The following is a 115,343-nucleotide window of genomic DNA, read 5'->3' on the forward strand; positions in this document are numbered from 1 at the left end:
GCCATCATCTTGTAGGCGATCACCATCGGTTTCTTGAACAGCGCCACTTCCAGCGACGCCGTGCCGGACGCCACCAGCACCGCGTCGGCGGCGCAGATGGCGGTATGCGACTGGCCGTCGACCAGCTGGATCTCGACGTCCTGCAAGCCAGCCGTCTCGACCAGCTGCAAAAAGTACTGGCGCTGCTTTTCGCCGGCCATCGGCGCAATGAAGCGCAACGAGGGATCGCGCTCGCGCAACAGCCTGGCGGCGCCGACAAAGGCGGCGGTATTGTATTTCAGCTCGCTCATGCGGCTGCCCGGCATCAGCGTCACCACATTCGCGTCTTCCGGCAAGCCGAGCGCGCGCCGCGCCGCCGCCTCGTCGGGCTGCAGCGGGATCACGCCGGCCAGCGGATGCCCGACATACGTGACCGGCACGCCGGCCTTGCGGTAAATCTCTTCCTCGAACGGGAAGATCACCAGCATGTGCGACACCGCCTTGATGATTTTCTTGATGCGGCCGCCGCGCCAGGCCCAGATCTGCGGCCCGATGTAATGCACGGTCGGGATGCCGGCCGCCTTCAGCTGCATTTCCAGGCCGAGGTTAAAACCCGGATAATCGGCGCCGATGAACACCGCCGGCCGCTCGGCCAGCAACTGGTCGCGCAGCGTATTCTGGATGCCCTTGATGTCGCGGTAGCGCGGGATGATCTCGAACAGGCCGCGCACCGTCAGGCGCTCCAGCGGCCAATCCGACACAAAGCCCTGCTGCGCCATGTTGGGGCCGCCGATGCCGTGGAAATACGCATCCGGCAAATGCGGCCGCAAACCCGACAGCAAGCGGCTGGCCAGCAAGTCTCCCGACACTTCGCCGGCCACCATTGCGACCCTCAGGCCGCCGACGTCAGCGGACGATGCCACGTGCCGCCTCACTGAGAAATTCGCGCATCGCGCGGATGTGCGGGGCCGCTTCGGCATTAGCCTGTTCGTCTTCGAACAAGGCCGCCTTGGCTTCTTCCAGCGTCAGGTTGGAGCGGTAGATCGAGCGATAGGCGGAACGGATCGCATCGATCTGCGCGCGGCTGAATCCGCGCCGCTTCAAGCCCTCGGTATTGACGCCGTGGGCAGCCGCCGGATTACCCGACAACAGCACGAATGGCGGCACATCCTGGGTTAAAGTGGTGCCCATGCCGACGAAAGCGTGCGCGCCGATCTTGCAGAACTGATGCACGCTGACGAAGCCGGACAGGATCACCCAATCGCCGATATGCACATGTCCCGCCAGTTGCGCATTGTTAGAGAAAATCGTGTTGCTGCCGACCTGGCAATCATGCGCCAGGTGGACGTAAGCCGAGATCCAGTTGTCGTTGCCGAGCCGGGTCACGCCGGCGTCCTGCACGGTGCCGGTGTTGAAGGTGCAGAATTCGCGGATGGTGTTGCGGTCGCCGACTTCGAGGCGGGTCGGTTCGCCGGCCCATTTCTTGTCTTGCGGCGCGGCGCCGATCGACGAAAACTGGAAAAAGTCGTTGTCGCTGCCGATCGTGGTGTGCCCCTCGATCACCACATGCGGACCAACCTTGGTATTGGCGCCGATGCGCACATTCGGACCGATGATGGAATACGGACCGACCCGCACCGAACTATCCAGTTCGGCTTTCGGGTCGATCACGGCGGTGGAATGGATCAGTGCCGTCGTCATGTTACTGTCCCATCGGCAAAGTGGCCGCATCGGTGCTGCGTACGGTGCACATCAATTCGGCTTCCAGCGCGACCACGCCGTCAACCGTTCCTGACGCCTTGTATTTCCAGATGCCGCGCGACACGCGCAGGATCTCGACGTCCATCTTCAACTGGTCGCCCGGCTCGACCGGACGTTTGAAGCGCGCGCTGTCGATGCCGACGAAGTACACCACCGAATTTTCATCCGGCTCGATGCCCATGGTCAGGAACGACAGCAGCGCGGCGGTCTGCGCCAGCGCTTCGATCATCAGCACGCCTGGCATCACCGGCTTGTGCGGGAAATGCCCGTTGAAAAATTCTTCGTTGGCGGTAATGTTCTTGATGGCAGTGATGCGCTTGCCCAGCTCGTAATCGAGCACCCGGTCCACCAGCAGCATCGGATAGCGGTGCGGCAGCAATCGCTTGATTTGCTGAATGTCCAGGGATTTTTTTTCTGTTGTCGTCATGTTTGTTCGTCTTGAATCGTCAGTGTTTTAATCGTTTTTTCCAGCGCGCGAATTTTATCGCGCATCGTCGACAAATTGCGTACTATCGCGGCGGATTTTTCCCAGTCGGCGTTTTTCGCCAGCGGATAAAAGCCGGTGTACTGGCCCGGTTCGGCGATCGAGCGCGACACCATGCTGCCCGAGCCGACGTGGACCCGGTCGGCGATGGTCAGGTGGCCCAGCACCATCGCGGCGCCGCCGAAGGTGCAGTATTTGCCGATGATGGCGCTGCCGGCCACGCCGACGCAGCCGGCCATCGCCGTGTGCGCGCCGATGCGACAGTTATGGCCGATCTGGATCTGGTTATCCAGCTTGACGCCATCCTCGATCACGGTATCGGCCAGCGCGCCGCGGTCGATGGTGGTGTTGGCGCCGATATCGACGTCATCGCCTATCATCACGCGGCCGGTTTGCGGGATCTTGATGTAGACCCCGCCCTCGTTGGCGAACCCGAAACCGTCGGTGCCGATCACGGCGCCGGAATGAATGATGCCACGCTTGCCGATTTCGCAGCGCGCATGGAAGGTCACGTTGGCGAACAGCTGCGTGCCGTCGCCGATCACCGCGTCGCGGCCGATCACGCAGCCGGGGCCGATCAGGCAGCCGGCGCCGATCACGGCGCCCGCCTCGATCACGGCGCGCGGGCCGACCGAGGCGCTCGGGTGCACCGTCGCGCCGGCGTCGACCCACGCGCTGGCGTGGATGCCAACCGGCGCGCGCACTTCGTCCAGCGCGGCGAAATATTGCGCGGCGCGGGCAAAATACACGTAGGGGTTCGGCACCACGATACGGCTGCCCGGATACTGCGCACCGATGACGACGTCGTCGGCGGCGGACAGGATCAGCGCGGCGGCGCGGCTGGCCACGGCCTGGCCGCGGAATTTACTATTGCTGAGAAAGCTGATGTGCGAAGCGCCGGCGTCGGTCAGCGGTGCGATCCCGGATACTTCCAGGTCAGGATCGCCCGTCAACTCACCGCCGAAGCGTTCGACCAATTCTCCTAGTCGAGTGCCCATCTGGTGGTTCCAATCTGTTAAAACTTATTTATCGAGCGCTTTCAGCACTTTGTCGGTGATGTCGATGCGCGGGTTGGCCCACACCGCATCGTACAGCACGATGTCGAAGCCATCGACGGCCGCCATTTCCTTGATGATCTTGATGGCCTTGTTCGACACCACTTCGCGTTCTTCATTGGTGCGCTGCGCCAGGTCTTCGCGGAATTCTCGGTCGCGCCGCTTGAATTCCTTGTCCAGCTCGAAGTATTCGCGCTGGCGCTTGACGCGGTCGGCCTCGCTCAGCGTGGGCATGTCCTTTTCCAGGCTTTCGCTGGCCGCTTTCAGGCGCGCATTCAAATCCTGCATGCTCTTTTCGCGCACCTTGAATTCCTCGGCCAGTTTTTCGCTGGCCAGCTTGGCTTGCTTCGACTCGTTGTAAATGCGGTCGATGCTGAGCCAGGCGATCCGGGATTCTTGCGCCTGGGCTTGCGCGGTCAGCACTGATCCGCAGATCAGGGCCAGCGCCGCAAGGTACTTTGGCAGGGTAGCGGATACGGTTTTCAACTTGATTCTCCGTGGTCTAAATATAAAATGCGCGGCGCCGCCAATCAGAAACCGGTACCCATCTGGAACTGGAAGCGCTCCAGGCGGTCACCCGGCTTGGCGTTCAGCGGCTTGGCGTAGCTCAGTTTCAGCGGGCCGACCGGGGAAATCCAGCTGATCCCCAGGCCAGTAGAATAGCGCAATTCCGACGCGCGCATCTTTTGCCCTTCCTGGTACACCTGGCCGCTGTCGAGGAAACCGAACCAGCGCAGGCTGCGGTCGTTGCCCGAACCCGGGAACGGCATCTGCAGTTCGGCGTTGCCGATCAGGCGCGAAGCGCCGCCCAGCGCATCGTTGGTCGATGGATCGACCACGCCCAGCGACGAGCTCAGGTAGCCGCGCACCGAACCGATGCCGCCGCCGTAGAAGTTCTTGAACACCGGATAGACGTGGTTGCCGATGCCGTGGCCATAATCGAACTCGCCCTTCAGGGCCAGCGTGATATTGCGGGTAATCGGACGGAACCACTGGTGCTCATACACGGCGCGGTAGTATTTCTGGTCGCCGATCACGTCCAGCTCCACGTTGGCGCGCTGGTAGCGGCCGACCGACGGCGTCAGCGCGCTGTCGCGGCTGTCGCGCTGCCAGGCCGCGGTCAGCGGAATCGCATGGGTCTTGGCCGAACCGACGCCGTCGGACGGGCCGCCGTTGTCCATCACATACTGCTTGAAGCGGATCGGGCTGGTGATATCGGTTTCCAGCGTGGTGATCTCGGCGCCGATGCCGAAGAAGATCGTATCGACTTCCGAGAACGGCACGCCATAGCTGACCCGGCCGCCGTTCTGCTTGATCTTGTAGCTGCCGATGTTCAGCGCCGGCGGCTCGGTGGTGCGCATGTAGATCGAGAATTCGCGCGACACGCCATCGTCCGTGTAATACGGATTGAGTTGCGAAAACGCGATGGTGCGGCTGAAATGGCTGGTGTTGACTTCGATGCCGACGGTATTGCCGCTACCGGCGAAGTTGGCTTGCGAAATCGACGCCGACAGCGTGAATTTTTCCGATTGCGAGAACGCGCCGCCGATCAGGAAGTTACCGGTCGGTTTTTCCACCACCGCCAGGTTGACGTCGACCTGGTCGCTGGTGCCCTGCGCTTCCGGCGTGTCGATGGTGACATCCTTGAAATAACCGAGGCGGTCGACCCGGTCGCGGGTCAGCTTGATCTTGTTGCTGTCGTACCAGGACGATTCGAACTGGCGGAATTCGCGCCGGATGACTTCATCGCGGGTGGTGGTGTTGCCCGAGATATTCATGCGCCGCACGTACACGCGCTTGCCCGGATCGATGAAGAAGGTGAACGACACTTCGCGTTTTTCGCGGTTGATGTCCGGGTTCGCATTGACGTTGGCGAACGCATAGCCGAAGGTGCCGAGGCGGTCCGAAATGCGCTTGTTGGTGGCGGTCAGCATTTCGCCCGAATACACGTCGCCGGTCTTCAACAGGCTCAGCGATTTCAATTCCTCTTCGCGGCCGAACATCTCGCCTTCGAACTTGATGCCGGCGATGTTGTACTTTTCGCCTTCATTGATGTTGATGGTCAGGTAGATGTCTTTTTTATCAGGCGTGATCGACACCTGGGTCGATTCGACCTGCATCTCGATGTAGCCGCGGTTCAGGTAAAACGATTTCAGCGACTCGATGTCGCCGGTCAGCTTGGTCTTCGAATACTGGTCGGCCTTGGTGTACCAGCTGAACCAGCCGCCGGTATTGAGCGCCAGTTGCTGGCGCAATTCCTTGTCCGAGAAATGCTTGTTGCCGACGATATTGATTTGCTTGATGCGCGCCACTTCGCCTTCGTCGACGGCAAACACCACGTTGACGCGGTTGCGCTCGATCGGCGTGACGGTGGTGGTGATCTTGACGCCATACAGGCCGTGCGACAGGTACTGGCGCTTCAACTCCTGCTCGGCGCGCTCGACCGACGCCTTGTCGAAGATCTTCGCTTCGCCGACGCCGATTTCCTTCAATGCCTTGACCAGCATGTCCTTCTCAAATTCCTTGGTGCCGGTGAAATCGACCGCGGCGATCGCAGGACGTTCTTCGACCAGTACCACCAGCACGTCGCCGTCCACTTCCAGCCGCACGTCCTTGAAGATGCCGGTGGCGTACAGCGCCTTGATGGCGGCGACGCTCTTCTCATCCGAAAACGTTTCGCCTACCCGCACCGGCAGGTAGCTGAACACGGTGCCAGCCTCGGTGCGCTGTATCCCTTCGACGCGGATATCCTTGACGGTAAAAGGCTCGACGGCCAATGCCTGGCCGGCACAGAAGGCCATGACGGCGGCGCCGATCAGGCTGAGGCGAAAGGATGGCAAGGTGCTACGATCAGAATGTAATTTCATTGGCTAAATCATTGGATGGATCATTGGACAACATACACATAAAGAATGCCTGCGCGCCCCTGAATACTGCTAACGCGGCGTTTACCGCCGCGTTTTACGCTTTACAATCGGCGCTCACGTCAGCAGCCGCACCACGTCATTAACGATGGCCAGCGCCATCAAGGCCATCACCAGCCACAGTCCGAGGCGCTGGCCAATTTCGCCGATACGCTCCGGCACCGGGCGTCCGGTCAAAACTTCCAGCGAATAATACAGCAAATGTCCGCCATCTAGAACCGGAATGGGTAGCAAATTCATCACGCCCAGACTGATACTGACAAAGGCGATGAAACTCAGGTAGCTTACCAGGCCGATGCGCGCGGTCTGCCCGGCATAATCGGCGATGGTGATCGGCCCCGTGACATTCTTCAGCGACACTTGCCCGGTCAGCATGCGGCCCATCATTTTCAGGCTGGTGATGCTGGTGTCCCATACCTTGGCGGCCGCCTTGCCCAGCGCGACCGGCGCACTGGAGGCCACGGTAATCATATCCGGCGCCAGCGCCACTTCCGCCTTGATCTTACCAACTGTTACAGCTGGTTTTCCCGGCTTGTCGACAGGCTCGGATTCGACCACCGGCGTCACCGGCAGCAGCAGGTCGCGGCCGTCGCGGCGCAGCGCCACTTGCAGCGTTGCACCGTTGGCGGCGCGGATCCGTTCGATGAAGGCGATGCCGTCGGCCACCGGCCGGCCGTCGATCGCCAGGATCAGGTCGCCGCTGCGCAAGCCGGCCAATGCGGCCGCCCCGCCCGGCATGACCTGCCCCAGCACCGGCAGCGGGCGCGCCAGCACGATGCCGGCCTGGCCCAGCAGGTCGCCTTCCAGGTCGAGACCGGCCAGCGCGCCGACCGGCAGCAGCAGGCTTTGGCGGCCGCGGCCGGGACGTTCGACGTCCAGCCGCACGTCGCGCTTGTCGAGCGTGGCAGCGATCATTTGCCAGCGCAAATCGCCCCAGCCGGCGACTGCCTTGCCATTCAGCGCGGTGACGGTGTCGCCGCCATGCAGGCCGGCCTGGAACGCCGCCGACGCCGGCGGCGGCGGGCCGACCTTGCTGGACGGCTCGGCGATGCCATGCATGTACAGGCCGGCAAACAGCACGATGGCCAGCAAAAAATTGGTCAGCGGTCCGGCCGCGACGATGGCAAACCGCTTCCACACGCTTTGGCGGGTGAATTCGCGCGCCAGATCATGACCGCTCAAGACCAGTTCGGGATCGCGGCTGTCCAGCATCTTGACGTAGCCGCCCAGCGGCAGCGCCGAAATCGCCCACTCGGTCTGGTCCGGGCCGAAACGGCGCGAATACACCACCTTGCCCAGGCCGACCGAAAAGCGCAGGATCTTGACGCCGCACAGCCGCGCCACACAATAATGGCCCAGTTCGTGAATGATGATCAACGAACCGAGCGCGATGGCGAACGCCAGTAATGTGCTGAGCAGCGTCATCAGGCCAGCCGGGTCGCGATATAACGTTCGGCGGCGGCGCGCGCCAGGCCGTCCTGGGCCATCACGGCGTCGATGCTGGCGGCCGGGCCGTGCGGCACGGTCTCGATCACATGGGCGATCACCCGGTCGATCTGGCGGAAGCCGATCTTCAGGTCGAGGAAGGCTTGCACCGCCACTTCATTGGCGGCGTTCAGCAAGGCCGGCGCGGTGCCGCCCGCGTTCAACGCGTCGAAAGCCAATGCCAGGCACGGGAAGCGCTTGAAATCGGGACGCTCGAAATGCAAGCCGCCCATCGCCGTCAAGTCCAGCGCCTCGACGCCGGAAGCGATGCGCTCCGGATACGCCAGCGCATGGGCGATCGGGGTGCGCATGTCGGGATTGCCCAATTGCGCCAGCACCGAGCCGTCGGCATACGAGACCATCGAATGGACCACGCTTTGCGGATGGATCAGCACGTCGATCTGCGCCGCCGGCGCGCCGAACAGCCAGTGCGCCTCGATCACTTCCAGCCCCTTGTTCATCATCGTCGCGGAATCAACCGAGATCTTGCGGCCCATGACCCACTTCGGATGCTTGCAGGCTTGCTCCGGCGTCACCGCGTCGAGCGTGGCCACGTCGCGCGTCAGGAACGGCCCGCCGGACGCGGTCAGCAAGATCTTGGTGATGCCGGCCGCGCCCGCCACGCGGGCATAACCCTGCGGCAAGCACTGGAATACCGCATTGTGTTCGCTATCGATCGGCAAGATCACCGCGCCATGGTCGTTGGCGGCGTCGATGAACAATTGCCCGGACATCACCAGCGCTTCCTTGTTCGCCAGCAATACTTTTTTGCCGGCACGGGCCGCAGCCAGCGTGGGCGCCAGGCCGGCCGCGCCGACGATGGCCGCCATCACGGCGCTCACCGGCGGCGCACTGGCCACCGCGCACAGCGCGGCTTCGCCATATTCCACTTCGGTCGTCACGCCCTGTTCACGCAGCAACACCTGCAAACGGGCGGCCGCGTCGGCGCTGCCGACCACCGCGCGTTGCGGGCGGAATTGCAGGCACTGGGCCGCCAATTGTTCGACCTGGCTATGCGCCGTCAACGCGTAAACGCCGTAGCGCTCGGGATGGCGCGCCAGCACGTCCAGCGTGGACACGCCGATCGAACCGGTGGCGCCTAGAATGGTGATGTATTGCATGAGATTTCTTTCAGAGCCAGGTGCTGATCAGCGCGGCCAGCGGCAATACCGGGATCAGCGCATCGATACGGTCCAGCACGCCGCCATGGCCAGGCAGCAAATTGCTGCTATCCTTGATCGCCGCGCGGCGCTTCAGCATCGATTCGAACAAGTCGCCGATGACGCTGGCGGCGACGATCAGCAGCAGGATGGCAAGTGCGCCAGCCCAGCCGAAATGGGCTTGCAGGCGCACCGCGAAGGTATCTTGCAGCCAGGGAGTGGCAGGCGCCAGCAGCACGCTCAGCGAGGCCAGCAGCAGCACGATGATACCGCCGCCGAACGCGCCTTCCCAGGATTTACCGGGTGAAATCGATGGCGCCAGCTTGCGCTTGCCGAAGGCCTTGCCGGAAAAATAAGCACCGATATCGGCCAGCCACACCAGCGCCATCACCGACAGCAGGTACAGCGGCGCATGCTGCTTGAACAAGGCGACGATGGCGACGAAACAGCCGACGATGGTGACTGCGTACACCATGCTCAGCATGATGTTGCCCAACCCTTCGGGCGGCGGCAAGCCGGTGCCCAGCGCCGGCACGAAGCGCACCAGCCAGATCGCGCAGCACAGCACGAACCAGAACTTGCCTTGCGCCAAGCCGTTGCCAAACATGAAGGTGTACGCGAATGCGGCGGTCCAGACGGCGGCAATCAGCAGCGCCTGGCGATTTTTGAAAATACGAAAACTTTCCCAGACGGCGGCGCCGAAAAACAGCGTCGCGATCACGGCGAAGGCAGGGAAATTATTGAGATACAGAACCGGCAGCAAGACCGCCAGCAACACCAGGGCGGTGATTATCCGTGTTTTCAGCATCAGGTATTCTTTTCCACTAATTGAGCGCTGGTGCGGCCGAAACGCCGCTCGCGCTGCTGGTAAGACGCGATCGCCGCGTCGAGGCTGTCGATATTGAAATCAGGCCAGTATTGATCGGTGAAATACAGTTCAGTGTACGCCAGTTGCCACATCAGGAAGTTCGAAATACGTTCTTCACCGCCGGTGCGGATGAACAAATCCGGTTCCGGCGCATACGCCATCGTCAGATACGGCGCCAATTGTTCTTCGGTGTAATCGCTGAGGCCAGGTTGCGCCGCCGTCATTTTGTTGACCGCCTGCATGATGTCCCAGCGTCCGCCATAATTGGCGCAAATAGTCACCGTCAAGCGCGTGTTGTCGGCGGTCTTGCGTTCGGCGTCGGCTATCAATTCTTGCAACTGTTCATTGAAACGCGACAAATCGCCGACCACCTTCAAGCGGATGTCGTTGGCGTGCATGCGTACCACTTCGCGCTCCAGCATCGTCACGAACAGGCGCATCAGCAGCGACACTTCCTCTTCCGGACGGCGCCAGTTCTCGGAACTGAAGGCGAACAGGGTCAGGTATTGCACGCCACGGTCGATACAGCCCTCGACCACGCCGCGCACCGCGTCGGCGCCCTTGGCATGGCCGGCCACGCGCGGCAGGAAGCGCTTGGTGGCCCAACGGCCGTTGCCATCCATGATGATGGCCACATGCCGCGGCACTGCGGCGACTTCGGGTACCGCTGAGGTCGAACTCGAATAGATCATGAAAACGGATGCCAAATAAAATTGTTACTATAGTAGCTAAAAAGCTGCCGAAGCAGCAATGTCGAAATGATAATTCGACATGCTGACGGCAGCCCGGCGCCAAAGACGAGCCAGGCGGCTCGTCCCCGTAGCAGTACTACATTCTAACTTACACAGTCAGCACTTCCTTTTCTTTATCCACCACCATGCGGTCGATATCGGCGATGAACTTGTCGGTCAGCTTTTGCACTTCTTCCGACGAGCGGCGCTCGTCGTCTTCCGAGCAGGCTTTTTCCTTGACCAGTTTTTTCAAGCCTTCATTGGCGTCGCGGCGGATATTGCGCACGGCAATTTTCGCGTCTTCCGCTTCGCTCTTGACCAGTTTTACCATTTCCTTGCGGCGCTCTTCGGTCAGCGGCGGAGTCGGCACGCGTATCATGTCGCCCTGCGATGACGGGTTCAAGCCCAGGTCGGCGTCGCGGATGGCTTTTTCGATGGTCGCGGCCATTTTCTTTTCATACGGCTGCACGCCGATGGTGCGGGCGTCGACCAGGGTCACGTTGGCGACCTGGGTCAGCGCCGTCGGGCTGCCGTAATACTCGACCATCACGTGGTCCAGGATACCGGTGTGGGCGCGGCCGGTGCGCACCTTGGCCAGATCGGCGCGCAAGGTCTCGATCGACTTGGTCATGCGTTCTTGCGTATTCTTTTTGACGTCAGCTAAGGACATGCTGCTCTCCTGTGTCTAAATGGTAATAATGTGAAAGGTAAACGCGGAACCGCTGTTACACGTGCACCAGCGTGCCTTCGTCTTCACCCATGATGACGCGCTTCAGCGCGCCCGGCTTGACGATGGAAAACACGTTGATCGGCAACTTCTGGTCGCGGCACAAGGCGAACGCGGTGGCGTCCATCACTTGCAGGTGCTTGGAAATGGCGTCATCGAAGCTGATCGTTTCGAAACGGGTGGCGTGCGGATCTTTTTTCGGGTCGGCCGTGTAAACGCCGTCCACCTTGGTGGCTTTGAGGACGATTTCAGCGCTGATTTCCGAACCGCGCAAGGCGGCCGCGGTATCGGTGGTGAAGAACGGGTTGCCGGTGCCGGCCGCGAAAATCACCACTTTACCTTCTTCCAGGTATTGCAGCGCTTTCGGGCGCACATACGGCTCAACCACTTGCTCAATAGCAATCGCGGACATCACGCGGGCAGTGATGCCGACATGGCGCATCGCATCGCCGAGGGCCAGGGCGTTCATGACGGTTGCCAGCATGCCCATATAGTCGGCGGTGGCGCGGTCCATGCCTTGCGCACCGGGCGCGACGCCGCGGAAAATATTACCGCCACCAATCACGATCGCCAGTTCCACACCCAATTTCGCCACCTCGGCCACGTCGGCCACCATGCGTTCGATGGTGGCGCGGTTGATGCCGTACGGGTCGTCGCCCATCAGGGCTTCGCCGGACAATTTGAGGAGTACGCGCTTATAGGCTGGTTTTGACATGAGCTGGGGCTCCATAGTGAGGTTTATTCGAGTATGACATGCGGCGCCGCAACGAAGCGCAGCGCTGGCATGTCGGCGCCGGACGCGGCGGTCCGGCGCGGGCCAAAAAAACGGGCCTCTCGGCCCGCTTTGGTATTACGCGCCTTGGGAGGCAGCGATTTGTGCCGCAACCTCTGCAGCGAAGTCATCTTGCTTCTTCTCAATCCCTTCGCCGACCACGTACATCGAGAACGATTTGACGCTGGTGTTAGCGGCTTTCAGCATTTGCTCAACCGACAGCTTGTCGTTTTTCACGAAAGCCTGGTTCAGCAGCGATACTTCTTTCAGGTATTTCTGTACCGAACCTTCCAGGCGTTTTGCCAGGATTTCCGGCGATTGCGCCGGTTTGCCTTCGGCAGCCGCCTTGGCGGCATCTTCTTCAGCTTTCAGTTTTGCGACCGAACGCTCTTTTTCGATCAGTTCCGCAGGAACTTGCTCGGACGACAGCGATACCGGTTTCATCGCGGCGATGTGCATTGCCACGTCTTTACCGACTTGCTCGTCGGCGCCGTCGAATTCGACCACCACGCCAATGCGCGAACCGTGCAGGTAGGAAGCCAGCTTGTTGCTGGTTTCGAAACGCACGAAACGGCGGATCGACATGTTTTCGCCGATTTTACCGATCAGTGCCGAACGCACTTCGTCCAGGGTCTTGCCATCGAGCGGCAAGGCCAGCAAGGCAGCCACGTCGGCCGGGTTGTGTTCCGCGACCAGGCGTGCGGCCGAATTGGCCAATGCCAGGAAGTCGTCGTTTTTCGCGACGAAGTCGGTTTCGGAGTTCACTTCCACCAGCGCGCCTACGCCGCCGGCGATGTAGGTGGCGACCACGCCTTCAGCGGTGATGCGCGCCGAAGCTTTCGATGCCTTGCCGCCCAGTTTGACGCGCAGGATCTCTTCCGCACGGGCCATGTCGCCATCGGCTTCGGTCAGTGCTTTTTTGCATTCCATCATCGGTGCGTCGGTTTTGCCGCGCAATTCGCCTACCATCGCTGCTGTAATCGCTGCCATGTGTTTCTCCTGTATTCGGTGGGGGTGGTATGGGGCGGCTCCGGGGATGCCGAGCACGATGCGCCCAAACCATTTTCATTAAAAAAAAGGGGGAGCTGCTGCCACCCCTTTTCCGGTACTGCTATCTGCTACAAGACCCGTCTTGCGACAGGCCGGCAATTACGCTTGTTCGCTCACTTCAACGAATTCGTCGCCAGCTGCCGACTTGATCATTTCAACGACTTCGTTACCGGCAGCGGCACGGCCTTCGATGATTGCATCGGCAACACCGCGGGCGTACAACATGATGGCTTTCGAGGAGTCATCGTTACCTGGGATAACGAAATTCACGCCTTCCGGGGAGTGGTTGGTATCGACAACGCCGATAACAGGGATGCCCAGTTTAGCCGCTTCAGTGATCGCACCTTTGTGGTAACCGACGTCGACTACGAAGATTGCGTCAGGAACGCCGCCCATGTCCTTGATGCCGCCGATCGATTTTTGCAGCTTGATCATTTCGCGTTGGAACATCAGCGCTTCTTTTTTCGACAGCTTCTCGACGGAACCGTCTTCGATTTGCGCTTCCATGTCTTTCAAACGCTTGATCGATGTCTTGATCGTTTTGAAGTTGGTCAGCATGCCGCCCAACCAGCGTTGATCGACGAATGGCACGCCGGCGCGTTGCGCTTCGGCGGCGATGATTTCGCGCGCTTGACGCTTGGTGCCGACCATCAGGATGGTGCCACGGTTCGATGCCAGTTGACGCACGTGCTTCATTGCGTCCTGGTACATCGCCATGGTTTTTTCCAGGTTGATGATATGAATCTTGTTGCGGTGACCGAAAATGAACGGTGCCATTTTTGGATTCCAAAAACGGGTTTGGTGACCAAAATGGACGCCGGCTTCCAGCATTTCACGCATTGTTACAGACATGTTTAACTCCAGGGTTGGGTCTGGAATCCGCTCAGTCACCATAGAGGCACCCTTGTCGAACGGATTCGCATTATTTAAATTACTTACACGCTAAGCTTGCTTGTACAACATCGCTTCAAAAAGCAAATTGAAGCAACCCGAGATTCTACTCTTAAAAGCAGGCTTGGGGCAAGCATTACATGTCGTCCGAGCAAGGATAATGCCATGCCGGCCAATTACCGCTGAAAAAGCGTGGTTTCCCGGTAATTCGCAGTGAAATCGGCGTGCCGCGATGCCGGCCGGATGCCACGCAAGCGCCTCGCGTCGTTTATAATTTCGTCATATCGACGCGCCTGGCCACCGCCGCCCGCGCCGTCCCACTGATTAGACCAAATAGCTCCAAGCTGATTGCGAACACCACCATGTCCACCATCCGTATCAACACTCCCGCCGACATCGAAGGCATGCGCGTCGCCGGCAAACTCGGCGCCGAAGTGCTCGACTACATCACCCCGTTCGTCAAGCCCGGCGTCACGACCGGCGAACTGGACCGCCTGTGCCATGAATACATGGTCAACGTCCAGGGCACCATCCCGGCCCCGCTGAACTATTGCCCGCCTGGCTATACGCCGTATCCGAAAGCCATCTGCACCTCGGTCAACGACGTGATTTGCCACGGCATTCCGGGCGACAAGGTCTTGAAGAACGGCGACGTGGTCAACCTCGACATCACCGTCATCAAGGATGGCTACCACGGCGACAACAGCCGCATGTTCTTCGTCGGCCAGCCGTCGATCCTGGCCAGGCGCCTGTCCGAAGTCACCTATGAATGCATGTGGCTGGGCATCGCCAGGATCAAGCCGGGCGCGCATCTGGGCGATATCGGCCATGCGATTCAGCAACATGCGGAAAAAGCCGGCTACAGCGTGGTGCGCGAATTCTGCGGCCACGGCATCGGCAAGGTTTTTCATGAAGAACCGCAAGTGCTGCACTACGGCAAGCCGGGCACGCTGGAACGCCTGGAAGCGGGCATGATTTTCACGGTCGAGCCGATGATCAACGCCGGGCGCCGCGACATCCGCGAAATGAACGATGGCTGGACCATCAAAACCAAGGACCGCAGCCTGTCGGCGCAGTGGGAACACACGGTGCTGGTCACCGAGACCGGTTATGAAGTGCTGACCGTGTCGCCATTGATGCCGGCGCCGCCTGCCATCATCGGCGCCTGATTTTCCGCCACCTTACCCCGCTACCACTACCACCACGGATGCCGCGCACCGCGATGAACCAGAACCTCCGCGAACAATTGAAGCGACAATTAAAGGCCGACCGGCAAGTCGCGATCGGCGCCTTCCAGCTCGACGGCAAGCCTGAAAAACTGCTGCGCTGCCTGCGCCACAGCGTCGATGCGGTGCTGTCGGGCGCGTGGCAGGAAGCTGGCTTGCCGGAAGGCACGTCGCTGGTCGGCGTCGGCGGTTACGGCCGCGGCGAACTGTTTCCGTATTCCGACATCGACTTGCTGATCTTGCTGCAACAGGCGCCGGATGACGCGACCCGGGACAAGCTGGAACAACTGGTGCAGCTGCTGTGGGACCTGGGGCTGGAAATCGGCCACAGCATCCGTACCGTCGATGAATGCCTGACGGAATCGAAGGCCGACATCACGGTGCAAACCAGCTTGCTGGAAGCGCGCCTGGTGTGCGGCAACCTGCCCTTGTTTGAGGAGTTGCAGCAACGCTACCAGGCGGCGCTCGATCCGCAAGCCTTTTTCCAGGCCAAGACGGCCGAAATGCGCCAGCGCCACGCCAAATATGAAGACACGGCGTTCAGCCTGGAACCGAATTGCAAGGAAAGTCCGGGCGGCTTGCGCGACCTGCAAGTGATCTTGTGGGTCGCCAAGGCGGCCGGCCTGGCCAATTCCTGGCGCACGCTGGCCACCCGCGGCCTGATTACCCAGACCGAGGCGCGCCAGTTGATGGAAAAGGAGCGCGCCTTCAAGGATATCCGGGTGCGCCTGCACTTGCACGCCGGCCGCCGCGAAGACCGCCTGGTGTTCGACGTGCAAACGGCGGTGGCCGAATCGCTCGGCTTGCAGGCGACCGGCAGCGGTCCGCACATGCGCCGCGCCAGCGAATACCTGATGCAGCGTTATTACTGGGCCGCCAAGACGGTGACCCAGCTCAATACCATCATGCTGCAAAATATCGAAGCGCAGCTGTTCCCGCAATCGGGCCAGCCGGTGGTCATCAATCCGCGCTTCAATGAAGTCAACGGCTTGATCGACATTGCCGCCGACGACACGTTTGAACAACATCCGTCGGCGATGCTGGAAATCTTCCTGCTGATGACCGAGCACCCGGCCTTGAAGGGCATGAGCACGCGCGCCACCCGCGCGTTGTGGCACGAACGCTTCAAGATCGATGCGGCGTTCCGCCAGGATCCGGCCAACCGCTCGCTGTTCCTGCGCATCATGCAGGCGCCGGTCGGCGTGATCCATGCGCTGCGGCGCATGAACGAAATGAGCATACTGGGGCGCTACCTGCCGAACTTCCGGCGCATCGTCGGCCAGATGCAGCACGACCTGTTCCATGTGTACACGGTGGACCAGCATATCCTGATGGTGGTGCGCAATATGCGGCGCTTCACGATGCCGGAACACGCCCACGAATATCCGTTTTGCAGCCAGCTGATGGCCAATTTCTCGCAGCCGTGGCTGCTGTACGTGGCGGCGCTGTTCCACGACATCGCCAAGGGCCGCGGCGGCGACCATTCCAAGCTGGGCACCGTCGATGCGGCGCAGTTTTGCCAGGAACACGCGATGAGCGCGGAAGATACCGAGCTGATCGTATTCCTGGTCGAAAACCATTTGAGCATGTCGCAAGTGGCGCAAAAGCAAGACCTGTCCGACCCGGACGTGATCGCCGCGTTCTCCAGGACCGTCAAGGACGAGCGCCACCTGACCGCGCTGTACCTGCTGACGGTGGCCGATATCCGCGGCACCAGTCCGAAGGTGTGGAATGCGTGGAAAGGCAAGCTGCTGGAAGACTTGTACAAGATCACCTTGCGGGTGCTGGGCGGCGAACCGCATTCGGCCGACCGCGAATTGAAAAACCGCCAGCAAGAGGCGCTGGCCACGCTGCGCCTGTACGGCTTGCCGCCAGATGCTCATGAGCAATTGTGGAAGCAGCTCGACGTCGCTTATTTCCTGCGCCACGACGCATCCGACATCGCCTGGCAAACCCGCTCGCTGTACGACCGGCTCGACAGCGACAAGCCGGTGGTGCGCTGCCGGCTGGCGCCGATCGGCGAAGGCTTGCAGGTGGCGGTGTATGTGGCCGACCAGTCCGACCTGTTCGCGCGCATCTGCGGCTATTTCGACCGCAAGAATTTCAGCATTCTCGACGCCAAGATTCACACTACCCGCAACGGTTATGCGCTCGACACGTTCCTCGTCACCGAGCAAAGTTTCGCCAACAGTTACCGCGACATCATCAGCCTGATCGAACACGAACTGGGCGAATTGCTGCAATCGCAGGCGCCGCTGCCGGCGCCCGGCAAGGGCCGCCTGTCGCGGCTGTCGCGCACCTTCCCGTTCCAGCCGACGGTCGATTTGCGGCCCGATGAACGCGGGCAATACTATCTGCTGTCGGTGGCCGCCAACGACCGCACCGGCTTGCTGTATTCGATCGCCAATGTATTGACCAAGTACAAGGTCAACTTGCATACGGCCAAGATCATGACCTTGGGCGAACGGGTCGAAGACGTATTCCTGGTCGACGGTCCGACCCTCAACAATGCCCGCAACCAGATTTTGCTGGAAACCGACTTACTCGATGCGCTGAAGGTCTGACCCCGGCCATCTTTATTAATAATTGAAACAGACTGATGACAGAAGAACTCTTACGCTTATCCAAACGCATGTCCGAACTGGGCTTGTGCTCCCGTCGCGAAGCCGATGAATGGATCGCGCGCGGCTGGGTGCGCGTCGATGGCAAAGTGGTGTCCGAACTGGGCAGCAAGGTATATCCTGGCCAGCACGTGACGGTCGAACGGCAAGCCGCGGCCGAACAATCGAAGCGCGTGACGGTGCTGATCAACAAGCCGATGGGCTATGTCAGCGGCCAGGCCGAAGACGGCTACACGCCGGCGATTGCGCTGATCAAGGCCGAAAACCGCTGGGCCGAAGACCGCAGCCCGGAACAATTCCACCCGACCCAGCTGCGCAGCCTGGTAGCGGCCGGCCGGCTCGACATCGATTCGGTCGGCTTGCTGATACTGACCCAGGATGGCCGGATCGCCAAGCAATTGATCGGCCACGATACCGATATCGACAAGGAATACCTGGTGCGGGTGCAATACACCAAGCCCGGCACGCTGCCGGACGCCGACTTGAAGCGCCTGAATCACGGCTTGTGGATGGATGGCAAGCCGCTGCTGCCGGCCAAGGTGCGCTGGCAAAATGAAGACCAGCTCAGCTTTACGCTACGCGAAGGCAAGAAACGCCAGATTCGCCGCATGTGCGAAGCGGTCGGCCTGCGCGTCGTCGGCCTCAAGCGGGTACGCATCGGCAAGGTCAAGCTGGGCGACTTGCCGGTCGGGCAATGGCGCTACCTGAGCGCCGACGAACATTTCTGATCCTGCCCAGCGTCTTCCCCCCTGTCGTCACGGTCTTGCAACCGGTACAATAAATATTTCCGGAAGAGCATGCTTTACAGACAAATATTGCAAATAAGCAAGCCAAACCTGCAATAATTCTATAGACTATCCAGATAGAAGTTTATCCTTGATAATTTGTCATCAATAAAGCCAAGCAAAGAGATACGCTGTCGTGAACGATCCCATTCCCAATCCTCTGCGCAAGGGCGCGCCTAGCCTTGCCGACCAGGTCGAACCGATCGAACCCGGCGCCAAGCCGCATCACATGAGCGATCCGTGGGATATCGGCGAAACGCTGAGCCGCCTGGCCGACAGCGGCGACGCGGTGACGATTTACCCGGAATACGGCGCGCAACCGGTGATGGCGCGCATCTTGTCGGTCGATGACGAATTGCCGCGTTTTGTGCTGGAATTGAATGAAGGCACCTTCTTGCCGCCCGGCCTGGCCACCTTCGTGTCGTGGGTGCACAGCGCCAAGCTGCAATTTTCGCTCGACTCCGGCTGGGAATCATTGCCGGACCGCCCCACCCTGCTGGGCGCGGACTTCCCGGTCCATTGCCTGGTATTGGAACGGCGCGAATCGGCGCGTCTGGAAACCCCGCTGGGCGTGTATTACATGGCCGCGTTCGTGCTGGAAGGCCGGCCATACGAATTGCAACTGTATGATTTTTCCGTCGGCGGCATCGGCATGCGCGCCCACCCGCGCGATACGGCCGGCTTGTACGTCGGCCGTAAACTGTCGCGCGTGCGGCTGGAACTGGGTCCGGAAAAAGTCATGATCGCCGACCTGGAAATCCGCCTGTCGCGCTCGTTCCGTTCCTTCCTGCTGGGCGAACAAGTGCAGATCGGCTGCCGTTTCCTGAACCTGTCGGAGGCCGCCCAGCAAGACTTGCAGCAATTGCTGGATCAGATGGGCAGCGGACGCAAGGTGCGTTAATTCAAGATGCGAATCCCGGCCGCATCCAGCATGACGGCCCGCCTTGCGCTATTGCAGCAGCAAGATGTACATGTTTTCGGCTAAGGTTTTTTGCCGGCGCCAGGCTGCTGGGCGCCGAAATAAAAGCCGGTTGCGGCGGAAACCAGCGCAACAATCGGACCGAAAACCAGCTCCAGTATGCTTTTGAGGTTATCGAAGGTTACCGCTGGCACCGCCAACAGCATGCCAAAACCGCCCAGCACCATGAGCGTCAGCAGCGACAGCAGCCAGTAGGCGATATACGACCGGGTAGTGTCCTGGTAGCGCAACGGATCGTAGCCTTTTTCGGATGGCGTTTCGAGCACGGGCGCATCTGTTGCCGCCGCCACGGTGGCGTCCAGTCTCTCTTCGATATCGGGGTTGTTTCCAGGCTGGCCGTCCGGCAGCGTCTGCCGGGACATCTCTTGGTCGTCAGTGGCAGTCATTGTTGCAACTCCGATCAGGCAAGGTCTAACGGTCAAAAACCAGTTCGGACAGCCTGCCGTTACCGTCATCTATGACGACTTTTGCTCCTTGCGCCCGCCGTTTGGCGAGCGCGGATTCGGTGCTGATGGCCCGGCTCAGGGCTTGCGCCAGCGAAATGTTTTGTGTCCTGGCCAAGTCCTTCAATGCAGACGCAACGTCGGGAGACAGGTCGGCGTTCAAACGTACTTTTGTAGGCGCAGCCATGATGGGAACCTCAAAAATAAATAAACTGTCTGTATATTACACGTATTTTTTTATGCCTGTGCCATTGATCGCCGCGTCAAGCTTGACCAGCCCGACGCAAATTGCCGCCAAGCATGGTCAAACCACAGGCTGACAAAACGCTGGTCAATCATCGTCATTCGGATCCATATCCGGGAACATCACGTCGATAAAACCGAATTGGGAAAAATCGACGATACGCATCGGGTACAGAATGCCATGCAAATGGTCGACTTCGTGCTGCACCACGCGGGCGTGGAAACCTTCGGCGTCGCGGCTGATCCGGTTGCCGAACTGGTCCAGTCCTTCATAATGCAGGCTGCTCCAGCGCGGCACGCTGCCGCGCAGGCCCGGCACCGACAGGCAGCCTTCGAAGCCCTCTTCCTTGCGGTCCGACAGCGGCGTCAATACCGGATTGATCAGCACCGTTTCCGGCACTTGCGGCGCATCCGGGTAACGGGTGTTTTGCTTGAAGCCGTAAATCACCAGTTGCAGATTGACGCCGATTTGCGGCGCCGCCAAGCCCGCGCCATTGGCCGCGTGCATGGTGTCGAACATGTCGGCGATCAATGCATTCAATTCCGGGGTATTGAATTCACGCACAGGTTCCGCCATCCGCAACAAACGCGGATCGCCCATTTTCAAAATTTCCCTGACTGTCATTGTGGTTCCGATCCAACTTGTAGCTGTTCAATAAACTTGCGGAAGTCGGCGCCCGTTTCTGGGTGTTTCAAACCCATCGCGGCGGTCGCCTCGAGATACCCCAGTTTCGATCCGCAATCATAACGCGTTCCGGTGTAGCGATAAGCCAGCACCGGTTCGGCTTGCATCAGCGCGGCGATGCCGTCGGTCAACTGGATTTCGCCGCCGGCGCCGGTGCCGAGGTTTTCCAGGTAATCGAAGATCTTGTTCGACAACACATAACGGCCGACCACCGCCAGCGTCGACGGCGCCACGTCCGGCGCCGGTTTTTCGACGATGCCGGAGACCCGCTCCAGGTCCGGCTGGTAAGCGCTGGCGCTGACGATGCCGTATTGCTTGGTTTCGGCGCGCGGCACGTCTTGCACCGCCAGCACGCTGCATTGCTCGCGCTCGAACACATCGGTCATTTGCGCCAGCACCGCGCGGCCGCCCTCGGCCACATCCATGAAGTCGTCGGCCAGCAACACCGCGAACGGTTCGTTGCCGACCACCGGACGCGCGCACAGCACGGCGTGGCCCAGGCCCAGCGGCGCCGACTGGCGGATGTAGATGCAGGTGATGTGTTTCGGGATGACGTTTTGCACCATCTCCAGCAACCTTTGCTTGCCGGCCGCTTCGAGTTCGGTTTCCAGTTCATAAGCCGTATCAAAATGGTCTTCGATGGCGCGCTTGTTGCGGCCGGTGATGAAGATCATTTCGGTGATGCCGGCCGCGACCGCTTCCTCGACCGCATACTGTATCAGCGGCTTGTCGACGATAGGCAGCATTTCCTTCGGCTGCGCCTTGGTTGCCGGCAAAAACCGGCTGCCCAGGCCCGCGACGGGAAACACCGCTTTTTTAATTTTATTCATCAGTATCAGTTTTCAGTAATACAGCATCGGCAACAGCGGCGCCCTCGGCCGCTTCGAACGACGCCAGCAATTGCAGCAGCGCCGCTTCGTCGAGCAGCGCGATATCCAGTTCCTGCGCCTTGGCCAGCTTGCTGCCGGCATCCGCGCCGGCCACCACGTAAGCGGTCTTTTTCGATACCGAGCCGACCACCTTGCCGCCAGCGGCTTCGATCAGCGCGGCAGCCTGGTCGCGGCCCAGGTTCGGCAAGGTGCCGGTCAAGACAAAAGTCTTGCCGTCGAGACCGCCAGCGACGACAGGCGCGGCTTCCGGCAGCATGGCCAGCAATTCCTTTTGCAGCGCGTCCAGCGCCAGCAATTGCTCGCGGTGGCCATCTTGTCCCATCCACTCGGCCAGCGCACCCGCGACCGCGGCAGGCAAGCCGAACACGTCGAAAATCTTCAAGTGCGCCAGGACTTCGAAAGTCACGCCCTGTTCGACCAGTTGCCGGCTGCGCGGTTCGGTCAATTTCGGGATACCCAGCGCGGCCAGCAGCTTGACCGCATCGAGCTTGTCGCGCAGCTTGGCGCTCGGCGCGTGTTCGTCGCGCGGCGCCACGCCGGCGACCAGCAAGTCGTCCAGCGCTTGCTGGTTCTTCGGTTCGGCAAAGAAATCCGCGATCGATAGCGCCACCGTGCTACCAATGTCGGGCAGCAGGCACAGCAAGGCGGCCGGCGCGCGGCGCACCAGCGCCAGGCTGCCCAGCCATTCGGCCAGCGTCTTGGCGGTCGATTCGCCGGCATGGCGGATGCCCAGCGCAAACAGCAAGCGCTCCAGCGGCGGCTGCTTGCTGGCGGCGATGCCGGCGATCAGGTTTTCCGCCCATTTGGTCGGGATCTTGCCCTGCTGGACGGTGTCAGGCGTGCTGCCGTCGCGTTCGTCGGCGCGTACCTTCATCTTCAGCAAATCGTCCAGCGTCAGCTTGTATAAATCGGCCACGCCATGCACGTAATTCAGTTCGACCAGCGTATCGATGTAGCGCTCGCCCAGCCCTTCGATATCCATCATGCGCCGCGCGGCGAAATGGCGGATCGCTTCCTTGCGCTGCGCCGAACAGAACAGGCCGCCGGAACAGCGCGCGATCGCCTCGCCTTCTTCGCGCACGATGTGCGAACCGCACACCGGACAGTTTTGCAGCATCTTGAACGGGGCCGGCGCCGGATCCGGGCGTTTTTCCAGCACCGCCGACAAGACTTCCGGAATCACGTCGCCGGCGCGGCGCACGATCACCGTATCGCCGACGCGGATATCCTTGCGCAGCACTTCATCTTCATTGTGCAGCGTGGCGTTGGTCACCGTCACGCCGCCGACCGATACCGGCGCCAGCCGCGCCACCGGTGTGATCGCGCCGGTGCGGCCGACCTGCACTTCGATATCGAGCACCACCGTCAGCGCCTCTTCGGCGGGGAATTTATGGGCCAGCGCAAAACGCGGCGCGCGCGACACGAAACCCAGCTGGCGCTGGTCGGCGCTGCTGTTGACCTTGTACACCACGCCGTCGATTTCATACGGCAAAGCGGGGCGGCTGGTCCCGATCTTCGCAAAATACGCCAGCAAGCCGGCCGCGTCGCGCACCACCGCGCGCTCCTTCGACACCGGCACGCCAAGTTGCTGGTACCAGTCCAGCAAGGCCGAGTGCGAGGCCGGCATGGCCGCGCCTTCCAGCGCGCCGATGCCGTAGGCGTAAAAACGCAAGGTGCGCTGCGCCGTGATGCGCGAATCGAGCTGGCGCAGGCTGCCGGCGGCGGCGTTCCTTGGGTTGGCGAACTCCTTCTGGCCCGCTTCGCGCTGGCGCGCATTCAATTTGGCGAAATCGGCCTTGAACATCATCACTTCGCCGCGCACGTCCAGTAGCGCCGGCGGGTTGGCGCCGTGCAGGCGCAGCGGAATGCCGCGGATGGTGCGGATATTGGCGGTCACGTCTTCGCCGGTGGCGCCGTCGCCGCGGGTGGCGGCCTGCACGAACACGCCGTGTTCATAACGCAGGTTGATCGCCAGGCCGTCGAACTTGACCTCGGCCGCGTAATCGACATGTTCCGCTTCCAGGCCTTCGCGCACGCGGCGGTCGAAATTGTCGATGTCTTCTTCGGAAAAGCCGTTATTGAGCGACAGCATAGGCACCGTGTGGCGCACCTGGTCGAATTGCGGCAAAGGCGCGGCGCCGACCCGCAAGGTGGGCGAATCGGGCGCGGCCAGGCTGGGATGGGCCGCTTCGAGCTGCTGCAATTCGAGGTACAGCCGGTCGTATTCGGCGTCGGGGATAATCGGTGCATCGAGTACGTGGTAGGCGTGCAGGTGCCGGTTCAGTTCCGCGTTCAGTTCGGCCACGCGCTGCGACGCGGCCTGGAAATCCATATCAGTCATTATCAGTGTCAAACAGTGTCAAACTCAGCAAAAATCTCGGCCAATGTCAGCTCATGTCAGCTAAACAGGCGCAATGCACGGGTCGAACCGGCCGGAATGTCGGCCGCGTCCATTTCCTGGTAAAAGTCCTTGACCTGGCCGGCGATCTCGGACAATGCCGCGTCCGACAAGGCCTGGTTGTAATCGTCGACGATGGTCGCGTCGAGGCGGCCCACCAGCGAACGGGCGCACGACACCATCGCGCCGAAACCGTCGCGCGCCGGCGCCACGCACGGCACGTCCAGCAGCAGCGTCAGGCGCGGCGTGGTTTCCTCGGCCAGGGTGACATTGGTCGACAGCGAGAACAGGAACGCGCCGTCGCCGTCCGGCATCACGTAGCGGCCGTCCGGACGCACGTCGAAACCTTGTTTTTCGAGCGCCACCAGCAAGGTGCTGATGGCCCACGGCGCGCCGTTGGTGTGCAGGTTGACGCCCAGTTGCGCGTCGTGGCTGGACACAAAGCGGTGCAGATTGCGCGCTTCGGCCATCACTTCGATCATGTCCGGCACTTCCGGTTCGGCGCCGATTTCATCGGACATCACGCGCAGGCGCGTCACCAGTTCGGAGTATTCCAGTTCGTTCAAGGCGGTGGTGCGGCTGGCCAGTTGCACCCCGCCCTGCAATTTGGTGTAGACGCCGCCATGCACGATCGGCTCCCAGTCGCCATTCACGTGCAAGCCGATGAAATGCACCGGCTTGTTGCCGACCAGGCGCAGCGTTTGCAGCGACGGCAAGATCTTTTCGCCGCGTACCGGCGCTTCCAGCGCCAGCGGCAGCAGGCAATCGATCAGCGGATCGACCAGGCTGTTGGCTTGTTCGACGGCTGGCGACAGCGGTTCTTCGACCACTTCGGCTACCGCCGCCACCGGGGCGGCGGCCGGCGCAGCGGCTTCGGCTGCTTGCGCAGCATCTTCCAGGAGCGGCTCTTTCGGCTCGGCCGTAGCGCCTTCGGCATGCACCACCGGTTCGATCCGTCCGGCGTCCGGGTTCGCATCCACGGCTACCGGTGCCGGTGAGGCAGCCACAGGAACCGGCGCGGCAGGCGCAGGTACCGGAGCAGCAGGCGCGGCATCGAAGCTCGGCTCCTGGCGCACCACCGGTTCCGCCAGCGGCGCGGCCGGCGCGCTGCTGCCGGCGGGAGCGCCCTTGCGCATCAGCACGTCGTCGTGGTCATTCGAAAAAGCCCGTTCGACGCTCTTTTTCGCCTTGTATTCTTGCCATTTATTGTACGAAAAAACGCCGACGATAAAGACGCCGCCGGCTGCGAACAAAGTCATTTGTAGGTCTGTCATGCTGCTTGTGCCTCGGAAGCGAAGTTTGCGGCGGATTCCATATCCACCGCCACGATGCGCGATACGCCTTGTTCCTGCATCGTCACACCGATTAATTGATGGGCCATTTCCATCGCAATTTTATTGTGCGAAATGAAAAGGAATTGGGTCTGGTCAGACATCCGTTTGACCATTCTGCAAAAACGTTCTGTATTGGCGTCGTCCAGCGGCGCATCGACCTCGTCGAGCAGGCAGAACGGCGCCGGATTCAGGCGGAACATCGAAAACACCAGCGCGGTCGCGGTCAGCGCTTTTTCGCCGCCCGACAGCAAATGAATGGTGGCGTTTTTCTTGCCCGGCGGTTGCGCCATGACTTGTACACCGGAATCGAGAATCTCGTCGCCCGTCATGGTCAGCCTGGCCTGGCCGCCGCCGAACAGGATCGGGAACAGCTCGGAAAAGTGATGGTTGACGCGGTCGAACGTGTCTTGCAGCAGGTCGCGGGTTTCCTTGTCGATCTTCTGGATCGCGTCTTCCAGCGTATTGATCGCCTCGGTCAGGTCGGCGGTTTGCGCATCGAGGAAGTTCTTGCGCTCCGACGCCTGCGCCAGTTCGTCCAGCGCGGCCAGGTTGACCGCGCCGAGGCCGGCGATGGCGTTGGTCAGCCGCGTCACTTCGCCTTGCAGATACGACGGGCGCATGTCCGGGTGCAGTTTTTCGGCCAGCGCCGCTTCGTCGGCCGCCACGTCCAGCAATTGCTGGGCGAATTGTTCCTGGTTCAGGCGCGCCGCCTGTTCCTTCAGCTGCATTTCCATGATCTTGTCGCGCTGCGGCTGCAAGCTGCGCTCGGCCTGGGTGCGCGCATCTTCCGAAGTGCGCAATTGCTGGGTGATCTGGTCCAGCTCGTGGCGCGCATCGGCCAGCGCGCGCTCCTGGCTGGTGCGCCGCTCCAGCAAGTCCTGCAAGCCGTCGTTGGCGGCGCCGCTTTCCAGGTTGTCCAGCTCGACCTGCCCCGCCTGCAGGCTGCTGCTCACTTGGGCGGCCTGGGTGGTGGCGGTGGCGATATTGCGGCGCAATTCCTCGATCTTGCTGCGCTGCGATTTCTCGGCGTATCCGGACTCCTGGGCGGCCCGCTCCAGGTCGCGCAACTGGTTGCGCGCATCGGTCAGGCGCTGCTCTTTTTGCAGGAAATCGGTCTGGCCGTCTTCATGCGCTTCCTGCAGGTTGCCGAGGTCGGCGTCGAGCTGCTCGAATTTTTCTTCCGATTCCATCCTGACCTGCACTTGCTCCGCTTCCTGCGCGGCGATCTCGGCCAGGTCGGCCTGGATCTGCGTGCTGCGCTGGTTAAAACGGGCCTCGACTTCGGACAATTTGACGACGTCGATCTGCAAGGTGTGCACCGCTTGCGTCAGCGACTGGATGCGCTGGCGCAGATCGGTCAGCTGGCGCGTCAGGTTGGCCACCGCCGCATCGGCGCGCACCGAACGGGCGCGCGCTTCGTCGGCCAGCAATTGCTGGGCGCGCAACTGCTTGGTGATATTGTCGATTTCCTGCTGGCGCCCCAGCATGCCTTCCTGTTCCGAGTCGGCCGCGTAAAAACGCACGCTGCCCTGGGTAATCAGGTGGCCCTGGCGGGTCACGAAACAGCCGCCGGCCGGCAGCTTGCCCCGCTCGGCCAGTGCCTCGGCCTCGCTGTCTGCCGAATAGACGTTGTGCAGCCAGTCTTGCAGCAAGACGCGCAAGCCGGGATCGTTCAATTTCAGCAAGTTGATGAACGGTTTCAAACCAGGTATTTCGAGCATCACCGGCGGCGCCGCCGTCGATGGCGCGAACAGCGCCAGCTTGGCCGGCGGCGCATCGTTGAAAAAGGCCTTGGCCCATTCGATATTCGATACTTGCAGCGCCGACGTGCGCTCGCGCAGCACCGATTCCATCGCGCTTTCCCAGCCCTGCTCGATATTCAGTTTTTGCCACAGGCGCGGCAAGCCGGCCAGTTCATGGCGCTCCAGCCAAGGCTGCACCTTGCCCTGGGTTTGCACCCGTTCCTGCAATTGCTTCAAGGCCGACAGGCGCGCTTCCAATTGCGCGTTGGCGGCGGTTTCGGCATTCACCCGGGCTTGCGCCTCGCTGCGTTCCTGCTCGATGCGCGGCTGCTGCTCCAGCGCCTCTTCCAGGTAAAAGCCCTGCTCTTCCAGCGCCTGCTGCTTTTCTTCGAGCTGCATCTTGAGGTTTTCAAGGTGACTGCTGTCGGGCAGGTTCAAGCCGTTTTTCTCTTGCTGCAAACGCTCGCGGCGCGACAGCAGGCCGGCCAGGATATTCGACGCGTTGCGCTGGTGCGCCGACTCCAGTTCCAGCTGCTGCTGCGCCTGCATGATTCTGGCGCGCGATTCGGTGGTTTTATGCTGCGCTTCGCGCCAGGCCGCATCCAGCGCCGGCAATTGCTCGTTCTTTTGTTCGGCCACCATTTGCGACTGTTCGACCCGCGCCGCCAGTTCTTCGAGGCGAAATTCCGCTTCCTCGATCTGTTCCTGGTATTCCTGGGCTTGCTGCTGCCACTGGTCGCGCTGCGCCGCCAGCGTCGCCAGTTGCGCCTGCAAGCGCGTACGCGATTCGATGACGAAGTTGATCTTCGCTTCCAGGCTGCCGATTTCGGCATTGGTCTGGTACAGATGGCCTTGTGCCGTGTGCAGCCGGTCGCCGATCGAAAAATGCGCTTGCCGCATCTGCTCCAGCGTCAGTTCGACGTGGCGCAGCTTGGCGGTCTGCTCTTCGAGGTCGGTCTGCGCCTGCTCCATTTCGCGGAAATAGCGGGCCTGCTCGTTTTGCGCCTCGTTCTTGCGCAGCAGCCACAGCAGCTTTTGCTTTTCATCCTGGTCGGCTTGCAGCGCATGGAATTTATTGGCCACCACCGCCTGCGCTTCCAGTTTTTCGAGGTTGGCGTTCAGCTCGCGCAGGATATCGTCGACCCGCAGCAGGTTTTCGCGCGTGTCGTGCAGGCGGTTTTCGGTTTCGCGGCGGCGTTCCTTGTATTTCGATACCCCGGCCGCTTCTTCGAGGAATACGCGCAGCTCTTCCGGGCGCGATTCGATGATGCGCGCGATCATGCCCTGGCCGATGATCGCGTAAGCGCGCGGACCGAGGCCGGTGCCGAGGAAGATATCCTGGATGTCGCGCCGGCGTACCGGCTGGCCGTTGATGTAATAGGTGGAGGTGCCGTCGCGGGTCAGCGTACGCTTGACGGCGATCTCGGCGTACTGGCCCCATTGGCCGGACGCCTTGCCGTCGTTATTGTCGAATACCAGTTCGACCGAGGCGCGGCCGGCCGGCTTGCGGTGCGTCGACCCGTTGAAGATGACGTCCTGCATCGATTCGCCGCGCAATTCCGACGCTTTCGATTCGCCCAGCACCCAGCGCACGGCGTCGATGATATTCGATTTGCCGCAGCCGTTCGGGCCCACCACGCCGACCAGTTGGCCTGGCACCTGGAAATTGGTGGGATCGACGAAAGACTTAAATCCCGACAATTTAATCGAAGAGAGACGCACGTTGTTTTATAGTTCCTGCCCTGGTGGCATTAAAAAGTCATGTCATGAAGGCTAGCTGCGCGCCATCCGTCTGCGCGGTTCCAGCCCGAGGGCGGCCTGCGCCGTCAAACCGGCAAGGCCCACAGTCGTTCATCATATCATTTCCCACCGTATTTCTGGCCAAAAACGGATGCGCGCGCGCCCTAAGGAGTCAAGTGCGGCGCCAAGTGCGGCGCGGCTTCCCAATCGGCCCGGCTAAACGCCTGCGCACGGCCGGACAGGAACAGCGCCAGCCGGGTCATCCATTGCTCGGTCGGCACCGGTTCGGCACTCAGCATCAGCAGCAGCCCCCCCATGCTGGCGAACACCAGCAGATGGCTGACCACCAGTTCCACCACGCGCCGCGCATGCCAGATAAAACCGCCCGCCACCAGCAGCCCCAACAGGCAACCGCTGACCGCTTCCGACACCGTATGTGCATGCACCACCACCCGCGACACCGAAATCAGCACCGCCAGGATCGCCCCCAGCAGCACGCCGAAATACTTTTGGCGCCCTCCGGCATTCATGCGCAGCACGAAGAACGCCACCGGAAATACCGCCGCGGCACGCATCGCATGGCCGCTGAAGCCGGCGAAGCCGATCGAGCTGATACCGAGCCCCCAGCCGATGAAAGCCACCTTGGTGATCACCACCAGCGCCATGCCGCCGCCGTACCACAGGCACCAGTTCAACGCCAGCCGCCAGCGCTCGGCCGCGACCAGCCACAGGGCGATGGCGATACCCGCCGGTGCGGTGACAGCCACGCTGCCTACCAAAGAAAGTCCATTCCACCAAGTTATCATGCGCCAGCTTTAATTTTTTACAATATAGCACTATGCCACGAGTTGGCATGGCGCCGCTACACCACAGCCCGCTATTTGGCCGTGATTTAAGCTTGCTTCAATAAAGCGTGAAACGCCCTTGGCCTAGCTTCAAATTTACCTTCAAGAAACAACTACCTGCCCCAGGCCGCCTGGCATGCGGGCTGGGCAGGATTAACAGCGGCCTATATCAGTATTTCTCCTACATCGGTTCAAGGCATGATCCGATACCATAAATAAACGGCGAATCGCATGATTGCGGCACTGGAAAAACATCTGGCTGGTGGCGTTGCGATGGGCGCGCGCCGTGGGCGATGCGATCCGGTGAGTGACTTTTTTCCATTTCATAAAGGAAGCATCATGAACTCGAATCAAAAAGGCAGTCAGGGCGGCAAGCAATCGGGCTCGCAGGGTTCCGGCAGCGGCTCGCGTTCCGGCGGCACGCAAGGCGGCACCCATGAGCAGCATGTGGAAGCCGGCCGCCAAAGCCATAAAAACGACAACAAGCAATCGGGCTCCGGCTCGGGCAGCAAACAATCCGGCCAGCAAGATCAAGCTGGACAAAAAGGCAATAAAAACGAGCGCTGATGGCGGCGCATTTCTGTCCTTGCTGTAGTTTGACGCAGTATGCAAGGAGCCCGCCACGCGATTCATCCGCGGCGGGTTCTTTTATATGGCGGATTCTTTTATATATTAATCAGGCGGCGGTCCTTGGGCGGCGAAAAGTCCGTGATGCCGCCGACCAGGCCGACTTCCAGCGCCTCTTGCGCGGTCAGGTGCAAATCGGAATACGCATGCACCATCCAGTGTTCTTCATTCAGGCTGACATGCTGGCGCAGGATGCGTTCGGTGCGCAAGTCGTCGGCGCGCAAGCCTTCGACGATGATTTTCAGCGCGTCCGGCCGCGAACCGGGCGACGCCGTCGCGTGCGACTTGTGCACCATGAAGCGCGCGGTCTCGCTGGCGTAACGCTCCCGGCCCGCCAAGAACAGCGTCACGGCGATCGACGCCACCGCGCCAGCGTTGTAGGTAATTAACTTCAGCGGCAAATTGCTTAAAAAGTTGTACAGACAGATACCATCGCTGACATAACCGCCGTTCGACTGTAGCAGCACGTGCGCGGTCGTGATGCGGTCCAGCGTCATGTCGGACGCGGCCTCGAACACGCGCCGTATCATGTCGCTGTTGACATCGCCGGACAAGGTGAAATAACCGTGCTGTTCCGTGTTCTCTTGAGTGTCGTTCATGGCTGCACCCCGCAAGTGAGATCGATTTATTCTAGCAAATGGCCATAGAACAAGCTTGTTTTTGGTAATGATTCGTGCGCTCCATACCACACAATTTCCTGAGTGAAATTAAGTACAGCCAGGCCCAAGCATGCCAGAAAAGCAGTCCCAACAAGCCAGAAACCGGCATGAGGAAATCGGCTGCGGATCGGCTAACGCGCCGCTTGCACTAGCGCCTTGCCACACCGCCAACAGATTGACAGAAAGGCCTTGCTGACATATATTCTGCACTCTTGATCGGGAGAGGGTAGCCATGCGCTGCCGCCGAAGGGGCACCACCCAAAAACTCTCAGGCAAAAGGACCGATCAAGGGGACCAGGCGCACATAGGCATATGTCCGTCCGGCTCAACTCTGGAGAGCGGCCGCGGCGACAAGAATCAGCCGGCGGCCCACCGAAGGGGCGCACGGGGCACTGCCCCGTAATCTCTCAGGTACCAAGGACAGAGGGGTCTGCGATCATCGTGGGAAGGCTGCGTCTGCTTTTCCGTGCTTGCTCCGTTAACCCCTATTCCACTGCCCGAGGATTTCATGACGCTCAAAGCCACCCCACTCAACAACGCCCATCGTGCCGCCGGTGCCCGCATGGTCGATTTCGGCGGCTGGGACATGCCCGTCAACTACGGCTCGCAAATCGAAGAGCACCACGCGGTGCGCGGCGACGCCGGCATGTTCGACGTTTCCCATATGTGCGTGGTCGATCTGAAGGGCGAAAACGTGCGCCCTTTCCTGCGCGGTTTGCTGGCCAATAACGTCGACAAGCTGCAAGTGCCGGGCAAGGCGCTGTATTCGTGCATGCTCAATCCGCAAGGCTACGTCATCGACGACCTGATCGTCTACTTCTTTACCGAAACCTGGTTCCGCCTGGTGGTCAACGCCGGCACCGCCGAAAAAGACGTGGCCTGGATAGAGGCGCAAAATAGCGCCAGCAACAGCGGCGTCACCATTACCCAGCGCCGCGACGGCAACCAGCCAATCGCGCTGGTCGCCGTGCAAGGCCCGAACGCGCGCGCCAAGGTCTGGCAATTGCTGCCGGAAACCCAGCCAGCCACCGAAGGCTTGAAACCGTTCAACGCGGCCATCGTCGAAGGCACCGCCTTTGGCGAACTGATGGTGGCGCGCACCGGCTACACCGGCGAAGACGGCTTTGAAATCGGCGTCGCCGCGTCGCAAGTGGAAGCGCTGTGGAATGCGCTGGCCGGCGCCGGCATCAAGCCCGCCGGCCTGGGGGCGCGCGACACGCTGCGCCTGGAAGCCGGCATGAATCTGTACGGCCAGGACATGGATGAAACCGTCAACCCGCTGGACGCCGGCCTGGGCTGGACCATCGACCTGGTCAGCCCGCGCGACTTCATCGGCAAGGCCGCCTTGCTGGCGCTGGGCCAGAACGCCCAATTCGTCGGCTTGATCCTGCGCGAAAAAGGCGGCGTGCTGCGCGCCCATCAAAAAGTCGTCATCGAAGGCAGCGAACAAAGCGGCGAAATCACCAGCGGCACGTTCAGCCCGACCATGCAGCAGGCGATCGCGCTGGCGCGCGTGCCGAACGGCGTGGCCGTCGGCGACACGGTGCTGGTCGAAATCCGCGACAAGAAACTGGCCGCGTCCGTGATCAAGCTGCCTTTCGTGCGCAACGGTAAAATCCTCGCTGTTTAATACATAGTAGAACCCAACAACCTTACACCCCACACCCGGAGCCAGACAATGAACATTCCAGCAGACTTGAAGTACACCGAATCCCACGAATGGGTACGCCTTGAAGCGGACGGCAGCATCACCGTCGGCATCACCGAATACGCACAAGACGCGCTGGGCGACATCGTCTTCGTCGAACTGCCGAAAGTCGGCGCCACCTTCACCGCCGGCGACGACGCCGCCGTGGTGGAATCGGTCAAGGCGGCCAGCGACATCTACGCGCCGCTGTCGGGCGAAGTCGTCGGCATCAACGACGACGTGGTCAACGCGCCGGAATCGATCAATGCCGACGCCTACGCCAACTGGCTGTTCAAGATCAAGCCTAGCGACGTTTCCGCGCTGGACGGCTTGCTCGACGCCGCCGCCTACGGCAAAAACACCGGCGAATAATCCTTGCTGAACCGCGGGCCGCTTTTGCGGCCCGCGCACTTATCTGCCACCTTTATTTGCCCCGCCTGTCCGATACGCCGTTTTTTCGCGCGGCAGCAATCCCCTAGTCTCTTTTTGGCCCCTATACCATGACCCGCACCAGCCTGACCCAACTTGAAGCCCGCGATGCGTTCATCGCCCGCCACATCGGCCCTTCCGCCTCCGAGCAGGAAGCCATGCTCGCCACCCTCGGCTACGCTTCGCGCGCCGCGCTGATCGATGCGCTGGTTCCGGCCAACATCCGCAACCAGGGCACGCTGCCGCTCGGCCAATACGCCAACCCGATGCCGGAACAGGAAGCCCTGGCGCGCCTGAAGGCGCTGGCGTCGAAGAACAAGGTCTTGAAATCGCTGATCGGCCAGGGTTATTACAATACCCACACGCCAGGCGTCATCCTGCGTAACATCTTTGAAAACCCGGCCTGGTACACCGCCTACACGCCGTACCAGCCAGAGATTTCGCAAGGCCGCCTGGAAGCCATCCTGAACTTCCAGCAAGTGATCACCGACCTGACCGGCATGGGCATTTCGAACGCCTCGATGCTGGACGAAGGCACCGCCGCCGCCGAAGCGATGACGCTGATCCAGCGCGTCGGCAAATCCAAGTCGAACGTGCTGTATGTCGCCAGCGACGTGCTGCCGCAAACGCTGGAAGTGGTGCAAACCCGCGCCAAGCCGCTGGACATCGACGTGCGCACCTTTAATCCGGACGATATCGCGACGCTCGACAACTGCTTCGGCGTGCTGCTGCAATACCCGGGCGTCAACGGCGTGGTGCGCGACTACAAGGCCGGCGTGGAACAGCTGCACGCGAACGGCGCGATGGTCATCGTCGCGGCCGACCTGCTGGCGCTGACCATGCTGACCCCGCCGGGCGAATGGGGTGCCGACGTGGTGGTCGGCAACAGCCAGCGTTTCGGCGTACCGCTCGGTTTCGGCGGCCCGCACGCAGGCTTCCTGTCGACCCGCGACGAATTCAAGCGCAATATGTCGGGCCGCCTGGTCGGCGTCACCGTCGATGCGCAAGGCAACAAGGCTTACCGCCTGGCGCTGCAAACCCGCGAACAGCATATCCGCCGCGAAAAAGCCACCTCCAACATCTGTACCGCGCAAGTGCTGCTGGCGGTGATGGCGTCGATGTACGCGGTCTACCACGGCCCGGCCGGCCTGCTGCAAATCGCCCAGCGCGTGCACCGCTACACCGGCGTGCTGGCGGCTAACCTGAAAACCCTCGGCTACACGGTCACCAACGACAGCTATTTCGACACGCTGACGATCGCCACCGCGAACGCCGAACAACTGCACGCCAGCGCCCACGCGCACGGCGTCAACCTGCGCCGCATCGACGCGTCGCACGTCGGCCTGTCGCTCGATGAGACCACCACCCGCGCCGACCTGGCGCTGCTGTGGACCGTGTTCGCCCACCCGGTCGGCGGCGCGGCCCATGCGCCGGACTTCGACAGCGTCGAAGGCGCCGTCGCCAGCGCATTGCCGGCGGCGCTGGCGCGCACCAGCGCCTACCTGAGCCACCCGGTATTCAACCGCTACCATTCGGAACACGAAATGCTGCGCTACCTGCGCAGCCTGGCCGACAAGGACCTGGCGCTGGACCGCACCATGATCCCGCTCGGCTCATGCACCATGAAACTGAACGCGACGTCCGAAATGATCCCGGTCACCTGGCCTGAATTCTCGAACATCCACCCGTTCGCGCCGGACGCGCAAACCGTCGGCTACCGCGAAATGATAGCCCAGCTGGAAGACATGCTGTGCGCGCTGACCGGCTACGCCGCCGTGTCGCTGCAGCCGAACGCCGGTTCGCAAGGCGAATACGCGGGCCTGCTGGTGATCAAGGCTTACCATGAATCGCGCGGCGAAGGCCACCGCAACATTTGCCTGATCCCGTCGTCGGCGCACGGCACCAACCCGGCGTCGGCCAATATGGTCGGCATGCAGGTGGTGGTCACCAGCTGCGACGCCAACGGCAACGTCGACCTGGCGGACTTGAAGGCCAAGGCGGAAAAGCACAGCGCCAACCTGGCGTGCGTGATGGTCACCTACCCGTCGACCCACGGCGTGTTTGAGGAAGGCATCCAGGAACTGTGCGACATCATCCATACGCACGGCGGCCAGGTCTACATCGACGGCGCCAACATGAACGCGCTGGTCGGCGTGGCCGCGCCGGGCAGCTTCGGCGGCGACGTATCGCACCTGAACCTGCACAAGACCTTTTGCATCCCGCACGGCGGCGGCGGACCTGGCGTCGGCCCGATCGGCGTCGGCGCCCACCTGGCGAAATTCCTGCCCAACCAGCGTTCCAGCGGCTACCAGCGCGACGTGGCCGGCATCGGCGCGGTCAGCGCCGCGCCGTTCGGCTCGGCCAGCATCTTGCCGATTTCGTGGATGTACATCGCGATGATGGGCGCCGAAGGCTTGACCGCCGCGACCGAAACCGCGATCCTGGCCGCCAACTACATCGCGCGCCGCCTGTCGCCGCACTATCCGGTGCTGTACAGCGGCCACGACGGCCTGGTGGCGCACGAGTGCATCATCGACCTGCGCCCATTGACGGACGCCACCGGCATCAGCAATGAAGACGTGGCCAAGCGCCTGATGGACTTCGGTTTCCACGCGCCGACGATGAGCTTCCCGGTGCCGGGCACCTTGATGATCGAGCCGACCGAAAGCGAATCGAAAGTCGAGATCGACCGCTTCATCGACGCGATGATCGTGATCCGCGAAGAAATCGCCAAGGTCGCCAGCGGCGAATTCGACCACGACGACAACCCGCTGAAAAACGCGCCGCACACCGCGCAAGTGCTGACCGCCGACGTCTGGGACCGCAAATACAGCCGCGAAGTGGCCGCCTTCCCGGTGCCGGCGCTGCGCAAGCAAAAGTACTGGCCGCCAGTCGGCCGCGCCGACAACGTGTACGGCGACCGCAACCTGTTCTGCGGCTGCGCGCCGATGAGCGATTACGAGTAATCAAGGTGTGAAACCGCCGGGGCGCCAGCCCTGGCCGTGCCGGACCCGAAAACGCAGGCTGCCGCGAGGTGCCTGCGTTTTTTTATCGCTCCTGGCCGGAGTGGTACAGACTATCGCTATGTCAATGAGCGGGGCGTCACACCATGGCGCATCCAGCAAAAGATATCATCGTCGCTGTGGACATCGAACTCAGGCGTACGTCGCATATCAAAAGAAAACACGGGAAGAATACAGGGCCAGTCTGTTCGATGCGAACATCCTGCTGACTTCATCGCCGGCAATCAGGAGCCATTCCATGCAATTGATGTAGGTGGCCAGCCGTTTATCAGTAGCGTCGTCTGGATCTGCACGTTACATCCGGTTACCGGCGAAACACCTGTCATACAACCGATCTGGCAGCTCAAGCGTTAAGTGTCCAAGGCGCGCATAAAGCGTTGCATGGGAGGCAAGCCGATACTACAGCGGGTTCACGGCGCAGCTCCATGGAAATCAAGCTATTTTTTACAACACTGAATCCGAGGATATCCAACATGGGTCACAAATTAATCCATGCGGCGGCATTTGCCATCGCATTAAGCGGCTGTACCACCGTGGTGAAGGAACGGGTCGTCGTGCACGACCATCCGCCAGCGGTGCGCCAGGCGCCAGCCGTCATCCAGGAAGGGATTCCGCCAGCCCCGGCCGTGGGCTACGCGTGGGTACAAGGCCACTGGGCATGGCACGAGCACGGTTGGGAATGGCAACGCGGCCATTGGTATCAAGGCGCGGCGCGTCCGATGCCGGCGCTGATCGTCGAGCAAATTACCGTCGCCCCCAGCCCTGCGCACTACTGGGTGCCTGGACACTGGCGCTGGCAACATAATGAATGGGAATGGTCGCGCGGCCATTGGGAACGATAACACCGGGCCAGACGCCTGCAATAGGCCGTTTTTCCGCCGATTGACATCGGATTAACGACTTTGACAGGTTTCCCCGTGGCGCGACACGCCAAGATACGCTATATTCTTAAGAATATAGCGTATTGGCGAGCCCACGAGGAAGCAGCGATGTCACAGTTACCGGTCAAGACTTTTATCAAGCGTCACGACAAGCACTCCCTGCATGGCGGCGGCAAGGTGTTCAGTCCTTTGATAGAACCATGCTGCGGGCCGGCCACGCTGGCATTGCCGCCAGCCAAGGTGGAATCGCTGCCGGTGCGCCGCAGCAAGCTGGCCGACCTCGATCCCAACATCCATTGCTCGATCATCGGCACCTGCCTGACCACGTCCGAATTGCGCAAGCTGGTGCCGCGCTACGCTGCCACGCTCGACCGGCAGCGCAGCAGCGACCTGCAGATCCATCACGCGGCGGTGGAATTATCAACCTGCGGCGGTGTCGCGGCCAAGCAATTGCACAAGGCGCTCGATACCCGCCATGAACTGGCCATCAGGCGTTTCAAGGCGGCCGGCGATGCGGACACGGTACGCGCCCTGTGGGCCGATGCGCTGGCCAGCGGCGATATCCCGGGCGCCTACTGGGCCTTGCTGACCCATCCCTGCACCACGCTGGAAGTGCAGCAAGTGGCGTTCGGCGACGTGCATATGCTGTCGCACCTGGTCGGCGCGTCGAACCGGGCCGATATCCGCCGCCTGGTGGCGCTGGAAGCCGAGTGCGGCGCGTTGAAGGAACAAAATGAGCACCAGCAGGCGCGCCTGCATGAAGTCAATACGCAGCATGAGCTGGCGATCCGCCAGTTGCAGCAGCAAGTGCTGCAACTGACGGCCCAGCGCGAACCGGCGCCGCGACAGATGATCGATGACATGGCCGAATTGCGGCGTACGCTGGAAGACCGGGAACAAAAACTGGCCTTGTTTACCGCGCGCCGCAATGAGGCGGAGCAACGCCTGCTGGAGCACGATGCATCGCGCCAGGGCTTGCAGGCATCGGTACAGCGGCTGGAGGATGAGCTCAAGACCGCGCATGCGGAAACGCTGGCGGTCGAACAAGCGTGGTCGGAATCGCTGGCCGACGATGCCGATAACCGCAGCTTGCAATTGTTGGATGGCAAGTGCGTAGTATATGTCGGGGGCCGTCCCGGGTCGGCGGCCATGCTGTCCAGGCTGGTGGCGGCGGCCGGCGGGCAATTGCTGGTCCATGACGGCGGCATCGAAGACCGCCGCGGCTTGCTCGATGCCATGTTGCCGGGCGCCGACCTGGTGGTGTTTCCGGTCGACTGCATCAGCCATAACGCGATGCAGATCGTCAAGCGCGCCTGCGAACGCCATGCGATTGCCTATCATCCGGTGCGCAGCGCCAGCACCGCCAGTTTCGTCGAATTGATCGAACGCCTGACCGCGGCCGAATATGCCCGGCAAGCGAAGCCGGCATCGCGTTTCTGCCTGCGTCACGGATAAGCCTTCATCAGAGAGCTGGCCTGCCCCCGATTCGTTATATGATACCGGGCGCCGATTCCTCTGCCGGCGATTTTTCTGAGAGTACATAGTGACAAGCAAACTCGATATCAAGGTGCGCCTGTGGCGCGACGATGAGGTGGCGATGGGGCCCGGCAAGGCCGACTTGCTCGACGCCATCGCGCATAGCGGTTCGATCAGCGCGGCGGCGCGCACCATGAATATGTCGTACCGCCGCGCCTGGCTGCTGGTCGACAGCATGAACCGCAACTTCCGCGAACCGCTGGTGCGCAGCGCCATCGGCGGCCAGCAAGGCGGCGGCGCGCAGGTGACCGAGGCCGGCTTCGTCGTGCTGGCCCAGTTCCGCGCGATGCAAGCCAGCGCCAATGCCGCGCTGCAATCGCAACTGGCGGCGTTCGCGCCGTTGCTGCGCGATGCGGCACCAGCGCTCGACGTTACCTGATGATCAGACTGACGCGTTGCGCTTCCCCCGGCATATCGTCATCATCGAGCCGGAACACCGTCACCGCCTTCGACAAGTCGACCGCCTGGGCTTGCAAATCGCGGGCTTCGCGCGCCGCCAGCTCGACCAGGCTGGCATTTTGCCGGTTCAGCCGCTCCATTTCCAGCATGGCCAAATTCACTTCTTGCCAGCAAGCCATTTGCTGCGCGCCGGCCGGCCACGGCAAGCCATTCATCTGGCGCGCCTGGCGCACCGCTTCGAGGCCATCCAGGATCACGCCGGTCTGGGTCTGGCTGCGCAACGCCAGATGCGCCTGGCCGCACGCCATGTCGCGCGCCGCCGCATCGATGGAGTGGGCCGACACCCGCACGCCGGCCATGGTTTGGCTCAGCAATTGAAAACCGTTATCCAGGCTGCGCGCGGCGGCCGCGATCTCGTCATTGCCGCCGGCCGCCAGGCGCACGCTGACATCGCCCCGCGCCAGGCTGGCCGCAGCGCCGGCGATGGCGCCGATATCGGCCAGCATGGCGCGCCGCACGGCGACCGTCAGCAACAGCGCCAGCGATACCGACACCCCCGCCAGCAGCGGCAGCAAGATGGCCAGGGTACGGAATTCGGCCTGGGCGTCGAGGTAGGCGTGCTGGTTCAATTCCTGTTCCAGCTTCGACAGTTGCTCCATGCGCAAGGCCACCATGTCGAAGGCCCGCTCCGCTTTCGACATGGCGTTGACCGCCATTGACGGATCGACCAGCGCCAGCTCGATCACGTCGGCGATCGCGCGCGCGTACAGCGTGTGGGCGGCGTGCGACTGTTCGATCAGTTTGCGCTCGGCGCCGCCCGGCTCGGTCGCCACTTCCAGTTCGACATAAGCCCGCTCGATGTCGGCCTGGCGTTTTTTCATGTCGAGGATCAGGGCATTGATGCGCGCCGACGAAAAACTGGCGTTGACCCAGCTCAGCATCTGGTACATGCGCGCATGCGAACGGTTGGCGCTGGCGGCCAGGTCGGCCGCCTGCTTGATGCGCGCGGTGCGCTCCTGGACAATGTTTTCCAGCGCGCGGTTTTGCCGCGCCAGTCCGGTATAGGCCAGGCCAGACAAGACGATCATGAAAATCAGTGCGGCCACCGGCGCCAGCATCAATTTTGGCCCTATCTTTAATTTACTCAGCATGCTGCGTCCACTACGGGAAATGGCGGCCAGCCACGAGTACCGGCGTCAGGCGGTACGCTCAAGTGCGCTATCAATGGCGGTAATAACCGGCTTCCAGCGCAACGTCGCCGACCCGCAGCACATAAGTGCGCTTGGCTTGCACCATGCCGGTTTCAGGATTGCGAAATTTATAGTCGACCCAGCCCAGTCCCTTGCCCTTGGCCAGCGCCAGCATGTCTTGGCGAAACAGTTTGCCATCGGCATCCGGCACATCCAGCAAATCCTTGCCGACCAGCGCGATGGTCGGGTGGGCCACGGTAATACCGCGCAAGTCGCGCACCGCCAGATACAGGGACCCCTGGATGAATTCCGGCGACCGGCTGTTGATTTTTCGTATGATTTCCTCCTTGCCATACGTGCGGATAAATTCGGCGCCCTTTTCCGCCAGCGCCACCGCGTCTTTTTCTTGCAACTGGGCCGGCGCCGCCAGGCAACACAACGGCAGACATGTGGCTATGGCGGCGAGCGATGGTTTCATGGCGTCTCCTGGGCAAATCGATGGGCTGGTCGAGGGGGGACAGCAAGAACCGTGTAACGTTTCCTGGAAGCATGTTGCAATTTAAGCTGGAAGACTGTTCCCATCTTTGCGCCTGCGCAATATCAGGCTAGGAGCGCCTCTTGATGCGTCGCAGCATTACCATTCTGTAATGAAAGATTTCTTCACTTGACACTGTTTCGTATCATCACTACCATGCGGGCATTATTCATTTTTGGGGTCCCTCGTGGGTACTTGTTCTAGTGACAGTAGTCGATCATCAATCGGCGATTAAATCTCAGCAAGAACGCGGACTTCCTCTTCGCCGTGCCTTGCTGAGCAAGGTTCGGTGTCACTGCGACAGGCAACAACGTCGCCAGCATCTTCCCTATCGTTATTAATTTTCGGCTACTGACCGGTTTGAATGGCTGGTGCCAGTGTGCTCGGCGCTGCCATTCAAGTGCAAGACTTGCCTGTACTCCCTGTTACAACAGGAGACGGTGATGATTTGTAATCAACTTTCAAGACATGCTGCAACGCAGCGCAAGCTAAGCGATCACCTGCCTGGCCACCCGGCTGGGCTTTGCCGCAATACGCCTGTACCATGCAGTAACCGGCTGCCTGCCGGCGACAACTTCCAATAAAAACAATACCGAGAAAGGAAGAGCCATGAATCTCTTCAAACACCTGTTCGTCTCTTTCCTGCGCAAGCGCCACACGTCGAGCCTGTTCGGCCGCCGCGCGATGCCGCTCGACACGCCCGGCGCCGGCCGCAGCGTACCGGACCAGCTGGCCCGGCAACTGGCGGAAGCCGCCCACGAATTGCTGCCCAGCGCAATGCAGCGCCTGCATACCCGCGAAAGCGGCTTGAGCGACGACGAAGCCGCCGATATTGCGCTGCAAGCCGGGCCGAACGAAGTCGAACATGAAAAACCGCTGGCCTGGTACCAGCATCTGTGGCTGTGCTACAAAAATCCGTTCAATCTGTTGCTGACGGTGCTGGCCACCGTCTCGTACCTGACCGAAGATCCGAAGGCCACCATCGTCATCGGCACCATGGTGGTGCTGTCGACCTTGCTGCGCTTCGTGCAGGAAGGCCGCTCCAACCGCGCCGCCGAACGCCTGAAAGCGATGGTCAGCAACACCGCCACCGTGCTGCGCGAGCAAAAACAGGTCGAAGTGCCGATCCGCCAGCTGGTGCCCGGCGATATCATCATCCTGTCGGCCGGCGACATGATCCCGGCCGATTGCCGCTTGCTGAGCGCCAAGGACCTGTTCGTCAGCCAGGCCGCCATGACCGGCGAATCGCTGCCGGTCGAAAAGGCCGCCGACTTGCCGCTGGGCGCCGGCAAAGACCCGCTGGAATTGTGCAACCTGCTGTTCATGGGCACCAACGTGATTTCCGGTGCCGCCAGCGCACTGGTGCTGGCCACCGGCAACCGCACTTATTTCGGCACCATCGCCACCAAGGTCAGCGCCACCGAACGCGCCCCGACCGCGTTCCAGGCCGGCGTCAACAGCGTCAGCTGGCTGCTGATCCGTTTCGCGATGGTCATGGCGCCGCTGGTCTTCATCTTGAACGGTTTCACCAAGGGCGACTGGACCGACGCCTTCCTGTTCGCCTTGTCGGTAGCGGTCGGCCTGACCCCGGAAATGCTGCCGATGATCGTCACCAGCACCTTGGCCAAAGGCGCGGTGATCCTGTCGAAAAAGAAAGTCGTGGTCAAGCGCCTGGATGCGATCCAGAATTTCGGCGCGATGAATGTGTTGTGCACCGATAAGACCGGCACCTTGACGCAAGACAAGATCGTGCTGGAACGCCATACCGACGTATTCGGCAATGCTTCCGATGAAGTGCTGCAATTCGCCTATTTGAACAGCCACTATCAGACCGGCTTGAAGAACCTGCTGGACCGGGCCGTGCTCGACCACGTGGAATTGCAAACCGAAATGAACCTGGCGCGCGATTACGCCAAGATCGATGAAATCCCGTTCGACTTCGTGCGCCGCCGCATGTCGGTGGTGGTGTCCGAACGCCAGGATCACCATGAACTGATTTGCAAGGGCGCGGTCGAGGAAATCCTCGACGCCTGCAGCCATATGCGCCTCGACGGCGCCGACGTGGCGCTGAATGCCGAGTTGCTGGAAAAAGTGCTGGCCACCACCCAGAACCTGAATTCGGAAGGCTTGCGCGTGGTCGCGGTCGCGGTCAAGGAAGTGCCGCCGCACAAGACCGTGTATGGCGTGGCCGATGAAACCGCGCTGACGCTGATCGGTTATGTCGCCTTCCTCGATCCGCCGAAGGAATCGACGGCGCCGGCCTTGCGCGCGCTGGCCGAACATGGCGTCACCGTCAAGGTCTTGACCGGCGACAATCAGTTGGTGACCGCCAAGATTTGCCGTGAAGTGGGCCTGGAAGTGCATGGCGTCGTCATGGGCAGCGACCTGGACGGCCTGGACGATGCGGCGCTGGCCAAAATCGCCGAAGACAATACCGTGTTCGCCAAGCTGAGTCCGCTGCACAAGGAACGCCTGGTGCGCGCGCTGCGCGGCAACGGCCACATCGTCGGCTTCATGGGCGACGGCATCAACGACGCGCCCGCGCTGCGCGCCGCCGATATCGGCATCTCGGTCGATACCGCGGTCGATATCGCCAAGGAAGCGGCCGACATCATCTTGCTGGAAAAGAGCTTGATGGTGCTGGAAGAAGGCGTGCTGGAAGGCCGCCGCACCTTCAGCAACATGCTGAAATATATCCGCATGACGGCCAGCTCGAACTTCGGCAACGTGTTCTCGGTGCTGGTGGCGAGTGTGTTCCTGCCGTTCCTGCCGATGCTGCCGCTGCATTTGCTGGTGCAAAACCTGCTGTACGATGTGTCGCAGATCGCGATTCCGTTCGATAACGTCGATGCGGAACTGGTGCAGCAGCCATTGAGCTGGAATCCGCGCGACATCGGCCGTTTCATGGTGTTCTTCGGACCGATCAGCTCGATCTTCGACATCGCCACGTTCGCGCTGATGTGGCATGTGTTCGGCGCCGATACGCCGGAAAAACAAACCCTGTTCCAGTCCGGCTGGTTCATCGTCGGCTTGCTGACGCAAACCCTGATCGTGCATTTGATACGCACCCCGAAACTGCCGTTCATCGACAGCATCGCGTCGTTCCCGCTGCTGGTGGCGACGGCGGCCATCATGGCGCTCGGCATCTTCCTGCCGATGGGACCGCTGGCCGGCTTCGTCAAGCTCGAAGCGCTGCCGCTGGGCTACTTCCCGTGGCTGATCGCGATCCTGGCCGCTTACACGGTGCTGACCACCTTGATGAAGCGTTTTTATCTGCGCAAGTTCGGCTGGCAATAAAAACGCGTTGTAAGTCAGGCATAAGCCGCCATGCGCCGCGACAGTATATGATGGCCGGACTTTATTGAAAAAAGGCCGGCCCATGAATCGTTCGACCAAGGCGGCGCTGTTATCGGCGCTGGTGTTTCCGGGATTGGGACATATGGTACTGGGGAGAGCGCTGCGCGGCTGCCTGTTCCTGCTGCCGGCTGGCGCCAGCGCCATCTACGTGGCGCGCGACATCCGGCAGCGCGCCAGCCTGATACTGGACCAGGTGCAAAGCGGCGCCCTGCCCGCCGACCCGCAGTTGATCGCCGAACAGGTCGCGGCGACCTCGAACAGCGGCGGTTCGCTGATGACCGTGGCGATCGCCGTGCTGGCAATTTGCTGGGTCGGCAGCATCATCGATTCCTTCCTCGCCAAACCGGCCTGATGCCGGCGTCATGCGCGACGCCCGGCGCGTGACGCTTAGCGGTGAAATTCGCCGGCGCGTTCCGGCTGGTAGACGATTTCCACAATCTTTACATTGATCAAGGCGCCGCCCGGCCCCGGCCAGGCGATGCTGTCGCCAATCGACAAGCCCAGCAGCGCGCTGCCGACCGGCGCCAGCACCGAAACGCGGTCGGCCTTGCCGTCCACGTCTTTCGGATATACCAGCGTCAGGCAAAACTCTTCGTTATTTTCCATCGTGAAACGCACGGTGGAATTCATGGTCACCAGGGTCGGCGGAACTTCTTGCGGCTCCACCACATCAGCGCGGCTCAATTCCGCCAGCAGCGCGGCCTTGTCGGGCGACAGATTATTTCCCAACGAATACAACAGGGCTTCCAGACGCTCCAGGTCTTGTGACGACAAAATGATTTTTGGTTTCTTTTCCAAGGCTATCCTCGCTCATTAAAAATAATGCATGCACTTGCAAAGTGTGAATGATTAAATGTCTTGCAAGTACATCATCAGCGGATTATGGACGATCTGTCGAAACAAGGCCATAGCGATACGCTAAAACATCTTAAAAACCATTTAAATCAATGATTTAACACACCCATATCGGACTGGGAACAGCCTTGCTGCGAACTGGCGGCGGAAATACCACTGATCAATCTATTTGCTAAACATTAATCTTTGCACGCCAGATAAAAAAGATTAAAATAAGCATCTTTGTGTTATTGGCAAAACACTTGCGAATAACACAATTCTCATGAGCCATTTTCCAGCTAGCGGAAATGTCCGGCTCACATAGGTTTTTACCAGACTGGAACGGCGACATGGAAGGGCAAGACGGTACTCCAGCATGCCTCGGCTTGCCGCGACTCGGGCGCGCGGCATGATGGCGCGTTTGAATTTGCCGCGCTCGGCGCACCTGATCGGCGGCAAGATGGCAATGCTGAACCTGATCACCTCCGCCATCATGCTGGCGGTCGCCAGCGCGCTGCTGATCCTGTTCCAGCTATTCGCCTTGCGCGGCGACCTGGCCGACGACTTGCGGGTGCAGGCGCGCATGGTGGCCGGCGCCGCCGACAGTGCGCTGGCCGGCAATGACCGGCTGGCCGGCCAGCGCGCGCTGCGGCTGCTGGGCGCATCGCCGGTAATCGGCCGCGCCGCCCTGTTCAATAGCGACAGCAAGCTGTTTGCCGCATACGGCCGCGACGGCGCCACGACGCCGGATGTCGGGCACTCGCCGCGCTTTCACCCTGGCCACCTTGACGTCAGCATGGCGCTGGCCGCCAGCGGCGGCGCGCTGGTCATCCGCGCCGACACCGGGCAAGTGCTGCGCCGCCTGGGCGCCTTTGCCGCGTTCACGCTGTGCGTCGCGCTGTGTTCGTTCGGCCTGACTTACCTGATGGTCAATCGCACCCGCGAGGCCGCGCAGCAGGCCGAAGCCCACCTGCATTACCTGGCCCACGTCGATCCGGTCACCGGTTTGCCGAACCGCCACGAATTCAACGAATGCCTGGCCTATGCGCTGGGCCGCGCCGACCGCCAGGACAGCAGCGCCGGCCTGCTGCTGCTGGACCTGGACAACTTCAAGCTCGTCAACGACACGCTGGGCCACAACAGCGGCGACCAGTTGCTGAAACTGGTGGCGCGGCGGCTGGTCGACAAGCTGCGCGCCAGCGACACCATCTGCCGCATCGGCGGCGACGAATTTGTCGTCATCGTCGAACCGGCCGACGACGCCTCGGAACTGGCCAGCGTGGCCAGCAAGATCCTGGCGGCGCTGGCGGCGCCGTTCGCGCTCGATACGCACCAGTTGTATGTCAGCGCCAGCATCGGCGTCAGCATGTACCCGTTCGACGCCAGCGACGCCCAGACGCTGACCCGCAGCGCCGACACGGCCATGTATTACGCCAAGAACCAGGGCAAGAATTGCTACGCGGTGTTCCAGCCCGAAATGGAATTGCGCGCCCAGAAACGGCTGCGCATCGAAGCCAACCTGCGCCGCGCGCTGGCCGGCGACGAACTGTATCTGCACTACCAGCCGCAAATCGACTTGCGCACCGGCCGCATCGTCGGCGTCGAGGCGCTGCTGCGCTGGAATTGCCCGGAACTGGGGCAAATCAGCCCGGCCGACTTCATCCCGGTGGCCGAGGAAAGCGGCGTCATCATCCCGCTCGGGCGCTGGGTGCTGCACACCGCGTGCCGCCAGGCGGCCGCGTGGCGCAAGGCCGGCTTGCTCGATTCGATCAAGCACGTCGCGGTCAACCTGTCGGCATGCCAGACCAAGGATAGCGGCTTGATGGACGACATCCGCGCCATCCTCGACGACACCGGCTTGCCGGCCGGCTTCCTGGAACTGGAAATCACCGAAGGCGTGTTGATGGACAACGTCAGCGCCAACGTCGACTTGATGCGGCGCATACAGGAAACCGGCATCCACCTGTCGATCGACGATTTCGGCACCGGCTATTCATCGATGTCCTACCTGAAGCGGCTGCCGATCGACCAGCTGAAGATCGACCGCAGCTTCGTGCACGACTTGCCGGGCGAAGGCGAAGCGATCGCCACCGCCATCATCGCGATGGCGCACAGCCTGAACTTGACGGTGGTGGCGGAAGGCGTGGAAACGGCGCAGCAGCTGCAATTCCTGCGCCGCGCCGGCTGCGACAACGTGCAGGGCCATTATTTTGCGCGGCCGATGACGGCGGCGCAATTGACCGCGATGCTGCTGGAGCGGCGCGACTGGAGCAGCCGCACCTTGCAGAGGGTGATGTAAGCATAAAAAAGGGCCGCTGCAAGCGGCCCTTTTATTTACCGGCCCGGCATCAAGCCAGCTTGGCCGAATGCTCGCGCGTGGCGTGGAACGTCAGTTTCGGCCAGCGCTCTTCCGTCAGGCGCAGGTTCACGCCCGACGTCGCCAGGTAGGCCATGTTGCCGGCCGCGTCGTAGGCCACGTTGTGGCCCAGCGCGTTCTCGAAGTCCTGCAGGACGCGCTTGTCGTCGCAGCTGACCCAGCGCGCGCTGCTGATGCTGGTGCCTTCGAACACGGCGTCGACGCCGTATTCGTTCATCAGCCGGCTGGCGACCACCTCGAACTGCAGCACGCCGACGGCGCCCAGCACCAGCTCGCCGCCCTGGACCGGCTTGAAGACCTGTACCGCGCCCTCTTCGCCCAGCTGCTGCAAGCCCTTGTGCAACTGCTTGATCTTCAGCGGATTACGGATGCGCACCGAGCGGAAGAAGTCCGGCGCGAAGTACGGGATGCCGGTAAACGTCAGCATCTCGCCTTCGGAAAAGCTGTCGCCGATCTGCATGTTGCCATGGTTCGGCAAGCCGATGATGTCGCCCGCGTACGCCTCTTCCACCTGTTCGCGCGACGACGCCATGAAGGTCACCACGTTCGACACCTTGATCTCGCGGCCCAGGCGCAAGTGCTTGACCTTCATGCCGCGCTCGAAACGTCCCGAGCACACGCGCAGGAAGGCGATGCGGTCGCGGTGGGCCGGGTCCATATTGGCCTGGATCTTGAAGACGAAGCCGGTGAACGGCTGCTCGGACGGCGCCACGGCGCGCACGGTCGCATCGCGCTCGCGCGGCGCGGGCGCCCAGTCGACCAGCGCCGACAGGATCTCGCGCACGCCGAAGTTGTTGATGGCCGAACCGAAGAACACCGGCGTCTGCACGCCGGACAGGAATTCGTCCAGGTCGAACGGGTGCGAGGCGCCGTGCACCAGCTCCACTTCCATGCGCAATTGGTCCATTTCCAGCGGGAACATCTCCTGCAGGCGCGGATTGTCGATGCCCTTGATGATTTCAAAAGCGCCGTCGGCTTTTTCCTCGCCCGCCTTGAACAGCATGATCTCGTCGTTCAGCAGGTGGTACACGCCGCGGAAGTTCTTGCCCATGCCGATAGGCCAGGTGACCGGCGCGCACTGGATCTTCAGCACCGATTCGAGTTCGTCGAGCAGTTCCAGCGGATCGCGCGTCTCGCGGTCCATCTTGTTCATGAAGGTGACGATCGGCGTATTGCGCATGCGGCATACCGCCAGCAGCTTGATGGTCTGCGCTTCCACGCCCTTGGCGGCATCGATCACCATCAGCGCCGAGTCGACCGCCGTCAGCACGCGGTAGGTATCTTCCGAAAAGTCCTGGTGGCCCGGCGTGTCGAGCAGGTTGACGACGTGGTCGCGGAATTCGAACTGCATCACCGACGACGCCACCGAAATGCCGCGCTGCTTCTCGATTTCCATCCAGTCCGACGTCGCATGGCGGCCGCTCTTGCGGGCCTTGACGGTGCCGGCCATCTGGATCGCGCCCGAAAACAGCAGCAGTTTTTCGGTCAGCGTGGTTTTACCCGCGTCCGGGTGGGAAATGATGCCGAAGGTACGGCGCCGCTGCACTTCGCGGGCGATCAGCGCCGGCGCCTTGGAACTCGACACTGGCGCGTCGGAATCGTTATTTTCGGGTGTGATGATATCGTTATCGTTGGCCATATTCGCGACCATAATATGGCCCGTCCAAAAAACCCTCGATTTTACAGGCTCTTGCCCGCTCCGTGTGAACAGAAACAGGCCATACGCCGATGCGATTCAAGGTCAGGCCGCCAGCGCATGACTATTATTGTGCAGATCCCTCGGGTGAACCTGATCCATGATTTTCTGCAATGCAGCCTCAGCCGTTACGTTGAGGTCGTAAGCTTGCTGAAGGTTGAGCCATGACTCAGGATCGCCGCCAAAGTAGCGCGCCAGGCGGAGCGCGGTGTCGGCGCTGATTCCCCTGCGCTCATTCACAATATCGGTCACTCGTGAAGGCGTGACGTGCAATGCCTTGGATAAGGCGTGGGCAGTCATACCAAGCGGTACAAGGAATTCTTCTCGCAGGATTTCGCCAGGATGAATTGGGCGCATACCATTCTTCGCCATGTCATTTCCCTTAACGCTAATGATACTGGCTGAAACCGCCGGCTGTCTTAATCCCGCACCCTGCGCCATCCCACTTTATGTGCGCCGATCGCGTTCGGCGCCGACAATTCATTGGTCAGCATCTTGCCGTCGGCGGTGGTGCTGACCATTTTGTACGCGCCGGACGGCAGCCGGATGATGATGAAACCGACCGCCGCCGAGGTGTTCGACAAGGTCTGGCCGACGCTCTTGTCGGCCCGCACATAATTGCCGCTGCAAGCGTCGAACTGGTACAGATTACTGGTGCCGCCGACCGTGCACGTCGATTCGGCGCTCGGTATATTGGTGACGATGTTGAGTGCGCCGGAAACGATTTTCGGGTCCAGGTTCATCCGTTCGCCGGGATTCTGGTTCCAGTCCAGATACCAGCCGCTTTTCAGCGCCAGGTCGACCTTGTTGCCGCTGACGGTATACACGCCGCTGTTGCCGACCTGCGACAGCGTTTGCTGGACCATGCCGCCGCCGCGTATATTGCCGATTGTCGCGCCGCTGTCTTTCAGCACATACACGCTTTGCACATCCTTGCTGGTGACGTCCGGGATGTCGAGCAGGCGGCCGGTGCCGAAGCTCACCACCCGCTGCGCCGACGACACCACGGAGCCATCCTGTTGCACGGCATCGACCCGGCACGCGGTCACGTCGGGCCGCGTGGTGATCGGCTGGTTCACGCCGGCGTCGCCCATTTTCAGCACCGGCACGCTGGCGCCGGTGCTGTCGGTCAGGTCGAAACGCCACATCTGGCCCTGGTTGTCGCCGCCATAGATATAGGTGGTGACCGGGTCGCTGGCCGGGTTCAGCGTGATCGCGGTGATGCGCGCCAGGCCGGACGGCGTATCGGCGGTGCCGGAACCGGTCGAGATTTTTTTCAGGATCGTGCCGTCGCTGACGGCGACGATGTACAGATAACCCTGGCCGGTGCCGCTGCCGGCGCCATCGACGCCCGGCACGTTGTTGTAGCCGGACGTCAGGAACACCACCCATTGATTATTCCACATGCCGAATTGCGGATTACCGAAAGTCAGGCCGATGTCGCCGTCGCTCTGTTTGCACAGGCTGCTGTCGGCGCACAATTCCCACAGCGGCTGCGGATTTTCCGGGTCGGTCACGTCGAGCGCGTAATAACCCCGCCCGCCGCCGTTCAAGCCGGCCACCAGCACGGTTTTCCAGTCCTTGCCGATCTTGACGTCGGCCAGCTCCGGCGAACCATCGACGGTGAATTGATGGTTGGTGCCGTAGGTGGTGCTCGCTTGCGGCGCCAGCTTGCGCATCGTCATGCGCGGTACATAAGCCCAGACTTCCTTGCCGCCCGGCTTGGCGGCATTGGCCGGATCGCTGCTGTTGGGCGCGTAAAACGCATGCAGCATGCCGTCATTGGCGGCCGCGAACAAGGTGCGCGTGCGCTTCAGCGACGCGGCCTGGAACGCCGGGTAACCGTCCAGCAAATACGCCTTGCGGGCATCGTACAGATAGGCCGGCTTGGCGCTGGCGATATCGCCCAGCACGATCGGCACCGGCGAAGTGTTGACGCTATCGGCCGGCGGTGTGTAGTACGAGCGGAAAATGGTGTCGTTGGCGTATTGCTGCTGGCCGCGGAACCAGTTGATCAGGTTGCTGGCGTCGTTGGCGATGGTGCGGTTGGCGGCCGACAGCAAGGTGCATTGCGCCAGCACGCCGCATTGATTGGCAAACCACGCGCGCTCGGCCGCCCCCATCTCGCTGTACAGGAAATTGCGCATGGCGCCGGTGACCGGGTCGCGCCACAGGATGCGCCGCTGGTCGCTGCTATTGGCCACCTGCCGGCCCAGCTGGGTCGAGGTGCTCCAGATGACATTCGGCACCACCGCGCCGGACACGGTGTCGATGTTGCGGTCGCTCAGCTCGCCAAACCAGCGCACCGTGGTGAAAGTGGCGGAAAACACGTCGCGGTCTTCCTGCGAAATATTCGGCGTCGAAGTAGCGGCGGCCGCCGCGGCGCCGACCTTCACTTGCAGCTTGGTGATCGCTTCGCTGAGGCCGGCCACCACCTGGGTCGGGTCGGACGCGCTGAAGTATTTGCCGTGGCCGTTGATGGCCGCGTGCCACAAGTCGTCGACCCGTTCCTGCACCGTGCTGGCGCCGTTGGTGGTGTCGGGATTCGGCCACACATACGGGCCATTGTTATTCCATGGACAGCCGGTCTGCACGCCGCTGATCAGGTTATAAAAGTCGCCGCCGACCTTGACCTTGGAATTGTCGTAGTCCGGATCGTAGGCCATGATGCCGTCGACACCCAGGCCGAGGGTGTAGGTGGTCATGTGCAGATGGGTGTTTTCGCCGGCGCCGGCGCTGACCAGGCCGGGCTTGCTCAAGTCCGGTTCCAGCGTCGGCCGCAGCGACACGGTGCCGGTGTTCGACCCGCCGTTATACCAGTACAGCGCGATGTCGGAAATCGACGGCTGGCTCTGGCCGCGGGTATCGACGCAGCCGCCGGCGGCGGTGCAGAAGCGCGCCGGATTCTCGACATTGTCGTTATTGCCGACATTGGTGACCGTATTGCCGTTCCAGTAACCGTCGGTGGTCAAGATCATGAAATTCTGCTGGCACGGGTATTGCACCACTTCCGAGCCGGACGCGTAATTGTACGGCGACTGGTTGGCGAACATCTTGCCGACATTATTCATCGCCGGGCGGATCGGCGTGCCGCCGCCGGCGGTGGTGTCGTACAGCGCGGAGTACCAGGCGCTGCGCGCGGTGGCGCTGAAGTCGGCCGGCTTGATGTCGATCGAACCGCCGTTGCCGATCACCGACAGCTTGGCGTAGCCGACCCGGTAATTGCTGGTCAATGGCGCAAACGCGATGCCGACCGAGGTTTTCATCATTTGCAGCCGGGTCTTGTAATACGCGTACCAGTTGGCGAAATTGGTCATTTCTTCGGCGTACGAGCAAAAGCCTCGGATACTGACGCAATCGGTGCGCTCGCTGGACGCCGGATAGGTGGCCCGGCTATCGACGATATCGACCCGCACGAAGGTGCTCGGCGCGGCCAGCGCGGTCACTTGTACCGGGATCATGTCGGTCACCGCGGCGGCGGCGGCGCGGTAGCCGTTGGCGGCGCTGGTCGAAAACGACAGGCCGCCGTTGGAGGTATTGTTCAGGCTGCCGACCGCGACCGTGCCGCCATTGGCCGAACCATTGTTTTCGACGATGCACACGCTGGACGTATTTTGCGCGGCGCACAGCGGCGTCACGCCGTTGCCGCCGACATAGGCGCGGATATTGCCACCGCTGCCGATGGCGGACACGATGCTGCTGGCCACGGCGCCGGCATTGCGGCTTTTGCCCAGCGAGATGCTGCCGGCCAGGCTGGCGCCCTTGTAGCTGACGCCGTTCAGCGTGGCGCTGGGATTATTGCTGGCGCTGGTGCCGCTGACGGCGATCAGCGCGGTCGGCGGCACATAGGTCACCGCCGTGCTGACGGTGGTCGCCGGCGCATTGACGGTGATGCCCCAGCCGGCGCGCGACGAGTCGTTGAGCACGCTGCAATTGGCGGCGCTTTTCGCGCCGCTGCAAGTGATCGGCAACACCGCGACGATATTGTCGCCGCCCAGCGTGATGCCGTACGACGCACACGGCGCCACCGTGCTGGTGCCGACCGGGTTGTTGACGCAGGCCCAGTATTGATTGGCCAGGCCGGTCTTGGCGATGATCGACGCCGCCAGCGCGCTGGCCAGCGCCTGCTGCTTGGCCGGCGTATCGGTGCCGTTGGCCGCCGTCACCGCGGTATTGGTGATGGTGCGCGCGGTGTTCGGGTCGGGAATCGTGACGCTGCTGATGCTGACCGAATTGGGGCCGTTCGACGCGCCGATCGAAATCGTGCCGTACGACGCGGTCGAACCGAGCACCGCCGAATAGCGCGGATACTGGAAGTTGCCGACCCGCTTGCCCTGGCAATTGGTCAGCGAGGTGTTGCTGCACCAGCGCACCTTGGCCGGCACCGGATAACCGCTGGGCGCCGGCGCGCCGACCGAGGTCGACTTGCAGACCGTCATTTTATCGTCGGTGCAATATTCAGCGACGCCGATGGTGTAATAGTAGGGATTGCCGTTCTTGCCGCTGGCATTGTAATAAGTATTGTTCGGATAGGTGTAGGTCGCGGTATTGCTGCGGCAATTGCCGTTATTGTCGCACCATTGCAAATCAGGAAAGCCGGTCACCAGGTTGCTGGTGCCGATGCTGTTGCCATACATATCGGTGCTGCGCGCGCCAAAACCGTCGCCCGGCACCCGCGTCCAGTTGCCGGTATTGGCCGCCGTCATGCTGTCGTAAAAGCTGCCGTCCGCCTTGATCGGCACGCCATAATGGATTTTCGGATTGTAATATTGCTTGTTAAAGTCGGGGCTCATGAACGGCGGATGGCCGACCGTGCAGCCGGTGGTGCCGCTGGATAAATCGGCATAAAAGCGGCACAGGTTATCGTCCACATAATCGGGCGTATAAGCCTGGTCCATCGAACCGGAATTATCGAACAGCAGCATCAGGTTCGGCTTGACCGAACCGGTGCCGTCGATATTGAGCAACGGGACTTGCGCGATATTGGTGGTGCCCGCGCCCGCCCCTGCCGGCCACAACAGCACGACCAGCGACAACGTGAACAAATAACACAGTTTTTTCATCATGCGCCTATCATGACTACGGCTTGATTGACCACATTGCCGCCGCGCACGCCGAAAATGCGCGCGGTGACGATGTAATGGATTTGCGGCGCGCCGGCCAGGCTGACGCTGTCGCTGGCCAGGCTGTCGCCCAGCGCCACGGCATTGTTGACCACCGAGGTATTCGGCGCGGTTTGCATGCAACTGTTCTTCGGCTGGTTATACGCGCCGGAAAAAGCGCACATGCGGTGTATCACGTATTCGATGCGGTTGTTATAATCGTCGTCGATGGTTTTCGAGCCGTTCCAGAAGCCGCTGCTGTTGACGCCCTGGCTGGTGTCGAAGGTCGCCACATAGGCATTGTCCGGACTGTTCGCATCGAGCAGGGCCTTGTTGCCCGATGCGGTGTTTTTCAGCCACTGGAAGCCGGTCAGCAGGCCCAGGTCGACCGCCTTGCCGAGGCTGGCTTCATACGCCAGGTTGCTGGTCATCAAGGTGCTCGAGGTGCTGGAGCGCAGCAAATACAGGCTGCCGATCAGCATCACGGCCAGTATCACCAGCATCACCGGCAAGGCCACGCCGCGCGGCCGGCGCAAGTGGATAGCGTTGCTCATGTCGGTCTCCAGTTCGAATTGCGCAATGGCACGATGGTTTCGAATACCCGGTAGCGGTAGCATTTCCAATCGACCGTATCGCCGGCCACCGCCACATTGACGGACACCGGCACCGCGCTGACGCCGAATGGCTCGGCCGCGCCGAACACCACCGGCAAGGCGGTGCTGGCGCTGCACACGCCCTGGCTGTTCGGCTTTTCCGGATTCTTGCTGCGTGCCACCACCGCCACCCGCAGCGCGGCGATATGCTGATAATCGCCGGCGCTGCCGACCAGACCGTCATTATCGGCGTCGATCATGCTGCCGGACCACTGCGATACCTGCATGCCGCCGGACGGCGTAAAGGCGGCGCCGCTGCGCGTGTCGAAACCATATTGCGCCTTCAGCGACACGATGTTGTCGGTCACGCTGGCCGGTGCGGCGCTGCTGCCGGCCAGGTCGGCGGCGCGCATCTGCAGGAAGCCGTTGGCCACCGACCAGGTGTGGAACGACAGCCTTGATCCCGGCCCCAGGTTGAACAGGCGCGCCTGGCCATTCTTGTACAGCGCACCCAGCTGGCCGGCGTTGAAGCGGAAACCGGCGCCGCTGGCGATGCTCAGTTTTTGCGGCTGCGGCGGTCCCGCCTGCAGGCCCGGGTCGACGGCGATCTGCGCCAGCGCGCACTTGGCCGCACCGACGGTTTCCGGCGCCACCACGATCACGTCGCCGAGCGCAAAACCGTAGGGCACGCGCTCGACCACGATATTGTTTTCTCCAGCGTAATCGTGGGTCAGCCGCAAGGTGCCGGTGCCGCCCATGGCGCTGCCGGAATACAAGGTCAGCCGGTCCGGGTCGGCGCCGTTCGATTCGATCAGCGCGGCGGCCAGCGGGCTGACCATCAAGCCGCCGCGCGGCACCGCCGTCAGCGTATAACCTTGGTTATCGAAAAATACCGTGTCGCAACCGGTCAGCAAGGGATCGTTCAAGCCCCAGCCGGCCTGGCTCGCTTCGTTATTGATCGTGAACAGCGCCAGCATGCCGTTTTGCATCGCATCCGAACCGCCCAGCGACGCCTGCTTGCTTTGCTCGGAACTCAAGACCAGCCGGGTCGCGAACAGCAGCGCCAGCATGCCGATGACTACGCTGACCAGCAACTCGACCACGGAAAAACCGGCGCCGCCGCCGGAAGCAAGACGATCCGATCTCATGCGCCCCCCACATACGACGTCACGCTATGGACATTCGGCGCGCCGCCATCCTTGCGGGTCCATTTGATGGTCGCCACCACCGTGTTGCGGGTGGCGTCGGCGTTCGGCGTGATGACGATGGAAATCGTCGCGCCGGGGATCACGGTGCGGGTATTGGCGTACCAGGTTTTCAGGCGGTCGCCCGGCGCGCCGCCTTCGGCCAGCGCATAGCCGGACAAATTGGGCTGGTCGTTGGCCAGCACGCCGAACAGCTTGTCGGTGGCCATCGCGGCTTCGGCGCGCAAGCCGGCGTCCGACATCGCCGAATACGCGCGCGCCTGCAAGCCGATGGCGCCGAGCAGGCCGATGGCCAGGATCAGGCTGGCGATCAGCGCTTCCAGCAAAGCGATACCGCCTTGACGATGTTTCATTGAGGACACCCCCGCGAATCGGTGACGGCGACCTTCGGATCGCATTTGCTGACCGTGCCGGCCAGCGTCACCACCAGCGCCGACGAGCGCAACGTGGCCGCATACGCGGCGGCCGGATCGAACGTCAAGCGGCTCAGGCGCTGGTCAAAGCTGGTATCGACCCAGCCCAGCGACGTGAAATACACGCTGGAGGTGCCTTCCGGCGACAAGGTCGGCACCAGCACCGTGGCGGCCGGCAAGGCGCTGGCGCCCCGGAACACCGACGTAAAACCGGCCGCGCCCTCGGGATCGCCGACCGCCTGGGCGGTGGTGGTCGACCAGGAACCGCTTTGATCCGAGCAGGGCACGCCCGGTTTCGGGAAACAGATATCGACTTGCCAATCCATCTGGCCATTCAGCGCATTTGGCGTCAGCACGATGCGGCTGGCCGCGTTATGGCCCAGCGCCTGCTGGCGCGCCAGCTTGAAACCCTCGGCATACAATTCAGTGGCGCCGGCGGCCTTGTTGCTCAAGCTCCAGGATGCCATTTTCGGCACGCCGACCGCCAGCAAGATGCCGAAAATCACCAGCACCACCATCAATTCCAGCAGGGTAAAACCCCGCCTGGCCGGACTTAATTGATGCATGAGCCATCCCTGCGGTCGCTCCAGCAAGTACTGTTGCTGGTCCAGCCAGCCGGCGCGGTGGTGCTGCGGCCGCCATTCTGGTCGATGGTGAACACGAAGCCGGCCGTCGGGCCGGTGCCGGTGGCGGTGATGGTATACGTCGACGCGGTGGCGGCCGACAACGCATACGTAAAATTCCTGGTGGTCGACGGCAAGCCGTGGGCGGTGTCGAAATTGGCGTAGCTGCGGTTGATCGACCAGTATTGTTCCGCGCCGGGCTGGGCCGCGCCGAGCGCGCTGAATGCTTCCGTCAAGCGGCTGCGCAGCACATAATCGCGGTAAGACGGCAACGCGACCGCGGTCAGGATGCCGACGATGGCGACCGTCACCAGCACTTCGATCAAGGTGAAACCGCGCTTGCCTGCCTTCATGTTTTGCTCCGGATGCGATGACATCGATAAACCCGCACAACGCGGACGCTATTCTTTCCATCATGCTACATCGTCCAGCTTTCATTTCCCTGAGGAAATGCTGACAAAATCCTGACAAAGCCTGTATCGCGACAGATCATGATGGCCCTTGCCCGCAAAATAGCAAAAATGCTATTCTAAAGAAATAATAAATTGCACGGACCCACTCTTTCATGACCTCACCATGGTTTTACGCACTGGCCGCGGCACTCGTGTCGGCCAATACGCTCGCCGCCGATCCGCTGACCCGGCCGATCGCCTCCCCTTACGCAAAAGAATGGCTGAAACCGCAGCGGCCGCTGCGCATCCATGGCGACACGTATTACGTCGGTTTCGGCGGCTTGAGTCTGGTCTTGATCGACAGCAAGGCCGGCCTGATCCTGATCGATGGCGCACTGCCGCAAGCGGTGCCGGCGATCGCCGCCAATATTCAACAACTGGGATTTAACATCGAGGATGTCAAATACATCCTCAATACCGAGGCGCATTTCGACCATGCCGGCGGCATCGCGGCGCTGGCGCGCGACAGTGGCGCGATCACCGTCAGCAGCCCGGCCGGCATCGCGGCGCTGGCTGGCGGCCATGTGCTGGCCAACGACCCGCAAGCGGGCCAGATCGACGCCTTTGCGCCGGTCAGCAAACTGCAAGCCATCGGCGATGGCGAGACTCTGCACTTGGGCAATACCGCCATCAGCGCCCATTTCACGCCCGGCCATACGCCCGGCAGCACCAGCTGGAGCTGGCGCTCTTGTCAAAACGGCCAATGCGTCGATATCGTGTTCGGCGCCAGCCTGAACGCGGTGTCGGCCGATCGCTTTCACTTCAGCGCAGCGGCCAACCAGAGCAGCACGGCGGTGTTCCGCAGCGGCATCCGCAACTTCGCCCAACTGCCGTGCGATATCCTGATTTCGGCGCACCCCGACCATTCCGGCTTCGACCAGAAATTGCAGCAGGCAGCCCGCCAGCCGGCCAGCAACCCATTCATCGATCCCCAGGCTTGCCGCAACTATGCCGCCAAATACGAACAAAAGCTCGATGCGCGCCTCGCCAGGGAAGCGGCCGGCGCGCACGAATAGACCGAGGTTTAAAAACGTACCGAAAACACCATGCCCCGCCCGGCCGGATTGGATTCGATGGCGATGCTGGCGCCGTGCGCCAGCGCGATGTCGCGCACGATGGCCAGGCCCAGGCCGCTGCCGACGCTCTTGTCGTCCAGCCGCATGAAACGGTGGAACACCAGGTCGCGCTTGGCCGGCGCAATGCCGGGACCGGAATCTTCGATCACCAGCATGCCGGCTGGTCCGTGCGGGAAACAGCGTACCGTCACCACCCCGCCCGGCGGCGTGTAGCGCACTGCGTTGTCGATCAGGTTATCGATCAAGTCGCGCAGCAGGAAGGGATCGCCGGTCACCGTGGTTTTCAGCAAGTCGAAGCCCAGGTCGATCGATTTCTTGGCGGCTTCTTCGACAAAATACTGGATCGCTTCCTCGACCAGTAAATTCAGCCGCAGCGGTTCCAGCCGGGTCTTTTCAAAGTGGCTGGGTTCGGCGCGCGCCAGCGCCAGCAATTGATTGGTCTGGCGTATCATGCGCGCGGCCGACAGCAGCATCATGCGTACCGACTGGCTGGTTTCCGGGTCTTGTTCATGGCGCTTTTCCAGCCATTCGAGCTGGGTCCGCAAGCCGGCCAGCGGGGTGCGCAACTGGTGCGCGACATTGGCCAGGAAATCGTGCTGGGCGCGCGCGCCGTCGCGCACCCGTTCCAGCAAGCCATTAAAAGCCAGCAATACCGGTGCCAGTTCGTCCGGCACATGGTCCGGATCCAGCGGCGCCAGGTCTGCGCCGCCACGCGCATTCAAGTCGGCCCGCATCCGATGCAAAGGATGCAAGCCGCGGCTGACCGAAAACCAGATCAGGCCGGCCGACACCAGCGTAATCAGCGCTTCCAGCGGAATCAGGGCGCGAATGATCGCGGAGCGGATTTGCAACCGCTTGCGCAAGGTTTTGGCGATGCCGATCTCGACCTCGGTGGCGCCGACCAGCATATGCTGCGACACGATGCGCGCCGCTTCGCCGCGCATCTGGCCGTCATACATCAGCGCCCCCTTGCCGGGCTGGCGCAGCAGCGGGAAATCGGCGTCGCCGGCGATCAGCCGGCCATCCAGGCTGCGCACCGCGAAATAAATCGCATCGACCTGGTCGGCCCGCAACACTTGCTCGGCCTGGCGCGGCAAGTCGATCCGCACGCCACCCTGCGCGACCGGACTGAGCCTCGCGCCGAGCGCGCCGGCCGCATCCAGCAAACCCTGGTCGAACGCGCTTTGCGCCGGCACCCAGGCCAGCAGGTAGGTCAAGGTGCCGCCAGCCAGGTTCAGCAGCAGGATCGGTCCGATCAGCCACGTCAACAGGCGCAGGCGAATGCTAGACATGCTCGCTTTCCAGTAAGTATCCAAACCCCCGTATGGTGCGGATCACCACTCCGCCGCCGGCGATTTTCAGGCGCAGCCGCGAGATATACACTTCGACCGCGTTCAAGGTCAGATCGTCGCCCCACGGCAGGATGGCGTCGATAATTTGCTGCTTGGACACCACCCGGGTCGCGTGGCGCAGCAAGTGTTCCAGCACCGCCCATTCGCGCACCGACAATTCGATGATACGTTCGCCGGCGCGGGCCCGCTTGGCGGCGGTATCCAGGCTCAGGCCCGCCAAACTGAGTAAAGCCGGTTTCGGTCCAGTGCGGCGCACCAGCGCCTTCAGCCGCGCCACCAGTTCGGCGGCCGCAAAAGGTTTCACCAGGTAATCGTCGGCGCCCAGTTCCAGGCCGCGCACCCGGTCTTCGATGGCGTCGCGCGCCGTCAGCAACAGCACCGGTATCGTGCTGCCGCGCGCGCGCAAGCGGCGCACTACTTCAAAACCATCGATGCCGGGCAAGCCGATGTCGAGCACCAGCACCGCCACCTCGGTGCGTTGCAGCATCAGGTCGGCGGCGCTGCCATTGCCCAGCACATCGACCGCCATGCCGTGCGCGCTCAAGATGCGCGTCAAGCCATCGGCCAGCACGACATCGTCTTCAACCAGTAATACATGCATGCGGAAACCATAAGAAGGATATGCAACGCTACGCATTATGCAGTATTTCCCCATGGAAGAACGGCGCCGCCCAGCAAGTTCATCCGCGACTGCCGTCACTTCATCATGCGGTCACAATTTTGTCGCATTATTGCAGCGCAACAACAAAGTTATCAAATAACCATTGGGAGTACCATGAAGATATTACTCGCGCCAGCGATCCGATTAATGCAGCGCCTGCGTTTGCTGCCCAAATTTATCCTGGTGTGCCTGGTGTTCCTGTTGCCGCTGCTGCTGGTGACGGCGCTATTGATGGCGGAGCTGGAAAAATCGCTGGCGCTGGCGCAAGACGAACAGCGCGGCGTGGCCTATATCGGCCAATTGCAGGAAATCACCAGCCTGGCCCAGCAACGGCGCGGCCTGGAGCATCTGCGCCTGAACGGCAAGCAAGATATCGACACCACGCCGCTGAAGCAGCAAATCGACAGCGCCGTCAAACAGCTGGCCGGCCGGCCCGACGCGGCCGAGATTGCAAAACAATGGCAACAGATGGCAACGCGCCAGGGATTGAGCGCCAAGGAAAGTTATGTACTGCACAGCGCGCTGATCGCCCGGCTTGGCAAGCTGGCCGCGCTGGTGGCCGAACGCTCCAAGCTGAGCCTGGACCCGGAGGCGGCCGGCAGCCAGTTGTCGACGGCCATCTTGAAAACCCTGCCCGGCCTGGCGGAAAACCTGTCCGACATCGCCGGCCGCGGCGCCGCCTTCATCGATACCGGCTTGTTCGAAGCCAATGAAGATCAGCTGGTCAACGCCACCAGCCTGATCGCGCGGCACGAGCTGGAATTGGTGCCGGCCCAGTTCGATGCGATTTTCGCCAACCATCCCGCCTTGAAAACGGCGCTGCACAGCCGTTTGTCGGCGCTGCCCGGTGCGCTGGCATTTTTGGAACGCAGCAAGAATGAAGTGAGCAATTCCTATAACCAGACTTCCGGCAAGGAATTTTATGCGGCCGGCAGCCAGAGCGCGCACGGCCTGCATCAATTGGCCGGCGCCTCGGCCAAGGTACTGGACCAGTTATTGGCCGAACGCATCGCCCGCGATGGCCAGCACCGCAACCTGATGCTGCTGGCCGTGCTGGCCGCGGTCCTGGTGGCGGCCTATCTGTTCGCCGGCTTTTACGCCTCGTTCACGCGCGACGTGGCCTGCTTGAAACATGCCGTGCAACAAGCCGCCGCCGGCAACCTGGCCTTGCACATCCAGTCCGACGCGCGCGACGAGATCGGCGAGCTGGTCAAGGATTTCGGCGCCATGACGCAGGCGCTGCTGATGCTGGTCGGCGATATCCGCAGCGGCGCCGCGGTGATCAGCGACGCCACCCGCGATATTGCCGACGGCAACGCCGCGCTGTCCGGCCACACGGCCAGCCAGGCCGAGGCGCTGGGCAGCACCGTGGTCTCGATGCAGGAATTGACGGCGACCGTCAAACGCAACGAAAGCCACGTCAGCGACGGCCGCCAGCTGGTGACGGCGGCAACCGGCGTGGCGCGGCGCGGCGGACGGACGGTCGCCGCCGTGGTCGAGACGATGGCGTCGATCAAGGCCAGTTCGCACAAGATCGTCGACATCATCGGCGTCATCAACGGCATCGCCTTCCAGACCAATATCCTGGCGTTGAACGCGGCCGTCGAAGCGGCGCGCGCCGGTGAACAGGGCCGCGGCTTCGCGGTGGTGGCCGGCGAAGTGCGCAACCTGGCGCAGCGCTCGGCGGCGGCGGCGCTGGAAATCAAGCGCCTGATCGGCGATTCGGTCGACAAGATCGAGGCCGGCGGCCAGCTGGTCGATGCGGCCGGCAGCACCATGGAACAGGTGGTCGAGGCGGTCGAGCAAGTGGCGGCGCTGATCGCCAGGATCAGCAGCGCCGGCGCCGCGCAAAACGCGGAAATCGAGCACATCAACGGTGCGCTGGCGCGCATCGACGACATGACGCGCCAGAACGCCGCACTGGTGGAGGGTGCGCACGCGGGTTCCGGGCGTCTTTTGGCGGAAACTGATACACTCAGTCATGCAGTTAGCCGTTTCCGCCTCGACACCGAGAGTCTCGATACGGTCAGCCCGCCGCTACCGCCTTTGCTGGCGCCGGAACCGCTTGATTATCTGCTGCGGCCAGTGCGTCCGGCAGGACTGCGCAGCGCCAATAAACCGCGCGTTATTTCCAGCAAAAACGGAAAACGCAGCGTCGGCGGCGCCCAGGGCTAGCGCTCAACCATTCCTAGTAGGACTAGGCTTACAAATTCGCCTGCAAAAAGACTACATGGCGGCGACTGCTAATCTTATGTTCGTTACCTACATAAGCTTTTAAAGTAGCTACATCGCGATTCGCATGGCGCGTGGCGGTTGCCGGACTCATCACCGAGTGCCGGCCGCCAGACTAGCCACCGAAGATTTCGGCCTGAATCGCATCCGATGTAAGAAATTTAAGCCTGCGAGGAATAAAAATGAACAATGCTCAACTTAGCGCCACCGCCCCGACATCGCGTTCGCGGTCCAATCCCGTGCCTGCCGGCACGCGTGAATTCAAGGTGGCGTCAAAAGTTGCGTCTCGTCCATCGGTCAGCTTCAGCAGCGCCCAGCAAAACGAATTGCTGGCGGCGCTGCCGCGCACCGCGCTGGAATCGCTGTTTGAGCACCTGGAACTGGTTGAAATGCCGTTCGGTAAAGAACTGTACGATTACGGCAGCAGCCTGGAATACACCTACTTCCCGACCACCGCCATCGTTTCCTTGCTGTACGTAATGGAAGACGGCGCCACCACCGAGATCGCGGTGGTCGGTCATGAAGGCGTGGTCGGCTTGTCGCTGGTGCCGGGCGAACGCGCGATGTGCGCGGCGGTGGTGCAAAGCGCCGGTTACGGCTTCCGCCTGAAAACCCAATTCTTGCGCGACGCCTTCAACCAGGGCGGCGCCCTGCCCCAGTTGCTGATGCGCTACACCAATGCCCTGTTCGCGCAAATGGCGCAAAACGCCGTGGGCGGCCGCCACAGCTCGATTGAACAAAAACTGTGCCGCTGGTTGCTGGACCGCCTGGACCGCTCGCCATCAAATGAATTGAAAGTGACCCAGGAATTGATTTCGATCATGCTGGGCGTGCGCCGCGAAAGCATTACCGCCGCCGCCGGCAAATTGCAGGACGAAGGCTTGATCCACTATCGCCGCGGCAACATTACCGTGCTTGATCGTCTAGGCTTGGAAGCCTATGCGGGGGAGTGCTATAAAGTGGCAAAGACGGAGTATGACCGCCTGCTGGTGGATGTGAGCCGCTGCTGATCGCCGGCTCATCGCTTGCCGCTGCCTGGGGCAGCGGTATCAGCGCTTCAACGCAAGTGCCATTGTTATCCTTGCCCCGTTTCAGCGACAAGGTTCCGCCCAACAACAAGGCGCGTTCCCGCATTCCCAGCAAGCCATGCGACATCGGCTTGCTCATTTCTTCCTCGGTAATGCCGATGCCATCGTCGACGATGCGCAGGATCAAGCCACTGTCGACCCGCCGCAAACTGACTGTCACATGGCGCGCCTTGGCGTATTTCATGATATTGGTCAGCGATTCCTGGACGATGCGGAACAAGGCGATCGTCAAGGTGCTTTCCTTGTGGTCGATAGTAATGCCGACATCGGTATCGCAGCGCACCGACGTCATGCGCGTGAATTCCTCGCAATAACTTTCAATCGCCGCGCACAAGCCCAGGTTATCCAGCAAGCTTGGGCGCAAGTCTTCGACGATGCGGCGTTTCAATTCCACGGTTTCAATCAGCGTCGCCTTGGCGCGCCGCAATTGGGCCGCCAATTCGGGATCGGATTTGGCCAATTGCTGCGTCACCGCGCCGATATCCATGCTGATCGAGGTCAGATGGGCGCCCAATTCATCGTGCAATTCACGCGCCAGCCGGGCTTTTTCTTCTTCATTGACGCTGATTAAATGGCGCGACAACACCGATAATTGTTCGGTGCGCTTGGCCACCGTCGATTCCAGCGTGTCGTTGGCGTTTTGCAAGGCGTGTTCGACCACCGCCCGGTTTTGGAAACTGCGCCGCACCAGTTGATAAAACATCACCAGCACCAGGATCGCCAGCGCATTGATGCCGATGCCCAGGATGACGGCTTTTTGGTATTCGCGATAAAACGCCGCGCTGCCGTTGGCCAGCGCTTCGTTTTGTTCCTGCGCCATGATCACCACTTGCAAACGGATTTCATCCATTGCCGCGCGCTCGTCGCTGACGCGGGCGATCTTGACGATATCTTCCAGCCCGCCCTGCTTGTAGACTTCGATCGATTCGTTGAGGATCGACATCTTGCGCCGCACCAGCGTGCGCAATTGCGCCAGGTTCTTTAATTGCGAAGGACTGCCTTCGAGCAGCTTTTGCAATTCATTCAGTTGATTGTCGATTTCCAGCGTGGCGGTCTTCGACGGCCCCAGGTAGGATTCCGATCCGGAAATGAAATAGCCGCGCAAGCTGCTTTCGGCATCGAGCACCAGCACGTTCAGGTATTGCAGGCGGTCGGCGACGCGCGCACTCTGGCCCAGCAAGGTATTGGTGCCCTTCAGCGTCTGCAGATTATGGTACAGGCTGAAGCCATTCAGTATCAGCAGCAAGGCGCAGACGATACACAGGACAGTCTTGTACAAAGGCAGGCGCAGATTGGGGGCCGGATCGACGGTGAAATACATCCTGTTGAGCATCCTTAGCAAGGTTACGCCCCGGAACATTAGTCCCAGGCTCGCCAATTATAGACCCCGCAGTAGCATCATGCGCCGCACAATTCAGGCGTGCATCTGGCGCAAGCGCATCCGGTCGCGGCAAAACGCCCTTTTTGATGGACGTTTTGCCAGCTGTTATTAATCGAGCAAATTGTTTTTCATGGCGTAGTACGTCAAATCGCTATTCGACTGCAATGCCATCTTTTCCATGATGCGGGTGCGGTAAGTACTGACCGTCTTGATGCTCAACGACAAGGCCACGCCGATATCGGATACCGTCGCGCCGCGCGCCAGGCGCAAGAATACCTGGAACTCGCGGTCCGACAATTCGGTATGCAAGGCCGTGTTCGGATCGCGGTCGAACGATTGCGCCAGCAATTCGCCGACCGTCGAACTGACGTAACGGCGGCCCTGGAACACGGTCCGCACGGCCGTCATCAATTCATCGGCTTCGCACTCCTTGTTCAGGTAGCCGTTGGCGCCCATCTTGAACAAATTCAGCGCGTATTGCTGCGCCGGATAACCGCTCAAGATCAGCACCGGCAATTCCGGCTGGCCCTGGCGAATGGTGCGCAAGGTATCGATGCCGCTTTGATCCGGCATGGCGATATCGAGCAACAACACATCGCATATTTCGCGGCGTGCGATATCGAGCGCTTCGCGTCCCGTACCCGCTTCCGCCACCACACTAAAATCGTCCGAAGACGAAAAAATCTGCTTGAATCCTGCTCTTACAATTTGGTGATCATCACAAATGGCAACGCGTATCATTGTTTCCCCTTAAATTTTCCTGGCATGGGAAAGAAGACCGGGCTGTAACGCCGTCCCGGTACAGCGTATGCATTTAGTAAAAACGCAACATTAATATTATCGTTAAAAATCCGGCACATCTACTGCCGATTGGCGCGGCGCTGATGCAGCACACGCTTATCATGCAAAAAAGGAGGCCTCAACATGCCTCCCCCTATATTGGTGCTATTTTTACTTTAGCAAGTTCAAAATCGCGATTAATTCGCTGCGTATCCACTCGCGGTCCAGCGCCGGCACTTCCGGTTCTGCGACGACATGCGCGGCGATCAGATCCGCGCCGTTCAACTCCGCCAGATCGATGCCACGGCTATCGAGCTTGTTCCGTGCGCCACTGATGGTAAAACCCTGCTCATACAATAACTCGCGTATGCGCCGTATCAGCAGCACTTCATGGCGCTGGTAATAACGCCGGTTGCCTCGCCGTTTGACCGGCTTTAATTGAGAAAATTCCTGCTCCCAATAACGCAGTACATGGGGTTTCACACCGCACAGTTCGCTCACTTCACCGATCGTGAAATAACGCTTGGCCGGTATCGGCGGCAACACGATCAATTCGGATTTACTGATGCGATCATTCATCACCACTCACTCAGGCGGCGCGCGCCAACGGATTGGTTTCCTCGACCATGCCTTTTAATTTCTGGCTGGCGTGGAAGGTCACGACGCGGCGCGCCGTGATCGGAATTTCTTCGCCGGTCTTCGGGTTGCGTCCCGGCCGCTGCGGCTTGTCGCGCAACTGGAAGTTGCCGAAGCCGGACAGCTTGACCGCTTCCCCCCGTTCCAGCGCGTTGCGGATCTCATCGAAGAACGTCTCGACCATATCCTTCGCTTCGCGCTTGTTCAAGCCGACTTGCTCGAACAACAGTTCAGCCAATTCCGCCTTGGTCAAGGTCGGCAAATCTTTTTCAGCTTCCTGGCGCACCTTGGCGACCAGCATTGCCCGATGCAGATCAGCGGTCAATGCGGATTGGAGTACGGCGGAATCAACGTCGTTATTATTAATTTTCCTGCCCTGCCTTATCTGTGCGCCTGGATCCGGCACTTGCCGGACCCGCGATGGTTGCCCTGTTTTTAATCGATGATCGCCGCTTACGAACGCAGTTTTGCGCCGTGTTCTTGCTTGGCCGCATCGATCAACGCCGTCATGACGGCATCGACGACATCGTCTTGCAAGGTGTTTTGAGTATCTTGCAAGCTAAAGCGGAAAGCAAGCGATTTTTCGTCGCTTTCCAAGCCTTTGCCACGATATTCATCAAACAAAACAATGGCTTGCACAATCTTGCCCGCAGGAGCCGATTGTACCGCGGCAGCAAACGCATCCAGCAAATCTTGCGCGGCTACATCTTGCTTGACCACCACCGCCACGTCGCGGCTGGCGCCAGGGAACTTGGAAATCTCTTCGTATTTTGGCACAGAACGTTGCTGCAATGCAATTGCATCAACCTCGAACAAGACCGGGGCCAAAGGCAGGTCATATTTTTGCAGCCAGCGCGGATGCAATTCGCCGATAAAGCCGATCACGACCCCATCGATTTCCACATGCGCCGAACGGCCAGGATGCAGCGCCGGATGTTCCGCCTTGCTAAAACGCAGCACTTGCGGCGCAAACAAGGCTTCCAGGTCCGCTTTCACGTCGAAGAAATCGACGTTGCGCGTAGCCTGGCCCCACTGCTCGTCGGCAACCGGGCCGTAGGCCATCGCGGCAACCCGTTTGGGCTGCTCGTAACCGGCCACCGTCAAGGCGCCGTTGTTTATCGCGGCATTGCGCTTGAAGATCGCGCCGGTTTCAAAGATGCGCACGCGGTTGGTCTTGCGGTTCAAGTTGTAGCGCACATTGGCCAGCAGACTGCCGATCAGCGACGAACGCATCACGCTCATCTGGCTGGCGATCGGGTTTTGCAACACGATCGGCGCGCTATTGCCGGAGAAATCGCGCTCCCAGCCGGCATCGACAAAACTCATGTTGACCACTTCCTGGTACCCCAGGCCGGCCAACTGATGGCGCACGGCAAACAGCGAACGGGTATTTTCCGGCGCGATTTGCATCTTGCTGGCAGCCACCGGCGGCAAGGCCGGAATGTTTTCGAAACCGTAGACGCGCGCCACTTCTTCGATCAAGTCTTCTTCGATCTCGATATCAAAACGGTAGCTGGGCGCGGTCACCGAAAATACGCCATCGTCCAGCGTGAATGGCAACGCCAGGCGGGTAAAGATGTCGGCGATGACGGCATCGGTCAGCGGCACGCCGATGACTTTCTGCGCCCGCGCGGTGCGCAGCGTCACTGGTGTGCGCTGCGGCAAATTGACCACATGGTCGTCCACCGGGCCAACCTTGGTATCCTGGGTGCCGCAAATTTCGACGATCAGCGCGGTGATGCGCTCGATGTGTTCGACGGTGGTCGCAAAATCGACGCCGCGTTCAAAACGGTGCGCCGCATCGGTCGAGAAATTAAAGCGGCGCGCGCGGCCCTGGATGGCGTTTGGCCACCAGAATGCGGCTTCCAGGTAAATGCTGTCGGTGTCGTCGGACACCGAGGTCGCGTCGCCACCCATGATGCCGGCCAGCGATTCGATTTCCTTGTCGTCGGCAATCACGCCGATCCACTCGTCGACGGCAACGGTGTTGCCATTCAACAGTTTCAGCGATTCGCCAGCCTTGCCCCAACGCACGTCCAGGCCGCCATCGATCTTGGCCAGGTCAAACACGTGGCTGGGACGGCCCAGTTCCAGCATCACATAATTGGAAATATCGACCAGCGCCGACAGCGGACGCTGGCCGCTGCGTTCGAGACGCTGCTTGATCCAGTCCGGCGTGGTCGCGCGGGCGTTCAAGCCGCGTATCACGCGGCCGGTGAAACGGCCGCACAGGTCCGGCGCGCTGACCTTGACTGGCAACACTTCATCGCTGTTGACGGCGACGGCGCGACATTGCGGCGCATTCAGCGCCACGCCGGTCAGCGCGGACACTTCGCGCGCCACGCCCAGCACCGACAGGCAATCGGCCTTGTTCGGCGTCAGCTTGATGGTGAATTTCAGATCGTTCAATTCGAAATAATCGCGGAAGTTGCGGCCGATCGGCGCATCGTCCGGCAATTCCAGCAAGCCGGCGTTTTCTTCCGACAATTTCAATTCGCGCGCGGAGCACAACATGCCTTGCGACTCGACGCCGCGCAATTGGCCGACCTTGATTTCGAACGGCTTGCCGTCCGCGCCCGGCGGCAATACCGCGCCCGCCATCGCGCACACCACTTTCAAGCCGGGACGCACATTCGGCGCGCCGCAGACGATGTTGAGCAAGGTGCCGGTGCCGACGTCGACCTGGCACACATTCAGGCGGTCGGCATTAGGATGTTTCTCCATCGAACGCACCAGACCCACCACCACATTGGAAAATGGCGGCGCGACCGCTTCGACAGCCTCGACTTCGAGACCGGACATGGTCAGCAAGTGGGCCAGTTCATCCGAAGTCATCTTCGGATCGACCATGGTACGGAGCCAGTTTTCGGAAAATTGCATAATCAAGCCTTCAGGCGCAAAAAATAGTCAGGGCGCGAGCGCACGCGGCGCTCCAGCGCGGAGGGATTACAGACTTAGTTGAATTGCTTCAGGAAACGCAAGTCGCCTTCGTAAAACAGGCGCAAGTCGTTGATGCCGTAACGCAGCATCGTCAAGCGTTCCAGGCCGGAGCCGAAAGCAAAGCCGATGAATTTTTCCGGGTCCAGGCCGAAGTTCCTGACCACCGTCGGGTGCACCTGGCCGGCGCCCGACACTTCCAGCCAGCGGCCTTTCAGCGGGCCGGAGCCGAACGCGATGTCGATCTCGGCCGACGGTTCGGTGAACGGGAAATACGACGGACGGAAACGCACTTGCAAATCGTCGGTCTCGAAGAACGCCTTGACGAAGTTCAGGTATACGCCCTTCAAGTCGGCGAAGCTGATGTCTTCGGCGATCCACAAGCCTTCGACCTGGTGGAACATCGGCGAATGGGTCGCATCGCTGTCGACGCGGTAGGTGCGGCCCGGCGCGATCACCTTGATCGGCGGCGTGTGGGTGCGCGCATAACGGACCTGCATCGGGCTGGTATGGGTACGCAGCAGCAAGGGCTTGCCGTCGCTATCGTTGCCGTCGATGTAGAAGGTATCCTGCATAGAACGGGCCGGATGGTTTTCCGGGCTGTTCAAGGCGGTAAAGTTGGTCCAGTCGGTTTCGATTTCCGGGCCGTCGGCCACGTCGAAACCGATCGAGCGGAAAATTTCCTCAACCCGTTCCCAGCTGCGCATCACAGGGTGCAAGCCGCCCGGCGCGCGCAAGCGGCCCGGCAGCGACACGTCGATCGCTTCCTGGTTCAGGCGGGCCATCATTTGCGCGTCGGCCAGGGCGTCGCGGCGCGCGGTCAGCGCGTCTTCAATCTGTCCCTTGGCGGCGTTGATCAGCGCGCCCTGGGCTTTGCGGGCGTCCGGGTCGAGTTTGCCCAGGCCCTTCATCAATTCGGTAATTTGGCCAGTCTTGCCCAGGTATTGGGCTTTGGCGTTTTCAAGTGCTGCAGCGTCCGCGGCGGCGATAAAGTCAGCCTGGGCCGAGACGACGAGTTGTTCGAGGGAGTTCATGCGGTTTCCTGTTGTGGAAATCATTCCTGGACCAGAGCCCAACAATCAAAAACGGGGCATAAGGTTATGCACCCCTGCCCCGCTCTTTTTACGCCACCCGAGGGCGGCGCTGACAAAATTCGTGCTTACGCAGCGATTTTTGCTTTCACTGCATTGACAATCGCAGCGAACGCTGGCTTGTCCATGACAGCCATATCGGCCAGGACTTTACGGTCCAGTTCGATAGAGGCTTTTTTCAAGCCATTCATGAATACGCTGTAGGTAACGCCATGCTCACGGGAAGCGGCGTTGATACGGGCGATCCACAGACGACGGAAGACACGTTTCTTGTTGCGGCGATCGCGGTAAGCGTATTGACCAGCGCGCATGACTGCTTGCTTGGCAACGCGGTATACCTTGCTGCGGCGACCACGGTAGCCTTTAGCTTGGACAAGAATTTTCTTATGACGGGCACGAGCTGTAACCCCACGTTTTACTCTAGGCATAGTAACTCCTTAAATTGAGTGTGAGATTAAGCAGTCGGCATCATGCGCATGACGGATGTGACATCCGACGCGTTGATGTTGCGGGTACCGCGCAATTGACGTTTGTTTTTGGTGGTTTTCTTGGTCAGGATGTGGCGTTTGAACGCGTGACCCGACTTGACAGTACCACCTGGACGCACGCGAAAACGTTTTTTCGCGGAGCTTTTGGTCTTCATTTTAGGCATAGCAATCTGTCCTTTTACGGACAGCTCCATTTATAACAGGATTGCAGGTGGCAACAAGACGTTGCGCTTAGATGCCTGCTTTCACATGTTTTGCAACAGATGCGAGTCCATTGCAGTTCGCGATTATCGCTCATTACTGGGCGATAGCGCAAATATTTCCGAAGCATGCGCGCCGCGCCAGACATGGCGCGGATCTACGCAAGCCTACGGGTACGACCTTACTTTTTCTTTTTCGGCGAAAGGACCATGATCATCTGGCGGCCTTCCATCTTTGGAAATTGCTCGACCTGGCCATATGGCTCCAGGTCGGCTTTCAAGCGCTCCAGCATGCGGAAGCCAATATCCTGATGCGCCATCTCACGGCCGCGGAAACGCAGCGTGATCTTGGTTTTGTCGCCGTCATCGAGGAACTTGATGAGGTTACGCAACTTGATATTGTAATCGCCATCATCGGTTCCCGGACGGAATTTGACTTCCTTCACGAGGATGATCTTTTGCTTCAACTTGGCTTCGTGAGCCTTTTTCTGCTCCGAATACTTGAATTTGCCGTAGTCCATCAAACGGCACACCGGCGGCTGCGCGGTAGGCGCGATTTCCACCAGATCGACGTTCGCCTCTTCCGCCAGGCGGAAGGCTTCAGCCAAACTCACGATACCGAGAGGCTCGTTATCGACCCCACTTAAACGCATTTCAGGGGCAGTGATTTCGCCATTGATGCGATGCGACTTGTCAGTAGCTATTGTAATTTCCTTTAAAAATCTGATAAGACAGTCGTGCTGCGAGTTTCCTCGTCAGGCCTTGGTGTCGACTTCAAGTTTGAGTCGCTCTATCAGGGCATCGACGGACATTACGCCCAGATCGACATTGCCCCGCGCCCGCACGGCCACTGTATTGGCATCCCGCTCTTTATCGCCGATAACTAAGATATACGGCAATTTTTGTACGGAATGTTCGCGTATTTTATAGGTAATTTTCTCATTACGCAAATCAGCGTGTACGCGGAACCCTGATTTTCTCAGCTTCGCGGCCAATTCCTGCGCATAGTCGGCTTGCGCGTCGGAGATATTCAACACCGCCACTTGCACCGGCGCCAGCCACATCGGCAACGCGCCGGCATAGTGTTCGATCAGGATGCCGATAAAACGCTCCAGCGAACCGACGATCGCGCGGTGCAGCATGATCGGCACCTGGCGGGTATTGTCGACCGCCACATATTCGGCGCCCAGGCGGCCCGGCATCGACGGGTCGATCTGCACCGTGCCGACTTGCCATGCGCGGCCCAGGCTATCCTTCAGATGGTATTCGATTTTCGGACCGTAAAACGCGCCCTCGCCCGGCAATTCAGTCCAGCTGACGCCGCAGGCGCGCAGCGCGGAACGCAGCGATTCCTCGGCGATATCCCAGCTTTCCTCGGTGCCGATGCGGCTGTCCGGACGCAAGGCCAGCTTGACATCGATGTTTTCAAAGCCGAATGCCGCGTACACCGCCATCGCTTGCGCGTGGAAGGCCGTCACTTCGCCGGCGATCTGCTCTTCGGTACAGAAAATATGGCCGTCATCCTGGGTAAAGCCGCGCACCCGCATCATGCCGTGCAGCGCGCCGGACGGCTCGTTGCGGTGGCATTGACCGAATTCGCCGTAACGCAAAGGCAGGTCGCGGTAGCTGCGCATGCCGCTGTTGTAAATCTGCACATGGCCCGGGCAATTCATCGGTTTCAGCGCATACGAGCGGTTTTCCGACTCGGTGATGAACATGTTTTCGCGATAGTTATCCCAGTGGCCGGTTTTTTCCCACAAGCCGCGATCCAGGATTTGCGGCGCCTTGACTTCCTGGTAACCATTGACCTGGTACACGGCGCGCATGTATTGCTCGACTTGCTGCCAGATCGACCAGCCCTTCGGATGCCAGAAAATCAGGCCCGGCGCTTCTTCCTGGAAATGGAAGAAATCGAGCTGCTTGCCCAGCTTGCGGTGGTCGCGCTTTTCCGCCTCTTCCAGGTTATGCAGGTATTGCTCCTGGTCTTCCTTCCTGGCCCAGGCGGTGCCGTAGATACGCTGCAGCATTTCATTCTTCGAATCGCCGCGCCAGTAGGCGCCGGCCAGCTTCATCAGCTTGAACACTTTCAGCTTGCCGGTCGACGGCACGTGCGGGCCGCGGCACAAGTCGGTGAACTTGCCTTCGGCATACAGCGACACTTCCTGGTCGGCCGGGATCGAGCCGATGATTTCCGCCTTGTAAACTTCGCCGATGCTGGTGAAGTAGTCGACGGCGGCGTCGCGCGGCATCACGGTGCGGGTGACTTGCTCGTCTTTCTTGGCCAGTTCGGACATTTTCTTTTCGATCGCAGCCAAATCTTCCGGGGTGAACGGACGCTTGTACGCGAAGTCGTAATAAAAACCGTTTTCGATGACCGGACCGATCGTCACTTGCGCCTCAGGGAACAACTCCTTGACGGCATAGGCCAGCAAGTGCGCGGTCGAGTGACGGATCACTTCCAGGCCATCGGCATCCTTGTCGGTGACGATCGCCACTTCGGCGTCTTGCTCGATCAAATAGGAAGTGTCGACCAATTTGCCGTCCACTTTGCCGGCCAGCGCAGCCTTGGCCAGGCCGGTGCCGATATTGGCTGCCACTTGGGCCACGGTGACCGGACCGTCAAATTGACGGGCGGAACCATCGGGAAGTCGGACTGTAAGCATATTGATCTCCATATTGGCGCTGGCGCCGGGTAAACACTACTGAATGAGGTGGAATGATAAAACGAGAATATTACGAAAATGCGATCCAGGAATGGGATGACGAAAACGCGGACGAAAAAAAACGCGGGCTAGCCCGCGTTTTCTCTTTTTTCAAGCAAAGGAAATCCGTTCGACTAGCGTCACTCCCAATCCTTGGTAGTAGTTCGCGGTGTCATAACCGATATTGCCTTTCTCTCTCTTACATATATTCTGGTGGGCGGTGAGGAATTCGAATCCCCGACCCCTTGGATGTCGACCAAGTATTCTAACCAGCTGAACTAACCGCCCGTAAAACTTTTTGATCACCTGATTACCTGTGACCGCTCGCGGCATCAAACCGGCTTGCATGACAAACTTTACTGCATATTGCAAATTCTGGTGGGCGGTGAGGAATTCGAATCCCCGACCCCTTGGATGTCGACCAAGTATTCTAACCAGCTGAACTAACCGCCCGAAGACCAGCATTATAGAGAGGGTTTTCAGCAATTACAAGGGCTGTTTTGAGAGAAACATTTAACTATTTAAAAGAGCTTCCCCGGGCTAGGTTACTGCCAGCATTCCACGCATGCGTTTGAAGTGCGACATTGAGACAGATCAATCAGCGCCCCGCAAGCACAGGCGGCCGCAAGCGGCTAGAATCGTGGCATGAATTCAACCTTGATCACCTGGCTAGTGGGCCGCCTGCAATACCTGAGCCGCATTTGCGGTTTCGACACCGCCGACTCGTTTCCTTCCGGTCACCCTTATGCGCGCACGCGCTGGAACGCCGCGTATTTCGATATCGCTTCCGACGTCAAGCCGGAACAGATCGAACGCCGCCTGTGCGACGCCATCGCCAACACCCCTACCGTGTTTGCCTATATCAGCAATCCGACGCCGCGCATGCAGCGCGCGCTGTTCGGCGTGATCGAAGAACGCTTGCGCCGCAATGCGGGCGCCGGCGATCTGGTGCTGCTGCTGATTAACGCCTATCGCAGCCCGCACATCATGGAAGCGGCGCCCGGCTTGCGCACCGTCATGCATAACACCGAGCATGAAGACAGCAAGGTGCGCATCGCCGTGATACTGGAATTCCTGAAGCGGATGCAATATCCATTCGACGTGATCGAAATGCAATCCTAAGCCGGCAAGGCATGGTTGCTCGGCACGAAGCGGTCGCGCAACAACATGAACGGCGTTTCCACTAGTTTATACAAGAGCCAGCCGGCAACGATGCTGACGGCGATCATCAACAATATCGCCGGCACGCTGTCGGGCCCGTAGCCCCGCTCCAGCAGCAGTGGGCGCAATAGGATGCATAATTGCTTGTGGGTCAGGTAGATTGCATACGACCACAGGGCCAGGCTGGCCGCGCCAGGCACGCGCAGCTTTTGCAGCATGGAATCCGGACTCAGCGCCGACACCAGCAGCAAGGAAAAACTGAGCGCCAGCGCCGGATAACCCAGCACCGTCATCCAGTAACCGTAATGACCATTCAGGAACAGATAAAACATCAGCGCCGTGCCGGCCAGGCCCGCCAATAAAGTACGGTTGCCGTACGCGGTGAAACGCGACCAGGCGGCCGCATGGTGATTCTTCAGCAGCGCCAGGGCCACGCCCGCCACCAGCTCATCGAAGCGGCACCACGATGCATAATAAATATACTTGTAATAACCCAGGCCGCCGCGCGGCACGTGCACGTACTCATTCCATAGATAAGAACGCACCAGCATGCCGGCCACGATACTGGCGGCCACCGCGACCCACGCCCACAGCCGCGACTTGCGGCAGGCGGCGATCAGCAACGCGACAGCCGGCAGCAATACATAAAACTGTTCCTCGACGCACAAGGACCATGCATGCGAAAACGCCGTGCCGGGCGTCAAATTGATATTTTGGGTAAACGTCAGGAACTTCCAGACCGGCAGTAATTCACTGCTGCCACGAAAGGCCGGCCACAAATAATACAGCGCCAGCACGACATAAAAATTGGGCAAGGTGCGCAAAAAACGCCGCGCATAAAAATGCCTTAGAGAAAATCCGCGCTCGCTGCGCAGCGCCGCCAGGATTTGATTGCCGATCAAATAGCCGCTCAGCGCGAAAAACAAATCGACGCCGGTCCAGCCGATCTCGCCCCAAAATCCGAAGGCGGCGCCATCGCTGACGAACAATAAATAATGATTCATGAATACCAGCACAATCGCCAGCGCGCGCAAGGTATCGAGGCCGTACAGCCGGGGAGTCGGGGTTTGATGGGTCATGGGATGCCGATCATGCCACGCGGCATGACACAGCGCCAGATTTTTCGTCCAAGCAAGACAATGCCCGCTAGAATATTGCGACACGATTCCACCCACAGAGGACTGACCGGCATGATTACCAGCAGCGACTTGCAATTCAAATCGATCAATTACACCGGCCTGGCGCCAGGCCCGCGCCTGATCGTCACCGGCGCCGTGCACGGCAATGAAACCTGCGGCACCAGGGGCATCACCCGGGTCATGCAGCAACTCGACAGCGGAGCATTGCGCATCAAGGCGGGCAGCGTCACCTTCGTTCCGGTCACCAATCCGCTGGCCTACGCCAAGGGCGAGCGCAGCGGCGACCGCAACCTGAACCGCAACCTGTTCCCGAACGACCATCCGCAAGACTTCGAAGACCACATCGCCAACTGGCTGTGCCCATTGCTGGGCCAGCACGACGTGCTGCTGGACTTGCATTCATTCAATGCCGACAGCCAGCCCTTCGTCATGGTCGGCCCGCGCAACAACGATGGTCCGCTGCAACCATTCCAGCACGAACAAAAAGAACGCGCCTTGGCGCGCCGCCTCGGCGTCAAGCGCTTCGTCGATGGCTGGCTGCACACCTATGGCCAGGGCGTGCAGCGGCGTCTGAGCAACGACAAGGAAATGGCGCTGGTCTTGCGCTACGGCGTAGGCACCACCGAATACATGCGCTCGACCGGCGGCTACGCGCTGACGCTCGAATGCGGCCAGCACAACGATCCGGCCGCGCCCGAAGTGGCGTACACGGCGATCATCAATACCCTCGCCTTCCTCGGCCTGATCGACGCGCCGGCGCCGCCGGCGATTGCCGATGCCGACCTGGAATTCCTGAACATGGTGGTGGTGCACGACAAGGCCAGCGCCGGCGACACATTCGTGCGCACCTGGTCCAGCTTCGACCGCGTCCGGCAAGGCGATCAGATCGGCACACGCGCCGACGGCACGCCCGTCACGGCGGAATTCGACGCGCTGATCTTGTTCCCGGACAGCAAGGCTGCAGCGGGCAATGAATGGTATTACCTGGCGCGGGTGAATCCGGTGTTTTAAGCACTTGGCCGCATCGAATCGGCACCAAGATCAATGGCTGACCGACTTCGAAAACAAATTAATCACCGCCACGCCTGCAATAATCAATCCCATGCCCAGCATGGCGGGCAAGTCGAGGCTTTGCTTGAACCAGATCCACGCGACCGCCGAGATCAGCACGATGCCGACGCCGGACCAGATCGCATACACGATTCCTGTCGGCAATACTCGGATGGTCAGCGATAAAAACCAGAAGGCGATGCAATAGCCGGCCACGGTGACCAGGCTCGGTACCAATCGGCTGAAATTGTCGGACGCCTTCAGTGCGCTGGTCGCCGCCACTTCCGCGATGATCGCGATGGCCAGGTAAAAGTAAGTTGCTGCCAGGTTCATTTTTTCTTTCTCTGAGTGGAGCTGTTAGTGTCTTAAAAAATACACTGTAACTATTATCCTGGCATCGGCGCGCCCCGCTCTGGCGTTGAGGCACGCTGGCGATTACACTCGATAGCAAGGAGATAATATGCGCGCTATCGTTACAGTAGTGTTTCTCTTTGCCGCATTCAGCGGCCCGGCTGCCGGCGCCGAGGCGGCGAAAATCAACTTGCGGGTGCTGGCGCAGGAAAGCATGCCGCCCAAGTGGCTGATGCGCGATGGCCGCAGGGAAGGACTGTGCCCCGACATTATTGCCGCCATCGAAAAAGTCGAACCGCAGCTTCATTTTACCGGCTACAACGATTATCGCTCGACACTGATGATCGAAAAAGCATTGGAAGCCGGTACCGTGGATGCGACTTGCGGCTTGCTCGATACGCCGAGGCGGCGCCAGATTGCACAGGTGGCCGGCCCGTCGCTGTATGTGGTGCGGCAACGCCTGGTTGCCAGGCGCGACGATACGGCGGTGGTGCGCAACTTCGATGACCTGCTGAAACTGCAGTCGCTGATCGTCGTCACGCGCGGATCGAGCATCGTCGAACAATTACGGGCACTCGGCTTGAAAGTCGATGACAGCAATGGCGACAATCGGGTGAATCTGAAAAAGGTTGCTGCCGGACATGGGCGCTTCTTTTACATGAATGAACTGACCTTGACCTGGCTGCTGCAATCGGAACAACTGCAGGGCCAGTTCAGGTTGCTGCCGGGCGCGCTGAAGGAAGAACCGATCTACTTTTGGCTCAGCAAGAAAGTCGACCCGGCAACGACAAGCCTGGCCGGCCGCGCGCTCGACAAACTGCAGGCCAGCGGCGAGCTGGCGCGCATTTACAAGCGCTGGGCGACGCGCGAACCCTATGCGCCGGGTTCGCGCTAAACCATCTTTATTGCGGTGACACCAGTTTCAAGCCGAGGATGCCGGCGGTGATCAGCGCGATGCAAGCCAGCCGCGCGGCGCTGGCCGGCTCACCCAGCACCATGATGCCGAAGATGGCGGTGCCGATGGTGCCGATGCCGGTCCAGATCGCATACGCAGTGCCGAGCGGCAAGGTGCGCAATGCCAGTCCCAGCAAGATGACGCTGCCCAGCATCGACACGGCCGTCAGCACCGACGGCACCAGACGGGTAAAACCGGCGCTGTATTTCAAACCGATGGCCCAGCCGATTTCCAGCAAACCAGCCAATACAAGAATAATCCACGACATGACACTCTCCTGATATGGCAAGGTCGTCCATGCCAGGCCCCGGATCAAGCAGGGTCGTCCCTACAGGAGCAAAAACGGCAGTATATCATTAGCAACAATTCCTTGCCCTAGGCGCATGATGAAAAAAATTTCATTTAGGCATCAAAAATCCCCAAACAGGCGGCCCGGTAGATCATAATCGATGGGCGCGGCCTGCTCATTGCCGCACCACCATCAACCACCATAACAAATCATTTACAGGAGCATTGATGTTACTTTTGGCCCAAATCATTAGCGGACTCATTTTGTTATTGCACGTATATATCGTCTTGCTGGAAACCGTGCTGTTCAACACGCGCGGACGCCGGGTATTCGGCTTGACGGCTGAAAAGGCCGAGATCGTGCGCCCGGCGATGTCGAACCAGGGTTGCTACAACGGTTTCCTGGTGGCCGCGCTGGCCATCGGGTTTATCCATCCCGATGCACAGGTCGCCCACGCCTTCACCGTCTATGGCTTGCTATGCATCGCTGTGGCCGGCATCTGGGGCGCGGCCACCGTGAAAACCAGCATCCTGTACCTGCAAACCGTGCCCGCCGTGATCGCGCTATTGCTGTACCACTACGCTTAAAAACTTGCCTCGGCAAACCGCCGCCACCCCAGGCGGCGCGGCAAGCGCCAGCGAATTTTCCGCGTATATTGTAAAATGTGGGCACTATTATTTAATAATTGCAATACATTTATCGTTCATGTACAAAATAGATGGGGTAAGGCATGGACGTTGATGCCATCCACAAGGCGCTGGCTAATCCGGTGCGGCGGCAGATCCTGTCATGGCTGAAGAATCCCGACCGGTATTTCTGTGAGCAGGCATATCCTCTGGAGTTCGGCGTCTGCGCCGGCATGATCGACCATGCCAGCGGCCTGTCGCAATCGACAGTGTCGGCGCATCTGGCAACACTGCAAAAAGCCGGCCTGATAAGTACAAAAAAGGTTGGGCAATGGAGCTTTTTCAAGCGTAATGAAGAAACGATCCAGGCCTTCCTGAATTATATGAATCAACATTTGTAAACCCAACTGCCCTTCCCCATCCTGACCCGCGCCGGCACGGAGAAGCCCCGCACCGCCTGCGCCAGCCTGCCGTGCCGATGCGCCCATGCGCCCGCCACGCAGGACTTCGGCGCCGCACGCCGCTAGCCCGCCACCTTCCGTTCACCATGCATTTTTAAGTTCACCATGCATTTTTAAGTTCACCAGCAATTTTTTCATATATATCGTAAAATACCGATATTGAAATTCAGAAGTAACGATATATATATCGTGCATGCCCGAAATAGATGGAGCAAACCATGGACGTTGATGCAATCCACAAGACGCTGGCCAATCCGGTGCGGCGGCAGATCCTGTTATGGCTGAAAGAACCCGAGGTCCATTTCCACATGCAGGAACATCCGCTGGAGTTTGGCATCTGCGCCGGCCTGATCGGCCATGTTTGCGGACTGTCGCAATCGACGATATCGGCACATCTGGCGACGCTGCAAAAAGCCGGGCTGGTGAGCACAAAAAAAGTCGGGCAATGGAGTTTTTTTAAACGTGATGAAGAAACGATCCAGGCTTTCCTGGGCTATATGAATCTAGGCTTGTAAGAATCACTACGCGCTATCGCGCATTTTTTATAGGAAATATGATGGCAAACTTATTCGATCCGATCACCATTGGCGATCTACAACTCAACAACCGCGTCATCATGGCCCCGCTGACCCGCTCGCGGGCCGCCAATCCTGGCCGCGTGCCGAATCAATTGATGCTGGAATACTACGTCCAGCGCGCATCGGCCGGCCTGATCCTGACCGAAGCGACGGCTGTCACGCCACAAGGCGTCGGTTACGCCGATACCCCGGGCATCTGGTCCGATGAACAAGTTGAAGGCTGGAAAGCCATCACCACGGCGGTGCACCAGGCCGGCGGCAAGATCGTCTTGCAACTGTGGCACGTCGGCCGCATTTCGGACCCGATGTTCCTCGACGGCGCCTTGCCGGTCGCGCCGAGCGCCATCAAGCCGAAAGGCCATGTCAGCCTGGTGCGACCACAAAAGGAATACGTCACGCCACGCGCCTTGGAACTGGATGAATTGCCAGGCGTTGTCGCCGCCTACCGCAAGGGTGCGGAAAACGCCAGGAAAGCCGGTTTCGACGGCGTGGAAATCCACGGCGCCAACGGTTACCTGCTCGACCAATTCTTGCAAGACAGCACCAACAAACGCAGCGACAGCTACGGCGGCTCGATCGAAAACCGCGCCCGCCTGATGCTGGAAGTCACCGACGCTTGCATCGAAGTCTGGGGCGCCGGCAAGGTCGGCATGCATCTGGCACCGCGCCGCGACAGCCACGACATGGGCGATTCCGATCCTAAAGCCACCTTCGGTTATGTGGCACGTGAATTGCGCAAACGCGGCATTGCCTTCATTTGCGCACGCGAAGCCATCGGCGACGATAGCCTGGGCCCATTCCTGAAGCAGGAATTCGGCGGCGTCTATATCGCCAATGAAAAAATGACCAGGGAAACCGCGCAACAGGTACTGGCTTCCAGCCAGGCCGATGCGGTCGCGTTCGGCGTGCTGTTTATCGCCAATCCTGACTTGCCGCAACGCCTGGAAGCGGACAAGCCATTGAACGCTCCGGTGCCGGCCACCTTCTATGGGGCCGGCTCGACCGGTTATACCGACTACCCTGCCTACGCTTAAGCAGCAGCATCGCTATTAAAAAGGACGCCACGGCGTCCTTTTTAACAACAGCATGATCAACAATCCATTCCGGCACACCCTACACCGCCTGCCGGGATAGCTTCTAATGCATCTGGGTATAGTTCACCGGGATCCACTGATACGTGCCGCCATTCTTGCGCAAGCGGCCCAGGCCGGGGAATTGCAGGTGGGCGGCGCCGATCAGGTAACCGGCCTTGCTGGCATCGTCCAATAGCCGGGTGCGGGCCTGGTCGGCGGATTTGCTATTGCTGTCGAACGCGGTGGTGATCGATGGATCTGCAAACTGCACCGGGCCGAAATGGACCAGGTCGCCGACCAGTACCAGCTTTTGTCCCTTGCTTTGCACCACATAGACGCTATGGCCGGCCGTATGGCCAGCGGCCAGCTGCGACGAAATTCCCGGAATCAATTCAACGTCGCCGTCAAATGCCTGGTATTTCCCGGCAGCCAGATACGGCGCCAGCGCGCTGTTGGCGTTGTTAAAGTCGGCTTTTTGACCCGGCCTGGCCTTGGCCAGGTGTTCCGGATTCAGCCAGAAATCCGACTCATGTTTTTCGGCGCGCACCACGGCATTCGGAAACAGCGCCGCGCCATTCTCCGACAGGCCGCCTTCATGGTCGCTATGCATATGGGTCAGGTAGATTTCATCGACCTGCTCCGGCTGATAACCGGACGCTTTCAGATTGTGCTGCAATTTATTTAATGTCTTGCCAAACATCGTGCCGGAACCGGTGTCGATCAACACCAGCTTGCTGCCGGTATTGATCAGGAAAGCGTTAAACGAGGTTTCCAGCGGACTGGCCAGATAAGACTTGGCCAGTAATTGATTGACCTTGGCCGGCGTGGCGTGGCGCATCAACTGATCGACCGGCAAAGGTTCGGTGCCGTCGCTCAAGGCAGTGACTTCAAAGTCGCCCAGCATCATGCGGAAAAAACCGGGCGCCGGCGTGCCGGCCATCGGCGCGGCGGCCAGCGCCAGGCCCGCCATCGCGCTACCCGCCAGGAAAATGGCGATCTTCGCTGTTGTATACAGCTTATTATGATTCATTACAGTCCTTACAAAGTTTCCTGGTTAAATATGAACATCTGAGCATGAGTGTACAGCAGTCGTTTATCCGCACAGAATATTACTCAATAGCAATGCGGCAAGGGCGTCGGGCTGGAATGTCCGCGCACAGCGCGCCGGCGGCATCGCGTTCGCACTATCGGCGCTGTCTTATGGCGAGATCGCCTTGTGATGACCGTTGATCGCTGGCCAGGCGTGGCCCGGCAAAAAAACCGAAACGCATGCGGACGCGCATCAAGCGCGCGCTACCGGGGTATATGCTGTCTGCGTGGCGTGCCTGCGTCGCTTGTCCTGAAGGCGCGGGCCACGTAGAATGCGGGCGCGGATTTTGTCCGCAATAATAAAACTAAAACGATAAAAACACACTGGAATTGACATGGACGATTTTTACCTGCGGCCGCACGACTTGCCGACCTGGCGCCAGCGCGCATCACTGCGCCTGCTGAACCTGTTCGGCTGGCGCATGCGCTTCCGGCCGCTGCCGGGCCCGCGCGGCATCGCGGTGGTCTACCCGCATACGTCGAACTGGGATTTCATCGTCGGCCTGCTGGGCAAATGGGCGCTCGACTTGCCGTTCCGCTGGCTGGCCAAGGACTCCTTGTTCCGCGGCCCGCTCGGCAAATGGCTGCGTTCGCTGGGCGGCGAACCGGTCGACCGCAGCACCACGTCCGGCACCACCCAGCGCCAGGCGCAACGCATGCTGGCGGCCGACTGGTATTGGCTGGCGATCACGCCGGAAGCCACGCGCAGCTACCGGCCGAACTGGCGCAGCGGCTTTTATCACCTGGCGCTGGAAGCCAAGGTGCCGCTGCTGATCGTCTACATGGATTATCCGAACAAGATCCTCGGCGTGGTCGACCACGTCCACCTGAGCGGCGACAAGGAGGTCGACATGGCGGCGATCCGCGCCGCCTGCGCCGGACATCAGGGCTTGCATCCTGAAAATGCAGCGCCCATCATCCTGTCCGACAAGCGGCCGAACAGCTAGGCTGAACGCTTAAGAGCCTATCCCAGTAGATGAATACGCCCTCTTCTGGCGCCCCTCAGTAGCGGGGACTGCGTTGATCGTCGTCGCGTGGCCCGCCACGCTTCCTCCTCACGCCTGGTCCGCGCTCCCGATGCGCTGCCAGCAGAAGACGCTCACTACTGGGATAGGCTCTAAGTCAAACTGTTAGTTCAGGCCCATCAACACCACGCCGGTGGCGGCAATCGCCGCGCCGGCCGCGCGCACCACGCGCTCGGCCGTGACGAGGCCGATCAGGCGTCCGCTCACCAGCAGCAAGGTGCTGGCGACCATGAAACCCGCCGCCGATTGGAAGTGCGGCAATTCATGACCATGGGCATTGCCGTGCAACAAGGCGAAGGCGCACACCATCGTCATGCTGGCCCAGCCCGGCAAGCGGGTCGCCAGCGCGATCACCACGCCGGTCAGCGCGACCGATGCGGCGATGCCCATTTCCAGGCCCGGTATCGTCAAGCCCGCCACGCCGGTGACGGCGCCGACCAGCATCATCACCAGAAACGCCAGCGGCAGCGCGGCGCTCTTGCCCTGTTGCGTGCTCCACATGCCGACGCCCAGCATCGCCAGCAAATGATCGAGGCCGGTAAACGGATGCATGAAGCCGGCGCTGAAAGTCACCGACACGGCGTTCGTCAGCGGATGGGCCGAAGCCGGCAAGGCGCTCAAGGCAAGTACGCCGGCGATGGCCGCGCGCGGCAAGGTAATCTGTTTCAACTGTCGCTCCTGGTTTAAAAAAATTGGTTTTTCTGGTCGAGCAAGCCTTGCTCGCGGATGAAATCGATGACGAACCGCACGCCGTCGCCGCTGCGCAGATTGGTGAACACGAATGGCCGCTCGCCGCGCATGCGCTTGGCGTCCTGGGCCATGATGTCGAGGTTGGCGCCGACATACGGCGCCAGGTCGGTCTTGTTGATGATCAGCAAATCGGAACGGGTGATGCCCGGCCCGCCCTTGCGCGGGATCTTTTCTCCGCCGGCCACGTCGATCACGTAAATCGTCAGGTCCGACAATTCCGGGCTGAACGTGGCGGCCAGGTTGTCGCCGCCGGATTCGACCAGGATCAAGTCCAGGTGCGGGAAATCGGCTTGCATGCGCGAGATCGCTTCCAGGTTGATCGACGCGTCTTCGCGGATCGCCGTGTGCGGACAGCCGCCGGTTTCGACGCCCATCAGCCGCTCGGCCGGCAAGGCGTCGGCGCGCAGCAGGATTTCCATGTCTTCCTTGGTGTAGATATCGTTGGTGATGACCGCCATGTCATACCGTTCGCGCATGCCTTTGCACAGCATTTCGCACAAGGCGGTCTTGCCGGAACCGACCGGACCGCCGATGCCGACGCGCAGGGGATTCGATGTCACGCTATTCATATATGTTGTCTCTCTTTTTTAAAAATTGTCAGGAGCGGTACAGCCGGCTGTATTGAACCTCATGCTGCATCGACAGCAGCGACAAGCCGGGCGACCAGTTGCTCATCTCGTCGTCGGACAGCGTTTGCGCCAGCTGCGCCGCCTGTTCGATATCGGCGCGCAGCGACAGCAGCAGGCGTTGACCGGCGACCTGCCCCAGCGGCACCGATTTGACGCACACCAGCACCTGGTTTTCAGTCCACGCGAACAGCATCGCCAGCAAGGCCGCGTCGTGCGGAATCTCCAGCGCCGCCACCGCGCAGGCGAACGCGGTCGGCAGCGCCACTTCCGGCTGGCCTTGCAGCATGTCGATCAACTCGCCGTCGGCGACGCCCAGTTCGGCCAGCAGCTTGCTTAAAGAATACCCCATCTGTATCGTCTCGGCGCGGAATTCGGCGCTGTCGCGCGATGCGATAAAGCGCTCGCTCCACTCCAGCACGGCCGCCAGGTCGCGCGCCTGGAACGCCCGCATCAAACGCCAGCACAGCGGCGCTTCCCAGCGTGCCACCACCTGTTGTAAATGGTCGGCGATCCAGGCCCGCGCCGTGCCGGCGTCCTTGACGATGCCGCGTTCCAGCGCCGCTTCCAGTCCCTGCGAATAACTGTAGGCGCCGATCGGCAACGCCGGACTGGCAAATTGCAGCAAATGCAGCAGCGCGCCGGCTTGCATGCTCACTGCGGATCGTGCGGACGGTGGATTTTCTGGCGCAGCGGGATCGGCGCCAGCGGATGGTGGCTGTCGCCGTCGTGCGCATGACCATGGCCGCCGCCGTAGGCGCCCGCTTCCGGCTCGAACGCCGCGTCTTCTTCCAGCACGGTGGCGTGCAAGCCTTCCAGCATTTCCTTCAATACCGGGTCGCGCCGGATGCGCAGGAAGCCGTCGCCGACATGGGCTTGCGTATGCCGGTTGCCGAGGTGGAAAGCGCAGCGCAGCAAGGTGTGCGCATCGGCGCAGCGGATCAGGTAAGTCGGCTCTTTCGCGGCAATAATTTTTACCACGCGGCGGTCTTCGCCGGTCAGCAAGTCGCCGTCGCGCAGCACCGTGCCGCGCACCGTGAACACCGCCACTTCCTCGCCGCTGTCCATGGTGGCGCGCAGCCGGCATTTTTCACGCAATTCATACGGCAGCACCAGCTGGCCGTCGATGCGGTCGGCCTGGGCCAGCTTGGTATGCAAAGTTAACATCGACATCCCTCTTAAAATAGAAAATAACGCTGCGCCATCGGCAGCACGGTGGCGGCTTCGCACACCAGCAACTGGCCATCGGCGCGCACTTCATAGGTTTCAGCGTCGACTTCCATGTGCGGCGTGGCGCCGTTATGGATCATATCGCTCTTGCGCACATGACGCATCCCCTTGACCGCGATCAGCGACTTGTTCAGCTTCAGCTGATGGCCGATATCGGCGTCATAGGCGGCCTGCGACACAAAGGTAAACGATTTTTTCAGGCCGCCGCCGAAGGCGCCGAACATCATCCGGTAATGCACCGGCTGCGGCGTCGGAATCGAGCCGTTCGGGTCGCCCATCTGGGCCGCCGCGATCATCCCGCCCTTCAGTATCATCGACGGCTTGACACCGAAGAAGGCCGGTTTCCACAGCACGATATCGGCGATCTTGCCCACTTCCAGCGAGCCGACCACGTGCGAGATGCCGTGCGTGATGGCCGGGTTGATGGTGTATTTGGCGATATAGCGCTTGGCGCGGAAATTGTCGTTGCGGCCGCTGTCCGGCGCCAGCGCGCCGCGCTGCACCTTCATCTTGTGCGCGGTTTGCCAGGTGCGCATGATGACCTCGCCGACCCGCCCCATCGCCTGGGAGTCCGACGACATCATCGAAATGGCGCCGATATCGTGCAGGATGTCCTCGGCGGCAATGGTTTCGCGGCGGATCCGCGATTCGGCGAACGCCACGTCCTCGATGATCGCCGGGTCGAGGTGGTGGCACACCATCAGCATGTCGAGGTGCTCGTCCAGCGTATTGACGGTGAACGGGCGGGTCGGATTGGTCGACGACGGCAGCACATTGCCCTGGCCGACGGCGGCGATGATGTCCGGCGCATGGCCGCCGCCGGCGCCCTCGGTATGGAAGGTGTGGATGGTGCGGTCCTTGAACGCGGCCAGCGTGTGCTCCAGGAAGCCGCCCTCGTTCAGCGTGTCGCTGTGCAGCGCGACCTGGATATCCATCCGGTCGGCCACCGACAGGCAGTTGTCGATCGCGGCCGGGGTGCTGCCCCAGTCCTCATGCAGTTTCAGGCCGATGGCGCCGGCCTGGATCTGCTCTTCCAGCGGCGCCGGCAGGCTGACATTGCCCTTGCCGAGAAAGCCCAGGTTCATCGGGAACGCGTCGGCCGCGCCCAGCATCGAGTGCAGATGCCACGGTCCCGGGGTGCAGGTGGTGGCGGCGGTGCCGACCGCCGGCCCGGTGCCGCCGCCTATCATGGTGGTGACGCCGCTCATCAGCGCTTCCTCGATCTGCTGCGGGCAAATGAAATGGATGTGGGTGTCGACTCCGCCGGCGGTGACGATCATGCCTTCGCCGGCGATGATTTCGGTGGCGCCGCCGATGACCAGCGTGACGTTCGGCTGGATGTCCGGGTTGCCGGCCTTGCCGATGCCGGCGATGCGGCCGTTCTTCAGGCCGATGTCGGCCTTGACGATGCCCCAGTGGTCGAGGATCACCGCATTGGTGATCACCGTGTCCATCACGTCGGCCGCGTTGCGCTGGGACTGGCCCATGCCGTCGCGGATCACCTTGCCGCCGCCGAATTTCACCTCTTCGCCGTAGACCGCGTAATCGTGTTCGATCTCGATGAACAATTCGGTGTCGGCCAGCCGGATCCGGTCGCCCTTGGTAGGGCCGAACATTTCGGCATACGCGCTGCGCGGGATACTCGCCATATCAATCCTTCCGTGCAGGTTGGTCCTTCAAGGCGCCCATCACCTCGCCGTTAAAACCGAACACCTTGCGCTCGCCCGCCAGCGCCACCAGTTCGACGGTGCGCTGCTGGCCCGGCTCGAAGCGCACCGCGGTGCCGGCCGTGATATTGAGGCGCATGCCGTAAGCGCGCCAGCGCTCGAACGACAGCGCCGGATTGACTTCGAAAAAGTGGAAATGCGAACCGACCTGTATCGGCCGGTCGCCGCGGTTGGCGACCACCACAGTGGCCGTGCTGCGGTCCACGTTCAGGCTGATTTCGCCTTCTTCCAGGATATATTCACCGGGGGTCATGCTGCTCTCCTTTTGGAACGGGTATTCAGGGTATCGGGTTATGCACGGTGACCAGCTTGGTGCCGTCGGGGAAAGTGGCTTCGATCTGGATGTCCGGGATCATTTCGGCGATGCCGTCCATCACGTCGGCGCGGCTGAGGATACTGGCGCCGTCCGACATCAGCTGGGCCACCGACTTGCCGTCGCGCGCGCCTTCCATGATGGCAGCGCTGATCAGCGCCACCGCTTCCGGATAGTTCAGCTTCAAGCCGCGCGCCAGGCGGCGCTCGGCCAGCAGGCCGGCGGTAAAGATCAGCAGCTTGTCTTTTTCTCTTGGCGTCAAATCCATGGTTTATCCTGTCAAGTGTTCCAGATGCGCGGCACCACGGCCGCGCGGTCGAGCAAAAAGGGACGCAGCAACTGCCACGCGGCCAGCATCACCCGGCGCGCCTGTTCGCTGTCATCGCCGAGGTAGCGCAGCACCAGCAAGCCCTTGACCTGGCTGGCGCCGAAGCTGCTGCCGGGCGGCACCGCGATCGCGCGCACGGCGGCCAGCAGCGCCGCCGGGGCCTGCTGGCCGACCGCGATCAGCGTCGCGCAGACGCTATGGCCATGCAGGCCCAGCGGGCTGCGCAACAGCGCGCCGCCGCCGGCCAGCGCGCCCTGCTCCCACCAGATCAATTTGCCGCCGCGGCGGATTTGCGTGCGTTGCGTGATGGCGCCGCTGTTGAACGATTCGCCCGAGGCGCTGCGGCCCAGGCATAAAATCTCGCAGCCGATATAGGTGGCGTCGGGCGCCAGCGTGATGGTTTGTTCCAGGGCCACGTGGGCCTGGTCGAAGAAAATGCTCTCTTGCGGCATCCACTCGATGCTGGCGCCGTCGCCGGCCGACAAGTCGATGCGCTGGCGCGAGATCTTGCCGTTCGCCTTGTACCACTTGGCGGCGCCGGGAGACGTCAGGAAAGCGTGCGCCGCGCGGCCGACGCGGGCGCTGACCGCCAGCTGGTCGCCGCCGACCACGCCGCCGGGCGGATGCACCACGATCGCGTGGCATACCGCGCCGCCTTCCGGATACAGCGGCTTTTGCACCCGCAGCGGGCCGCAGTGGCTGCGCTCGACCAGCCGCGTCACGCCGGCGTCATCCTCGAAGCCGAGCGCCAGCCGCGCATGCCATGCGCTGTCGCTCGCGGCGGGTGCTTCGGTGGCGCTACTATCGGGCATGAAAGGCAATCGAGTGGATGAGACTGTTACCCAAAGCACGTTGCGTGCCAGCCACAAATACGATGGCGCGCACAAAACGCACCGATCTTGCACCAAGTTGGACGTGCGGCACCATATTGGTGCGGCAAAGTCACAACATCACCGCCAGAGGGCGTTGATGGACGCCAGCCGCACAGCGCCAGTCAGCGCACGACTGGCACGCCGCTAATCCTCCACAGCGCTTTCAGGATAAGGCCCCTTGCCGCCTTCGGTGATAAAAGCCTCGATGCGTTTTTCGAGCACCGGCAGCGGCACCGATCCCAGTTCCAGCACGGTGTCGTGGAAGGCGCGGATATCGAAACGCTCGCCCAGCACCAGCTCGGCCTTGCGGCGCGCGTTGATGATCGCCAGCTCGCCCAGGTAATACGACAGCGCCTGCCCCGGCCAGGAAATGTAGCGGTCGACTTCGGTCTCGATTTCATGCGCCGACAACGCGGTATTGTCGTGCAAATAGGCTTGCGCCTGTTCCCGGCTCCAGCCTTGCGCGTGGATGCCGGTATCGACCACCAGCCGCGCCGCGCGCCAGGCCTGGTAGCTGAGCATGCCGAAGGTTTCGTAAGCGTCGGCGTAGATGCCCATTTCGGCGCCCAGCCGTTCCGCATACAACGCCCAGCCTTCGCCGTAGGCCGAAATATAGGCGTTGCGGAACGCCGGCCGGTCTTTCTGCTCCATCGCCAGCGGGATCTGGAATGCGTGGCCCGGCGCCGACTCGTGCAGCGTCAGGGCCGGCAGGCTGTACAGCGGCCGCGACGCCAGGTTGTAGGTATTGACCAGGTAGATGCCTGGCCCGCCCCTTCCCGACGTGTAGAACGGCGCCTGCTCGGGCGGCACCGGCACGATGCCGAAACGGCGCCGCGGCAAGTGGCCGAAATACTGGTCCGCCCTGGCGTCGAATTTCTTGGCGATGAAGGCGGCGCGCATCAGCAATTCTTCCGGCGTCCTGGCGTAGAACCGCGGATCGGTGCGCAGGAAGGCCAGGAAGGCCGGGAAATCGCCCTTGAATCCGGTTTGCCGGATCGCCGCGTCCATTTCAAGCCGGAGGTTCGCCATTTCGCTCAGGCCGAGACGATGTATCCATTCGGCGCTTACATCGGTGGTGGTGAATTCGACGATCTTCGACTGGTAATACGCCTTGCCGTCGGGCAGGCTCTCGGCCGCCAGCGCGGTCGCCGCATGCGGCAGGTATTCGCCGCGCATGAAGGCCAGCAGCGCGCCATACGCGGGCATCACGGCATTGCGGATCGCCGCGGCGCCCTGTTCGCGCAGCTGGCGCTGCTGCTCCGGCGGCATGCCTTCCGGCAGATGCTGGAACGGCTGGTAAAAGATGGTCGCTTCCGGACTGGCCGCATCGGCCACCGCGCTGAGCGCCACGTCGCGCCCGGCCAGCGTTACTTGCGGCGGCGTGAAACCGCGCCGCAAGCCGGCCCGCATGTTGACGATCTGCTCCCGGAAGTAGCGCGGCACGTCGTTCAGGCGGGCGATGTAGTTGCGGTAGTCGGCCGCTTGCCGGAAGCTCTGGCGCGCCAGGTAGCTCAGGTCGGTCCAGAACGCGGAATCGGCGTTCAGCGGCTTTTCATATTCGCGAAATTGCTGGGCCGCGATCAAGTCGCGGATTTGCGCCCGGTACACCGCATAGTTGATCTGCTGCGGCGCCGACAGGCTGCCGCTGTCGAGCGCGTCGAGACGGGCCTGCACGGCGCGCCAGTACGCCAGCCGTTGCTGCTGGGCCGCCGCGTCGACCCGCGGCAGGCTGGTCCCTTGCAGCCGATACGGGTCCAGGTCCTGGCTTTTGCGCCATTGCCATTCCTGGGTATAAATCTCCTTGAAGCTGCCGTCGGCGCTGGCCGCGGCGTAGGACGGCGCATGACAAACCCACAACATGCCGGCGCCCAGCAGCGCCGCTCTGATCTTTTTCATGTTTCTCGACAAAGTAAAAAATCAGACAGCGTACAGGTTTTTCTGTTCGCGCAGCAATTCGGTAAAGGCCACGGCTTCCAGCGGGCGGCTGAAGTAATAGCCCTGCATTTCGTCGCAGCCGTGTTCGGCCAGGAACGCCACCTGGGCGCGCGTTTCGACGCCCTCGGCGATCACCCGCATGTTCAGGTTGTGCGCCAGCGAAATCACCGACAGTGCGATCGCCGCGTCGCTGGTGCTGGTGGTCACGTCGTCGACGAAGGATTTATCGATCTTCAGCACGTCGATCGGGAAGCGTTTCAGGTAGCCGAGACTGGAATAACCGGTGCCGAAATCGTCCAGCGAAATGCTGACGCCGATGTCTTTCAGGCGCTTCAGCGCGGCCACCGCCTTGTCCGGGTCGCCCATGACGGTGCTTTCGGTGATTTCGATGCCCAGGCAGGACGCCGGAATGCCGTTGCCGCGCAGCGTCGCTTCGACGAATTGCACCGTGCGGTCCTGGGCGAACTGGTTGCCCGACAGGTTGACCGCGACCTTGATCTGGCCCAGCCCGTCGTCGTGCCAGCGGCGCATTTGTCCGCACACGGTTTCCAGCACCCATTCGCCGATCGCATTGATCAAGCCGTACTCCTCGGCCAGCGGGATGAACATGGCCGGCGAGACCTTGCCCAGCACCGGGCTGTCCCAGCGCAGCAGCGCTTCCGCGCCCAGCATGGCGCCGCTGCGCAGGCACACTTGCGGCTGGTAGTGCACCGTGAATTCATCGCGCGCGACGGCGCCGCGCAACTGCTGCTGCACCGCCAGCCTGGCGCGGACGTCGATATCCATCCGCTCGGTGAAAAAGGCATAGTTGTCGCGCCCGGTTTCCTTGGCCCGCACCAGCGCGGTGTCGGCCTTGCGCAGCAAGTCGTCCAGCGTCATGCCGTCGTTCGGGCACTGGGCGATGCCGATGCTGGTGGTCAGCACCATGCGGTGGCCGTCGACGCTCAATTCCTCGCGCAAGCCTTGCAGGATTTTTTGCGCCACCGCCAGCGTGGTCGTCATTTGCGCATCGTCTTGCAGGATGACCTGGAATTCGTCGCCGCCCTGGCGCGCCACCGTGTCGCCGGTGCGCAGGCAGGAACCGATGAATTTGGCGACCGCCCGCAGCGCCTTGTCGGCCACCGGCGGGCCGAAGGAATCGTTGATGCTCTTGAAGCGGTCCAGGTCCAGGCACATCACCACCACCCGCCGGCCGTCGCGCAGCGCGGCGGCGCGCGCCTGTTCGAAACGTTCGTTGGCCAGCAGCCGGTTCGGCAAGCCGGTCAGCGCATCGTGGTACGACAGGAAATCGATCAGGCGCTGCTCGGCCTTGCGTTCGCTGATGTCGAGGAATGCGGTGATGTAGTTGATCACCGCGCCATCCGGTCCCAGCACTTTCGACACGCTCAGCAGGCAGGGATAGATGTCGCCGCTCTTGCGCCGGGTCAGCACTTCGCCGTACCAGTGGCCGCCGGCGCGCAAGCCCTGCTCCATCGCCGACAACGGCACGTCGTCGCCGTTCTCGGCGGCCAGCGTGGCGATGTCGCGCCCCAGCGCTTCTTGCGCGCTGTAGCCGGTGATGCGGGTGAACGCGCGGTTCGACGCGACGATGGCGCGGTCCGGCGTGGTGATCACGATGGCGTCCTGGGTCGCCTCGAACACTTGCGCCGACAGGCGCAGCAATTCTTCATTGGCGCGCCGCGCGCCGGCTTCCTGCGCCAGGTCGCGCGCCACCTGCTCCAGTTCGGCGGTGCGTTCCGCCACGCGCTGCTCCAGCATGGTGCGCTCGGCCGCCAGTTGCCGCTGCGCGCGGCACAGCCGCACGTGGGCGTCGGCGCGCGCCAGGATTTCCTCGACCTGGAACGGCTTGGCGATGAAATCGACCGCGCCCAGTTCAAAACCGCGCAGCTTGTCGCCGGTGTCGTGCTGGGCCGACAGGAAAATCACCGGCACATGCCGCAACTGCTCCGATTCCTTGAGGCGGCGGCACACTTCAAAACCGTCGATGCCGGGCATGCGCACGTCGAGCAGGATCAGTTCGGGCGGGTGCGCCTGCGCGCTCCATAACGCCAGTTCGCCATTCGGCGCCTGGCGCACCGCATAACCGGCGCCGCCGAGCAAGTCGCTCAGCAGCTTGAGCGACGCCGGGCTATCTTCGACGATCAGTATTTCGCCTTTGGTGTGGGGTTCCGACAAATCGCGATGCATGTGATGGAAGTTCTTTCAGCCTGGGTTGGTGACGGATTGCGCCGCATGGGTATTGGCATCGTCGAGCAATTGCCACAATTGCTGGTACTGGTGGTTGCCGATCATCAGGCCGATGCGCCCGGCCAGCAGCGGCTCGCTGGCCGCGATGCCGGCCAGGATCACGGCGCCGCCGCGCACGTCGAGCTGGCGCACCGCCTGCTGCAGCGCGCGCCGCGCCTGCGGCTGCAGCGTTTCCAGCTCGCCGGCCAATAACGGCGGCTCGGCCGCGCGGCTGGCGGATGGCGCGGCGCCGCCGCGCAGGAATACCAGGCCGAGTTGCCGCTCCAGCACCGCGAACAGCTTTTCCTGCTCCACCGGCTTGCGCAGGAAATCGTCGGCGCCGGCCGCCAGCGCCGCCTGCCGCTCATCTTCAAAGGCGGACGCGGTCATGATCACGATGCGCGGCCGATGCCCGCCGATACGCGGCAGGCGGCGCACCTGGCGCGTCAATTCCAGGCCATCCATCAGCGGCATGCGCCAGTCGGCCAGCAGCAGGTCCGGCGCCTGCCGCGCCTGGTTTTCCAGCAGCCGCAGCGCCTGTGCCCCGTCGCCGGCCTGGCTGACCACAAAACCCAGCGGTTCCAGCAGCGCCGCCAGCAGCTTGCGGCCGTCGCCGTCGTCGTCCACCAGCAGGATGCAACGGCCGCGCTGCGCCGGCGGCAAGCCCGTCACGCGTCCGGCGCCGGACGGCTGCTGCGGCGCGCCCGGCATCGGCAAGCGTTCGGCCGGCACCGTGAAGCTGAATTCGGAGCCCTGCCCCAGCACCGATCGCACCGCCAGCTGGCCGCCCATCAGGCGCACGAATTCGCGCGAAATCGTCAGGCCCAGGCCGGTGCCGGCCTGTTGCGCGGCGCTGTCGGCTTGCACGAACGGTTCGAAAATCCGCGCCAGGTCTTGCGGCGCGATGCCGCTGCCGGTGTCGCGCACGGCGAACCCCAATGCCAGCCGCTCACCCGCCAGGCCGGTCACCCGCAACGATAGCGTGACGCTGCCGCGCTCGATGAACTTGACCGCGTTCGACATCAGGTTCAGCAACACCTGGCGCAGCTTGGCGCCGTCGATGCGCACCAGCGGCGGCACGATATTGCTGTCGAGCCGCAGCGCCACCTGCTCTTGCTTGCTGCGCAGGCGCATCATGTCGAGCACGTCATCCAGCAATTCCGTCAAATCGACGTTGGATGGCTGCAACTCGATGCGCCCGGCTTCGATTTTCGACAATTCGAGGATGTCGTTGATCAGGGTCAGCAAATGATGGCCGGCGCGGTTGATGATCGCCAGATTGTTCTTTTCTTCGTCGCGCATGCTGCTGGAATCGGCCATCAATTGCGAAAACCCGATCACCGAATTGAGCGGCGTGCGCAATTCATGGCTCATATTGGCCAGGAATACGCTCTTGGCGCGGTTGGCCGCTTCGGCGTCGGTCACCGCCACCGACAGCGCGGCGGTACGCTGCTGCACCAGTTCTTCCAGGTGGTTGCGGTGTTGCAGCAGCTCCTGCTCGCCTTTCTTGCGTTGCGTGATGTCGATAATGCCGCCGCGCACCAGCCTGCGGCCGGCCGCCGGCAATCTGACCAGCCGCACTTCGCACGGGAATACCCGGCCATCCTTGCGCCGCACCTGCCATTCCACCATCAGCGATTCGCCGCGCATGGCGCGCTCCAGATGGTGCTTCAGCACCTGCTCCGACAGCGGCCCCTCGGGCTGCTGCGGCGCATACAACTCCATCGGCCCGCTGGCCAGCAGCGCGGCGCGGCTCATGCCCAGCATGTGCTGGGCGTTGGTATTGACGTCGACAAAACGGTCCAGGTCCAGGTCATACACCAGGATCGCCTCGGGCGCATGCTCGACCAGGATGCGGAAGCGCTGCTCGCTTTCGGCGCTGTCGGCCTGGGCCCGTTTCAGCCGGCCGCGCTGCAGCAGCAAGGCCAGCAACATCGCCATCAGCGCGGCAAACACGCCCAGCGCGGCCAGCACCACGCCGCGGTGCTGCTGCCACAGCGACGGCGGGCGGTTGATCAGCACGGCGCCGGCCGGCAGCTGGTCGAGATCGGCATTCCAGCGCAGCAGCTGGCGCCAGTCGTACATGCTGACATGCGCGGCTGGCGGCAAGTCGGCATTGCCCGACATGCTCAAACTGCCGTCCAGCAAGGCCAGCGAGGTTTGCGCCAACTGTCCGGCGGCGCGTTCGATATGCAGCACCGAACCGCCGACCACGCCCTGGCCGACGCTGGTGTTGTAAATGGCGAACGCCGGCATATTGGACAGCGCCGCCAGTTCATCGACGAATTGCAGCGGCGTGGCCAGCGCGCCATCGACGTCGCGGTTGACGCTGCTGCAAATCAGGATGGTATCGGCTGGCAAGTTTGCGACGCGCCGGCGCATCTGGTCCAGGCCCAGGTTATCCAGGTATTCAAACACCAGCCGCGCCGCCCACGGTCCGGCCGCTTGCTGCATGGCGCGCTTGAAGACCTGGTCGGCGTCGGATGCGCCGGCCGCGACCACCACCCGCCTGGTATGCGGAAACAAGGCGATCGCTTCGCGCAGCGTGCCGCCGAAATCGGCATTGGCTTTTTGCTGCCACACTTGCACACCCTGGGCGCCAACCAGCGGCGTGGCCATGGTATTGATGGCCAGCACCGGCGTGCGGCGCGCCAGTTCCGGCACTTCGGCCAGCAAATAATCGAGGGCTGGCTGCTGCATCGCGACGATCAGGTCGGTGTGCGCGGTTTTGTAGCGTTCAAGCAACAGCCGGCGTATGCTGCTGCGCAATTCGGCGCCATCGTTGCGGTTCAGGTTCAGGTATTCGACGCTGATGTTTTCGCTGCTGATGCCGGCCCCGTTGAGCGCCGCGACATAGGTGCGGGTAAAACTTTCGACGCCGGCGCGGCCATAACCGTAGGCGTTCAGGAACAGGATGCGCTTGGCTTGCGGCGGGACCGCCGCGGCCGGCCGCGCAGCGTCGCTCATCAGGCAGGCGCAGGCGGTCGCCAGGCACAGCACCGAGGCGCGGATACGACCCGCCGCGCCCTGCCGCAAGCGCAACGGTTTCAGACGCAAGGCCGCTGGCGCCACGCCCCTTGCATCTCTATTCATGTCGACTCCGTTTTCTATCGATTCGCAGCGCCTCACAGTAGCCCGAAGATTGGCACTTTATACATCAAAGTATGATAACGTTATCACGCAGGCAAGTCCATGCCACAGAGCATGATTTAAACCCCATCGCCACCAGAATATGATGCAACTCAAACCAGCCAGCCAGTCAGATATTCCGGCCATGTGGGCCTTGCGCAGCAATGCCGTGCGCATCAGCTGCGCCACGCATTACCGTGCCGATGAAATCAGCGCCTGGAGCGCGACGCCGGCGCCGGCCTCGTATGCGGCGCTGATCGCCGCCGGCGGCGCGCTGCTGGCCATGCAAGGCGCCGGCTTGGCCGGCTATGCCATGCTCGATAGCGCCGGCGCCGAAGTCGATGCGGTCTTCGTCGATCCGGCCAAGGGCGGCCAGGGCATAGGCGGCGCGCTGCTGCGCGGGCTGGAGCAGTTGGCGGCTGAAAAGCAGCTTGACAGGCTGCACCTGTACGCGGCATTGAACGCGGTACCGTTTTACCTGCATGCCGGATATATTGCCTTACGCGACGAGCAATATGCCCATCCCAGCGGCATCTTGCTCAATTGTCTCTACATGGAAAAACAACTGGCCTGAGCCATTTCAGGCCGTTGTCAGCGCCGGATGCAAGTCGGCGCTGGCCAGCGCGGTGCTCAAATACACCTTGCCGCTCAACTCTTGCAGCAGCTTGCTTTGCCTCAGGCGGTCCATCACCGGCCCCTTGACTTCCGCCAGGTGCAGCCGGATGCCGCGGCCGGACAGTGCGCGGTTCAATTCCAGCAAGCCGAACAGCGCGGTACTGTCGATTTGATTCACTGCCGACAGCACCAATACCAGGTGCCGCGTGGCCGGACGGGCCAGCAATTCTTCTTCCACTTTGTCATTGACCGCGTCGACGTTGCCGAAGAACAGGCCCGCGTCTATGCGCAGCAGCAGGATTTCCGGCCAGGTTTCAGCCTGATAGCGCTCCACGTTGCGGTAATGTTCGCTGCCCGGTATGCGCCCCAGCACCGCGATATGCGGCCGGCTGGCGCGCCAGATCAGCGTGCCCATCGACAACAGCACGCCGATCACCACGCCCGCCTCGACGCCCAGCACCAGCACGCCGGCCGTGGTGGCCAGCAAGGCCAGCGCATCGCTGCGGTCGTAGCGCCAGGCTTTCTTCAGGGTATCCCAGTCGAGCAGGCCGGACACCGCGAAAACGATGGTGGCGGCCAGCACCGGCAGCGGCAGCATGGCCAGCCAGCCGGTCGGCGCCACCAGCGCCAGCGCCAGCAAGATGGCGCTGATGATGCTGGCCAGCGGGGTGTTGGCGCCGGCCGAAAAATTGACCGCCGAGCGCGAAATGCTGCCCGTGACCGGAAACCCGCCGGACAAGGCGCTGGCCACGTTGGCCGCGCCCAGGCCCAGCAATTCATGGTTGGTGCGCAGCTTTTCGCCGCGCTTTTGCGCCAGGGTTTGCGCCGCGGACATGCTCATCAGGAACACGATGAAGGCGATCAGCAGCGCCGGCGACAGCAAGGCGCGCCAGTGCTGGCTGGAGCTGGCCAGGTTCAGCGACGGCAAGCCGGCCGGCACATTGCCGGTGACGGCCACGCCGGCGTGCGACAAGTCGAGCCAGCCCACCAGCACGGTGCTGCCCAGCACCAGCAGCATCGGCGCCAGCCGGGCGCCGGTGTCGGCGGCCGCCGCGCTGCAGCCGCAACGGCGCAGCAGGCGCCCCAGGTAGTGTTTAGCCAGCCACAACAGCAACAGGCTGGCCAGCCCCAGCGCCGCGCTCGGGCCATGCCAGTGCGGCAGGCTGGCGCCCAATAAAGAGGGAATCTGGCCGACTACGATGACGATCGCGGCGCCATTGCTGAAACCGCTGATCACCGGACGCGACAGGAAACTGGCCATGAAACCGAGCCGCAATATCCCGCACAGCAGCAGCACCAGGCCGCTGATCAGCGCCAGTTGCGCGGCCAGCACGACATATAAGGTGGAACCGGGGTCGGCCAGCGGCGCCAGCGCGGCGGCCGTCATCAGCGCGACGATCGCCATCGGCCCGACCGATTGCGTCATGCTGCTGCCGAACAGCGAATACAGGATCGGCGGCAAGATACTGGCATAAATCCCGACCACCGGCGGCAAACCGGCGACCAGCGCGTACGCCATGCCCTGCGGAATCATCATCATCGCCACCACAATCCCGGCCGTGATATCCCCGGCCAGCATGGAAGACTGATATTTCCTTAACCAAAGCAACATGTAGACACCCGCCATCCAAAAACCGCCAGCCTACCATGGGACGGGGCTGGCGGACAGGGGCGCGGCGGTCGCGCTAACCTTCCAGCTCGGGTAGCCGGTGCCGCAGCTGCTCCAGCTGCTGCGACACCGCGCTCAGGATTTCGCGCGAAAAGTCATCGTCGTCGACCGAGCGCGACAGCACCATCGCGCCCACCATCGACGCGTAGGTATGGATCGCCTGCTGGCGCCGCTGTTCCGGCGAGCCATCCGGCATCAAGTCGGCCATGATCTCGAATTGCTTGCGGGTGGCGTGGGTAAATGCCGGCCGGGCCGATGAACCGAGGCGCGCCACATCCGGCCCCAGCGCCGCGACGGGGCAGCCATAGCCCGGATTATCGCGGTGCTCCGGCGTCAGATAACCGTCGATAATATTGGCCAGCGCCTGTTCCGGTTGCGGCGTTTTTTCCACCTTGCTGCGCCAGCCCTCGACCGAATGTTTCAGCGCATGTTGGCACGCCTCGGTCATCAAATCCTCTTTCGACGCAAAATGGCCGTAAAAGCCGCCATGCGTCAAACCGGCGTTCTTCATCAAATCGGCCACCCCGATGCCATCGTAGCCATGTTCGCGAAATAACTTTGCGGCAACATTGACGATACGTTCACGGTTCAACGCGGCTTGTTCTCTGCTAACTTTCATATGGACCTCCTCACGACCGGCAATAAACATTATGGGCGTAATATATACTACGGAAATGAAGAAAGCATTAATTTTTACGTCATCGTTCTTTTTTATTCACATGTGTTGTTCACTCATCGCCGTTTTTTCGTTGCACCAGCGAGCCGATGCCGCTCCCCGCCGAGCCCGGAACGCCAATTTTTTGCATTTGTGAGGAACCGCACCGTCCGCCGCACGCTCTACCTCAATACTCGACACCTGTCTGTAATGCGTTTTAAGGAGCTTGACATGAGCAACTCTGAAAACAAGGCCGAATCGGCCGGCAACCTGCAGCGCTCGATGCAGAAGCGGCAAGATGGCCGTGACCGGCGCGCGACCGCCCCGACAACGGAAGACAAACCCGCCGCGCAGACCGGCAAGCGCGATTACCCGGCGCCGCCATTGCCGCGGCAACAGCTGGACCATCCCGGCGCGGAAGCGCGCATGCAACTGAAGCCGCAATTCCTGGCGCCCGACTATTGCGGCAGCGGCAAGTTGGCCGGCTTGTCCGCGATCATCACCGGCGGCGATTCCGGCATCGGCCGCGCGGTGGCCGTGCTGTACGCGCGCGAAGGCGCCGACGTGGCCGTGATTTACCTGAATGAACATGAAGACGCCAACCAAACCAAGCGCTACGTCGAGGCCGAGGGCCAGAGCTGCCTGCTGATCAGCGGCGACGTGCGCGACCCCGCGTTTTGCCAGGGCGTGGCCCGCCAAGTCATGTCCACCTTCGGGCGTATCGACGTGCTGGTCAACAACGCCGCGTTCCAGGAGCATGCCGAATCGCTCATGGAATTGACCGAGGAACGTTTTGATTTGACGATGAAGACCAATGTCTACGGTTATTTCCACATGGCCAAGGCAGTCTTGCCGCACTTGCGGCGTGGCGCCGCCATCATCAACACCGGTTCCGTGACCGGCTTGAAAGGCTCGAAAAAACTGCTCGATTATTCAACCACCAAGGGCGCCATCCACGCGTTCACGATGTCGCTGGCGTCCAGCCTGATCGAGCAAGGCATCCGGGTCAACGCGATCGCGCCCGGCCCGGTATGGACGCCGCTCAATCCGGCCGACAAATCGCCGGACCAGATCGCCGGCTTCGGCCAGGACACCAGCATGGGCCGCCCGGCCCAGCCGGAGGAATTATCGCCGGCCTATGTGTTCCTGGCGTCGGCCGCCTGTTCCAGCTACATCACCGGGATTGTCTTGCCGGTGACCGGCAGCGTCGGCGAATAGCGGGCTGGCACAAGGAACACGCCATGGCCAGGCCGCGGGCATCGATCTGCGCGGCTTGAACTGCGTGGCTTCGGGCCGCTGCATGGCCGCCGCAACAAGCGCCCCTTTCGATCGGGACGAATGGTCAATAGAACGGATCGCCGCGACATGGCCAGCACGCGCCATTCCCACTACAGTTGAATGCGTCGCGGCGAGATAGGCGTTTCGCCACCAGCCGTCGCTGTGGAGCCTGCCGCCAAGCAGCGCCGGGCCCTTTTTCATTTGCTCCCAAGGAACTCTGATGCACCAAAAACACCCAGTAAAAGAAACCATCCGCGTCGCCGCTGTGCAATACGCGCCGGACCTGAGCAACCCCACGGGCACGCTGGAGCGTGTGCTGGCGGCGGTCAAGGAAGCCGCCGGACGCGACTGCCGGCTGCTAGTTTTCCCGGAAACGTTTATTCCTTACTACCCCTACTTTTCGCTGGTGCACCCGCCGGCAAAGATCGCGGCCGAACATAACCGGCTGTATGACAACGCGGTCACCATCGGCGGTCCGGTGACCGATGCGCTGGCAGCGGCGGCGCGCGCGCACCGCATCGTCATCTCGGTCGGGGTTACCGAGCGCGACCACGGTTCGCTGTACAACACCCAGCTGGTGTTCGACGCCGATGGCGCCTTGATCATGAAGCATCGCAAGACGCTGCCGGCGTTCCACGAACGCATGATCTGGGGCCAGGGCGACGGCGCCAGCCTCAAGGTCGTCGACAGCGATGTCGGCCGCCTGGGCGCGCTCACTTGCTGGGAGCACTATAATCCGCTGGCGCGCTTCGCACTGATGGCGCAGCACGAGCAAATCCATATCGCAACTTATATTGGCTCCGTATTCGGCCCGGTATTTACCGAGCAGACGGAAATCCAGTTGCGTAATCACGCGCTGGAAAGCGCTTGCTTCGTGATCAACGCCACCGGCTGGCTGACGCCTGAGCAAGTCGCCGGCATCACCGACGATCCGGACATGCAGGTCGTGCTGAGCGGCGGCTGCATGACCGCGATCATCGGCCCCGACGGACGCCACCTGGTGCCGCCGCTGACCAGCGGCGAAGGCATCCTGGTGGCGGACCTGGACCTGGGCGAGATCGTCAACCGCAAACGCATGATGGATTCGGTCGGACACTACTCGCGTCCCGATATCCTCAGCCTGGCAATCCACCAGCGCACGCCTGCCCAGCTGCAGGTGGCGCCGCGCGACGCGGCGCCCGTCCAGCATGAGCAAAATACGGCCGGCAACGGTATAGTCACGGCGTCTTGAGGAGAAACATCGATGCTGCCGTACCAAAACCAGCCGCCTGACGCAGGGCCATATTGGACGCGTTAAGCCGGCTTCTGTCGCTGCACCCGGTGCATACGGCGCTCAACAGCCGTTGCGTGCTGGGTGTGCCGTCACGCATGGAACACCTGGCGCAATCGCATGGCGTCGCACCGTATCACCTGATCGTATCCGGCAGCGTCAACGTGCACATCAGCGGCGGCGATGCGGTCACGCTGCATGCCGGCGATGTGATCTTGTTTCCACAAGGTCATGCGCATAGCCTCCAGGCCGGCATGGTCCACGCCACCGGTGCCGGGACGGAAATTTTATGCGGGCAATTTCATGGCGCCTCCTCGGCGGCCACCGCGCTAATGGCGGCGCTGCCGCACATGGTGCTGATCCGCACCGCGGGCCGGTCCGACCTGGCCGGCTTGGGCCGCCTGATCCTGTTGCTCCACGATGAAGCGGCCCAGTCGGCGCCGGGAGCGGAAGCGGTGATCTTTCATTTGGCGTCGGCGCTGTTTTCCTTGCTGTTGCGAAGCTGGCTGCGGCAATCGTCCCACCTGGACGGCCTGTTCGCGCTGCTGGCGGAGCCACGCCTGGCGCCAGCGCTGCAACGCATGCTGAGCGCCCCCGGCGCCGCCTGCAGCATCGACCAGATGGCCAGCGCCTGCAGCCTGTCCAGGACCACTTTCATGCGCCTGTTCCGGCTCGCCGCAGGCATGGGCCCGGCGCAGGTACTGCAGCGGCTGCGGATGGCGCAAGCCGAGCAATGGCTGGCAAGCAGCCGCCAATCGATCGGGCAGATCGCCGATGTCGTCGGCTACCAGTCGGAAGCGTCTTTCAACCGCGCGTTCAAGCGCCGCACCGGCGTCGGGCCTGGAGAATACCGACGCCGTGTCGCACAGCTTGATAGCGACGGCCATCCACGACCCGGCGGCCAGCAGGCGCATGACCTGCTCGATGATTTATTCAAGCAGCATGCATGACGTGCTCAACATTGTGTCGGATTGAGATTGCTTTTATAAAAAGCACTCGCTAGACTTATTTTCATTATATTTTTTTATATTATTCCGAAAATATCGGCAGCACTAGCGAGGATGCCAGCATGAGCACGATATTCAACAAATCCGCCGCCGCGGCAGGCGGCCCAACGCTGTCGTCGCTGGCCTGGCAGCGCCAGAACAACCGCCTGCTGCGACTGCACTTTCCGCACCAGGACGGGCCGGACGCGGTGATGCTGGCCAACCGCATCGATGCGCTGGAAAGCCTGTCGCGCGACTTTCAATTCACGGTGGAAATCATTTCCGACGACGCCGGTATCGCCCTCAAGGATGTGCAAGGCAAGATGGTCACCGTCGAACTGGTGCGCGAAGACCGCGGCCTGCGCTACTTCAACGGTTATGTATTCGAATTCCGCCGGCTGCGCGCCGATGGCGGCCTAGTGTATTACAGCATGGTGCTGCTGCCGTGGCTGGCCTATCTGCGCCTGCGCCAGGACAACTATTTATTTCATAACAAAAACCTGCGCGCGCAAACCGACGACATCTTCGCCGACTACCTGGTGCGCGACAGCGCCTTGCGCATCGCCGGCGCCGATGCGGTGATGACCGACGCCTGCCAATACCACGAAAGCGACTATAACTACCTGCACCGGCGCTGGGAACAGCAAGGCTGGCTGTACTGGTACGAACACCGGGCCGACGGCCACACGCTGGTGCTGTCGGACGATAGCACGCAAGCCGCAGCCATCGATGGCGAGCGCGGCGACATACCGTTCCAGGGCGCCGCCGGCGCCAGCGAAGACGACGGCCTGGCCGAGTGGGCGCCGGTACGGCGGCTGGTGCCGGCCAGCGTGGCCCTGTCGAGTTTCGACTTCAAGGACCCGCGCCCCGGCCATGTCGGCTTGCCCAGCACCAACCAGCAAGGTAATGTGCTGCGCCAGGAAGTCCATGAGTACAGCGGCGCCTACGGCTTTCGCGACAGCGCCGACGGCGATATGCAGACCCGCTTGCGACTGGAAGAAATCGAAGCCGGCGCCAAGCATTTTGACGGCGCCGGCAACGACCGCAGCGCCCAGCCAGGCCGCTGCTTCGAACTCAGCGGCCACTTCGATGATGTGGACGGCGCAGCGCAAACCAGGATCTTCCTGATCATCGAAGTGCGCCATCACGCCAGCAATAATTACCAGTCCGGCCAGGCCGCGCCATCGCACTACAGCAACCACATGCGCTGCATCCGCAAATCGATCCCGTGGCGGCCCGGACGCGGCTACAACAGCAGCGAACCGAAAATCTACGGCGTGCAGACGGCGCTGGTGGTCGGCGCCGCCGGCGACGACATCCATACCGATGAATACGGCCGGATACGGATCCAGTTCCACTGGGACCGGGTCGGCGCCTACGACGATAAAAGCTCGGCCTGGGTACGCGTGGCCAGCGCCTGGTCGGGTCCCGGTTTCGGCATGACGTCGATCCCCCGCGTCGGCAGCGAAGTCATCGTGCAATTTCTCGACGGCAATCCCGACCGGCCGCTGGTCACCGGCACGGTGCCCAATGCCGACAATATGCCGGCCTGGACCTTACCCGCCAACAAAACCCAGAGCGGCATCCTGTCGCGCTCGACGCCGGGCGGCGGCCCCGACAACGCCAACGCGCTGCGCTTCGACGATAAAAAAGGCGCCGAACAAGTGTGGCTGCAAGCGGAACGCAACCTGGATACCAACATCAAGCACGATGAAACGCTGGCCGTGGCGCATGACCGCAGCCATTTTGTCGGCCACGACGAACAGCGCCGCATCCAGAACATGCTGGTGGAAACCGTCAAGGCCGGCACCTTGCAACAGGTCGGGACCGACAAGAATACCTTGGTCGGCCAGCATTACAAGATCGAAGCCGGCGACAGTTTTGAAATCACCTGCGGCCAGGCCAAGTTTTACATGGACAAGAGCGGCAATGTCGCCATCACCGGCAAAAACATCAATATCAGCGCCAACGGCCCGGTGCAAATGAATGGCAAGATCATCGACCTGAACCCGGACGGCGGCGCGGCGGCGGTCGCCGCCAGCCCGAAAGGCGGCGCCGCGATCAGCGCCGATGTCGATGCCCAGTTCGGCGCCAGCTAACACCTGTTTCTCCACTTCATCACCAGCGAGGCCAGCATGGATTATCACATCGAGGAAGGCAGTTTCACCGTTCCGGACGGCGCACAGGACCGCAGCATCAACCTGCTGATACTGAACCACGGGCCCGGCGGACTGACGCTGGTAGTGACCCGCGACCAGTTGCAGGAAGGCGAAAATCTCGACACATTCCTGACCCGGCAATTGCGTACCATGGCGTCGCAAGTCAAACATTTCCAGCAGCAAGACCGTTGCGAAGTCCATCTCGGCGCGGCGCAACTTCCCGGCCTGCAAGTGTCGACATCCTTCAGGCAAAACGGCAGCAGCATCCACCAGCGCCAGACCGTGGCCAGCCTCGGCGGTGTGGCCGTATTGTTGTTCACGCTGAGTTGTGCATCGCCGCTGACGACGCAACAGCAAGCGTATGCCGAAGTATTGCTGGCCAGCTTCAGAGCGTCACCCGCCAGTCTGGATCAGCCTTGAGCAACATCCGATGTGCCCGGCCGCCGCCCGCCTGACCGACCCGATCGCCCACACCTCGATCTGGGGCAACCTTGCCAAGATGGGCGGTTCGCTGATCGTCGGCGCGCTGGTCGGCGCGGCCTTGACGATCGCCGTCAGCGCCGCCCTGGTCGCCACGCTGGCGACCGGCGGCCTGGGCCTGGTGGCGCTGCTGGCGATCGGCTTTGCGGTCGGCGCGGCCATGGAAGGCAGCGGCTTGAACGGTTTTATCGACCATCACATCAACCGGCTGGTCGATGCGCTGATACCGCCATCGATCGAAGGCAAGATCGTCAGCGGCTCGCCCGGCGTGCGCACCAATTCGCTGGCGGCGGCGCGCGCCGCCGCGCCCGGCCCGCTCGATGTCATCGCCTGCGCAATGCATGCGTCCGGCCCGCCGCCGATGATCGCCCAAGGTTCGGACAACGTCTTCATCGACGGCCACCCGGCGGCGCGCTCCGGCGACAAGACCACTTGCGGCGGCACCATCGCGGCCGGCTCGGACAATGTGTTCATCGGCGGCGGCACTGTCACCGTGCGCGACATCGAAGACGAACGGCCATGGTGGATCAGCGCCCTCGGCGTCGCGCTCGGCGTCGCGCTGGCGCTGTGCGGACGCGGCAAGATGAACCTGTCGGCGCTGAAATCGGCACTGCCCTGCCTGCTGATGAACTTTGGCGCAGCGATGGCCGGCAGCATGGTCGGCCACCACATCAAGAACTATATCGGCCACCCGGTGAACGTGATTACCGGCGGCAAGGTGCTGCGCGAAACGCCCGACTTCCTCCTGCCCGGCCCGCTGGCGCTGGCATGGTGCCGTTTTTACAGCAGCCACGACCAGCGCGACGGCGGCTTGTTCGGACCTGGCTGGAGCGTGCCCTATGAAGTCGCCTTGAGCATCGAGCGCGATGCGGCGGGGCAAGTAGCCGCCCTGCACTATTGCGATTGGCAGGGACGGCGCATCACCTTTCCGCCGGTGCAGCCCGGAAGCAGCCATTACAGCACAGCCGAAGGGTATTACCTGATCTGCACCGAACTGGGACAGTATCTGGTGGAAAGCATCGACGGCATGTACCGCGACTTCGGCCTGCCCGCCCCGCACTTTGCCGGCACGCTCAAACTGCAGCGGCTGGAAGACCGTAACGGCAACTGGCACGCGCTGCGCTACGACGCAACTGGCCGCCTGTTGCACATCAACGACGGCTGCGGACGGCGGCTGGACTTGCTGTACGACCCGTCATTCCCCGCGCGCGTGGCAGAAGTGCGCCTGGGCAAAGGCGCGCTGGACGAGCCGGCCGAGACGCTGATGTCATACCGCTACACCGCGCAAGGCGAATTGGCGCAAGTACACGACCGCAGCGGACAAGAAGTGCGCCGTTTCGCCTACCGCCAAGGCTTGATGAGCGAACACAGCGTGCCGGGCGGCTTGTCATGCCATTATGAATGGAGCGGCAGCGGCAACCATGCCCGCGTGGCCAGGCACTGGACCGATGATGGCGAAGGGTATGACTTCCATTACGACCTGCTGCTGCGCTATACCAGCGTGAACGACCAGCTTGGCAGACAATATCGATGGGACTGGAACGACGACCAGCAGCCGGCCGCCTATACCGATGCCGAAGGACATGTCTGGCGCTACCTGTGGGATACCAACCGGCAACTGGTGGAATGCGGCGATCCCTCCGGCGCCGTCACCCGCTGCGAATACGATGCCGCCGGCCGGCTGCTGACCGTCATCAATGCGCTGGGCCAAATCGAAAAAACGGAATGGCATGCCAGTCTCGACGTGCCGACCGCCGAGACCGACGCGGCCGGCAACCGCTGGTCTTATGTTTATGACCAGCGCGGCAACCTGATCGCCGCCACCGACCCCTCCGCTTATGAAACCGAACAATTCCATGACAGCCGCGGCTTGCCGCACACCATACGCGACGCGCGCGGCGGCTATACACACCTGGAATGGAATGTATGTGGGCAACTGACCGGCTACACCGACTGTTCCGGCAAGCACAGCGCCTTCGCCTACGATACGCGCGGCGCGCTGGCATCCGTCACCGACGCGCTGGGCCATGCCACGCGCTACGACAACGATGCACTGGGCCGTCTGCACAGCATTGCCGCAGCGGACGGCAGCCTGCAAAGATTGCGCTACGATGCGCTCGGCCAACTGACTGCCAGCATCGATAGCGCCGGCCGTGAAACCCGATACCAGCGCAACCGGCGCGGCCTGCTGACACGCCGCACCAATCCACTCGGCCACAGCGTGCAGTTTGTCTACGACAATGCCCACCGGCTGCAACGGCTGGTCAATGAAAACGGCGAAGCCTACCGTTTTGAGTACGACCGCAACGACCACGTCATCGCAGAAACCGGCCTCGACGGCACGATCCGCCACATCGTCCACGATGCACGCGGCTTGCCGGTGAGTGTCACCGACGCCGTCGGCGAAACCGATGCCCTGACCTTGCGCATGCAGCGCGACGCGCTGGGCCGCCTCAGCGCCAGACACGCGCGCGGCCGCGGCACCGCCTACCGCTACGACCAGATTGGCCAGTTAGTGCAGGCCCGGCAATACAGCGACAGCGGCGGCCATCGCACCGTGCACGATCACTTAATGTTGAGCTACAGCCCGCGCGGCGAATTGCTCAGCGAAACGGGACAGATGGGCAAGCTCAGTCATCAATACGACGCACTGGGCAACCGCAGCGCCACCACGCTGCCCGATGGACGCACTATCAACAGCCTGTATTACGGCTCCGGCCACTTGCACCAGATCAATATCGACGGCGGCATCGTCAGCGACATCGAACGCGACGACTTGCACCGCGAAGTGTCGCGCAGCCAGGGCCGTCTCGGCAGCAGCTTCGGCTATGACAGCATGGGCCGGAAAACCTGGCAGCACGCCAGCGGGGAAGCCCGGCACGATACCGTGCTGCGCAAGGAGTGGCGCTACGACCCGGCCGGGGAAATGACACAAAAGCGCCATTCCCGTAACGGCGTCAGCCACTATCTATACGACCCGCTCGGGCGCATTGTGAGCAGCGCCCAGGCGGCGCGGCGCGAACTGTTCAACTGGGATGCGGCGGCCAACCTGGTCGACAGCACGCAGCAAGCCGGCTACGTCAAACATAACCGCCTGCTGATGTTCGAAGACAAACGCTTCGACTACGATGTGCATGGCCGGCTGGAAAGCAAACAGATCGGCGCCCATACCGTGCAGCATTTCCGTTACGACGGCGAACACCGCTTGCGGGAAGTCGAAACGGTGCGATCCGGCGTGCGCCAACTGGTCTATTTCGATTACGATGCGCTGGGGCGCAGGATCAAGAAAACCGACGCCTTCGGCACCACCCGCTTCCTGTGGGATGGCTTGCGCATGCTGCAGGAACAGCGCGGCGGCGATGTCGCCACCTATCTGTATGAACCCGATAGTTATGCACCGCTGGCAAGGATAGACAGCCAGGCCGCCAGCGATGCCGTCGCCGCACCTTGCACACCGTTGCCGGACGCAAACGACACGGTAGCGGGCAAGGTGTACTATTTTCATAACGATGTTTCAGGCATGCCGGAAGAACTGAGCGGCGCCAATGGCAAGCTGGTATGGCAAGCCCAGTACAAGACCTGGGGCAACACCGTCAGCGAAACGTGGGAGCTGGCCGAACCCGGCCAGCCGGCCAGCCAACCGTTGCCGCAAAACCTGCGCTTCCAGGGCCAGTATCTGGACCGGGATACCGGGCTGCACTACAACACGTCCAGGTTTTATGATCCGGATATCGGGAAGTTCATTTCGCCTGATCCGATTGGCTTGGCAGGCGGGGCCAATCTTTATACATATGCACCAAATCCGCTAACGTGGATAGATCCTTGGGGCTGGACGTGCAGTCCTCAAGCCAACCAGACCCAAGGAAATTCCGGACGCGATGAATTTCTGGCGCGCTTGCTCAGCTCAAAAAGATTTGAGGTGATTGACAAAGAGGTACGAGTAAATACACCTGGGAATGGTCATTACCGAAAAATGGATATTTTGATCAAAGATCGAAAAACTGGCGAGTTGCTCCACGTGGAAGTAAAAACGGGAGGTGCATATAGAAATCCAAGTCAGTTATCCAAAGATGCTGATATAGCAGTGGGGAAATCTTCTAATGGAAATACCACATGGGGTACGCGAAAAATTGATGGGAAAATTTCAGGAGGAAAAGGGTCTGACACTGGTCCGCTCAAAACAATAGAATTAACCGTCGACCATAGAACGGGAAAAATATTAAAATAATGGTATAACATGTCAAAAACATCAATAGCAAAAGCAATTCTTCAAGAACTAACACGGGAAATGGAAAACGTCGGGTATTGCTTCGACAAAGAAACATCATCAGTGGAACTTAATATTTTCACAAAAGAAAATGCATTACAAAAAACTGTATTGAGCTATTCACTTAACGGAAGAGGAAATTACAAAGCATTTGGGCAAATAAAAATTATATATAAAGATTTATCGGAAATAATGAAGGATATTTTCAAAAACAGTAAATTATCAGAGGATTACGACTATCAAAAATCCACAGCATATTGGGAAGGCGTAGGAATCTATTCCACGATAGGAAGATTTTCCAATGATAAAACCATATACCATTGCAACTCAAAAGAAACTTCTATCGATTTCGCAAAAAACTACGCAAGGCAAATAAAATCGGAAGAAGAAAATTTTATTAATCCGCATCTGAACCAAAAAACGACAATTGAAGAGTTCATGAAACCGATGCACCATTTTTGGCCAGGTGACTTGAGGGCTTTCCTGGAACATTTAGTAGGGTATGCAATAAAAACATCTGATACAAATCTACTCAAATATGCATTTCAAAAAGCAGAGGATGTATCAGAAAAACTTGTCCCACAAGCACGTTCAACAGATTTCACCGCGGAGTTGAAAAATGCGACAAGAAACATCATGCTTTAATTTAAAATATTAATTATTAAAATAGAAAATCATCCAGCTCGACAAGACAGGAGGCGTGGAATTAAACAACTGACAAGCACCAGCAATGCTGGCGATCTCTTTTATATCCCGGCAATCAACAAGGAAGGCGACGAAGGCGTTGTGATGGCCCGCCATATTGAGTTGATCCAGCCGAATCTGGGGTATTTGATCGAGAAATCGTCGCCCTCGCAGTCGCCATGGATCGACGTTTCAAGCGACGCAAACAAAAACGCCTCGCAGCATGCGGCAAGCTGACTTGTAAAGCGAGGCAACGCCGCCATCGGCATCATCCCACGGCTGCTTGCCGACATCGAGACGGCTGTGGACATGGTTTATCGTCCATTGAGCGTCGCTCTTCAACGCCGCCAGCTCATCCAATCGAGCGGCACGGAACTGCCCAGGAAATGATTTCACGGTATCCCAGCCCTGATACGGCTTGACCGCAACAGACCCGCCTATTGCATGGTGACTGGCTGCACAGTCCCATGCTTAGCGGGTGCACCACTTTCCACAATGATGAGCAAATAATATTCTTTTTACATTATTCATTTCTGTTGCAAGCATAGGCGAAAAAAGATGAAAACTATTTGCAAATATCCGTAAATCAACGTCAACGGATGCGGCAAGCGGCGCGTTTCTGGACCTGAGACGGGAATGATCCCGCTTGAACATACATCTTTGAATCACTTCTTGAGGACTGAACCATGAAAAAAGTAATCGCTACTCTGATCGCTGGCTTGTTCGCAACTGCAGCATTCGCGCAATCGCCTGCAGCCTCTGTGCCGGCCAAAGCCGAAGCAAAACATACGAAAGAAGTGGCCAAAGCAGACGCAAAAGAAAGCAAGGCCGTCGCTAAAGCCGACGCCAAGGAAGCCGCGGCAACCGCCGATGCAAAAGCAGACGTCGCCAGCGCCAAAGCCGACGCCAAGGAAGCCAAAACCAAGGCCCACCACAAGGCAGCAAAAGCCAAGGCCAAGGCCGACGAAGCCAAAGCTGAAGCAACCCCCACCAAGTAATCCGGCCCTACTCTGGGAAAAGACAGGTTCGCCTGTCTTTTTTCGTTTACGCTCACGCCCCCATCGGCACTCACCTGCGCCATAGGCATGACAACAAGGCAAATGTAAGCGTTTGTAAAGCCCGTCAACGGACCAGTTCGCCATTGCGTTTTTTGCTCAGTGATACGGGAATCATCCCCACTAACAGATTAAACAACCACTTGAGGATTGCACCATGAAAAAAGTTATCGCTACCCTGATCGCCGGCCTGTTCGCTTCCGCTGCATTCGCTCAAGCTCCGGCTCCAGCCGCTTCCGCGCCAGTGGCGATGAAAGCCCAAACTCTGCCGCTCAAGGATGTCGCCGAGCCTGGCGCAACGAAACTGCCTGGCGCCAAGCAAGTCAAAGCGCATCACGCTGCGAAAAAGCCAAGGCCAAAACTGACGACGTCAAGGCCGACGCAGCACCAGCGGCAGCACCTGCCGCCAAGTAAGCCTCAAAACGGTTTCCATAAAAAGACAGGTTCGCCTGTCTTTTTTTTCGCTGTCATTCTGCCGGCCTTGGGCGCCGCTGCGAATGCCGCAAAACATGACGACAACGGCAAATGTAAGCGTTTGTAAAGGCGGTCAACGGATCACCTAGTCCACGCGTTTTTTGCTCAGTGACACGGGAATCATCCCCACTAACAGATTAAACAACCACTTGAGGATTGCACCATGAAAAAAGTTATCGCTACCCTGATCGCCGGCCTGTTCGCTTCCGCTGCATTCGCTCAAGCTCCAGCGCCTGCCGCTTCGGCTCCTGCGGCAGCACCGGCAGCCGCCAGCGCAGAAGCTTCGGCGCCAGCAAAAGCCGTTAAAAAATCGCACCACAAAGCGAAAAAAGCAAAAAAAGCCGCTGAAGCCAAAACCGAAGCACCAGCAGCAGAAGCCGCCCCAGCCAAGTAATCCGGGCTGCATCCATGTCAAAAAAAGACAGGCTTGCCTGTCTTTTTTTACGTCTGCAACTTTACTGATCGGCGTACTTGGCGCCCATCGTTTCAAGCATGCGCACTCAATATGCCAGTTGCGCCGCGAGGTCGATCAGCGCGCGCAATTTGGGCTGGTGCTGGGTGCGCACCGGAAAATACAGATACAGCCCCGGCGTGGCCGGGATGTACGATTCCAGCACCCGCTCCAGCCGCCCGGCGGCGACATCGCCGGCGATTTCCATGTCCGCCATATACGCCAGCCCCAACCCCTGGCGCGCGAAATGCGCGATCAGCGTGGTGTCGTTGACGATCAATCCACCCGACGTTTCGACGTGGAAGGCCTGCCCTTGCTCGATGAATTTCCAGCGCGGCAGCGTGCCCGACGTCAGGAAGCGGTAGCGTATGGTTTCGTGCCGCACCAGTTGTTCCGGCGTGGCGGGCCGGCCGTGCGCCGCGAAATAGGATGGCGCGCCCACCACCGACCAGGACAAGTCCGGCGTCAGGCGTATCGCCACCATGTCTTGCGCCACCGACTGGCCAAGCCGGATGCCGGCGTCGTAGCCTTGCTCGACCAGGTCGACGGTGCCGTCGTCGAGCGAAATATCGAGTTTGACGTCCGGGCAGTTTTGCCGCATGCGGCTGGCCAGCGGCTGCATCACCAGCGCCCCCAAGGCGCGCGGCACAGTCAGCCGCAAGGTGCCGGACGGCCGGTCGCGGTAAGCGTTCAGGGCGGCGAAGGCGTCGCCGATCTGGGCCGCCGCCGGACGCATGCCGGCGAACAGGCTCAGTCCCGCTTCGGTCAGCGCGACGTTGCGCGTGGTGCGCTGGAACAGGATCACGCCGTGGCGCTGTTCCAGCAATTTGACGGCCTTGCTGACGGCGGTCGGCGTGATGCCGAGACGCGCCGCGGCGGTGGTAAAACTTTTTAGCTCGGCTACCGCGAGGAACGCTTCGACGCCATCGAATGCACTGGTTTTCATGATGTGACTGTAGGTTGGCCGTGAATTGATGGGGAACTTTTTGATGGTGTACTTTACATTGGCGGCCAATATAGCAGAACCCGCTTTGTCGATGCCGCTACCGCTGCCGACAGCGCAATGTAAGTGTTTGTAATCGCCGTCAACGCCAGCGTCCGCCACGGCGTTTTTTGCTCAGTGACACGGGAATCATCCCAGCACAAACCGACACCCCAACCACTTGAGGATTGCACCATGAAAAAAGTTATCGCCACCCTGATCGCCGGCCTGTTCGCTTCCGCTGCATTCGCTCAAGCACCAGCGCCCGCCGCTTCCGCTCCGGTCGCCATGAAAGCCGAAGCCAAGCATACCAAGGAAGCCGTCAAGGCGGATGCCAAAGCGGCGACCGCCGTGCCGGCAGCCAGCGCAGAAGCCAAGACCGAAAAGACCGATAAGGTCAAAGCACATCACGACGTAAAAAAGAGCAAGGTCAACGCCGGTGAAGTGAAGGCGGTAGCCGCGTCGGCAACGCCGGCGGCATCGGCGCCAGCCACTAAGAGCCTATCCCAGTAGATGAATACGCCCTCTTCTGGCGCCCCTCAGGAACGGGGACTGCGTTGATCGTCGTCGCGTGGCTCGCCACGCTTGCTCCTCACGCCTGGTCCGCGCTCCTGATGCGCGGCCAGTAGACGACGCTCACTACTGGGATAGGCTCTAAGTAAGCGCCGTTTCGCAGTTCCAAAAAGACAGGTACGCCTGTCTTTTTTTATTGCTGCGGCAACAACGGCAAAAAATGATCGACCGGCACTGAAAATTTAATTGACTGATCAGTCACTCTTGATATATCATGCGAACTCGATAGTGAATGCAATGAGTGAGGTAACCATGTCCCGGCCCAAAAGTGAAGACAAGCGCAACGCGATCATGGCGGCGGCGATCCGCGTGATCGCCAGCCAGGGCCTGGGCGCGCCGACCGCGACTATCGCGAAAGAAGCCGGCGTGGCGAATGGCTCGCTGTTCAATTATTTTGACACCAAGGCCGAGCTGTTCAGCCAGTTGTATGTGGAACTGAAACAGGAAGTGATGAGCAGCGCGATGCAGCAACTGCCGGCCGGCGCCGACCTGCGCGCACAAACGCTGCACGTGTGGACGCGCTGGATGCAATGGGCCACCAGCTGGCCCGATAAACGCAAGGCGATGGCGCAACTGTCCATGTCGGACGACATCAGCCCGGCCAGCCGGGCCGCCGGCCAGCAAGCGTCGATGGGAATCGTCGACTTGATACAGCGTACCTGCGCCGGCGGCCCGCTGCGCGACCATCCGCTGCCGTTCATTTTTGCGGTGGTCAGTTCGCTGTCGGGCGCGACCATGGATTACATGATTGC

The 115,343-nt window shown here is 61.2% G+C and carries 103 protein-coding genes, 2 tRNA genes and 2 riboswitches (2 of these 107 cut by a window edge); of the genes, 38 read left to right on the top strand and 67 right to left on the bottom strand.

Translation table 11 applies throughout. The features are described from left to right. From lpxB to rpsB, 14 genes are all read right to left on the bottom strand, one after another. Positions 1-902, bottom strand: the 5' portion of a protein-coding gene (gene lpxB / locus GJA_RS12980; RefSeq protein WP_038492907.1) for a lipid-A-disaccharide synthase. It extends 274 nt beyond the left edge of the window; the window shows 902 of its 1,176 coding nt (coding positions 1-902); the start codon lies at positions 900-902; its stop codon lies off the left edge, out of view. Then, positions 886-1,680: an acyl-ACP--UDP-N-acetylglucosamine O-acyltransferase gene (gene lpxA, locus GJA_RS12985; protein WP_038492910.1), complete on the bottom strand. Its 795-nt coding sequence runs from the start codon at positions 1,678-1,680 to the stop codon at positions 886-888. Before lpxA ends, lpxB begins: the two co-directional genes overlap by 17 nt. 1 nt (position 1,681) lies before the next feature. Beyond that, a complete protein-coding gene (fabZ, locus tag GJA_RS12990; RefSeq protein WP_038492913.1) occupies positions 1,682-2,167 on the bottom strand; it encodes a 3-hydroxyacyl-ACP dehydratase FabZ in 486 nt (161 codons plus the stop codon). Continuing rightward, a complete protein-coding gene (gene lpxD, locus GJA_RS12995) occupies positions 2,164-3,222 on the bottom strand; it encodes a UDP-3-O-(3-hydroxymyristoyl)glucosamine N-acyltransferase (RefSeq protein WP_038492916.1) in 1,059 nt (352 codons plus the stop codon). Before lpxD ends, fabZ begins: the two co-directional genes overlap by 4 nt. Before the next feature lie 24 nt (positions 3,223-3,246). Beyond that, the gene (locus tag GJA_RS13000; protein ID WP_038492919.1) at positions 3,247-3,765 is read right to left on the bottom strand and encodes an OmpH/Skp family outer membrane protein; all 519 of its coding nucleotides are present in this window, start codon (positions 3,763-3,765) and stop codon (positions 3,247-3,249) included. A gap of 44 nt (positions 3,766-3,809) precedes the next feature. Beyond that, positions 3,810-6,146: an outer membrane protein assembly factor BamA gene (gene bamA, locus GJA_RS13005; protein WP_038492922.1), complete on the bottom strand. Its 2,337-nt coding sequence runs from the start codon at positions 6,144-6,146 to the stop codon at positions 3,810-3,812. 114 nt (positions 6,147-6,260) lie between these two features. Beyond that, the gene (gene rseP / locus GJA_RS13010; RefSeq protein ID WP_038492925.1) at positions 6,261-7,628 is read right to left on the bottom strand and encodes an RIP metalloprotease RseP; all 1,368 of its coding nucleotides are present in this window, start codon (positions 7,626-7,628) and stop codon (positions 6,261-6,263) included. After that, complete coding sequence (gene ispC, locus GJA_RS13015; protein ID WP_038492928.1) at positions 7,628-8,809, bottom strand: 1-deoxy-D-xylulose-5-phosphate reductoisomerase; 1,182 nt, start codon at positions 8,807-8,809, stop codon at positions 7,628-7,630. Before ispC ends, rseP begins: the two co-directional genes overlap by 1 nt. 10 nt (positions 8,810-8,819) lie before the next feature. Then, on the bottom strand, positions 8,820-9,656 hold the full coding sequence (locus GJA_RS13020; RefSeq protein WP_038492931.1) for a phosphatidate cytidylyltransferase: 837 nt from the start codon (positions 9,654-9,656) through the stop codon (positions 8,820-8,822). After that, positions 9,656-10,408, bottom strand: coding sequence for a polyprenyl diphosphate synthase (gene uppS, locus GJA_RS13025; protein WP_038492935.1), 753 nt, complete (start codon positions 10,406-10,408; stop codon positions 9,656-9,658). The genes GJA_RS13020 and uppS overlap by 1 nt, the downstream gene beginning before the upstream one ends. A 148-nt stretch (positions 10,409-10,556) precedes the next feature. After that, entirely contained in the window at positions 10,557-11,117 is a 561-nt protein-coding gene (gene frr / locus GJA_RS13030) for a ribosome recycling factor (protein WP_038492938.1), read from the bottom strand. A 55-nt stretch (positions 11,118-11,172) separates the two neighbouring features. Further along, complete coding sequence (gene pyrH, locus GJA_RS13035; RefSeq protein WP_038492941.1) at positions 11,173-11,889, bottom strand: UMP kinase; 717 nt, start codon at positions 11,887-11,889, stop codon at positions 11,173-11,175. 135 nt (positions 11,890-12,024) lie between these two features. Further along, positions 12,025-12,936 carry a translation elongation factor Ts gene (tsf, locus tag GJA_RS13040; protein WP_038492944.1) on the bottom strand — a complete coding sequence of 304 codons (912 nt, stop codon included), beginning with the start codon at positions 12,934-12,936 and terminating at the stop codon, positions 12,025-12,027. Between the two features lie 159 nt (positions 12,937-13,095). Next, entirely contained in the window at positions 13,096-13,848 is a 753-nt protein-coding gene (rpsB, locus tag GJA_RS13045; RefSeq protein WP_038492946.1) for a 30S ribosomal protein S2, read from the bottom strand. A 401-nt stretch (positions 13,849-14,249) separates the two neighbouring features. Between rpsB and map the strand changes: the two genes are divergently transcribed. The 4 genes from map (at position 14,250) to GJA_RS13065 (ending at position 19,420) form a co-directional block, all read left to right on the top strand. Further along, a complete protein-coding gene (gene map / locus GJA_RS13050; protein WP_038492949.1) occupies positions 14,250-15,056 on the top strand; it encodes a type I methionyl aminopeptidase in 807 nt (268 codons plus the stop codon). Positions 15,057-15,109: 53 nt separating this feature from the next. Further along, a complete protein-coding gene (locus GJA_RS13055) occupies positions 15,110-17,677 on the top strand; it encodes a [protein-PII] uridylyltransferase (protein ID WP_144241523.1) in 2,568 nt (855 codons plus the stop codon). A 35-nt stretch (positions 17,678-17,712) separates the two neighbouring features. Further along, positions 17,713-18,462: a pseudouridine synthase gene (locus tag GJA_RS13060; RefSeq protein ID WP_038492955.1), complete on the top strand. Its 750-nt coding sequence runs from the start codon at positions 17,713-17,715 to the stop codon at positions 18,460-18,462. A gap of 193 nt (positions 18,463-18,655) precedes the next feature. After that, the gene (locus GJA_RS13065) at positions 18,656-19,420 is read left to right on the top strand and encodes a flagellar brake protein (RefSeq protein ID WP_081905389.1); all 765 of its coding nucleotides are present in this window, start codon (positions 18,656-18,658) and stop codon (positions 19,418-19,420) included. An 80-nt stretch (positions 19,421-19,500) separates the two neighbouring features. Here the strand turns inward: GJA_RS13065 and GJA_RS26185 are convergent, their stop codons facing one another. The 8 genes from GJA_RS26185 to GJA_RS13100 all read right to left on the bottom strand — a co-directional run bounded on the left by GJA_RS26185 (position 19,501) and on the right by GJA_RS13100 (position 29,740). Continuing rightward, a complete protein-coding gene (locus GJA_RS26185; protein WP_051780801.1) occupies positions 19,501-19,884 on the bottom strand; it encodes a hypothetical protein in 384 nt (127 codons plus the stop codon). 25 nt (positions 19,885-19,909) lie between these two features. Continuing rightward, positions 19,910-20,128, bottom strand: coding sequence for a hypothetical protein (locus tag GJA_RS27330; RefSeq protein ID WP_144241524.1), 219 nt, complete (start codon positions 20,126-20,128; stop codon positions 19,910-19,912). 144 nt (positions 20,129-20,272) lie between these two features. Continuing rightward, positions 20,273-20,809, bottom strand: coding sequence for a peptide deformylase (def, locus tag GJA_RS13075; RefSeq protein WP_038492958.1), 537 nt, complete (start codon positions 20,807-20,809; stop codon positions 20,273-20,275). Then, a complete protein-coding gene (gene galU, locus GJA_RS13080) occupies positions 20,806-21,699 on the bottom strand; it encodes a UTP--glucose-1-phosphate uridylyltransferase GalU (protein ID WP_038492961.1) in 894 nt (297 codons plus the stop codon). The genes def and galU overlap by 4 nt, the downstream gene beginning before the upstream one ends. Further along, the gene (ligA, locus tag GJA_RS13085) at positions 21,692-24,100 is read right to left on the bottom strand and encodes an NAD-dependent DNA ligase LigA (RefSeq protein WP_081905390.1); all 2,409 of its coding nucleotides are present in this window, start codon (positions 24,098-24,100) and stop codon (positions 21,692-21,694) included. The genes galU and ligA overlap by 8 nt, the downstream gene beginning before the upstream one ends. A 56-nt stretch (positions 24,101-24,156) precedes the next feature. Next, entirely contained in the window at positions 24,157-25,416 is a 1,260-nt protein-coding gene (locus GJA_RS13090) for a cell division protein ZipA C-terminal FtsZ-binding domain-containing protein (RefSeq protein ID WP_422567909.1), read from the bottom strand. Positions 25,417-25,427: 11 nt separating this feature from the next. Further along, positions 25,428-28,955 (bottom strand): chromosome segregation protein SMC, encoded by a 3,528-nt coding sequence (smc, locus tag GJA_RS13095; RefSeq protein ID WP_081905391.1) that lies wholly within the window; start codon positions 28,953-28,955, stop codon positions 25,428-25,430. A gap of 182 nt (positions 28,956-29,137) precedes the next feature. Then, positions 29,138-29,740, bottom strand: a complete 603-nt coding sequence (locus GJA_RS13100) for a phosphatase PAP2 family protein (RefSeq protein ID WP_242404532.1) — start codon at positions 29,738-29,740, stop codon at positions 29,138-29,140. Positions 29,741-30,049: 309 nt separating this feature from the next. Between GJA_RS13100 and GJA_RS13105 the strand changes: the two genes are divergently transcribed. Next, a complete protein-coding gene (locus GJA_RS13105) occupies positions 30,050-30,385 on the top strand; it encodes a hypothetical protein (RefSeq protein WP_144241525.1) in 336 nt (111 codons plus the stop codon). Between the two features lie 98 nt (positions 30,386-30,483). Here the strand turns inward: GJA_RS13105 and GJA_RS13110 are convergent, their stop codons facing one another. Further along, positions 30,484-31,044 carry an ATP-dependent Clp protease proteolytic subunit gene (locus GJA_RS13110; RefSeq protein ID WP_038492971.1) on the bottom strand — a complete coding sequence of 187 codons (561 nt, stop codon included), beginning with the start codon at positions 31,042-31,044 and terminating at the stop codon, positions 30,484-30,486. A gap of 267 nt (positions 31,045-31,311) precedes the next feature. Continuing rightward, positions 31,312-31,398, top strand: a riboswitch (glycine riboswitch). 27 nt (positions 31,399-31,425) lie between these two features. Then, a riboswitch (glycine riboswitch) is annotated at positions 31,426-31,538 on the top strand. A gap of 74 nt (positions 31,539-31,612) precedes the next feature. Here GJA_RS13110 and gcvT point away from each other — a divergent pair. From gcvT to GJA_RS13140, 6 genes are all read left to right on the top strand, one after another. Continuing rightward, positions 31,613-32,734, top strand: coding sequence for a glycine cleavage system aminomethyltransferase GcvT (gcvT, locus tag GJA_RS13115; RefSeq protein ID WP_038492974.1), 1,122 nt, complete (start codon positions 31,613-31,615; stop codon positions 32,732-32,734). Positions 32,735-32,782: 48 nt separating this feature from the next. Next, complete coding sequence (gene gcvH, locus GJA_RS13120; RefSeq protein WP_038492976.1) at positions 32,783-33,163, top strand: glycine cleavage system protein GcvH; 381 nt, start codon at positions 32,783-32,785, stop codon at positions 33,161-33,163. Between the two features lie 128 nt (positions 33,164-33,291). Then, complete coding sequence (gcvP, locus tag GJA_RS13125; protein ID WP_038492978.1) at positions 33,292-36,186, top strand: aminomethyl-transferring glycine dehydrogenase; 2,895 nt, start codon at positions 33,292-33,294, stop codon at positions 36,184-36,186. A 530-nt stretch (positions 36,187-36,716) separates the two neighbouring features. Further along, positions 36,717-37,085, top strand: a complete 369-nt coding sequence (locus tag GJA_RS13130) for a YXWGXW repeat-containing protein (protein ID WP_038492981.1) — start codon at positions 36,717-36,719, stop codon at positions 37,083-37,085. Between the two features lie 147 nt (positions 37,086-37,232). Further along, positions 37,233-38,579 (top strand): DUF2325 domain-containing protein, encoded by a 1,347-nt coding sequence (locus GJA_RS13135; protein WP_051780804.1) that lies wholly within the window; start codon positions 37,233-37,235, stop codon positions 38,577-38,579. Positions 38,580-38,667: 88 nt separating this feature from the next. Then, positions 38,668-39,039 carry a winged helix-turn-helix domain-containing protein gene (locus GJA_RS13140; RefSeq protein ID WP_038492983.1) on the top strand — a complete coding sequence of 124 codons (372 nt, stop codon included), beginning with the start codon at positions 38,668-38,670 and terminating at the stop codon, positions 39,037-39,039. Here the strand turns inward: GJA_RS13140 and GJA_RS13145 are convergent. Next, complete coding sequence (locus GJA_RS13145) at positions 39,032-40,210, bottom strand: MCP four helix bundle domain-containing protein (RefSeq protein WP_081905392.1); 1,179 nt, start codon at positions 40,208-40,210, stop codon at positions 39,032-39,034. The genes GJA_RS13140 and GJA_RS13145 overlap by 8 nt on opposite strands. Before the next feature lie 70 nt (positions 40,211-40,280). Further along, on the bottom strand, positions 40,281-40,727 hold the full coding sequence (locus tag GJA_RS13150; protein WP_038492985.1) for a cache domain-containing protein: 447 nt from the start codon (positions 40,725-40,727) through the stop codon (positions 40,281-40,283). A gap of 666 nt (positions 40,728-41,393) precedes the next feature. On the opposite strand from GJA_RS13150, the gene mgtA reads away from it, so the two are divergent. After that, complete coding sequence (gene mgtA, locus GJA_RS13155; RefSeq protein ID WP_038492987.1) at positions 41,394-44,081, top strand: magnesium-translocating P-type ATPase; 2,688 nt, start codon at positions 41,394-41,396, stop codon at positions 44,079-44,081. Positions 44,082-44,163: 82 nt separating this feature from the next. Further along, positions 44,164-44,493 (top strand): hypothetical protein, encoded by a 330-nt coding sequence (locus GJA_RS13160; RefSeq protein WP_038492988.1) that lies wholly within the window; start codon positions 44,164-44,166, stop codon positions 44,491-44,493. A gap of 35 nt (positions 44,494-44,528) precedes the next feature. On the opposite strand, the gene rnk is transcribed toward GJA_RS13160, so the two are convergent. Beyond that, positions 44,529-44,939: a nucleoside diphosphate kinase regulator gene (rnk, locus tag GJA_RS13165; protein WP_038492990.1), complete on the bottom strand. Its 411-nt coding sequence runs from the start codon at positions 44,937-44,939 to the stop codon at positions 44,529-44,531. A 445-nt stretch (positions 44,940-45,384) separates the two neighbouring features. Between rnk and GJA_RS13170 the strand changes: the two genes are divergently transcribed. Beyond that, positions 45,385-47,274: a putative bifunctional diguanylate cyclase/phosphodiesterase gene (locus GJA_RS13170; RefSeq protein WP_038492992.1), complete on the top strand. Its 1,890-nt coding sequence runs from the start codon at positions 45,385-45,387 to the stop codon at positions 47,272-47,274. Between the two features lie 49 nt (positions 47,275-47,323). On the opposite strand, the gene GJA_RS13175 is transcribed toward GJA_RS13170, so the two are convergent. The 8 genes from GJA_RS13175 to GJA_RS13210 all read right to left on the bottom strand — a co-directional run bounded on the left by GJA_RS13175 (position 47,324) and on the right by GJA_RS13210 (position 57,337). Next, positions 47,324-48,991, bottom strand: a complete 1,668-nt coding sequence (locus GJA_RS13175; RefSeq protein WP_038499769.1) for a peptide chain release factor 3 — start codon at positions 48,989-48,991, stop codon at positions 47,324-47,326. 102 nt (positions 48,992-49,093) lie between these two features. After that, entirely contained in the window at positions 49,094-49,420 is a 327-nt protein-coding gene (locus GJA_RS13180; RefSeq protein WP_038499771.1) for a HigA family addiction module antitoxin, read from the bottom strand. Between the two features lie 47 nt (positions 49,421-49,467). Further along, the gene (locus tag GJA_RS13185) at positions 49,468-54,114 is read right to left on the bottom strand and encodes a PilC/PilY family type IV pilus protein (protein WP_242404533.1); all 4,647 of its coding nucleotides are present in this window, start codon (positions 54,112-54,114) and stop codon (positions 49,468-49,470) included. Further along, on the bottom strand, positions 54,111-54,704 hold the full coding sequence (locus GJA_RS13190) for a hypothetical protein (RefSeq protein WP_038492994.1): 594 nt from the start codon (positions 54,702-54,704) through the stop codon (positions 54,111-54,113). Before GJA_RS13190 ends, GJA_RS13185 begins: the two co-directional genes overlap by 4 nt. Then, positions 54,701-55,891 carry a PilW family protein gene (locus GJA_RS13195; protein ID WP_038492996.1) on the bottom strand — a complete coding sequence of 397 codons (1,191 nt, stop codon included), beginning with the start codon at positions 55,889-55,891 and terminating at the stop codon, positions 54,701-54,703. The genes GJA_RS13190 and GJA_RS13195 overlap by 4 nt, the downstream gene beginning before the upstream one ends. After that, the gene (locus tag GJA_RS13200) at positions 55,888-56,301 is read right to left on the bottom strand and encodes a PilV family protein (RefSeq protein ID WP_051780808.1); all 414 of its coding nucleotides are present in this window, start codon (positions 56,299-56,301) and stop codon (positions 55,888-55,890) included. Before GJA_RS13200 ends, GJA_RS13195 begins: the two co-directional genes overlap by 4 nt. After that, positions 56,298-56,927 carry a pilus assembly FimT family protein gene (locus GJA_RS13205; RefSeq protein WP_038493000.1) on the bottom strand — a complete coding sequence of 210 codons (630 nt, stop codon included), beginning with the start codon at positions 56,925-56,927 and terminating at the stop codon, positions 56,298-56,300. The genes GJA_RS13200 and GJA_RS13205 overlap by 4 nt, the downstream gene beginning before the upstream one ends. After that, complete coding sequence (locus GJA_RS13210; protein WP_038499776.1) at positions 56,915-57,337, bottom strand: type IV pilin protein; 423 nt, start codon at positions 57,335-57,337, stop codon at positions 56,915-56,917. Before GJA_RS13210 ends, GJA_RS13205 begins: the two co-directional genes overlap by 13 nt. A gap of 212 nt (positions 57,338-57,549) precedes the next feature. On the opposite strand from GJA_RS13210, the gene bla reads away from it, so the two are divergent. Continuing rightward, complete coding sequence (gene bla / locus GJA_RS13215; protein ID WP_038493002.1) at positions 57,550-58,452, top strand: subclass B3 metallo-beta-lactamase; 903 nt, start codon at positions 57,550-57,552, stop codon at positions 58,450-58,452. A gap of 8 nt (positions 58,453-58,460) precedes the next feature. On the opposite strand, the gene GJA_RS13220 is transcribed toward bla, so the two are convergent. After that, positions 58,461-59,804, bottom strand: a complete 1,344-nt coding sequence (locus GJA_RS13220) for a sensor histidine kinase (protein ID WP_038493004.1) — start codon at positions 59,802-59,804, stop codon at positions 58,461-58,463. Continuing rightward, a complete protein-coding gene (locus GJA_RS13225; RefSeq protein ID WP_038493006.1) occupies positions 59,797-60,465 on the bottom strand; it encodes a response regulator transcription factor in 669 nt (222 codons plus the stop codon). The genes GJA_RS13220 and GJA_RS13225 overlap by 8 nt, the downstream gene beginning before the upstream one ends. A 174-nt stretch (positions 60,466-60,639) precedes the next feature. On the opposite strand from GJA_RS13225, the gene GJA_RS13230 reads away from it, so the two are divergent. After that, positions 60,640-62,700: a methyl-accepting chemotaxis protein gene (locus tag GJA_RS13230; RefSeq protein ID WP_038493008.1), complete on the top strand. Its 2,061-nt coding sequence runs from the start codon at positions 60,640-60,642 to the stop codon at positions 62,698-62,700. Positions 62,701-62,939: 239 nt separating this feature from the next. Next, positions 62,940-63,767: a Crp/Fnr family transcriptional regulator gene (locus GJA_RS13235; RefSeq protein WP_038493010.1), complete on the top strand. Its 828-nt coding sequence runs from the start codon at positions 62,940-62,942 to the stop codon at positions 63,765-63,767. On the opposite strand, the gene GJA_RS13240 is transcribed toward GJA_RS13235, so the two are convergent. The 12 genes from GJA_RS13240 to GJA_RS13295 all read right to left on the bottom strand — a co-directional run bounded on the left by GJA_RS13240 (position 63,664) and on the right by GJA_RS13295 (position 74,513). Continuing rightward, positions 63,664-65,166, bottom strand: a complete 1,503-nt coding sequence (locus tag GJA_RS13240; RefSeq protein ID WP_038493012.1) for a CHASE3 domain-containing protein — start codon at positions 65,164-65,166, stop codon at positions 63,664-63,666. The two genes, GJA_RS13235 and GJA_RS13240, sit on opposite strands and share 104 nt — an antisense overlap. A 168-nt stretch (positions 65,167-65,334) precedes the next feature. Beyond that, positions 65,335-65,967, bottom strand: coding sequence for a response regulator (locus tag GJA_RS13245; RefSeq protein WP_038493014.1), 633 nt, complete (start codon positions 65,965-65,967; stop codon positions 65,335-65,337). Positions 65,968-66,177: 210 nt separating this feature from the next. Next, the gene (locus GJA_RS13250; RefSeq protein ID WP_038493016.1) at positions 66,178-66,585 is read right to left on the bottom strand and encodes a MerR family transcriptional regulator; all 408 of its coding nucleotides are present in this window, start codon (positions 66,583-66,585) and stop codon (positions 66,178-66,180) included. Between the two features lie 10 nt (positions 66,586-66,595). Beyond that, entirely contained in the window at positions 66,596-66,943 is a 348-nt protein-coding gene (locus GJA_RS13255) for an integration host factor subunit alpha (protein WP_017875098.1), read from the bottom strand. A gap of 152 nt (positions 66,944-67,095) precedes the next feature. Next, a complete protein-coding gene (gene pheT, locus GJA_RS13260; RefSeq protein WP_038493019.1) occupies positions 67,096-69,522 on the bottom strand; it encodes a phenylalanine--tRNA ligase subunit beta in 2,427 nt (808 codons plus the stop codon). 74 nt (positions 69,523-69,596) lie between these two features. Continuing rightward, positions 69,597-70,613, bottom strand: a complete 1,017-nt coding sequence (gene pheS / locus GJA_RS13265) for a phenylalanine--tRNA ligase subunit alpha (RefSeq protein WP_038493021.1) — start codon at positions 70,611-70,613, stop codon at positions 69,597-69,599. A 125-nt stretch (positions 70,614-70,738) separates the two neighbouring features. Next, a complete protein-coding gene (gene rplT / locus GJA_RS13270; protein WP_038493023.1) occupies positions 70,739-71,098 on the bottom strand; it encodes a 50S ribosomal protein L20 in 360 nt (119 codons plus the stop codon). Positions 71,099-71,124: 26 nt separating this feature from the next. After that, the gene (gene rpmI / locus GJA_RS13275) at positions 71,125-71,322 is read right to left on the bottom strand and encodes a 50S ribosomal protein L35 (RefSeq protein WP_038493025.1); all 198 of its coding nucleotides are present in this window, start codon (positions 71,320-71,322) and stop codon (positions 71,125-71,127) included. A gap of 218 nt (positions 71,323-71,540) precedes the next feature. Continuing rightward, a complete protein-coding gene (gene infC, locus GJA_RS13280) occupies positions 71,541-72,086 on the bottom strand; it encodes a translation initiation factor IF-3 (protein ID WP_277914420.1) in 546 nt (181 codons plus the stop codon). A 27-nt stretch (positions 72,087-72,113) separates the two neighbouring features. After that, positions 72,114-74,021, bottom strand: a complete 1,908-nt coding sequence (gene thrS / locus GJA_RS13285; RefSeq protein WP_038499778.1) for a threonine--tRNA ligase — start codon at positions 74,019-74,021, stop codon at positions 72,114-72,116. Between the two features lie 250 nt (positions 74,022-74,271). Continuing rightward, positions 74,272-74,348, bottom strand: a tRNA-Val gene (locus tag GJA_RS13290). An 88-nt stretch (positions 74,349-74,436) separates the two neighbouring features. Continuing rightward, a tRNA-Val gene (locus GJA_RS13295) sits at positions 74,437-74,513 on the bottom strand. Between the two features lie 192 nt (positions 74,514-74,705). Between GJA_RS13295 and GJA_RS13300 the strand changes: the two genes are divergently transcribed. After that, entirely contained in the window at positions 74,706-75,182 is a 477-nt protein-coding gene (locus GJA_RS13300; RefSeq protein WP_038493029.1) for a hypothetical protein, read from the top strand. Here the strand turns inward: GJA_RS13300 and GJA_RS13305 are convergent. Beyond that, on the bottom strand, positions 75,179-76,300 hold the full coding sequence (locus GJA_RS13305; protein ID WP_038493031.1) for an acyltransferase family protein: 1,122 nt from the start codon (positions 76,298-76,300) through the stop codon (positions 75,179-75,181). The two genes, GJA_RS13300 and GJA_RS13305, sit on opposite strands and share 4 nt — an antisense overlap. 111 nt (positions 76,301-76,411) lie before the next feature. Between GJA_RS13305 and GJA_RS13310 the strand changes: the two genes are divergently transcribed. Further along, on the top strand, positions 76,412-77,371 hold the full coding sequence (locus tag GJA_RS13310) for a M14 family metallopeptidase (RefSeq protein WP_038493033.1): 960 nt from the start codon (positions 76,412-76,414) through the stop codon (positions 77,369-77,371). Between the two features lie 30 nt (positions 77,372-77,401). Here the strand turns inward: GJA_RS13310 and GJA_RS13315 are convergent, their stop codons facing one another. Further along, positions 77,402-77,743: an SMR family transporter gene (locus GJA_RS13315; RefSeq protein ID WP_167541113.1), complete on the bottom strand. Its 342-nt coding sequence runs from the start codon at positions 77,741-77,743 to the stop codon at positions 77,402-77,404. Between the two features lie 127 nt (positions 77,744-77,870). Here GJA_RS13315 and GJA_RS13320 point away from each other — a divergent pair, with 127 nt between their 5' ends. Next, positions 77,871-78,656 (top strand): substrate-binding periplasmic protein, encoded by a 786-nt coding sequence (locus GJA_RS13320; RefSeq protein WP_081905394.1) that lies wholly within the window; start codon positions 77,871-77,873, stop codon positions 78,654-78,656. Positions 78,657-78,663: 7 nt separating this feature from the next. Here GJA_RS13320 and sugE read toward each other — a convergent pair whose 3' ends face one another. After that, positions 78,664-78,984, bottom strand: coding sequence for a quaternary ammonium compound efflux SMR transporter SugE (gene sugE / locus GJA_RS13325; protein ID WP_038493037.1), 321 nt, complete (start codon positions 78,982-78,984; stop codon positions 78,664-78,666). Positions 78,985-79,232: 248 nt separating this feature from the next. Here sugE and GJA_RS13330 point away from each other — a divergent pair, with 248 nt between their 5' ends. The 4 genes from GJA_RS13330 (at position 79,233) to GJA_RS13345 (ending at position 81,704) form a co-directional block, all read left to right on the top strand. Continuing rightward, positions 79,233-79,592 carry a DUF1304 domain-containing protein gene (locus GJA_RS13330; protein ID WP_038493038.1) on the top strand — a complete coding sequence of 120 codons (360 nt, stop codon included), beginning with the start codon at positions 79,233-79,235 and terminating at the stop codon, positions 79,590-79,592. Positions 79,593-79,735: 143 nt separating this feature from the next. Then, complete coding sequence (locus tag GJA_RS13335; RefSeq protein WP_038493040.1) at positions 79,736-80,032, top strand: ArsR/SmtB family transcription factor; 297 nt, start codon at positions 79,736-79,738, stop codon at positions 80,030-80,032. 278 nt (positions 80,033-80,310) lie between these two features. Then, the gene (locus GJA_RS13340; RefSeq protein ID WP_038493042.1) at positions 80,311-80,607 is read left to right on the top strand and encodes an ArsR/SmtB family transcription factor; all 297 of its coding nucleotides are present in this window, start codon (positions 80,311-80,313) and stop codon (positions 80,605-80,607) included. A 41-nt stretch (positions 80,608-80,648) separates the two neighbouring features. Beyond that, positions 80,649-81,704 carry an alkene reductase gene (locus tag GJA_RS13345; RefSeq protein WP_174525974.1) on the top strand — a complete coding sequence of 352 codons (1,056 nt, stop codon included), beginning with the start codon at positions 80,649-80,651 and terminating at the stop codon, positions 81,702-81,704. 103 nt (positions 81,705-81,807) lie between these two features. Here GJA_RS13345 and GJA_RS13350 read toward each other — a convergent pair whose 3' ends face one another. After that, positions 81,808-82,773 carry an MBL fold metallo-hydrolase gene (locus GJA_RS13350; protein WP_051780810.1) on the bottom strand — a complete coding sequence of 322 codons (966 nt, stop codon included), beginning with the start codon at positions 82,771-82,773 and terminating at the stop codon, positions 81,808-81,810. Between the two features lie 394 nt (positions 82,774-83,167). On the opposite strand from GJA_RS13350, the gene GJA_RS13355 reads away from it, so the two are divergent. Continuing rightward, on the top strand, positions 83,168-83,779 hold the full coding sequence (locus GJA_RS13355; protein ID WP_038493046.1) for a 1-acyl-sn-glycerol-3-phosphate acyltransferase: 612 nt from the start codon (positions 83,168-83,170) through the stop codon (positions 83,777-83,779). Between the two features lie 183 nt (positions 83,780-83,962). Here the strand turns inward: GJA_RS13355 and GJA_RS13360 are convergent, their stop codons facing one another. The 11 genes from GJA_RS13360 to GJA_RS26190 form a co-directional block, all read right to left on the bottom strand. After that, positions 83,963-84,526: a HupE/UreJ family protein gene (locus GJA_RS13360; protein ID WP_081905395.1), complete on the bottom strand. Its 564-nt coding sequence runs from the start codon at positions 84,524-84,526 to the stop codon at positions 83,963-83,965. Between the two features lie 14 nt (positions 84,527-84,540). Then, positions 84,541-85,176: an urease accessory protein UreG gene (gene ureG / locus GJA_RS13365; protein ID WP_038493048.1), complete on the bottom strand. Its 636-nt coding sequence runs from the start codon at positions 85,174-85,176 to the stop codon at positions 84,541-84,543. A 28-nt stretch (positions 85,177-85,204) separates the two neighbouring features. Then, positions 85,205-85,885, bottom strand: a complete 681-nt coding sequence (locus GJA_RS13370) for an urease accessory protein UreF (protein ID WP_038493050.1) — start codon at positions 85,883-85,885, stop codon at positions 85,205-85,207. Between the two features lie 2 nt (positions 85,886-85,887). After that, the gene (gene ureE / locus GJA_RS13375) at positions 85,888-86,400 is read right to left on the bottom strand and encodes an urease accessory protein UreE (RefSeq protein ID WP_038499786.1); all 513 of its coding nucleotides are present in this window, start codon (positions 86,398-86,400) and stop codon (positions 85,888-85,890) included. Positions 86,401-86,411: 11 nt separating this feature from the next. Further along, positions 86,412-88,112: an urease subunit alpha gene (gene ureC / locus GJA_RS13380; protein WP_038493052.1), complete on the bottom strand. Its 1,701-nt coding sequence runs from the start codon at positions 88,110-88,112 to the stop codon at positions 86,412-86,414. 1 nt (position 88,113) lies between these two features. After that, entirely contained in the window at positions 88,114-88,443 is a 330-nt protein-coding gene (locus GJA_RS13385) for an urease subunit beta (protein WP_038493053.1), read from the bottom strand. Between the two features lie 25 nt (positions 88,444-88,468). After that, positions 88,469-88,771 carry an urease subunit gamma gene (ureA, locus tag GJA_RS13390; protein WP_038493054.1) on the bottom strand — a complete coding sequence of 101 codons (303 nt, stop codon included), beginning with the start codon at positions 88,769-88,771 and terminating at the stop codon, positions 88,469-88,471. An 11-nt stretch (positions 88,772-88,782) separates the two neighbouring features. Beyond that, a complete protein-coding gene (locus GJA_RS13395) occupies positions 88,783-89,643 on the bottom strand; it encodes an urease accessory protein UreD (protein ID WP_038499789.1) in 861 nt (286 codons plus the stop codon). A 204-nt stretch (positions 89,644-89,847) separates the two neighbouring features. Continuing rightward, positions 89,848-91,599 (bottom strand): DUF885 domain-containing protein, encoded by a 1,752-nt coding sequence (locus tag GJA_RS27985; RefSeq protein ID WP_038493056.1) that lies wholly within the window; start codon positions 91,597-91,599, stop codon positions 89,848-89,850. 21 nt (positions 91,600-91,620) lie between these two features. Next, a complete protein-coding gene (locus tag GJA_RS27990) occupies positions 91,621-93,825 on the bottom strand; it encodes a two-component system response regulator (RefSeq protein ID WP_038493058.1) in 2,205 nt (734 codons plus the stop codon). Between the two features lie 15 nt (positions 93,826-93,840). Next, complete coding sequence (locus GJA_RS26190) at positions 93,841-96,957, bottom strand: sensor histidine kinase (RefSeq protein ID WP_081905396.1); 3,117 nt, start codon at positions 96,955-96,957, stop codon at positions 93,841-93,843. A 142-nt stretch (positions 96,958-97,099) separates the two neighbouring features. Here GJA_RS26190 and GJA_RS13415 point away from each other — a divergent pair, with 142 nt between their 5' ends. Further along, positions 97,100-97,567, top strand: a complete 468-nt coding sequence (locus GJA_RS13415) for a GNAT family N-acetyltransferase (RefSeq protein WP_038499793.1) — start codon at positions 97,100-97,102, stop codon at positions 97,565-97,567. Positions 97,568-97,573: 6 nt separating this feature from the next. On the opposite strand, the gene GJA_RS13420 is transcribed toward GJA_RS13415, so the two are convergent. Together GJA_RS13420 and GJA_RS13425 are read right to left on the bottom strand one after the other, a co-directional pair. Beyond that, on the bottom strand, positions 97,574-99,220 hold the full coding sequence (locus GJA_RS13420; RefSeq protein WP_038493060.1) for a SulP family inorganic anion transporter: 1,647 nt from the start codon (positions 99,218-99,220) through the stop codon (positions 97,574-97,576). Positions 99,221-99,293: 73 nt separating this feature from the next. Continuing rightward, positions 99,294-99,896, bottom strand: coding sequence for a TetR/AcrR family transcriptional regulator (locus GJA_RS13425; protein ID WP_051780818.1), 603 nt, complete (start codon positions 99,894-99,896; stop codon positions 99,294-99,296). Positions 99,897-100,163: 267 nt separating this feature from the next. Between GJA_RS13425 and GJA_RS13430 the strand changes: the two genes are divergently transcribed. The 7 genes from GJA_RS13430 to GJA_RS27340 all read left to right on the top strand — a co-directional run bounded on the left by GJA_RS13430 (position 100,164) and on the right by GJA_RS27340 (position 111,017). Next, positions 100,164-101,150 carry an SDR family oxidoreductase gene (locus GJA_RS13430; RefSeq protein ID WP_038493062.1) on the top strand — a complete coding sequence of 329 codons (987 nt, stop codon included), beginning with the start codon at positions 100,164-100,166 and terminating at the stop codon, positions 101,148-101,150. A gap of 280 nt (positions 101,151-101,430) precedes the next feature. Then, positions 101,431-102,441 carry a nitrilase-related carbon-nitrogen hydrolase gene (locus tag GJA_RS13435; protein WP_051780820.1) on the top strand — a complete coding sequence of 337 codons (1,011 nt, stop codon included), beginning with the start codon at positions 101,431-101,433 and terminating at the stop codon, positions 102,439-102,441. Positions 102,442-102,494: 53 nt separating this feature from the next. Further along, a complete protein-coding gene (locus GJA_RS13440; protein ID WP_081905397.1) occupies positions 102,495-103,430 on the top strand; it encodes an AraC family transcriptional regulator in 936 nt (311 codons plus the stop codon). Positions 103,431-103,549: 119 nt separating this feature from the next. Further along, complete coding sequence (locus GJA_RS13445) at positions 103,550-105,565, top strand: type VI secretion system Vgr family protein (protein ID WP_081905398.1); 2,016 nt, start codon at positions 103,550-103,552, stop codon at positions 105,563-105,565. 36 nt (positions 105,566-105,601) lie between these two features. Next, on the top strand, positions 105,602-106,045 hold the full coding sequence (locus GJA_RS13450) for a DcrB-related protein (protein WP_038493064.1): 444 nt from the start codon (positions 105,602-105,604) through the stop codon (positions 106,043-106,045). A 10-nt stretch (positions 106,046-106,055) separates the two neighbouring features. Beyond that, positions 106,056-110,333 carry an RHS repeat-associated core domain-containing protein gene (locus GJA_RS13455; protein WP_051780822.1) on the top strand — a complete coding sequence of 1,426 codons (4,278 nt, stop codon included), beginning with the start codon at positions 106,056-106,058 and terminating at the stop codon, positions 110,331-110,333. Positions 110,334-110,342: 9 nt separating this feature from the next. Continuing rightward, positions 110,343-111,017 carry a hypothetical protein gene (locus tag GJA_RS27340; protein WP_144241526.1) on the top strand — a complete coding sequence of 225 codons (675 nt, stop codon included), beginning with the start codon at positions 110,343-110,345 and terminating at the stop codon, positions 111,015-111,017. Positions 111,018-111,118: 101 nt separating this feature from the next. On the opposite strand, the gene GJA_RS13460 is transcribed toward GJA_RS27340, so the two are convergent. After that, a complete protein-coding gene (locus tag GJA_RS13460; protein ID WP_144241527.1) occupies positions 111,119-111,367 on the bottom strand; it encodes a hypothetical protein in 249 nt (82 codons plus the stop codon). A gap of 375 nt (positions 111,368-111,742) precedes the next feature. On the opposite strand from GJA_RS13460, the gene GJA_RS13465 reads away from it, so the two are divergent. The 3 genes from GJA_RS13465 (at position 111,743) to GJA_RS26710 (ending at position 112,979) form a co-directional block, all read left to right on the top strand. Next, positions 111,743-112,054 (top strand): hypothetical protein, encoded by a 312-nt coding sequence (locus GJA_RS13465; protein WP_038493068.1) that lies wholly within the window; start codon positions 111,743-111,745, stop codon positions 112,052-112,054. A gap of 214 nt (positions 112,055-112,268) precedes the next feature. Further along, entirely contained in the window at positions 112,269-112,652 is a 384-nt protein-coding gene (locus GJA_RS26705; protein ID WP_038493069.1) for a hypothetical protein, read from the top strand. A 96-nt stretch (positions 112,653-112,748) separates the two neighbouring features. After that, positions 112,749-112,979 carry a hypothetical protein gene (locus tag GJA_RS26710; RefSeq protein WP_081905400.1) on the top strand — a complete coding sequence of 77 codons (231 nt, stop codon included), beginning with the start codon at positions 112,749-112,751 and terminating at the stop codon, positions 112,977-112,979. Between the two features lie 106 nt (positions 112,980-113,085). Here the strand turns inward: GJA_RS26710 and GJA_RS13475 are convergent, their stop codons facing one another. Then, positions 113,086-113,982, bottom strand: a complete 897-nt coding sequence (locus GJA_RS13475) for a LysR family transcriptional regulator (RefSeq protein ID WP_038493071.1) — start codon at positions 113,980-113,982, stop codon at positions 113,086-113,088. Positions 113,983-114,213: 231 nt separating this feature from the next. Here GJA_RS13475 and GJA_RS13480 point away from each other — a divergent pair, with 231 nt between their 5' ends. Both GJA_RS13480 and GJA_RS13485 read left to right on the top strand, forming a co-directional pair. Then, positions 114,214-114,531: a hypothetical protein gene (locus tag GJA_RS13480; protein WP_038493073.1), complete on the top strand. Its 318-nt coding sequence runs from the start codon at positions 114,214-114,216 to the stop codon at positions 114,529-114,531. A 312-nt stretch (positions 114,532-114,843) separates the two neighbouring features. Continuing rightward, positions 114,844-115,343, top strand: partial view of a TetR/AcrR family transcriptional regulator gene (locus tag GJA_RS13485; protein ID WP_038493075.1) — the 5' portion only. It continues 67 nt past the right edge of the window; only the first 500 of its 567 coding nucleotides appear in the window; it begins with the start codon at positions 114,844-114,846; its stop codon lies beyond the right edge, outside the window.

This window comes from Janthinobacterium agaricidamnosum NBRC 102515 = DSM 9628 (genome assembly GCF_000723165.1).
In the GTDB taxonomy this organism is placed as follows: Bacteria; Pseudomonadota; Gammaproteobacteria; order Burkholderiales; family Burkholderiaceae_D; genus Janthinobacterium; species Janthinobacterium agaricidamnosum.

What these genes read in the sequence shown, in the direction of transcription:
- bla (WP_038493002.1), top strand. Translation starts at nt 57,550, where the DNA reads ATGACCTCACCATGGTTTTACGCACTGGCCGCGGCACTCGTGTCGGCC.
- gcvT (WP_038492974.1), top strand. Translation starts at nt 31,613, where the DNA reads ATGACGCTCAAAGCCACCCCACTCAACAACGCCCATCGTGCCGCCGGT.
- GJA_RS13465 (WP_038493068.1), top strand. Translation starts at nt 111,743, where the DNA reads ATGAAAAAAGTAATCGCTACTCTGATCGCTGGCTTGTTCGCAACTGCA.
- GJA_RS13445 (WP_081905398.1), top strand. Translation starts at nt 103,550, where the DNA reads ATGAGCACGATATTCAACAAATCCGCCGCCGCGGCAGGCGGCCCAACG.
- frr (WP_038492938.1), bottom strand. Translation starts at nt 11,117, where the DNA reads ATGTCCTTAGCTGACGTCAAAAAGAATACGCAAGAACGCATGACCAAG.
- GJA_RS13255 (WP_017875098.1), bottom strand. Translation starts at nt 66,943, where the DNA reads ATGCTGGTCGCCAAGGTGCGCCAGGAAGCTGAAAAAGATTTGCCGACC.
- GJA_RS13250 (WP_038493016.1), bottom strand. Translation starts at nt 66,585, where the DNA reads ATGAATGATCGCATCAGTAAATCCGAATTGATCGTGTTGCCGCCGATA.
- GJA_RS26710 (WP_081905400.1), top strand. Translation starts at nt 112,749, where the DNA reads ATGAAAAAAGTTATCGCTACCCTGATCGCCGGCCTGTTCGCTTCCGCT.
- GJA_RS13395 (WP_038499789.1), bottom strand. Translation starts at nt 89,643, where the DNA reads ATGCCCGATAGTAGCGCCACCGAAGCACCCGCCGCGAGCGACAGCGCA.
- GJA_RS26705 (WP_038493069.1), top strand. Translation starts at nt 112,269, where the DNA reads ATGAAAAAAGTTATCGCTACCCTGATCGCCGGCCTGTTCGCTTCCGCT.
- GJA_RS13315 (WP_167541113.1), bottom strand. Translation starts at nt 77,743, where the DNA reads ATGAACCTGGCAGCAACTTACTTTTACCTGGCCATCGCGATCATCGCG.
- rpmI (WP_038493025.1), bottom strand. Translation starts at nt 71,322, where the DNA reads ATGCCTAAAATGAAGACCAAAAGCTCCGCGAAAAAACGTTTTCGCGTG.
- map (WP_038492949.1), top strand. Translation starts at nt 14,250, where the DNA reads ATGTCCACCATCCGTATCAACACTCCCGCCGACATCGAAGGCATGCGC.
- GJA_RS13150 (WP_038492985.1), bottom strand. Translation starts at nt 40,727, where the DNA reads ATGAAACCATCGCTCGCCGCCATAGCCACATGTCTGCCGTTGTGTTGC.
- GJA_RS13340 (WP_038493042.1), top strand. Translation starts at nt 80,311, where the DNA reads ATGGACGTTGATGCAATCCACAAGACGCTGGCCAATCCGGTGCGGCGG.
- gcvH (WP_038492976.1), top strand. Translation starts at nt 32,783, where the DNA reads ATGAACATTCCAGCAGACTTGAAGTACACCGAATCCCACGAATGGGTA.
- def (WP_038492958.1), bottom strand. Translation starts at nt 20,809, where the DNA reads ATGACAGTCAGGGAAATTTTGAAAATGGGCGATCCGCGTTTGTTGCGG.
- GJA_RS13220 (WP_038493004.1), bottom strand. Translation starts at nt 59,804, where the DNA reads ATGTCTAGCATTCGCCTGCGCCTGTTGACGTGGCTGATCGGACCGATC.
- GJA_RS13195 (WP_038492996.1), bottom strand. Translation starts at nt 55,891, where the DNA reads ATGAGATCGGATCGTCTTGCTTCCGGCGGCGGCGCCGGTTTTTCCGTG.
- GJA_RS27340 (WP_144241526.1), top strand. Translation starts at nt 110,343, where the DNA reads ATGTCAAAAACATCAATAGCAAAAGCAATTCTTCAAGAACTAACACGG.
- GJA_RS13145 (WP_081905392.1), bottom strand. Translation starts at nt 40,210, where the DNA reads ATGCTGAGTAAATTAAAGATAGGGCCAAAATTGATGCTGGCGCCGGTG.
- thrS (WP_038499778.1), bottom strand. Translation starts at nt 74,021, where the DNA reads ATGCTTACAGTCCGACTTCCCGATGGTTCCGCCCGTCAATTTGACGGT.
- GJA_RS13355 (WP_038493046.1), top strand. Translation starts at nt 83,168, where the DNA reads ATGGACGATTTTTACCTGCGGCCGCACGACTTGCCGACCTGGCGCCAG.
- GJA_RS13335 (WP_038493040.1), top strand. Translation starts at nt 79,736, where the DNA reads ATGGACGTTGATGCCATCCACAAGGCGCTGGCTAATCCGGTGCGGCGG.
- GJA_RS13310 (WP_038493033.1), top strand. Translation starts at nt 76,412, where the DNA reads ATGATTACCAGCAGCGACTTGCAATTCAAATCGATCAATTACACCGGC.
- ureC (WP_038493052.1), bottom strand. Translation starts at nt 88,112, where the DNA reads ATGGCGAGTATCCCGCGCAGCGCGTATGCCGAAATGTTCGGCCCTACC.
- GJA_RS13460 (WP_144241527.1), bottom strand. Translation starts at nt 111,367, where the DNA reads ATGTCCACAGCCGTCTCGATGTCGGCAAGCAGCCGTGGGATGATGCCG.
- GJA_RS13060 (WP_038492955.1), top strand. Translation starts at nt 17,713, where the DNA reads ATGACAGAAGAACTCTTACGCTTATCCAAACGCATGTCCGAACTGGGC.
- GJA_RS13235 (WP_038493010.1), top strand. Translation starts at nt 62,940, where the DNA reads ATGAACAATGCTCAACTTAGCGCCACCGCCCCGACATCGCGTTCGCGG.
- bamA (WP_038492922.1), bottom strand. Translation starts at nt 6,146, where the DNA reads ATGAAATTACATTCTGATCGTAGCACCTTGCCATCCTTTCGCCTCAGC.
- pheT (WP_038493019.1), bottom strand. Translation starts at nt 69,522, where the DNA reads ATGCAATTTTCCGAAAACTGGCTCCGTACCATGGTCGATCCGAAGATG.
- GJA_RS13225 (WP_038493006.1), bottom strand. Translation starts at nt 60,465, where the DNA reads ATGCATGTATTACTGGTTGAAGACGATGTCGTGCTGGCCGATGGCTTG.
- GJA_RS13450 (WP_038493064.1), top strand. Translation starts at nt 105,602, where the DNA reads ATGGATTATCACATCGAGGAAGGCAGTTTCACCGTTCCGGACGGCGCA.
- GJA_RS27990 (WP_038493058.1), bottom strand. Translation starts at nt 93,825, where the DNA reads ATGCATCGCGATTTGTCGGAACCCCACACCAAAGGCGAAATACTGATC.
- GJA_RS13205 (WP_038493000.1), bottom strand. Translation starts at nt 56,927, where the DNA reads ATGCATCAATTAAGTCCGGCCAGGCGGGGTTTTACCCTGCTGGAATTG.
- GJA_RS13345 (WP_174525974.1), top strand. Translation starts at nt 80,649, where the DNA reads ATGGCAAACTTATTCGATCCGATCACCATTGGCGATCTACAACTCAAC.
- GJA_RS26190 (WP_081905396.1), bottom strand. Translation starts at nt 96,957, where the DNA reads ATGAATAGAGATGCAAGGGGCGTGGCGCCAGCGGCCTTGCGTCTGAAA.
- GJA_RS13090 (WP_422567909.1), bottom strand. Translation starts at nt 25,416, where the DNA reads ATGACTTTGTTCGCAGCCGGCGGCGTCTTTATCGTCGGCGTTTTTTCG.
- GJA_RS13455 (WP_051780822.1), top strand. Translation starts at nt 106,056, where the DNA reads ATGTGCCCGGCCGCCGCCCGCCTGACCGACCCGATCGCCCACACCTCG.
- GJA_RS13435 (WP_051780820.1), top strand. Translation starts at nt 101,431, where the DNA reads ATGCACCAAAAACACCCAGTAAAAGAAACCATCCGCGTCGCCGCTGTG.
- pyrH (WP_038492941.1), bottom strand. Translation starts at nt 11,889, where the DNA reads ATGTCAAAACCAGCCTATAAGCGCGTACTCCTCAAATTGTCCGGCGAA.
- ureE (WP_038499786.1), bottom strand. Translation starts at nt 86,400, where the DNA reads ATGTTAACTTTGCATACCAAGCTGGCCCAGGCCGACCGCATCGACGGC.
- GJA_RS13175 (WP_038499769.1), bottom strand. Translation starts at nt 48,991, where the DNA reads ATGGCCAACGATAACGATATCATCACACCCGAAAATAACGATTCCGAC.
- tsf (WP_038492944.1), bottom strand. Translation starts at nt 12,936, where the DNA reads ATGGCAGCGATTACAGCAGCGATGGTAGGCGAATTGCGCGGCAAAACC.
- ispC (WP_038492928.1), bottom strand. Translation starts at nt 8,809, where the DNA reads ATGCAATACATCACCATTCTAGGCGCCACCGGTTCGATCGGCGTGTCC.
- rplT (WP_038493023.1), bottom strand. Translation starts at nt 71,098, where the DNA reads ATGCCTAGAGTAAAACGTGGGGTTACAGCTCGTGCCCGTCATAAGAAA.
- GJA_RS13245 (WP_038493014.1), bottom strand. Translation starts at nt 65,967, where the DNA reads ATGATACGCGTTGCCATTTGTGATGATCACCAAATTGTAAGAGCAGGA.
- GJA_RS13330 (WP_038493038.1), top strand. Translation starts at nt 79,233, where the DNA reads ATGTTACTTTTGGCCCAAATCATTAGCGGACTCATTTTGTTATTGCAC.
- lpxD (WP_038492916.1), bottom strand. Translation starts at nt 3,222, where the DNA reads ATGGGCACTCGACTAGGAGAATTGGTCGAACGCTTCGGCGGTGAGTTG.
- lpxA (WP_038492910.1), bottom strand. Translation starts at nt 1,680, where the DNA reads ATGACGACGGCACTGATCCATTCCACCGCCGTGATCGACCCGAAAGCC.
- GJA_RS13475 (WP_038493071.1), bottom strand. Translation starts at nt 113,982, where the DNA reads ATGAAAACCAGTGCATTCGATGGCGTCGAAGCGTTCCTCGCGGTAGCC.
- GJA_RS26185 (WP_051780801.1), bottom strand. Translation starts at nt 19,884, where the DNA reads ATGACTGCCACTGACGACCAAGAGATGTCCCGGCAGACGCTGCCGGAC.
- GJA_RS13135 (WP_051780804.1), top strand. Translation starts at nt 37,233, where the DNA reads ATGTCACAGTTACCGGTCAAGACTTTTATCAAGCGTCACGACAAGCAC.
- GJA_RS13420 (WP_038493060.1), bottom strand. Translation starts at nt 99,220, where the DNA reads ATGTTGCTTTGGTTAAGGAAATATCAGTCTTCCATGCTGGCCGGGGAT.
- GJA_RS13130 (WP_038492981.1), top strand. Translation starts at nt 36,717, where the DNA reads ATGGGTCACAAATTAATCCATGCGGCGGCATTTGCCATCGCATTAAGC.
- GJA_RS13160 (WP_038492988.1), top strand. Translation starts at nt 44,164, where the DNA reads ATGAATCGTTCGACCAAGGCGGCGCTGTTATCGGCGCTGGTGTTTCCG.
- GJA_RS13020 (WP_038492931.1), bottom strand. Translation starts at nt 9,656, where the DNA reads ATGCTGAAAACACGGATAATCACCGCCCTGGTGTTGCTGGCGGTCTTG.
- GJA_RS13305 (WP_038493031.1), bottom strand. Translation starts at nt 76,300, where the DNA reads ATGACCCATCAAACCCCGACTCCCCGGCTGTACGGCCTCGATACCTTG.
- ureG (WP_038493048.1), bottom strand. Translation starts at nt 85,176, where the DNA reads ATGAATAGCGTGACATCGAATCCCCTGCGCGTCGGCATCGGCGGTCCG.
- GJA_RS13350 (WP_051780810.1), bottom strand. Translation starts at nt 82,773, where the DNA reads ATGAATCATAATAAGCTGTATACAACAGCGAAGATCGCCATTTTCCTG.
- GJA_RS13110 (WP_038492971.1), bottom strand. Translation starts at nt 31,044, where the DNA reads ATGAACGACACTCAAGAGAACACGGAACAGCACGGTTATTTCACCTTG.
- fabZ (WP_038492913.1), bottom strand. Translation starts at nt 2,167, where the DNA reads ATGACGACAACAGAAAAAAAATCCCTGGACATTCAGCAAATCAAGCGA.
- GJA_RS13425 (WP_051780818.1), bottom strand. Translation starts at nt 99,896, where the DNA reads ATGAAAGTTAGCAGAGAACAAGCCGCGTTGAACCGTGAACGTATCGTC.
- rseP (WP_038492925.1), bottom strand. Translation starts at nt 7,628, where the DNA reads ATGACGCTGCTCAGCACATTACTGGCGTTCGCCATCGCGCTCGGTTCG.
- pheS (WP_038493021.1), bottom strand. Translation starts at nt 70,613, where the DNA reads ATGAACTCCCTCGAACAACTCGTCGTCTCGGCCCAGGCTGACTTTATC.
- uppS (WP_038492935.1), bottom strand. Translation starts at nt 10,408, where the DNA reads ATGATCTATTCGAGTTCGACCTCAGCGGTACCCGAAGTCGCCGCAGTG.
- GJA_RS13055 (WP_144241523.1), top strand. Translation starts at nt 15,110, where the DNA reads ATGAACCAGAACCTCCGCGAACAATTGAAGCGACAATTAAAGGCCGAC.
- GJA_RS13200 (WP_051780808.1), bottom strand. Translation starts at nt 56,301, where the DNA reads ATGAAACATCGTCAAGGCGGTATCGCTTTGCTGGAAGCGCTGATCGCC.
- GJA_RS13210 (WP_038499776.1), bottom strand. Translation starts at nt 57,337, where the DNA reads ATGAAGGCAGGCAAGCGCGGTTTCACCTTGATCGAAGTGCTGGTGACG.
- GJA_RS13300 (WP_038493029.1), top strand. Translation starts at nt 74,706, where the DNA reads ATGAATTCAACCTTGATCACCTGGCTAGTGGGCCGCCTGCAATACCTG.
- gcvP (WP_038492978.1), top strand. Translation starts at nt 33,292, where the DNA reads ATGACCCGCACCAGCCTGACCCAACTTGAAGCCCGCGATGCGTTCATC.
- GJA_RS13385 (WP_038493053.1), bottom strand. Translation starts at nt 88,443, where the DNA reads ATGACCCCCGGTGAATATATCCTGGAAGAAGGCGAAATCAGCCTGAAC.
- GJA_RS13230 (WP_038493008.1), top strand. Translation starts at nt 60,640, where the DNA reads ATGAAGATATTACTCGCGCCAGCGATCCGATTAATGCAGCGCCTGCGT.
- rpsB (WP_038492946.1), bottom strand. Translation starts at nt 13,848, where the DNA reads ATGTCTGTAACAATGCGTGAAATGCTGGAAGCCGGCGTCCATTTTGGT.
- GJA_RS13415 (WP_038499793.1), top strand. Translation starts at nt 97,100, where the DNA reads ATGCAACTCAAACCAGCCAGCCAGTCAGATATTCCGGCCATGTGGGCC.
- GJA_RS13430 (WP_038493062.1), top strand. Translation starts at nt 100,164, where the DNA reads ATGAGCAACTCTGAAAACAAGGCCGAATCGGCCGGCAACCTGCAGCGC.
- ureA (WP_038493054.1), bottom strand. Translation starts at nt 88,771, where the DNA reads ATGGATTTGACGCCAAGAGAAAAAGACAAGCTGCTGATCTTTACCGCC.
- GJA_RS13180 (WP_038499771.1), bottom strand. Translation starts at nt 49,420, where the DNA reads ATGGCGAAGAATGGTATGCGCCCAATTCATCCTGGCGAAATCCTGCGA.
- GJA_RS13190 (WP_038492994.1), bottom strand. Translation starts at nt 54,704, where the DNA reads ATGAGCAACGCTATCCACTTGCGCCGGCCGCGCGGCGTGGCCTTGCCG.
- GJA_RS13170 (WP_038492992.1), top strand. Translation starts at nt 45,385, where the DNA reads ATGATGGCGCGTTTGAATTTGCCGCGCTCGGCGCACCTGATCGGCGGC.
- sugE (WP_038493037.1), bottom strand. Translation starts at nt 78,984, where the DNA reads ATGTCGTGGATTATTCTTGTATTGGCTGGTTTGCTGGAAATCGGCTGG.
- GJA_RS13370 (WP_038493050.1), bottom strand. Translation starts at nt 85,885, where the DNA reads ATGCAAGCCGGCGCGCTGCTGCATTTGCTGCAATTTGCCAGTCCGGCG.
- mgtA (WP_038492987.1), top strand. Translation starts at nt 41,394, where the DNA reads ATGAATCTCTTCAAACACCTGTTCGTCTCTTTCCTGCGCAAGCGCCAC.
- GJA_RS27330 (WP_144241524.1), bottom strand. Translation starts at nt 20,128, where the DNA reads ATGGCTGCGCCTACAAAAGTACGTTTGAACGCCGACCTGTCTCCCGAC.
- GJA_RS13185 (WP_242404533.1), bottom strand. Translation starts at nt 54,114, where the DNA reads ATGATGAAAAAACTGTGTTATTTGTTCACGTTGTCGCTGGTCGTGCTG.
- GJA_RS13240 (WP_038493012.1), bottom strand. Translation starts at nt 65,166, where the DNA reads ATGTATTTCACCGTCGATCCGGCCCCCAATCTGCGCCTGCCTTTGTAC.
- GJA_RS27985 (WP_038493056.1), bottom strand. Translation starts at nt 91,599, where the DNA reads ATGAAAAAGATCAGAGCGGCGCTGCTGGGCGCCGGCATGTTGTGGGTT.
- GJA_RS13480 (WP_038493073.1), top strand. Translation starts at nt 114,214, where the DNA reads ATGAAAAAAGTTATCGCCACCCTGATCGCCGGCCTGTTCGCTTCCGCT.
- GJA_RS13320 (WP_081905394.1), top strand. Translation starts at nt 77,871, where the DNA reads ATGCGCGCTATCGTTACAGTAGTGTTTCTCTTTGCCGCATTCAGCGGC.
- GJA_RS13105 (WP_144241525.1), top strand. Translation starts at nt 30,050, where the DNA reads ATGATTGCGGCACTGGAAAAACATCTGGCTGGTGGCGTTGCGATGGGC.
- galU (WP_038492961.1), bottom strand. Translation starts at nt 21,699, where the DNA reads ATGAATAAAATTAAAAAAGCGGTGTTTCCCGTCGCGGGCCTGGGCAGC.
- ligA (WP_081905390.1), bottom strand. Translation starts at nt 24,100, where the DNA reads ATGACTGATATGGATTTCCAGGCCGCGTCGCAGCGCGTGGCCGAACTG.